The 113200-nt window shown below is 63.4% G+C and carries 109 protein-coding genes, 3 tRNA genes and 1 pseudogene (2 of these 113 running past the window's edge); 56 read left to right on the plus strand and 57 right to left on the minus strand.

Going from position 1 to position 113200, the window contains the following annotated elements; translation table 11 throughout:
• The 7 genes from QDT69_RS28310 to QDT69_RS28340 form a co-directional block, all read right to left on the minus strand.
• Positions 1-163, minus strand: partial view of a hypothetical protein gene (locus QDT69_RS28310; protein WP_279709755.1) — the 5' portion only. Its footprint begins 56 nt before the window's first position; only the first 163 of its 219 coding nucleotides appear in the window; it begins with the start codon at positions 161-163; its stop codon lies off the left edge, out of view.
• Positions 164-332: 169 nt separating this feature from the next.
• Complete coding sequence (locus tag QDT69_RS28315; protein ID WP_279709756.1) at positions 333-515, minus strand: hypothetical protein; 183 nt, start codon at positions 513-515, stop codon at positions 333-335.
• Between the two features lie 53 nt (positions 516-568).
• A complete protein-coding gene (locus QDT69_RS28320; protein WP_279709757.1) occupies positions 569-757 on the minus strand; it encodes a hypothetical protein in 189 nt (62 codons plus the stop codon).
• A 682-nt stretch (positions 758-1439) separates the two neighbouring features.
• On the minus strand, positions 1440-1622 hold the full coding sequence (locus tag QDT69_RS28325; RefSeq protein ID WP_279709758.1) for a hypothetical protein: 183 nt from the start codon (positions 1620-1622) through the stop codon (positions 1440-1442).
• Positions 1623-1818: 196 nt separating this feature from the next.
• Positions 1819-2100 (minus strand): DUF5658 family protein, encoded by a 282-nt coding sequence (locus QDT69_RS28330; protein ID WP_279709759.1) that lies wholly within the window; start codon positions 2098-2100, stop codon positions 1819-1821.
• 198 nt (positions 2101-2298) lie between these two features.
• Positions 2299-2373 (minus strand) — tRNA-Thr (locus tag QDT69_RS28335).
• Positions 2374-2534: 161 nt separating this feature from the next.
• Positions 2535-2969: a hypothetical protein gene (locus QDT69_RS28340; RefSeq protein ID WP_279709760.1), complete on the minus strand. Its 435-nt coding sequence runs from the start codon at positions 2967-2969 to the stop codon at positions 2535-2537.
• A gap of 195 nt (positions 2970-3164) precedes the next feature.
• Between QDT69_RS28340 and QDT69_RS28345 the strand changes: the two genes are divergently transcribed.
• The 3 genes from QDT69_RS28345 (at position 3165) to QDT69_RS28355 (ending at position 5026) form a co-directional block, all read left to right on the plus strand.
• On the plus strand, positions 3165-3857 hold the full coding sequence (locus tag QDT69_RS28345; protein WP_279709761.1) for an urease accessory protein: 693 nt from the start codon (positions 3165-3167) through the stop codon (positions 3855-3857).
• Between the two features lie 181 nt (positions 3858-4038).
• Positions 4039-4512 carry a hypothetical protein gene (locus QDT69_RS28350; protein WP_279709762.1) on the plus strand — a complete coding sequence of 158 codons (474 nt, stop codon included), beginning with the start codon at positions 4039-4041 and terminating at the stop codon, positions 4510-4512.
• 91 nt (positions 4513-4603) lie between these two features.
• A complete protein-coding gene (locus QDT69_RS28355) occupies positions 4604-5026 on the plus strand; it encodes a hypothetical protein (protein WP_279709763.1) in 423 nt (140 codons plus the stop codon).
• A 368-nt stretch (positions 5027-5394) separates the two neighbouring features.
• Here the strand turns inward: QDT69_RS28355 and rlmB are convergent, their stop codons facing one another.
• On the minus strand, positions 5395-6222 hold the full coding sequence (gene rlmB / locus QDT69_RS28360; RefSeq protein ID WP_279709764.1) for a 23S rRNA (guanosine(2251)-2'-O)-methyltransferase RlmB: 828 nt from the start codon (positions 6220-6222) through the stop codon (positions 5395-5397).
• Between the two features lie 194 nt (positions 6223-6416).
• On the opposite strand from rlmB, the gene QDT69_RS28365 reads away from it, so the two are divergent.
• The 3 genes from QDT69_RS28365 to QDT69_RS28375 all read left to right on the plus strand — a co-directional run bounded on the left by QDT69_RS28365 (position 6417) and on the right by QDT69_RS28375 (position 9121).
• Positions 6417-6502 (plus strand) — tRNA-Tyr (locus QDT69_RS28365).
• 313 nt (positions 6503-6815) lie between these two features.
• Positions 6816-7895, plus strand: a complete 1080-nt coding sequence (locus QDT69_RS28370) for an acyltransferase (RefSeq protein ID WP_279709765.1) — start codon at positions 6816-6818, stop codon at positions 7893-7895.
• Between the two features lie 149 nt (positions 7896-8044).
• Positions 8045-9121: an acyltransferase gene (locus tag QDT69_RS28375; protein ID WP_279709766.1), complete on the plus strand. Its 1077-nt coding sequence runs from the start codon at positions 8045-8047 to the stop codon at positions 9119-9121.
• Positions 9122-9225: 104 nt separating this feature from the next.
• Here the strand turns inward: QDT69_RS28375 and QDT69_RS28380 are convergent, their stop codons facing one another.
• The gene (locus QDT69_RS28380; RefSeq protein ID WP_279709767.1) at positions 9226-10101 is read right to left on the minus strand and encodes a LysR family transcriptional regulator; all 876 of its coding nucleotides are present in this window, start codon (positions 10099-10101) and stop codon (positions 9226-9228) included.
• A 103-nt stretch (positions 10102-10204) separates the two neighbouring features.
• On the opposite strand from QDT69_RS28380, the gene QDT69_RS28385 reads away from it, so the two are divergent.
• Both QDT69_RS28385 and QDT69_RS28390 read left to right on the plus strand, forming a co-directional pair.
• Positions 10205-10816, plus strand: coding sequence for an urea carboxylase-associated family protein (locus tag QDT69_RS28385; protein ID WP_279709768.1), 612 nt, complete (start codon positions 10205-10207; stop codon positions 10814-10816).
• A gap of 23 nt (positions 10817-10839) precedes the next feature.
• Positions 10840-11769 (plus strand): LysR substrate-binding domain-containing protein, encoded by a 930-nt coding sequence (locus QDT69_RS28390; RefSeq protein ID WP_279709769.1) that lies wholly within the window; start codon positions 10840-10842, stop codon positions 11767-11769.
• On the opposite strand, the gene QDT69_RS28395 is transcribed toward QDT69_RS28390, so the two are convergent.
• Entirely contained in the window at positions 11750-12634 is an 885-nt protein-coding gene (locus tag QDT69_RS28395) for a polysaccharide deacetylase (protein ID WP_279709770.1), read from the minus strand. The two genes, QDT69_RS28390 and QDT69_RS28395, sit on opposite strands and share 20 nt — an antisense overlap.
• Positions 12635-12670: 36 nt before the next feature.
• Positions 12671-13342 carry an NAD(P)H-dependent oxidoreductase gene (locus QDT69_RS28400; RefSeq protein WP_279709771.1) on the minus strand — a complete coding sequence of 224 codons (672 nt, stop codon included), beginning with the start codon at positions 13340-13342 and terminating at the stop codon, positions 12671-12673.
• A gap of 299 nt (positions 13343-13641) precedes the next feature.
• Here QDT69_RS28400 and QDT69_RS28405 point away from each other — a divergent pair, with 299 nt between their 5' ends.
• Positions 13642-15102 carry a cytosine permease gene (locus tag QDT69_RS28405; RefSeq protein ID WP_279709772.1) on the plus strand — a complete coding sequence of 487 codons (1461 nt, stop codon included), beginning with the start codon at positions 13642-13644 and terminating at the stop codon, positions 15100-15102.
• 21 nt (positions 15103-15123) lie between these two features.
• On the opposite strand, the gene QDT69_RS28410 is transcribed toward QDT69_RS28405, so the two are convergent.
• Positions 15124-16047, minus strand: a complete 924-nt coding sequence (locus QDT69_RS28410) for a LysR family transcriptional regulator (protein ID WP_279709773.1) — start codon at positions 16045-16047, stop codon at positions 15124-15126.
• 122 nt (positions 16048-16169) lie between these two features.
• Here QDT69_RS28410 and QDT69_RS28415 point away from each other — a divergent pair, with 122 nt between their 5' ends.
• From QDT69_RS28415 to QDT69_RS28425, 3 genes are all read left to right on the plus strand, one after another.
• The gene (locus tag QDT69_RS28415) at positions 16170-17525 is read left to right on the plus strand and encodes an MFS transporter (RefSeq protein ID WP_279709774.1); all 1356 of its coding nucleotides are present in this window, start codon (positions 16170-16172) and stop codon (positions 17523-17525) included.
• 32 nt (positions 17526-17557) lie between these two features.
• Positions 17558-18802, plus strand: a complete 1245-nt coding sequence (locus tag QDT69_RS28420; RefSeq protein ID WP_279709775.1) for an amidohydrolase family protein — start codon at positions 17558-17560, stop codon at positions 18800-18802.
• A 162-nt stretch (positions 18803-18964) separates the two neighbouring features.
• Positions 18965-20161, plus strand: a complete 1197-nt coding sequence (locus QDT69_RS28425; protein WP_279709776.1) for an adenylate/guanylate cyclase domain-containing protein — start codon at positions 18965-18967, stop codon at positions 20159-20161.
• A gap of 20 nt (positions 20162-20181) precedes the next feature.
• On the opposite strand, the gene QDT69_RS28430 is transcribed toward QDT69_RS28425, so the two are convergent.
• Both QDT69_RS28430 and QDT69_RS28435 read right to left on the minus strand, forming a co-directional pair.
• On the minus strand, positions 20182-21495 hold the full coding sequence (locus QDT69_RS28430) for a chloride channel protein (protein WP_279709777.1): 1314 nt from the start codon (positions 21493-21495) through the stop codon (positions 20182-20184).
• 162 nt (positions 21496-21657) lie between these two features.
• Positions 21658-22038, minus strand: a complete 381-nt coding sequence (locus tag QDT69_RS28435) for an NUDIX hydrolase (protein ID WP_050420927.1) — start codon at positions 22036-22038, stop codon at positions 21658-21660.
• A gap of 464 nt (positions 22039-22502) precedes the next feature.
• Between QDT69_RS28435 and QDT69_RS28440 the strand changes: the two genes are divergently transcribed.
• The 4 genes from QDT69_RS28440 (at position 22503) to QDT69_RS28455 (ending at position 25047) form a co-directional block, all read left to right on the plus strand.
• Positions 22503-22799, plus strand: a complete 297-nt coding sequence (locus QDT69_RS28440) for a hypothetical protein (RefSeq protein WP_146991457.1) — start codon at positions 22503-22505, stop codon at positions 22797-22799.
• 155 nt (positions 22800-22954) lie between these two features.
• Entirely contained in the window at positions 22955-23182 is a 228-nt protein-coding gene (locus QDT69_RS28445; protein WP_074130799.1) for a hypothetical protein, read from the plus strand.
• A 573-nt stretch (positions 23183-23755) separates the two neighbouring features.
• Positions 23756-24553 carry a lytic murein transglycosylase gene (locus tag QDT69_RS28450; protein WP_279709778.1) on the plus strand — a complete coding sequence of 266 codons (798 nt, stop codon included), beginning with the start codon at positions 23756-23758 and terminating at the stop codon, positions 24551-24553.
• An 86-nt stretch (positions 24554-24639) separates the two neighbouring features.
• A complete protein-coding gene (locus QDT69_RS28455) occupies positions 24640-25047 on the plus strand; it encodes a hypothetical protein (RefSeq protein WP_279709779.1) in 408 nt (135 codons plus the stop codon).
• Positions 25048-25054: 7 nt separating this feature from the next.
• On the opposite strand, the gene QDT69_RS28460 is transcribed toward QDT69_RS28455, so the two are convergent.
• Positions 25055-25441 (minus strand): YciI family protein, encoded by a 387-nt coding sequence (locus QDT69_RS28460; protein WP_279709780.1) that lies wholly within the window; start codon positions 25439-25441, stop codon positions 25055-25057.
• Between the two features lie 559 nt (positions 25442-26000).
• Between QDT69_RS28460 and QDT69_RS28465 the strand changes: the two genes are divergently transcribed.
• A tRNA-Gly gene (locus QDT69_RS28465) sits at positions 26001-26074 on the plus strand.
• A gap of 72 nt (positions 26075-26146) precedes the next feature.
• Here QDT69_RS28465 and QDT69_RS28470 read toward each other — a convergent pair.
• Positions 26147-27397, minus strand: coding sequence for a hypothetical protein (locus QDT69_RS28470; RefSeq protein WP_279709781.1), 1251 nt, complete (start codon positions 27395-27397; stop codon positions 26147-26149).
• A gap of 1407 nt (positions 27398-28804) precedes the next feature.
• Between QDT69_RS28470 and QDT69_RS28475 the strand changes: the two genes are divergently transcribed.
• Both QDT69_RS28475 and QDT69_RS28480 read left to right on the plus strand, forming a co-directional pair.
• Positions 28805-30817, plus strand: a complete 2013-nt coding sequence (locus QDT69_RS28475; RefSeq protein ID WP_279709782.1) for a ParB/RepB/Spo0J family partition protein — start codon at positions 28805-28807, stop codon at positions 30815-30817.
• Positions 30818-31520: 703 nt separating this feature from the next.
• Positions 31521-31832: a DUF736 domain-containing protein gene (locus QDT69_RS28480; RefSeq protein WP_279708628.1), complete on the plus strand. Its 312-nt coding sequence runs from the start codon at positions 31521-31523 to the stop codon at positions 31830-31832.
• Between the two features lie 1204 nt (positions 31833-33036).
• Here the strand turns inward: QDT69_RS28480 and QDT69_RS28485 are convergent.
• Positions 33037-33447, minus strand: a complete 411-nt coding sequence (locus QDT69_RS28485) for a hypothetical protein (protein WP_279709783.1) — start codon at positions 33445-33447, stop codon at positions 33037-33039.
• Positions 33448-33526: 79 nt separating this feature from the next.
• On the opposite strand from QDT69_RS28485, the gene QDT69_RS28490 reads away from it, so the two are divergent.
• Entirely contained in the window at positions 33527-33736 is a 210-nt protein-coding gene (locus QDT69_RS28490) for a helix-turn-helix transcriptional regulator (protein ID WP_279709784.1), read from the plus strand.
• Positions 33737-34184: 448 nt separating this feature from the next.
• Here the strand turns inward: QDT69_RS28490 and QDT69_RS28495 are convergent, their stop codons facing one another.
• The 5 genes from QDT69_RS28495 to QDT69_RS28515 form a co-directional block, all read right to left on the minus strand.
• Positions 34185-34796: a hypothetical protein gene (locus tag QDT69_RS28495; protein WP_279709785.1), complete on the minus strand. Its 612-nt coding sequence runs from the start codon at positions 34794-34796 to the stop codon at positions 34185-34187.
• A gap of 1 nt (position 34797) precedes the next feature.
• Positions 34798-35877, minus strand: coding sequence for a hypothetical protein (locus QDT69_RS28500; RefSeq protein WP_279709786.1), 1080 nt, complete (start codon positions 35875-35877; stop codon positions 34798-34800).
• A gap of 88 nt (positions 35878-35965) precedes the next feature.
• Positions 35966-36694, minus strand: coding sequence for an SOS response-associated peptidase family protein (locus QDT69_RS28505; protein ID WP_279709787.1), 729 nt, complete (start codon positions 36692-36694; stop codon positions 35966-35968).
• A 1-nt stretch (position 36695) separates the two neighbouring features.
• Positions 36696-37133, minus strand: a complete 438-nt coding sequence (locus tag QDT69_RS28510; RefSeq protein ID WP_279709788.1) for a hypothetical protein — start codon at positions 37131-37133, stop codon at positions 36696-36698.
• Positions 37134-37178: 45 nt separating this feature from the next.
• A complete protein-coding gene (locus QDT69_RS28515) occupies positions 37179-37463 on the minus strand; it encodes a hypothetical protein (RefSeq protein ID WP_347952066.1) in 285 nt (94 codons plus the stop codon).
• Positions 37464-37931: 468 nt separating this feature from the next.
• On the opposite strand from QDT69_RS28515, the gene QDT69_RS28520 reads away from it, so the two are divergent.
• Genes QDT69_RS28520 through QDT69_RS28535 form a run of 4 tightly spaced genes read left to right on the plus strand, consistent with a single transcriptional unit; the run spans position 37932 to position 42014 of the window.
• Complete coding sequence (locus QDT69_RS28520) at positions 37932-39146, plus strand: patatin-like phospholipase family protein (RefSeq protein ID WP_279709790.1); 1215 nt, start codon at positions 37932-37934, stop codon at positions 39144-39146.
• The gene (locus QDT69_RS28525; RefSeq protein WP_279709791.1) at positions 39143-40096 is read left to right on the plus strand and encodes a hypothetical protein; all 954 of its coding nucleotides are present in this window, start codon (positions 39143-39145) and stop codon (positions 40094-40096) included. The genes QDT69_RS28520 and QDT69_RS28525 overlap by 4 nt, the downstream gene beginning before the upstream one ends.
• A gap of 14 nt (positions 40097-40110) precedes the next feature.
• Complete coding sequence (locus QDT69_RS28530; protein WP_279709792.1) at positions 40111-41244, plus strand: DUF2235 domain-containing protein; 1134 nt, start codon at positions 40111-40113, stop codon at positions 41242-41244.
• Positions 41241-42014: a hypothetical protein gene (locus QDT69_RS28535; RefSeq protein WP_279709793.1), complete on the plus strand. Its 774-nt coding sequence runs from the start codon at positions 41241-41243 to the stop codon at positions 42012-42014. The genes QDT69_RS28530 and QDT69_RS28535 overlap by 4 nt, the downstream gene beginning before the upstream one ends.
• Before the next feature lie 618 nt (positions 42015-42632).
• Here the strand turns inward: QDT69_RS28535 and ccoS are convergent.
• From ccoS to QDT69_RS28580, 9 genes are all read right to left on the minus strand, one after another.
• The gene (gene ccoS, locus QDT69_RS28540; RefSeq protein WP_163153824.1) at positions 42633-42785 is read right to left on the minus strand and encodes a cbb3-type cytochrome oxidase assembly protein CcoS; all 153 of its coding nucleotides are present in this window, start codon (positions 42783-42785) and stop codon (positions 42633-42635) included.
• On the minus strand, positions 42782-45037 hold the full coding sequence (locus tag QDT69_RS28545) for a heavy metal translocating P-type ATPase (RefSeq protein WP_279709794.1): 2256 nt from the start codon (positions 45035-45037) through the stop codon (positions 42782-42784). The genes ccoS and QDT69_RS28545 overlap by 4 nt, the downstream gene beginning before the upstream one ends.
• A 26-nt stretch (positions 45038-45063) precedes the next feature.
• Positions 45064-45858: a DUF2189 domain-containing protein gene (locus tag QDT69_RS28550; protein WP_279709795.1), complete on the minus strand. Its 795-nt coding sequence runs from the start codon at positions 45856-45858 to the stop codon at positions 45064-45066.
• Positions 45855-46109, minus strand: a complete 255-nt coding sequence (locus tag QDT69_RS28555) for a hypothetical protein (RefSeq protein ID WP_279709796.1) — start codon at positions 46107-46109, stop codon at positions 45855-45857. The genes QDT69_RS28550 and QDT69_RS28555 overlap by 4 nt, the downstream gene beginning before the upstream one ends.
• The gene (ccoP, locus tag QDT69_RS28560; RefSeq protein ID WP_279709797.1) at positions 46106-46990 is read right to left on the minus strand and encodes a cytochrome-c oxidase, cbb3-type subunit III; all 885 of its coding nucleotides are present in this window, start codon (positions 46988-46990) and stop codon (positions 46106-46108) included. Before ccoP ends, QDT69_RS28555 begins: the two co-directional genes overlap by 4 nt.
• Positions 46981-47151, minus strand: coding sequence for a cbb3-type cytochrome c oxidase subunit 3 (locus tag QDT69_RS28565; RefSeq protein ID WP_279709798.1), 171 nt, complete (start codon positions 47149-47151; stop codon positions 46981-46983). Before QDT69_RS28565 ends, ccoP begins: the two co-directional genes overlap by 10 nt.
• Positions 47148-47891, minus strand: coding sequence for a cytochrome-c oxidase, cbb3-type subunit II (gene ccoO, locus QDT69_RS28570; RefSeq protein ID WP_279709799.1), 744 nt, complete (start codon positions 47889-47891; stop codon positions 47148-47150). Before ccoO ends, QDT69_RS28565 begins: the two co-directional genes overlap by 4 nt.
• Before the next feature lie 5 nt (positions 47892-47896).
• Entirely contained in the window at positions 47897-49549 is a 1653-nt protein-coding gene (gene ccoN / locus QDT69_RS28575; RefSeq protein WP_279709801.1) for a cytochrome-c oxidase, cbb3-type subunit I, read from the minus strand.
• Positions 49550-49755: 206 nt separating this feature from the next.
• Positions 49756-50115: a hypothetical protein gene (locus QDT69_RS28580; RefSeq protein ID WP_279709802.1), complete on the minus strand. Its 360-nt coding sequence runs from the start codon at positions 50113-50115 to the stop codon at positions 49756-49758.
• A gap of 297 nt (positions 50116-50412) precedes the next feature.
• On the opposite strand from QDT69_RS28580, the gene QDT69_RS28585 reads away from it, so the two are divergent.
• The 8 genes and pseudogenes from QDT69_RS28585 to QDT69_RS28620 all read left to right on the plus strand — a co-directional run bounded on the left by QDT69_RS28585 (position 50413) and on the right by QDT69_RS28620 (position 57264).
• Positions 50413-50628, plus strand: coding sequence for a dodecin domain-containing protein (locus tag QDT69_RS28585; protein WP_279709803.1), 216 nt, complete (start codon positions 50413-50415; stop codon positions 50626-50628).
• Positions 50629-50820: 192 nt separating this feature from the next.
• A complete protein-coding gene (locus QDT69_RS28590; protein ID WP_279709804.1) occupies positions 50821-51306 on the plus strand; it encodes a hypothetical protein in 486 nt (161 codons plus the stop codon).
• Positions 51307-52017: 711 nt separating this feature from the next.
• On the plus strand, positions 52018-53421 hold the full coding sequence (locus QDT69_RS28595; protein ID WP_279709805.1) for an NAD(P)/FAD-dependent oxidoreductase: 1404 nt from the start codon (positions 52018-52020) through the stop codon (positions 53419-53421).
• 26 nt (positions 53422-53447) lie between these two features.
• Positions 53448-54416, plus strand: a complete 969-nt coding sequence (locus tag QDT69_RS28600) for an efflux RND transporter periplasmic adaptor subunit (protein ID WP_347952068.1) — start codon at positions 53448-53450, stop codon at positions 54414-54416.
• Positions 54417-54534: 118 nt separating this feature from the next.
• Positions 54535-55002 (plus strand): annotated as a pseudogene (locus tag QDT69_RS28605) (ABC transporter permease); the annotation flags it as partial.
• A 140-nt stretch (positions 55003-55142) separates the two neighbouring features.
• On the plus strand, positions 55143-55604 hold the full coding sequence (locus QDT69_RS28610) for a hypothetical protein (RefSeq protein WP_279709877.1): 462 nt from the start codon (positions 55143-55145) through the stop codon (positions 55602-55604).
• The gene (locus QDT69_RS28615) at positions 55601-56809 is read left to right on the plus strand and encodes an ABC transporter permease (RefSeq protein WP_279709807.1); all 1209 of its coding nucleotides are present in this window, start codon (positions 55601-55603) and stop codon (positions 56807-56809) included. The genes QDT69_RS28610 and QDT69_RS28615 overlap by 4 nt, the downstream gene beginning before the upstream one ends.
• Positions 56809-57264: a hypothetical protein gene (locus QDT69_RS28620; RefSeq protein WP_279709808.1), complete on the plus strand. Its 456-nt coding sequence runs from the start codon at positions 56809-56811 to the stop codon at positions 57262-57264. The genes QDT69_RS28615 and QDT69_RS28620 overlap by 1 nt, the downstream gene beginning before the upstream one ends.
• A 52-nt stretch (positions 57265-57316) precedes the next feature.
• On the opposite strand, the gene QDT69_RS28625 is transcribed toward QDT69_RS28620, so the two are convergent.
• The 12 genes from QDT69_RS28625 to QDT69_RS28680 all read right to left on the minus strand — a co-directional run bounded on the left by QDT69_RS28625 (position 57317) and on the right by QDT69_RS28680 (position 70444).
• A complete protein-coding gene (locus QDT69_RS28625) occupies positions 57317-57736 on the minus strand; it encodes an OsmC family protein (protein ID WP_279709809.1) in 420 nt (139 codons plus the stop codon).
• Positions 57737-57766: 30 nt separating this feature from the next.
• A complete protein-coding gene (locus tag QDT69_RS28630; protein WP_279709810.1) occupies positions 57767-59053 on the minus strand; it encodes a CoA transferase in 1287 nt (428 codons plus the stop codon).
• Positions 59013-59954 carry an alpha/beta hydrolase gene (locus QDT69_RS28635; protein ID WP_279709811.1) on the minus strand — a complete coding sequence of 314 codons (942 nt, stop codon included), beginning with the start codon at positions 59952-59954 and terminating at the stop codon, positions 59013-59015. Before QDT69_RS28635 ends, QDT69_RS28630 begins: the two co-directional genes overlap by 41 nt.
• 24 nt (positions 59955-59978) lie before the next feature.
• The gene (locus QDT69_RS28640) at positions 59979-60773 is read right to left on the minus strand and encodes an enoyl-CoA hydratase-related protein (protein ID WP_279709812.1); all 795 of its coding nucleotides are present in this window, start codon (positions 60771-60773) and stop codon (positions 59979-59981) included.
• A gap of 58 nt (positions 60774-60831) precedes the next feature.
• Positions 60832-62052 carry an acyl-CoA dehydrogenase family protein gene (locus QDT69_RS28645; RefSeq protein WP_279709813.1) on the minus strand — a complete coding sequence of 407 codons (1221 nt, stop codon included), beginning with the start codon at positions 62050-62052 and terminating at the stop codon, positions 60832-60834.
• Positions 62053-62312: 260 nt separating this feature from the next.
• Positions 62313-63362 (minus strand): 3-hydroxyacyl-CoA dehydrogenase NAD-binding domain-containing protein, encoded by a 1050-nt coding sequence (locus tag QDT69_RS28650; protein WP_347952067.1) that lies wholly within the window; start codon positions 63360-63362, stop codon positions 62313-62315.
• On the minus strand, positions 63280-64200 hold the full coding sequence (locus tag QDT69_RS28655) for a 3-hydroxyacyl-CoA dehydrogenase (protein WP_279709814.1): 921 nt from the start codon (positions 64198-64200) through the stop codon (positions 63280-63282). Before QDT69_RS28655 ends, QDT69_RS28650 begins: the two co-directional genes overlap by 83 nt.
• Before the next feature lie 169 nt (positions 64201-64369).
• The gene (locus QDT69_RS28660; RefSeq protein WP_279709815.1) at positions 64370-66805 is read right to left on the minus strand and encodes a PAS domain S-box protein; all 2436 of its coding nucleotides are present in this window, start codon (positions 66803-66805) and stop codon (positions 64370-64372) included.
• Positions 66806-66869: 64 nt separating this feature from the next.
• Positions 66870-67772 (minus strand): AraC family transcriptional regulator, encoded by a 903-nt coding sequence (locus QDT69_RS28665; RefSeq protein WP_279709816.1) that lies wholly within the window; start codon positions 67770-67772, stop codon positions 66870-66872.
• A 112-nt stretch (positions 67773-67884) separates the two neighbouring features.
• Positions 67885-68790 (minus strand): AraC family transcriptional regulator, encoded by a 906-nt coding sequence (locus QDT69_RS28670; protein WP_279709817.1) that lies wholly within the window; start codon positions 68788-68790, stop codon positions 67885-67887.
• Between the two features lie 217 nt (positions 68791-69007).
• On the minus strand, positions 69008-69907 hold the full coding sequence (locus tag QDT69_RS28675) for an AraC family transcriptional regulator (RefSeq protein ID WP_279709818.1): 900 nt from the start codon (positions 69905-69907) through the stop codon (positions 69008-69010).
• Positions 69908-70072: 165 nt separating this feature from the next.
• Positions 70073-70444 (minus strand): AraC family transcriptional regulator, encoded by a 372-nt coding sequence (locus QDT69_RS28680; protein ID WP_279709819.1) that lies wholly within the window; start codon positions 70442-70444, stop codon positions 70073-70075.
• 241 nt (positions 70445-70685) lie between these two features.
• Between QDT69_RS28680 and QDT69_RS28685 the strand changes: the two genes are divergently transcribed.
• A complete protein-coding gene (locus QDT69_RS28685; protein WP_279709820.1) occupies positions 70686-73370 on the plus strand; it encodes a LuxR C-terminal-related transcriptional regulator in 2685 nt (894 codons plus the stop codon).
• Here QDT69_RS28685 and QDT69_RS28690 read toward each other — a convergent pair.
• Positions 73363-73752 carry a response regulator gene (locus QDT69_RS28690; protein ID WP_279709821.1) on the minus strand — a complete coding sequence of 130 codons (390 nt, stop codon included), beginning with the start codon at positions 73750-73752 and terminating at the stop codon, positions 73363-73365. The two genes, QDT69_RS28685 and QDT69_RS28690, sit on opposite strands and share 8 nt — an antisense overlap.
• A gap of 83 nt (positions 73753-73835) precedes the next feature.
• Positions 73836-74465: a response regulator transcription factor gene (locus QDT69_RS28695; RefSeq protein ID WP_279709822.1), complete on the minus strand. Its 630-nt coding sequence runs from the start codon at positions 74463-74465 to the stop codon at positions 73836-73838.
• Positions 74466-74845: 380 nt separating this feature from the next.
• Here QDT69_RS28695 and QDT69_RS28700 point away from each other — a divergent pair, with 380 nt between their 5' ends.
• Positions 74846-75328, plus strand: coding sequence for an AraC family transcriptional regulator (locus QDT69_RS28700; RefSeq protein WP_279709823.1), 483 nt, complete (start codon positions 74846-74848; stop codon positions 75326-75328).
• A 115-nt stretch (positions 75329-75443) separates the two neighbouring features.
• Here QDT69_RS28700 and QDT69_RS28705 read toward each other — a convergent pair whose 3' ends face one another.
• Together QDT69_RS28705 and QDT69_RS28710 are read right to left on the minus strand one after the other, a co-directional pair.
• Entirely contained in the window at positions 75444-75755 is a 312-nt protein-coding gene (locus tag QDT69_RS28705; RefSeq protein WP_279709824.1) for a hypothetical protein, read from the minus strand.
• Between the two features lie 396 nt (positions 75756-76151).
• Positions 76152-76466: an AraC family transcriptional regulator gene (locus tag QDT69_RS28710; RefSeq protein WP_279709825.1), complete on the minus strand. Its 315-nt coding sequence runs from the start codon at positions 76464-76466 to the stop codon at positions 76152-76154.
• Between QDT69_RS28710 and QDT69_RS28715 the strand changes: the two genes are divergently transcribed.
• Both QDT69_RS28715 and QDT69_RS28720 read left to right on the plus strand, forming a co-directional pair.
• Positions 76467-76838 (plus strand): hypothetical protein, encoded by a 372-nt coding sequence (locus tag QDT69_RS28715; RefSeq protein WP_279709826.1) that lies wholly within the window; start codon positions 76467-76469, stop codon positions 76836-76838.
• A gap of 300 nt (positions 76839-77138) precedes the next feature.
• Positions 77139-77288, plus strand: a complete 150-nt coding sequence (locus QDT69_RS28720; protein ID WP_279709827.1) for a hypothetical protein — start codon at positions 77139-77141, stop codon at positions 77286-77288.
• A 377-nt stretch (positions 77289-77665) separates the two neighbouring features.
• Here the strand turns inward: QDT69_RS28720 and pyk are convergent, their stop codons facing one another.
• From pyk to QDT69_RS28750, 6 genes are all read right to left on the minus strand, one after another.
• On the minus strand, positions 77666-79081 hold the full coding sequence (gene pyk / locus QDT69_RS28725; protein ID WP_279709828.1) for a pyruvate kinase: 1416 nt from the start codon (positions 79079-79081) through the stop codon (positions 77666-77668).
• 3 nt (positions 79082-79084) lie between these two features.
• A complete protein-coding gene (locus tag QDT69_RS28730) occupies positions 79085-80380 on the minus strand; it encodes a glycerate kinase (protein ID WP_279709829.1) in 1296 nt (431 codons plus the stop codon).
• Positions 80381-80409: 29 nt separating this feature from the next.
• The gene (gene oxlT / locus QDT69_RS28735; RefSeq protein WP_279709830.1) at positions 80410-81765 is read right to left on the minus strand and encodes an oxalate/formate MFS antiporter; all 1356 of its coding nucleotides are present in this window, start codon (positions 81763-81765) and stop codon (positions 80410-80412) included.
• Positions 81766-81823: 58 nt separating this feature from the next.
• Positions 81824-82606 carry a fumarylacetoacetate hydrolase family protein gene (locus QDT69_RS28740; RefSeq protein ID WP_279709832.1) on the minus strand — a complete coding sequence of 261 codons (783 nt, stop codon included), beginning with the start codon at positions 82604-82606 and terminating at the stop codon, positions 81824-81826.
• A gap of 5 nt (positions 82607-82611) precedes the next feature.
• On the minus strand, positions 82612-83631 hold the full coding sequence (locus QDT69_RS28745; RefSeq protein WP_279709833.1) for a 2-dehydropantoate 2-reductase: 1020 nt from the start codon (positions 83629-83631) through the stop codon (positions 82612-82614).
• A gap of 79 nt (positions 83632-83710) precedes the next feature.
• On the minus strand, positions 83711-84124 hold the full coding sequence (locus QDT69_RS28750; protein WP_279709834.1) for a CBS domain-containing protein: 414 nt from the start codon (positions 84122-84124) through the stop codon (positions 83711-83713).
• Positions 84125-84353: 229 nt separating this feature from the next.
• On the opposite strand from QDT69_RS28750, the gene QDT69_RS28755 reads away from it, so the two are divergent.
• The 5 genes from QDT69_RS28755 to QDT69_RS28775 all read left to right on the plus strand — a co-directional run bounded on the left by QDT69_RS28755 (position 84354) and on the right by QDT69_RS28775 (position 90781).
• A complete protein-coding gene (locus QDT69_RS28755) occupies positions 84354-85196 on the plus strand; it encodes an IclR family transcriptional regulator C-terminal domain-containing protein (RefSeq protein ID WP_279709835.1) in 843 nt (280 codons plus the stop codon).
• Positions 85197-85387: 191 nt separating this feature from the next.
• Entirely contained in the window at positions 85388-87175 is a 1788-nt protein-coding gene (gcl, locus tag QDT69_RS28760; protein ID WP_279709836.1) for a glyoxylate carboligase, read from the plus strand.
• A gap of 38 nt (positions 87176-87213) precedes the next feature.
• Positions 87214-87999, plus strand: coding sequence for a hydroxypyruvate isomerase (gene hyi, locus QDT69_RS28765; protein ID WP_279709837.1), 786 nt, complete (start codon positions 87214-87216; stop codon positions 87997-87999).
• 125 nt (positions 88000-88124) lie between these two features.
• Entirely contained in the window at positions 88125-89012 is an 888-nt protein-coding gene (locus tag QDT69_RS28770; RefSeq protein WP_279709838.1) for a 2-hydroxy-3-oxopropionate reductase, read from the plus strand.
• Positions 89013-89188: 176 nt separating this feature from the next.
• Complete coding sequence (locus QDT69_RS28775; RefSeq protein WP_279709839.1) at positions 89189-90781, plus strand: gamma-glutamyltransferase family protein; 1593 nt, start codon at positions 89189-89191, stop codon at positions 90779-90781.
• Positions 90782-90833: 52 nt separating this feature from the next.
• Here QDT69_RS28775 and QDT69_RS28780 read toward each other — a convergent pair whose 3' ends face one another.
• The 3 genes from QDT69_RS28780 to QDT69_RS28790 form a co-directional block, all read right to left on the minus strand.
• Positions 90834-91571 (minus strand): TetR/AcrR family transcriptional regulator, encoded by a 738-nt coding sequence (locus QDT69_RS28780; RefSeq protein ID WP_279709841.1) that lies wholly within the window; start codon positions 91569-91571, stop codon positions 90834-90836.
• A 142-nt stretch (positions 91572-91713) separates the two neighbouring features.
• Entirely contained in the window at positions 91714-92934 is a 1221-nt protein-coding gene (locus tag QDT69_RS28785; protein WP_279709842.1) for an amidohydrolase family protein, read from the minus strand.
• A 17-nt stretch (positions 92935-92951) separates the two neighbouring features.
• Positions 92952-93935: a polysaccharide deacetylase family protein gene (locus tag QDT69_RS28790; protein ID WP_279709843.1), complete on the minus strand. Its 984-nt coding sequence runs from the start codon at positions 93933-93935 to the stop codon at positions 92952-92954.
• 223 nt (positions 93936-94158) lie between these two features.
• On the opposite strand from QDT69_RS28790, the gene QDT69_RS28795 reads away from it, so the two are divergent.
• From QDT69_RS28795 to QDT69_RS28865, 15 genes are all read left to right on the plus strand, one after another.
• Positions 94159-95280, plus strand: coding sequence for an ABC transporter substrate-binding protein (locus QDT69_RS28795; RefSeq protein ID WP_279709881.1), 1122 nt, complete (start codon positions 94159-94161; stop codon positions 95278-95280).
• A gap of 40 nt (positions 95281-95320) precedes the next feature.
• A complete protein-coding gene (locus QDT69_RS28800) occupies positions 95321-96196 on the plus strand; it encodes a branched-chain amino acid ABC transporter permease (protein ID WP_050420846.1) in 876 nt (291 codons plus the stop codon).
• Positions 96193-98727, plus strand: a complete 2535-nt coding sequence (locus QDT69_RS28805; RefSeq protein ID WP_279709844.1) for a branched-chain amino acid ABC transporter ATP-binding protein/permease — start codon at positions 96193-96195, stop codon at positions 98725-98727. Before QDT69_RS28800 ends, QDT69_RS28805 begins: the two co-directional genes overlap by 4 nt.
• A 15-nt stretch (positions 98728-98742) precedes the next feature.
• The gene (locus QDT69_RS28810; RefSeq protein WP_279709845.1) at positions 98743-99684 is read left to right on the plus strand and encodes a DUF2877 domain-containing protein; all 942 of its coding nucleotides are present in this window, start codon (positions 98743-98745) and stop codon (positions 99682-99684) included.
• Positions 99685-99863: 179 nt separating this feature from the next.
• Positions 99864-100052 carry a hypothetical protein gene (locus QDT69_RS28815; RefSeq protein WP_050420843.1) on the plus strand — a complete coding sequence of 63 codons (189 nt, stop codon included), beginning with the start codon at positions 99864-99866 and terminating at the stop codon, positions 100050-100052.
• 10 nt (positions 100053-100062) lie between these two features.
• Positions 100063-101313 carry a DUF1116 domain-containing protein gene (locus QDT69_RS28820; RefSeq protein WP_279709846.1) on the plus strand — a complete coding sequence of 417 codons (1251 nt, stop codon included), beginning with the start codon at positions 100063-100065 and terminating at the stop codon, positions 101311-101313.
• Positions 101310-102818: an acyl-CoA synthetase FdrA gene (gene fdrA / locus QDT69_RS28825; RefSeq protein ID WP_279709847.1), complete on the plus strand. Its 1509-nt coding sequence runs from the start codon at positions 101310-101312 to the stop codon at positions 102816-102818. The genes QDT69_RS28820 and fdrA (QDT69_RS28825) overlap by 4 nt, the downstream gene beginning before the upstream one ends.
• Before the next feature lie 4 nt (positions 102819-102822).
• Positions 102823-103782 carry a carbamate kinase gene (arcC, locus tag QDT69_RS28830; protein WP_279709848.1) on the plus strand — a complete coding sequence of 320 codons (960 nt, stop codon included), beginning with the start codon at positions 102823-102825 and terminating at the stop codon, positions 103780-103782.
• 232 nt (positions 103783-104014) lie between these two features.
• Positions 104015-105613: an acyl-CoA synthetase FdrA gene (gene fdrA, locus QDT69_RS28835; RefSeq protein WP_279709849.1), complete on the plus strand. Its 1599-nt coding sequence runs from the start codon at positions 104015-104017 to the stop codon at positions 105611-105613.
• Positions 105613-107058, plus strand: coding sequence for a DUF1116 domain-containing protein (locus QDT69_RS28840; RefSeq protein ID WP_279709850.1), 1446 nt, complete (start codon positions 105613-105615; stop codon positions 107056-107058). The genes fdrA (QDT69_RS28835) and QDT69_RS28840 overlap by 1 nt, the downstream gene beginning before the upstream one ends.
• A gap of 100 nt (positions 107059-107158) precedes the next feature.
• Positions 107159-108148, plus strand: coding sequence for a BMP family protein (locus QDT69_RS28845; RefSeq protein ID WP_279709851.1), 990 nt, complete (start codon positions 107159-107161; stop codon positions 108146-108148).
• 2 nt (positions 108149-108150) lie between these two features.
• Positions 108151-109704 carry an ABC transporter ATP-binding protein gene (locus QDT69_RS28850; protein ID WP_279709852.1) on the plus strand — a complete coding sequence of 518 codons (1554 nt, stop codon included), beginning with the start codon at positions 108151-108153 and terminating at the stop codon, positions 109702-109704.
• Complete coding sequence (locus QDT69_RS28855; protein WP_279709853.1) at positions 109697-110806, plus strand: ABC transporter permease; 1110 nt, start codon at positions 109697-109699, stop codon at positions 110804-110806. Before QDT69_RS28850 ends, QDT69_RS28855 begins: the two co-directional genes overlap by 8 nt.
• Positions 110803-111726, plus strand: a complete 924-nt coding sequence (locus tag QDT69_RS28860) for an ABC transporter permease (protein ID WP_279709854.1) — start codon at positions 110803-110805, stop codon at positions 111724-111726. The genes QDT69_RS28855 and QDT69_RS28860 overlap by 4 nt, the downstream gene beginning before the upstream one ends.
• A 45-nt stretch (positions 111727-111771) precedes the next feature.
• Positions 111772-112602: a cysteine hydrolase family protein gene (locus QDT69_RS28865; protein WP_279709855.1), complete on the plus strand. Its 831-nt coding sequence runs from the start codon at positions 111772-111774 to the stop codon at positions 112600-112602.
• Between the two features lie 47 nt (positions 112603-112649).
• On the opposite strand, the gene plsY is transcribed toward QDT69_RS28865, so the two are convergent.
• Positions 112650-113200: the 3' portion of a glycerol-3-phosphate 1-O-acyltransferase PlsY gene (plsY, locus tag QDT69_RS28870; protein WP_279709856.1), read on the minus strand. It continues 136 nt past the right edge of the window; 551 of the gene's 687 nt are visible here — the last part of the coding sequence; its start codon lies beyond the right edge, outside the window; it ends in the stop codon at positions 112650-112652.

Genomic DNA, 113200 nt, shown 5'->3' on the forward strand with positions numbered 1-113200 from the left:
CAGTCTGACGATGTGCCGGCACTTGATTCGCAGTGGACCGGGGCGCGGCGTTGGCCGGCACAGGTGCCGGATCGAGCAGGGCGACGATGCCGGCAGCGGCCACGCTGAGCAGCGTGAAGCTGCCCAGAAGCAGTAAATTGCGGTTGGCCTCGCGTAGCCTCATGCGGGAAAATCGCCTGAGGGGGCATAATGTTCCGAACAAATCCTCAAGGCGTTTCGCGCAGTTTGGCCGCGGCCTGAGAAAGTGCCTTATGGATGCCGTCGAGAGCTTCCAACCGTGTCCCTTGCGTGTGAATTTTCTGACCGCGACCCGTGAGCGGGATGAGGCAGCCTTAGTGGGCGGTCACCGCCTCGACGGGCGCCGGTTCGGCGCTGCGGGCCTCGATCAGCTCGGCGTAGCGGCCATACTCCTCGGCCATTTCGAGCAGCTTTTCCCGCACCGCTGCGTCGGTGACCTGGCGGGCCAGCCGTCGCGCCTGATCGGACTGGAAGCGGTAATGTACTGCGTCGGACATGGTGGGCTCCTCACACATGTGTAAGGGCCATCCGGCAAAGGTTCATCAAGGCGTCATTGAAGGGTCTGGGGGCGTCCGGTCAGCGCGGTCGCGGTCGCGTTCCCTGCTTTGTCCTCGCGGACCTCGACCTCGAACCAGCCCATTTCCTTCAGCTCGCGTGCCTTCTTCTCGGCCGCATCTTCGCTGTCGCGCTTCAGCACGATTTGGCTGGTGCCATCCCGGGCAAGGATCAAATAGGTCATTGGCTGAGTCCCATCCCGCATTCTGCATACCCCGTTTTGGACCGCAAGGACAGAAGCAAGACGAGGCATGGGTGAAGCTACGGGGATGATCCCACGATTCCTGCCAAGGTGCGGCAGGTGCTGCGAGCCGGCCCCGGCGCGCCGGTCCGCAAGAGGCTTGCCCTCGCGCGGCGTGCGGGCGGAGCGGGTTGGCTGCTTGGCAAGCGCGGTCGTTGTCGTCGTTCGGCAGACAGGTGAGACGAATAAATGCAGGTGCGCCGCGATCGATGATGTGAAGCGCCGGCTGTGGACCGGAATAGTACGGCTCTCTCCGTGCTTGTGGGGAATCAAGCGAAGCGCTTTGATTGAGCAGCAAGTGCGTGTTCGGATTGCTCCTGGGGACGACGCTCGGCGTGAGCCGCAAAAAATCTGGATGGAGGACTCGATGCCCAGGCATTTCGGTTTGAAGGCAACATCCGCAGCAGGACGATCTGCATTCACGGGATCATCGCGAGATCTGCAGCAGCGGACTGCGTCGGCAGCAGCATCGAAGAACCAAGCCGCGGCCAGCGCACCAGCGTCAAAGCTCTCGGCCCCGTCCGCGGAGCTGCCGCTTTCTCCGGCGAGCTGGCGGGGCTGCCGTGGCCGGCGGTCCATCTCGCTGGACTGAAGATCCGCGCGACGAGGCATGGCCGCCCAGTCTTCATGGCTGGGACGGGTCGTATTTTTTCTCGCGCTTCAGGTCCATGCGTTCGATGCGTTCATCGATCAGTCGATTCAGCCTCTCGTCCTGCAACGAATCCCTCCTGAACAGCCCGCCATGCAGGCGATAGGCGAGGAGCAGCAGGACGACAGCCACGACCACGAGATAGTACGACCAGTCCATTGTCAGAACCGCGCCTGGCAGCCTCTATTGCCGCAATGCACCAAGGGTAGGGCGAGTTCGGGCGTCTTGTCCAACGCTATCCTCTGCCGGGCCTGCCGAACATGTTTCAAAACATCAATGGATGTAACAGCCGCAACATCGAGAGCGCCGGCAAACGGGGCCGAGGGGCGTTACCGGCGTGGAAGCGCAGCCCGGCTCAGTTGGAGCCCGCGAGGATGATCAGATTGTTGTAGACGGGCGTTGCGATGAAGGCGACCACATAGGCCATCTGGCGCTCGCTCTTGCCGCGCCACAGCATCCACATCACGAGATAGGTCAGGCCCAGCTTGGCAATCAGCCACCATTCACCCATCCACTCCTGAGTGAACCGCATGATCGGGTTCAGTTCACCCATTCCGCGCTGCAATATCTCGTTGGTGGTGATGAGATCCGAGTAGCCCATCAGCAGGGCTGAGACCAATAGCATTGCCTTCAGCAAAGATGTTCTCGCCCGCAACTGCTTTTCCGTCATCCGGTACCTGCCCGAAATCCGCGTGTGGCTCGTTGTGCCACAATTTTGCGGAATGTTTTCCGTAAGCGCAAGCCTCCGCGACCTGGTTGTCCAACGCTATGGCTTACAGACCGCGCTGCAAACCGCCGTTCGATGGCGTGCGCGCGATGGGCCAGCATGAGGGGCTGGTGCCGGCTGAGGGGATTGAACCCCCGACCTTCAGTTTACAAAACTGCTGCTCTACCGCTGAGCTAAGCCGGCGACATGGAATGATTTGCGGGCTCGCATAGCAGACTTGGCGGGCCAGAGCCAGAACCTGGGGGCCACAACCCGGGCGGCCGACGGGCCCTTTCGCCTCCATCGGCTGACAGCAAAAAGACGGCCCGAAGGCCGCCTTTTGCGCCGTCAGCGTTGCGTTTGAACTATTGGCAGGGGTGCTGGCGGCCGTCGCTGCCGCGGAACCAGGTGCCGGGGGTGCAGACAAGGCCGTTCTGCCGCACATATTCCGCGCTGCCCATCGGGGCACGGCCATAATAGTCGGGGCCGCCGAACGGGGCGGTCGCGATCGCAGCGGCCGTGCCGACCGCGCCGCCGACCACGCCGGCCGCGACGCCGGCGGGGCCGGGGTCATACCGGTTGTAGCTGCCTTGCCAGTCGCGGTCCCGCCGATAGCCGTGGTGGCGATAGGTGGTGCGCGTGGTGCCCGGTGCCATGGTCTGGCATCGAGCGTTCGGGTCGGCATTCGAGCAGCGCGCGGCGGTACCGATGGTCTGTTGCGCCATCGCGGGGCCGGTCAGTACCGAAGCGAGCAGGGCTGCTGCGCCGAGGAAGGCGCCGCGCATCTTGAGCTGTGTCATGCAAGGTCTCCTCTCGTCGTTGTGACGAGCTAATCTCGCCGCGCCGTGCCTGTTCCGACGCGGCCTTGGCCTGCGTTCAAACCAGTGTGAAGTTCCGCAACTCTCGCGCATGATGGGTTCCGGATCTGCTGCCTTTGACGGGAATTGCATGTACAGCGGTGTTCGATCTGATGTCGGCGCCAGCGCGGGGGATTGATGTTCGGAATCTTGAGTCTTGGCTTTCTGCTCGGCATGCAGCATGCGCTGGAGCCGGATCATATCGCAGCGGTATCGAGCATCGCAGCGCGGCGGACCCATGTCGGTGATATCGTCAAGCATGGCCTGACCTGGGGCCTCGGTCACACGCTGACGCTGTTCATTTTTGCCGGCGTGGCGATCCTGCTCGGTCGGGCGATCCCCGAAACGGTTTCGCAGCCGATCGAGACTGCGGTCGGCGTCATGCTGGTCGGTCTCGGCGCGCATGTGTGGTGGCGGTTATGGCGAGACCGCGTGCATTTCCACAGCCATTCGCATGGCGACACCACACACTTCCACGCCCATAGCCACGCGGGCGAGACCGGGCCGCATGTCAGTGCCGCGCACAGCCACGCGCACGGCTTCCGCTGGCGCACGCTGCTGGTCGGCCTGATGCACGGCATGGCAGGCTCGGCGGCGCTGCTGGTGCTGACGGTGTCGCAGGCGCCAAGCCCTGTGATCGGGCTTGGCTATGTCGCGCTGTTCGGCATCGGCTCGATGATCGGCATGGGCGTCCTGTCCAGCGTGATCGCGGTGCCGCTCGCGGCCTCGGCGCGCTGGCTGACCTGGGCCAATCGCGGCCTGCAAATGGCGGTCGGCGCGGTCACGATTGCGATCGGCATCCACTCGATCATCGAGAACGCCTTCACCTGACTTCACCTCGCTCGGGCTCGCCCAGCACGGCCGTTAACGATTTCTGATCCGGCTCGGCCGCATTGACCGGATGCCGATGCTTACGCGTTAGGCTTACCGGCAGTTTGGCCCGCGCCCTTAACCCTTCCGCCAAGCCGTTGGATTAGGCTGCACCTGGAACAATTCGGGACGCTGGGTGAACATGCGCGCAAGTCTTGCGCTGGCGATATTGGCTGCGATGAGCTCGACGGCGCTGGCCGGCGGCGGCTTCGACATTGTCGTGCCCAACCGGCCCGGCGTGCCCATCATCATCAACGGCGTCGACGCGTCCTACGCGGTGGTCGAAAGCGCGATGGGGCTTGCCCGCAACGACTCGCTGGTGCCGACCGTCTATGGCGGCCGCCCGATCGATCCGGTGCCGAATGTCGGCCACTACTATCCGAGCCTCGGCCACATGCCGGGTTACGGCCGCCTCGAGATCGAGCCGCCGGCCAACCGCCAGCTGCCCAAGCCTGCCGAGAGCTATCATGAATCATGGTCGGCGCGCTCAGCGCCGCTGCCGGCGCAATCCAACGTGCCGGTCGATCCGCCGCCGGTGATCTACGCCCCGCAGTTCAACGGGCCGCGGCCGCTGCCGGGTCCGCCGATGCGGCCACCGCGACCGAGAGGCCCCTAAATCAAGAGCCTTCGGGCAGAGGGCCCTTCATAGCCATCAAGAGCTACGCGACGACAACAAGACCTACAGGCAAGATTTACAGGAGAGAGTAATGCGTCAAATGATCAAAGGACTGATTGCGGCCGTGGCCGTCATGGTGACCGCGCCCGCAATGGCGTGCGGCTTCAACCCTTGCGGCTATTCCGCGCCCGTCGTGAATTACGGCTGCGGTGGCTGTGGTGGTTACGGCTATGGCTATGGCGGTTACGGCGCGGTCGAACGGCTGCCCGACCCGGATGCGGCCTATCCCGACGCTGCGCAGCAGTACTACTACGTCAACCAGGGACCGGCCTACACCGGCCCGGGCAATTGGGCGCCGCGTCCGTACTATCGCGAAGGCTATGGCCGTCCGTATTACGGTCATCGCCACTATGGCTACCGTCACTACTACCGGCCCTATCGTCCGCACTACGGCTATCGCTACGGCTACGCGCCGCATCGCTACGGCCATCCGGTGCTGCGCCGCTACTACTGATCCGGCGATTTGTCGAAGCCAGCAACGCCCGTTCGCACGACGCGAGCGGGCGTTCTTCGTTTGACAATTGAAGTCGCGTCACTTCCGGAAGGGGCGCGCCGCATCCACCGCAAGCGACTACCGCAGGTGCGCGCTGCCAAAATATCGAAAACAACCCCATGCAAAGGAGCTGGCGGCGTTCGAGGGGGCGACTTGACATGTCGGGCAAATCAGGGGTATATTTCGAATATTCCGAAATCATCCAGGCGCCCTTTGCAGGCGCCCTTTGCAGGCGCCCTTTGCAGGCGCCCTTTGCAGGCGCCCTTTGCAGGCGCCCTCTGGCCCGCAAGTGCTCCCATCAAGTGCTGCGGTCCTATCCAGATATCAAGCTAACCCATCAGCCCGAGCCGGCTGGCGCCGATATAGAGCGCGAGCGCGGCGGCGTTCGACACGTTCAGGCTCTTGATCTCGCCGGGCATGTCGAGGCGGGCGACGACGCGGCAGGTCTCGCGCGTCAATTGCCGCAAGCCCTTGCCTTCGGCGCCGAGCACCAGCGCGAGCGGCTGCTGCAATGGAACCTTGCCGAGATCTTCCGAGCCCTCGCTGTCGAGGCCGACGGTCTGGAAGCCGTGCTCGTTCAGCTCGTTCAGCGCGCGTGCCAGATTCTGCACGGTGACGACAGGCACCAGCTCGAGCGCGCCGGAGGCCGACTTCGCCAGCACGCCGGTCGCCTCCGGGCTGTGGCGGGCGGTGGTGACGATCGCCTTCACCGCGAATGCCGCCGCCGAGCGCAGGATGGCGCCGACATTGTGCGGGTCGGTGATCTGGTCGAGCACCAGCACGATGCCCTCCTGCGCCAGCGTGTCGATGCCGGGCGAGGGCAGGGGATCGGCCTCCGCCAGAAGCCCCTGATGCACGGCATCGGGGGTAAGGCGCCGGTCGAGGTCGCCGGGCCGGACGATCTCCGGAGTGACGCGGGTCGCGATGTTTTCCTCGGCGAGCCGCCGCGCCGCGTTCTCGGTGAGGTAAAGCTTGCGGATCTGCCGGTCCGGGTTGGCGAGCGCAGCTGCCACCGTGTGCCAGCCGTACAGAATCACCGGCCCGTCGGAACCGGATTCGCGTTCCCGCCGGCCTTGCGGGCGGGCGAATTTCGGCCCTTTTTGGAAGGGTTTACCGCCCTTGCCTCGGAAATTGGGTCTGCGGTCGCGATCGCTCATGTGAGGCTTGTGTCACGGCTCTCGAATATTGGCAATTTAACCGCCAAATAGGCGGCCCGCTTGGTTGACTTTGGGGACCGCCTTCCCCCATAAACGCGCCCGACCGCGCACCCGCTTCGGGTCGGCCGGTTATCAGCGTCATTTCGATGACCCGGTCCGCCGCCACTCGCGCGGCCGGTCTGATGCTGTTGGACGGGGGAGTGTCCCGAGTGGCAAAGGGAGCTGACTGTAAATCAGCCGCCTCATGGCTTCGCAGGTTCGAGTCCTGCCTCCCCCACCACGCTTCGCCCTGTCGGGCTACGCGTGGCGCAGCCCGTCAGGGCGAAGCGTGTCCGGCGTAGCTTGAGCGCAGCGAAAGCGAAGACGGACTGGCCGCACAATCCCGAACTCGCAAATTACGGCTGGGCAGGCCAGCAAAACTCCATCGTAGCGAAGTGAGGGAAGGCTGCCGCGCCGAAGCCCAAAAGGGCGAAGGCGGGCCTTGTCCGCAAAATCTGCTCGCTTGGCCCCCGTAATCGCTCTGACTGTCCCGATACGACCCGCGGTGGTAATCATCTATCGAACGGGATGGAGTTCAGAAATCGGGCAGGGCAATGCGACCGGAGCTACGGGCATTGACTGGATTGCGCGGAGTGGCGGCGATGGCCGTCGCGTTTGCTCACTTTCAGCTATTTTATCCCGGCTACGCCAACGCCCCCTTCATGTGGGGCAACGCCGTCGACCTGTTTTTCGTGCTCAGCGGCTTTACGCTGTCCTACGTCTATCGCCGCGAGGACTTCCAGTTCTCGAGCTTTTTCGCGGCTCGCATCGCCAGGATCTATCCGCTCTACCTTCTGACCACGGTCGTTGCCGGCGCGGCCATTGTCGTGCCGCTACAACTCAATCCAACAACCTACCCGCTCAAAGACACGATATCGGACTTCGCACTTCAGGCCTTGATGCTGAACGCCTGGCCTATCGGATCCGACGTTCATTGGAACGTGACGGCGTGGTCGATATCCTCCGAATGGTTCTGTTATCTCGTACTGTTCCCGCTGTTGCTCTTTCAGAAGGTGGCAAGGTCGGCAGCAATGAGGCTGCTCTGTATCGTCGTGCTGTCGGCGACGTCATACTCCATCTTCGTGCGTTATTACGATGGCAACCTCGGCACTGCCCAGATTTACCATGCGAATAGCCAATGGAGCTATTGGGTCGCTCTTCTCCGAGGGGTCTTCGGCTTCACGGCCGGCTGGGTCGTCTTCGCGTGCTACGAACGTCGCGACGGGCTCTACACCTTCTGCACACAGGCTTCGGCGTTGATTTGGTCAATGTTGATCGTCGGCGTTGTCCTGGCATACCGCGATCTCCTCAACCCGCAGGCGCTGGTGTTCATCCATCCGTTCGTCGTCCTTGCCGCGACCGACCAGGGATCGGCCACGTCGCGCCTGCTGGGATCAAGGCCGCTGCATTTTCTGGGCGTGATTTCGTACTCGATCTATATGACGCATTATATCCTCTTCGTGGGATACCTTGCTGTGTTCGGTCTGCCCAGTGCTTGGTCAGCCCAGACCTATGTCCTGTTGGCCTGTACAACCCTTGCCGTCTTCGCAGGCAGTTATTTCTTCTTCGAGCGGCCAGCGCGCGATGTCATCCGGAGCCTTCAACGCTTGCGCGCGGCGCAGACCAGCGCGTGACAGGCAGAGCTTTCCGTCGCGGCGGGCTGCTGGTTCCACTCCACCTAAAGTTTAAGTGGACACCGCAATCGCGCCAATTGTGTCTGCGCTACCAGAAGTGGTAAGCACTCGCCCTTACGCGGGAAAACCCGCGCAGCAAGGGCGCGGGAATGCGGCAGGAGCTACGGGCGTTGACCGGGCTGCGAGGGGCGGCCGCTATGGCCGTTGCTCTGGCTCATTTCAACAATGCCTTTCCTGCCAATGCCGGCGCCGCGTTCATGTGGCACAACGCCGTCGACCTGTTCTTTTGCCTCAGCGGATTCACACTGTCCTATGTCTACAGCCGCGAGACGTTCCGCTTTTCAGACTATCTGACGGCGCGCATTGCCCGCGTCTATCCGCTCTATGTGGTCTGCCTGATCGCCGCCGGCGCGCTCTACGTGTGGCCGTACCTGGTCGATCCAGTCACCTATCCCGCTGGCCGCGCTGCCCTGGACTTCGCGTTGCAGCTCACCATGCTGAATGCGTGGCCGGTGATCGGTACCGGCATGCACTGGGACGCACCGGCCTGGTCGCTCTCGGCCGAGTGGTTTTGCTATGTCGTGCTGTTCCCGTTGCTGCTGTTCTGGAACGCACCGTCCACGGTTGCCACCAGGTTTCTCGGCATCGTGGTTTGCTCCGCCGTCGGCTTTTGGCTGTTCGCGCGCTACTATTTTGAGGGCAGCATCGGTCTGAGCGTCCCGGAAAGCCAGTTGAGCTATTGGGTCCCGGTGGTGCGGGCAACCTGCGGATTCGTGTCGGGCTGGCTCGCCTTCGCGAGCTTCCAGCGCTGTGACGGGCTTCATGCCGCGTGCACGCGATTTTCCGGCGTGATCTGGTGCGGCGTCGGGCTCATTGTGCTGCTGGCCTATTGCGGGCTGATCAACCCGCAGATGCCGGTGTTGCTGTGGCCGTTCGTGGTGCTTGCTGGAACCGGCGAGGATTCGCTCAGTTCACGGCTGCTTGGATCGAAGCCGATGCACTTCCTCGGCGTCATCTCCTACTCGATCTATATGACGCATTTCATCATCCTGATCACGTTCATGGCGAGGTTCGGCCCGCTCGACATCTGGTCCTTGGCGATTTTCGGCCTGCTGGCCGGGACGACTATCGTCGTGTCGATCGGTACGCATTTTGTGCTTGAGGTGCCGGCGCGCGATGCGATCCGCGGCCTGCGGCGCTTGCGTCAGGCTCCGGCAAGCACGTGAGAAGGCTCGATCATGCGAGGCCGCGCGGTCACGCGGTAGTCAGGCAGGATGCGGCTGCGGCACTCAGGACTGGCAACGTTCCATAGTTGGGTGCCATCCGATCCTCACGCCCGCAGCGTGCGCCGGAGCAATCCGGCGAAATCCTGCGCCACCTGGGAGGGCGCTTCGTGGGTGGGGGAGAGGATGGCGATCTGGTACTGGATCCGCGGTTTGAGCGGGCGAACGACAAGGCCCTCGGTGAAGGGCTTGCTCACCACCGGATCGATAATCCCGACGCCGCGGCCCTCAGTGACCAGCTGGCACGCGGTCGAGAAGAACTCCGTCTCTGCGACCACGTTCCAGCGTGCGCCGTATTCGGAGAAGGCCGACGCCAGCTGGTGGTAGATCGGGTCGCCGCGGAACAGCGTCACGAACGGCACGCCGTCGAGGTCATCAGGGGTGATCTGCTTCAGCTTCGCAAGCGGATGCGCGTGCGGCAGCATGCACATGCAGTCATATGAGAACACCTCCATGTGCGAGGTCGGATAATCCAGCGGCAGCTCGGCGACCGCGAGATCGAATTGCTGGGTCGAGATCAACTCCCGGACGGTCGCGGAATTCCGCGTAATGATCTTGATCTGCAGCTCCGGCTTGTTTTTGGCGAATTGCGACAGCAGCCGCGGCAGCAGGTTGATCGAGATGCTCGGATAGGCGGCGATCGCAAGATGACCGCGCCGGCCGGACCTGATCTCGGCGGCAACGCGCGACGCGTTCTCGGCAGCTTCGAGCGCGCGCGCCGCCTCGACATAGAACAGCTTGGCTTCCGGGGTCGGTTGCAGGCGGCCGCCGCGCCGCACGAACAGGTTAAGGCCGGTCTCGTGCTCGAGGCCCGCGATCATCGTGCTGATCCCGGGCTGCGACATGCCGAGCAGTTCGGCCGCTCTGGTCATGGTGCCGTGGAGCATCAGGGCGCGGAAGCATTCAAGCTGTCTGAGGCGCATCGGACGACTATACGAATACGTTATAATGGACACAATTAATATTATTAGAATTACATCACCAGCGGTGCTCCAATGGTGCGTCAGAGCCTTGAGGAGACATCACGTGAACGCTGCAACCGCCGATCTCACCCGCGCCCGTCTGATCCCAGCCCGCAATGGCGTCGCGGCCCGTCTGAAAGCGGGAGAGACCGTCACCGTGGTCAACACCCATGGCAAGCAGGTGGTCGACACCTGGGCCTTCAATGCCGGCGACACCGGCGAGTTCATGTCGATGGAGCACAGCCGCGCATCGATGCTGCGGCTCATTCCCCGCGTCGGCGATACGCTGACGACCAACCGGCGCCGTCCGATCCTCACATTCGTCGCCGACACGACGCCGGGAATCCACGATACGTTGATCGCGGCATGCGACATTCACCGCTATCGTCAGCTCGGTGCCGCCGGCCATCACGACAATTGCACGCAGAATCTGGCGCACGCGCTCGAGGCGGTCGGCCTGTCGGCCGCAGTGACGCCGGCCCCGCTGAACCTGTTCATGAACGTGCCCGTCACCGACAACGGAGAGTTGGACTTCAAGTCGCCGGTCAGCGAGGCCGGGCAGTATGTGGCGCTGCGCGCCGAGATGGACCTGGTCATCGTGTTCTCCGCCTGTCCGCAGGACATGGTGCCGGTGAACGACATGCGGCCGACCGACGCGCATTTTCTCATCGCCTGATGCGGCCGCGCGGAGAACCGATCATGCGCAAACTGCCGCCGCTCAATGCCGTCCGCGCGTTCGAAGCCGCGGCGCGCCACGAAAGCTTTACCGCCGCCGCCAACGAACTCTGCGTCACGGTGACGGCGATCAGCCATCAGGTCCGGCAACTCGAAGCGATCCTCGGACACAGGCTGTTCGAGCGCTCCGGCCGCGCGGTCGTGTTGACCGCGGAGGGGCATGCGCTGTTCCCCATGCTGCGCGACGGCTTCGACCGCATGGCCAGCGCGTTCGCCGCGATCCGGCCGCCGGCTGACGGCGATGCGATCACCGTATCGACCACGCGCGCCTTTGCCGAGCGCTGGCTGATGCCACGGCTCGCGCGCTTCAACGCGGCATTTCCTCACCTCGTGGTCCACATCGATGCGACCGAAGAGGTGCGGGCGCCGGGCACCGAGGGCGTCGATCTGGCGATTCGCTACGGACGTGTCGACCGCGCCGGCGAGACGTCGGTGCTGTTCAGCGATAGCTACATTGCGGTTGCGGCAAGTGCGATCTGTCCGCCCGGTGCCCGTCCAGCCATCGACGACATCCGTTCGCGCTCGCTGCTGGCGTTCCGCTGGAAGAACGCCGCGCTGGATTCGCCGGCGTGGTCGGCCTGGCTTGCGGGGGCCGATCATGATCCCGGCCGGGACTTCCGCATCTCCTGGTACAGCGAGGAGCCGCTGGCGCTGCACGCCGCCGAGCGCGGGCTCGGTCCGCTGTTGTGCAGCGATGCGCTGGTGGACGAGCAGTTGCGCGAGGGCACGCTGCGCCGGCTCGACGGACCCGCACTTGCAGGCTTCGCCTATCGGCTGGTGGATGCGCCGAGCGCTGCCCGGCGCAAATCGGTCACGGCGTTCATCGATTGGCTGCGGGCAGAGGCCGCGGCATTCCGGGCGGCTCCCGGACAGGTCATGACACGGGCTGCGTGAAGTAGGGCAGGGTCTCGACGCGGACCTGGTAGGTGCCTGCCTTGACCAGGCCGTCGAGATGCGCAGCGATTTCCTCGAGCGATGCGAACCAGACCTTGCGCTCGCCGACGATCCGCTCGAGCCAGCGCTCCACCACGCGCCAGCGCGCAAGCCGGCCGGTCAGGAACGGGTGCCAGATCCCCATCCAGAAACCGCCGGCCTCATAGGCGGCCTCGAATTCCTCGAAGGAGGCGGCAAGGCCATCGCTCGGCGATTTGACCGGCATCATGTAGCCGATCTCCGCGTAATGGGCGAAAGGCGGCCAATCGTCCGATCCCCAGTGCGGCGGCATCTCGTAGAGCGATCCGCGCGCGGTGCGCATCTGGTACGGGATGTCGTCGGCCATCAGCGACGAATCGTAGACAAAGCCGTGCTCGATCAGGAGATCGATCGTGGTCTGGTTGGCATTGTAGACCGGCGCGCGGTAGCCGCGCGGCTTGCGTCCGGTCATCGCGACATGAACCGCGAGGGCGCGTTCGAAGGCCTCGCGCTGCTGCGCCGAGGAAATCTCCGTCGGATCCTCGTGGATGTAGCCGTGATGGCCGATCTCGTGGCCACCCCTGAGGATCGCCTCGACCGCATCCGGATAGCGCTGCATGGTCCAGGCCGGCATGAAGAACGACTGTTTCAGGCCGAGGCGGCGATAGGTCTCAAGGATGCGCGGCACGCCGACGGTCGGGCCGTATCGTCCCATCGTGATCGGATAGAGCCGGTCGAACGAATCGTTCGGCCGGGCGATGTGGATCAGGCTGTCGGCGTCGACGTCGAACGTGATCGCGCAGGCGCAGCGCGCGCCGTTCGGCCAGGGGATGGGATTCTTTATCATCGGATTATCCTCGCGCAGCCGGCGAGAGGCCGTGCTTCATTCCGCCGCAACATTAACAGGCCCGTCGATTCCAAGACACTGCCGGACCAGCACCGGGATCGCGGTGAAGGCGTCGGCGAGCGACCGGCGGTAGCGCTCATCGTTGAACTCCTGGTAGTCGACCGCGATCAGATGGCTCTCCTGCACCCCGAGATAGTGGGCGCAGGTGAAGATATGGGTTTCCAGATGGTTCATGGTCTCCCGCACCCCGCCGGGACCGAAGCCGAATTCGCCGCGCGAGCTCAGCACCACCAGCGTCTTGCCGCGCATGATCGGATCGAGCGGAAAGTCGCCGCGTGCGAGATCGAAGCTGAAGGTCTTGTCGATCCGGATCACCTTGTCGAACCACGACTTCAGCGCCGCCGGCATGCCGTAATTGTGCATCGGCGCCCCGATCACGATCACGTTGGCGCGTTCAAGCTCGTCGATCAGCTCGTCGGAGAGACGAAGCTCGTCGTGCTGCTCTGCCGTGCGGTCGCCGGGTGCGGTGAAAGCCGCGGCCACCCACGCCTCCGTGATGAGAGGCGGCGGGTTGCGGCCGACGTCGCGCGAGATGATCGTGGCGCCGGGCTCGTGCGTCAGCCAGTGCTCGACAAACGATCCGGAGAGCTTCCGGCTGACCGAACGGTCGCCGCGCGGACTGGCATCGATATGCAGAAGTGTCGTCATCCCTGACCTCGGCTGATTGGGGGCAATGCGTCGGCTCCACAATGACCGAGTGCAGCGGGCTGCGTGATTGACGAATCCGGCAGGCGAGTTGAGAAAATCTCAACAGTGAAGCGGCGCGCCATTGTGGCGCGGTGAGCGGGCGTTGCCGCAGCCCGATTTGTCCAAATCCGCAATGCAGACTTCACTCTCGACATGGTCTCAACCCGGCTTGAGGATTTCTCATTATCGTCTCATCGCCGCCTGCTGCTCAGATGCCCCATCCCGGCCCAAAGCCAATGCGCCGGACAAACGGGGGAAACATGTTGCTCAAGCAGACACAGCTTCCGGCGCAGGATGAAGCCGGCTTCGATGCCCACGGAATTGAGCCGGTGCCGGCGGCGCACCGCACGTCGTCGGCGTTCGATCAGTTCTGGATCTGGACCGGCGCGAACATCGCGCCGATCAACTGGGTGCTCGGCGCGCTCGGCATCCAGCTCGGCCTCAGCCTGCTGCAAACGCTTGCCGTCATCGTCGTCGGCAATCTGTTCGGCGCGGCGCTGTTTGCCGCCTTCTGCCTGATGGGACACCGCACCGGCGTGCCGCAGATGGTGCTCGGTCGGCTGGCGTTCGGCCGCCGCGGCGCCTACCTGCCGGCGCTCGCGCAGGTGCTGATGCCGATGGGATGGGTCGCGATCAACACCTGGATCGTGCTCGACCTCTGCATGGCCGCGCTCGAGCGGATGGGAATCGGCGGGGGCGTCGAGCTCAAATACGCGATCGCGGTGCTGGTGATGCTGTTTCAGGTCGGCATCGCAGCCTGGGGCTTCAACGCCATCAAGGTGTTCGAGCGCTACACCATGCCGGTCATTCTGCTGATCATGGCCGTCATGACCGCGCTGGCCTTCCTGCGCGTTGACGTCAAATGGCAGTCCGCTGGTGTGACCGGCATGCCGGCCTTCGCCGCGGCGACGCAGCTGATGACGGCGATCGGTATCGGCTGGGGTATTTCGTGGCTCACCTATGCCTCCGACTATACCCGCTTCACCAGGCCCTCGCTCGGTGCCGCCAAGGTGTTCCGGGCGACATTCCTCGGCATGTTCGCCCCGACCGTCTGGCTCGCTTTCCTGGGCGCTGCGATCGCGTCCGCCGGCGCCGGCTCCGATCCGTCGAAGCTGATCATCGCCGCGTTCGGCACCATGGCGCTGCCGGTGCTGCTGGTGCTGCTCCATGGCCCGATCGCAACCAACATCGTCGTGATCTATTCGGCGGCGCTGTCGTCGCTGGCGCTCGATCTGCGGCGGCCGCGCTGGGTGATCTCGGTGGCATCAGGCCTGATCGCCTCCGCGATCCTCTATGGCTTCCTGCAATCGGGCGATTTCGCCCATGCCTTCGACAATTTCATGGTCGCCCTGATCGTCTGGATCAGCCCGTGGGCCGGGGTCACGCTCGCCGACTTCTACCTCGTGCGACGCGGCCGGATCGATGTCGCCTCGCTTTACGACGAGCCGGGTCAGGGCCACGATTTCAACTGGGCCGGGCTGATCGCCTTCGCCGCCGGCTTCGTGGCGGCGTGGGCGTTCCAGATGGGCACGATCGGGGCGATGCAAGGTCCGCTGGCGCTCGCGACCGGCGGGGTCGACCTGTCGTGGCTCACGGGGATCGGCGTGGCAGCGGTGAGCTACCTGGCGCTGCATCGGCTCTTTGGACGTCCGTTGGCGCGGAACGGTGCGTTGCCGGCTGCGGACGAGGCATCGATCGAGCCCGCGCCGACATCGACCTGACGGGGCACACCTTGCGCCTGTTCACTCCATGCGCGCGAACAACTCCACCAGCGTCTCGCGCAGCCAGCGCTGCGCGGGCACGGTGTCGTTGCGCTGGTGCCAGAACAGGCTGACGATGCGTGGCGGCGCGGGAAGGGGCACCGGCACGGCGTGCAGATGCGGCGCCTGGCGGGACTGCGCGCTGAGATCGCGCGGCAGCACGGCGATCAGGTCGGACTGCCGCACGATCTCGTAGGCGGCGTTGTAGTGATTGACGATGGCGACAAGGTTGCGCGACAGCCCGCGCGAGGCGAGGAACTGATCGTAGGTCGGCGCCGTCCGGCCGGCGAGGCTTACGTCGACATGCTTGGCGTTGAGGAAGCTGCGCACGTTCAGCCGGCTCCGGTTCGCGAGCGGGTGATCCCGTCGCATGAAGCAGGCATAGTCGACCGTCCACAACGAACGCGAACGGATCAGTCCCGGATGCTGGGCCTCGTTGACATAAACGCTCAGCACGCAATCGACGCGGTTGTCCTCGAGCTGGTCGGCGATCCCGATGATGGTGTTCGGTGCGGTCCGCAGCCGCGCGGTCGGCGCCATCTCGGCAAAGCGGTTCAATAGCCGCGGCATCACCAGCGATGCCACGTAATCCGACATCGACAGGCTGAACTCGGTCTGCGCACTGCGTGAATCGAAGACCTTCTCGTCGAGCGCGCCGCGGATGCTTTCCAAGGCACCGCCGATCGGATCCCACAATGCCACGGCCCGCTGGGTCGGGCGGATCCCGGTGCCGGATCTGACGAAGAGGGGATCTCCCAGCGCGTCGCGCAGCCTCGCAAGCGCGTTGCTGACCGCCGGCTGGGTCATGGTCAGCGCGCTGGCGGCGCGGGTGACGCTGCCCTCGGTCATCAGCGCCTCGAAGACTTTCAACAGGTTGAGGTCGAGCGTGCGGAAGGACAGGGGCAATATTCACCGTGGTGATGTACCAGATAATAATTATAAATTATTCCGATAATGCCGATTTGTCTATCATTCCCCTCGCTGACCCTGCGGCGTGTGCCGATCGCGGGGCGGAGGGGGGCTATTTCATGTCGATGATTTCGGCGCGCATCGAGCGCCTGCCGTTCGCGCGTTTCCATGTGCACCTGCTGCTGATGGGTGGCCTCGGCTATCTGTTCGACGCGATGGATGCCGCAGTGCTGGCGTTCATCCTGCCGGTGCTGCGCACCGCCTGGGGGCTGACCAATGTCGAGACCGGCGTGCTCGGCAGCAGCACCTTCGTCGGCTATCTCTTTGGCGCGCTACTGGCGGGGACGCTGGGCGATTTGATCGGCCGCCGGGCGGTGATGATGTCGGCGCTGGCGCTCTACAGCGTGGCCTCGCTGGTCAGCGCGGCGGTGGATAGCTGGCCGGCGTTCTTTGCCGCCCGCGTCGTCGCCGGCATGGGCACCGGCGCGGAAAGCGCGATCATCGCGCCGTATCTCGCGGAGTTCGTGGCGCGGCGTTACCGCGGTGCCTTCACCGGCGCGCTCGCCGGCTTCTTCTCCTTCGGCTTCGTCGCCGCCGCCTTGCTCGGCTATTTCATCGTGCCGGCCTACGAGAACGGCTGGCGTATCGTGCTCATCATCACCGCGGTGCCGGTCGTGATGCTGCTGTGGTGGCGAAGGTCGCTGCCGGAATCGCCGCGCTGGCTGGAAAGCCGCGGCAGGGCGAAGGAGGCCGAAGCGGTGCTCGACAAGATCGAGGCTGTCTTCGCGCGCGAAGGCCGCGTGCTGCCGGCTCCGGTCCCCGAGCCCGTGCTGCCTGCCGTATCGTCGGGAACGCTGCTGAGCAATTTTGCGGCGCTGCTGGCCGGCCGCCAGGCCCGCATCACCACCATGACCTGGATCATGTGGCTGTCGATCACCTTCAGCTACTATTCCTTCTTCGTCTGGATTCCGGGCCTCTTGGTGCAGAACGGCATGAGCATCACCAAGAGCTTCGGCTATTCGCTCGCGATGTATTGCGCGCAGGTGCCCGGCTATTTCACCGCCGCTTTCTTCAATGAACGGATCGGGCGGCAGGCGACGATTGCGACCTATATGCTGCTCGGCGGCGTCAGCGCGCTCGGGCTCGCCTTTGCCAGGAGCGATGGTGAGATCATGACGGCTGGCCTGCTGCTGTCGTTCTTCATGAACGGCACCTATGCGGGCGTCTATGCCTACACGGCCGAGGTGTTCCCGACATCGATCCGCACCACCGGAGCCGGGCTCGCATCCGCGATCGGCCGCATCGGTGCGATCGCAGCGCCGATCCTGGTCGGCTACCTCTATCCGAACTTCGGCTTTGCCGGCGTGTTCGGCGTCACCACGTCGGTCCTCTTGATCGGCGCGCTCACCGTCGTGCTGATGGGCGTGCCGACGCGCGGCCGGTCGCTGGAAGATATTGCAAGCGAAGCGGCGTGACCCCGCCGGCCGCGTCCTGACAGGAGACTCTCATGCCAACAATTCTCTTCAAGAATGCCGCGCTGCTCGACCCGCTGCGCTCCGACCTGCTCGAAGGGCACCACGTGCTGGTCGAGGATCGCTTGATCAAGGAGGTGTCCGACCGGCCGATCGAGGCTTCGGCCCATCGGGTCATCGACCTCAAGGGCAAGACCCTGATGCCCGGCCTGATCGACCTGCACGTGCATGCGGTCGCCGTCGAGCTCGATTTGTCGCAGCAGGCCCGGATGGCGAACGTGCTGGTGACGCTGCGCTCGACCATGCTGTTGCGCGGCATGCTGAAGCGCGGCTTCACCACCGTCCGCGATGCCGGCGGCGCCGGCTATGCGCTGAAGCAGGCGATCGACACCGGCCTGACCGATGGTCCGCGGTTGTTCGTCTCCGGCCGCGCGCTCAGCCAGACCGGCGGCCATGGCGACGGGCGTGCCCGCTCGGATTATCTGGCCGATCCGACCTGCTCCTGCTGCGTGCGGGTCGGCGCCATCGCGCGCGTCGTCGACGGCGTCGATGCGGTGCGCAAGGCGGTGCGCGAGGAGCTGCAGATGGGCGCCGACCAGATCAAGATCATGGCCTCCGGCGGCGTCGCTTCGCCGACCGATCCGATCGGCGCCTACGGTTATTCCGAGGACGAGATCCGCGCCATCGTCGCGGAGGCGAAGGCGCGGCACACCTATGTGCTGGCCCATGCCTATACCGCGGAGGCGATCGAGCGCGCGGTGCGCTGCGGCGTTCGCACCATCGAGCACGGCAATCTGATTGATCTTCCGACCGCGCGCCTGATGGCGGAGAAGGGCGCCTATGTGGTGCCGACCCTCGTCACCTACGAGGCATTGGCCAATGAGGGCGCGAAATACGGCCTGCCCGCGGCGAGCGTCGCCAAGATCGCCGACGTGCGCGACGCCGGCCTGCGCTCGCTCGCGATCTATCGCGAGGCCGGCGTCAAGATGGGGTTCGGCACCGACCTGCTCGGACCGTCGCAGCGCTTGCAGAGCGACGAGTTCCGCATCCGTGCCGAGCTGCTCGGCCCGCAGGCGGTGATCGCGAGTGCGACCGTCGTGGGCGCCGAAGTGCTCGGCATGGAAGGCAAGCTCGGCCGGATCGCGCCGGAGGCCTTCGCCGACCTGCTGGTCGTGGAAGGCAATCCGCTGCGCGATGTGACTTGTCTGCTCGGCCAGGGCGAGCATATTCCGATGGTGATGAAGGCAGGCCACGCCGAGGTGGACCGGCTGGGCGAGTAAGCGCCTGAGCACGCTCGCGGGCAGAGCGCTCGTTCTCGCGGCGTCACGCGGAAGCTGGTGACGCCGATTTAACCGATCACATTGCTCTTGGCAGCGTTGACGCGGCGGGGCGGAAGCACGACATATCGCGTGCCGACCCCACCCGCCGCTCCGGAGCCAGCCATGAACGCGCCCAACATCGATTCCGTCACGCCGCAGTCCGACGGCGACGTTGTGAACTGGCTGACCAACGAAACGCGCGACCAGCGATTCATCGACAACATCTTCGCCGAGCTGTGCCTGCGGCTGCAGCGCACCGGCATTCCGCTCAAGCGGGCGACGATGAATCTGCTGATCCAGCATCCGCAATGGCTCGGCGCCCGGATCATCTGGGCCGACGGGAAGCGCGAGGCTGAGATCACGCGGGTGGACTACGATGTCCAGCAGCGATCGGAATATATCGGCAGTCCGGTCTATGAAATCCATCAGGGCGCCGGCGAGGTGCGCGAGAAGCTCGAACGCGACCCGTCACAGGGCCGCAAGCACGCGCTCTTTGACGATATGCGCGCGCAGGGCCTGACCGACTATGTGGCCTGGCCGCTGCTGCATACGCTCGGCAAGCGGCATGTCGTGACCTTTGCGACCGACCGTGCCGGCGGCTTCGATGAGGCTGATATCGCCGAACTGCGGAAGGTGATGCCGGTGCTGGCGCTGGTCAGCGAGATCCGGATGAAGAACCGCCTGGCGCGGACGCTGCTCGAGACCTATGTCGGGTCGCATGCCGGCGAGATGATCCTGGCCGGTGCCACGCGGCGGGGCAGCGGCACCACGGTACGTGCCGCGATCATGATCTGCGACCTCAGGGATTTCACCCGGATATCGGACTCCTGGCCGCGCGATGACGTTATCGATCTCCTGAACGATTATTTCGATGCGATGTCGGAGCCGATCGCGCGGCATGGCGGGGAAATCCTGAAGTTCATCGGCGACGGGCTGCTCGCCATTTTTCCGCTCAGCGACCCCAAGGCCTGCGCCAACCTGCTGCATGCGGTGGCCGAGGCGCGGCTGGCGATGGCGGCGCTGAGCGAAAAGAACAGCATGATGGGCCGGGCGCCGATGAACTACGGCATCGGCGTTCATGTCGGCGACGTCATGTACGGCAATATCGGCTCGCGCAGCCGGCTCGACTTCACCGTGATCGGTCCTGCGGTGAACATGGCCTCGCGCCTCGAAGCGCTGACCAAGCAGTTGAAAAGGAACGTGCTGCTGTCGCGCGCATTCGCCGATCTGGTCGAGCATGATTTCGCGCTCGAGCATGTCGGCGAGCATGCCGTGCGCGGCTTCAGCGAGCCGATCGAGCTATTTGCCTATAACGGTTGAAGTCTGACCGGCCGGAAATCTCAGGCCGGCGTCGTCTTCTGCGCCGGCGAGGCCCGGTCGATGAATCCCTTGGCGAGGGCGTGATAGACGCCCTCCTTGCAGATCAGGCGCGAACTGGCGTGGGCGATCAGGGCCGCGGCCATCAGCGGCACCACCATTGCGTGATTGTCGGTCATCTCGGTGACGATCACGAAGGCCGTAATGGGCGCCTGAACCACGCCTGCGAAGTATGACACCATGCCGAGCAGCATGATGGCCGGCAGCGGCGCGCCGTGAAACAGCGGGGCGATGTTGGAGCCGAGCCCGGCGCCGACCGCGAGCGAGGGCGCGAAGATGCCGCCCGGCATGCCGCTGATCGAGGCAAATGTGGTTGCGAGGAATTTCCACACGCTGAAGCTCGTGGGCAATTGTGACCCGGCTTCGAGCGCAGACTTCACCTGCTGATATCCCGTGCCGTAGATCGCGCCGTCGGAAGCAATGCCGCAGATCGCCGCCGCCAATCCGCAGATCGCGGCAAAGCCGACCGGATAGCGCTTGATCGCGCGCCCGGCCGGATTGGCAAACCCGCGTGCCATCGCGATCAGGATGCGGCTGAACAGGCCGCCGGCCAGACCGCCGGCCACGCCGCAGAGCGGGATCGCGAGCCAGTCGGCGCCGTTGCGCAAGCCCGTCGCGCTGGTGCCGAAATAGGTGTAGTTGCCCATCAGCGCGAGCGAGGTCAGGCCCGCGGCGATCACCGCGCCGATGATCAGGCTGGAGGTTCGCGTCTCGAAGGCGCGGCTCATTTCCTCGATGCCGAACACGATTCCCGCGAGCGGCGTGTTGAAGGCTGCCGCGACACCCGCGGCCGCGCCGGCAAGGATCAGGCCGGGCTGGCGGCGGGGCGAGAAGCGGCCGAGCGCAAACATGATCGATGCGCCGATCTGCACCGTCGGTCCCTCGCGCCCGACCGATGCGCCACACAGCAGGCCGAACAGGGTCAGCAGGATCTTGCCGGCCGCAATGCGCAGCGAAACGAGGTTTTCGCGGGCGGTCTGGTCGGTCAGATGGCGCGCAGCGATCGCCTGCGGGATGCCGCTGCCTTGCGCGTTCTGAAAGAAGCGATTGGTCAGGAAAACCGACAGCGCGAAGCCGGCGGGCGTGAGCAGCAGCGAGGCATAACGGAAATGCGACACCACCGCGCCAAAGGCGATCTGTGCCCAATCGGCGAGCTGTGCGAGCGCGACGGCCGCCGCGCCGACCGCAATGCCGCCCAGCAAGAAGATGGCCCGGCGCTGCCAACGCGCGGAGACGATTCTGAAGAGCCGCCGCTGGCGGTTGGAGGGGAAGGTCATGCTGGCGGATTCTGGCTCATGTCGTGGTCCGATACGAAACGGATCACGTCATTCCTAGCACGCGTCAATGGAGTGCGAAGCTCAAGAAATCAGCAAGATATGTCGGCGCAATCGCCAGATCGCGGTGCTGAAAACGGCGCCCGCCGTCTAGCTCCGGCGCCGCTATTTTCTCGGAAACAGGCGGTCGCGGATGTAGCGCGAGGTCGCCGTCAGGCGGATTCCGCGGGGCTTCTGCCAGGCGGCGCGGTCGATCTCCTTCTTGTCGCCGATCGCCAGCCGTCCCTTGGCGTTCTTGGCGATGAAGATCGCGTCGCTCATCCTGCGGCCGGAACGCTTGTTCTTGGCCGTCACTTCCTTCCACAGGCTGAGCCTGCCGAGCTTGAGCTTCGGCAGCTCTTCCTTGATCTCGCGCTTGATGCAATCCTTTCCGGTCTCGCGCGCGCGCCTGCGGCCGCCGGGGAACATCCACAGCCCGTCAGATCGGCGTCGAACCAGAAGAACCTTGCCGCGCTTCGCGGCAACCAGCTTGGAGGACTTGGTCATGTACTGCGCAATGATCGAAACAGAATCTGGTCCTATTCTAACTTGTCTACTTAGGTAGACAAGTTTTAATGGTGCATTGTTCCACAGCCATGTGTCGGCTGTTTGTCTGCGGCAGCAGCCTGCACTCGGAGCTTTGACGACGCGCATATCCGGTGAGGAGAAGGCGGCAAAATGACAGAGACCGTCAGCTGTGACGGTCTGTCGCGCCTTCGCTGCGTCTCGGTGCTTTGCGTGCGTTCGCGTGATCCTCGGCCATGCGCGCTCGTCGGTGGCGAATCTCGCTGCATCGAACATCGTCACGTTGAGCTCGTGACCGTGATGATGTCAGCAGTTCCGGCGGGAAGGAACTGGCCCGATCGCGTTTCGATGACAACATCCGCGACGACGGCTCCGCTGCTTGTCATCACTTGACTCAATGTTCTTGTTTTGTTCTAATTGCCTTCCACCGTGAATAGGAGGCCGCCATGGACAACCGTATCAGCGAAATTCGCAGGCAGATCAGGGCGCTGCGCGTCAGCATGCTCGAGGCCGAGGCGATCATGCGACAGCAGATCAGCCGGGACGAGGACTGCGCCTTCGTCGCCGGAGACCTCCTGAAGATGCGGCTGGTGATGAGCCGTCTGGTCGAAGAGCGGGCCGTGCTGGGCGACCGCGACCCGATCATCGTGCATGCGAGCGTTGCTCCGCGCCGCCGGGCGGCGACACCCATCTTTCTTCGCGCGGCGAAGAAAGAACTCGTCGCCGGCGAAGCGCGTGCCTGATGACGCCGTCAGGACGCAGCGGCTGCGCGCCGAGTTGCGCGCGCTCGATTCATCCGTGAACCGGCTCAGGCGTGCCGGGCGCGACAGTGCGTCTGCGCAGCTTTTGCTGTCGCGCAAGCGCGCCGAGCTGGAAGATGTGATTTGCCGGAGGAAAGATGAGAGAGCCGCTTCGGTATTTCCACGACAGCGATGATCATGCGCCCTGGATCAAGGCGCTGGCCGAGGTTCGGCACATGGCAACGCGGGAAGGCTGGTGCTTTCACCACGTGCAGGCGATCATCGTGGCGATCGACCAGTATGCGGAGGCAGCACTCGGCAACCGCGAGTTTTTCCTCAACCGCCCGCAGACCGTCGGCCCAAGGCGGCGAGGCGAGGTGCCCTAGCGCGTTTTCGACCGGGCGGTCGCAATCGACACGCGGCTTTTCTCGCGTCCTGTTCAAGAGAGGGGAACGAAGAGCAAAGCTCGGACAGGTCATGCCGCGAGAATACGAAGGTGTGTCCCATTCTCATCTGTCATCGCCCGGCTTGACCGGGCGATCCAGTACGCCGCGGCCTCTCGGCTCAAGCACTGGCGTCTCTGGAATACTGGATCACCCGCTTTCGGGGTGATGACACTACGTTGTGCGGCATCTTGAATCGAGAACTGTCCCAAGTGTCGTCCTGGCGAAAGCCAGGACCCATTACCCCAAATCTTAATTGATGCGCGACGCTGGGGCCGCGATCCCGTTCATCACCGAATTCGGTGGTTATGGGTCCTGGCTTTCGCCAGGACGACGGCTGTGAATATGGACTCATCCGGGCCACCGGTCGGGATGGTCAACCCGCCACAGCCGACATATCGTGACGATCCGCGGCCGAATCTGAGGCGGATCGTTCATCGCCGGGTCATCTACGTCAGGCCATCGTCAGCACCGCGCCCGCGGGGGCGGCGGCACATTTTGCGGAGGAGGTTTCGGATGATCAGGGGCTGGCAGATTGCGACGTCGGCGCTCGCCATCGTCGTGATGGTTGCAACGCTGGGCACAACGGCGAATGCGGCGCAGTGCGGCAACGGGCCCGGCGGGTTCGAAGCCTGGAAGGCGCAGTTTGCCGGCGAGGCGCGGGCCAAGGGCGTTGGCGCCACCGCGATCGATGCGTTGATGCAGGCGCATTATGCCAGTGCGACGATTGCCGCGGATCGCGGCCAGCGCAGCTTCGGCCTGTCGCTCGAGCAGTTCATGGCCAAGCGGGGATCGGCGACCATCGTGGCGCGCGGCCGTTCGCTGAAGCAGTCGCAGGCGGCGATGTTCGCCTCGATCCAGCAGCGCTACGGCGTGCCGCCGGGACCGCTGATCGCGATCTGGGGCATGGAAAGCGGCTTCGGCAGCCAGCGCGGCAACCAGAACATGCTGTCGTCGATCGCAACGCTCGCCTATGACTGCCGGCGTCCGGAGTTCTTCACCGAGCAGCTCTATGCCGCGCTGAAGCTGATCGATCGCGGCAGCCTGTCCGGCAGCACGCGCGGCTCGATGCATGGTGAGATCGGCCAGACCCAGTTCATGCCGAAGAACGTCCTTGCCTATGGTGTCGGCAATCTCGACGTCGCCGCCAACGCGCTGGCCTCGACGGCGAATTTCCTGCGCGCCAATGGCTGGCGCGCCGGCGCCGGCTACCAGCCCGGGGAACCTAACTTCGCTGCGATCGAGGCATGGAACGCGGCAGGCGTCTATCAGAAGGCGATCGCCATCATGGGACGGCAGATCGACGGCCAATGAGCGCAGGGAGCGGTTCCTTCACCGCCTGTTAACCCAACGGTGCCCAGATCGTTTGCGGTGAAACGGAGCAGGTGGAAACAAGCTCCATGCTCAAGAACGGCACCTATGCGGCGTGGTTCCGCACGTCCCTTGCCGACGGCACCGGCATCGTGCACGTGGCCGACGGCCGGCTGTGGGGCAGCGACGCGGTGATGCTCTACAGCGGCACCTATGAGGTCGACGGTGAACGCTTCTCTGCCGTCCTCACCACCAAGCGGCACTCCAAGGAAGGCTCAACCGTGTTCGGCACCGACAACCTCGTGGTGCGGCTCGAGGGCACCTGGAGCGGCCCGATCGCGATCTGCAAGGGTAGGGCCGATGCAGTGCCGGATCTTGCCTTCGAGGTGACGCTGATGCCGAGCCACGAGGTGCCGCCCGATCCGCCGCCGGATTTGCCGCTGCCGAAGTTCGATCCGAGCAGGCTGCCGAAATTGCCGAAACGCTCCAGCCGCTGAGCAATTTCTACACGTCGCCCGGGCCCGCGGTCTCCGGAAACGGTGCACCGGGGATGTAAAGCTTCAGCGGGCGGATCTCGTAGACTGCCGACGGGTTGACGCTGCGCAAGTCGCGCGCCGCGGCGATCGCCTCCGCCTCATCGGCGCAATTGATCACGTAGAAGCCGAGCAGTTGCTCCTTGGTTTCCGCGAACGGGCCGTCGATCACGACGCCGCGGCCGGGCCCGCGCAGGGTGCTGGCCTTGCGGGTCTCGCCGAGCCGCGCAGCCGGCCCGAGCCGGCCCTTCAGCCGTTGATGGACCTCGCGCAGACCCGCCATGACGGCTGCGTCCTCATCGGCATTCCACGACTTGACCTCGGCTTCGACGTGATAGGCCAGGATGGCATAAAGCATCTAGTGAACTCCTCATTTCTGCTGCGGCAGGCGCTGAAGCGCGATGATGTTCGAGCATGATCTTTCCGGAAAACCGCTTCGCACTTTTCCGGATCATGCTTTAGGACGTCTCGCGCGCGCCCGCGCCGACATTTCATGTGTAGCGGATCGGACCGATTTTGTGCTGCGACAAGGCAGCCCGCAGGTCGCATGGCGGCGGCGAATCGCGCCGCCCGAACAGCAAAAAAGGCACGGCGGAGTTGCTTCCGCCGCGCCCCCGATGTTGATGTCTCGCTGGTCCAGGGCTGAGAGCGCCCCGATGCCAGGCTGATTGCTCAGCGCCTAGCGGGCGATCCCAGCGAGGTGACAGCGCTTGAGACAAGACACTAGATCACCTCCTTTCTTTGTTGATGGGACCAGCAATATAGGTGGCGAATCTGCCGCTGTTAAGGCCGCCATCCGGCCCGTCCGCCCCAGGAACCGGGCGGAATACGCGGGCAAATTGCCGTGGACCTGTGCACAAGGACGCCCGCCGAGGCGGTTGAGGCGGCCGTCGGGCCGTGTTAGGGGATCGTTCGATGCGGGTGTAGCTCAGTGGTAGAGCAGCAGCCTTCCAAGCTGAATACGAGGGTTCGATTCCCTTCACCCGCTCCAATGTTTTCAATGATTTAGCGTGATAGGGCGGTCTCGTTCTGACAGGCCGCGTTTTTCCATTCTGACAAACGTTCACTTTCCCTTCGCTTGTCTTGCTCGGCGCTTGATGCGTTTCATTTGCGCATCCTGCTTTGCCTCGTCGTCATCGTGCAGATAGTGAGCCATCGCTGCTGTCGATGACCATTGGCCCTTCTGCATCAGCTGAGTTTCCGTAAGACCAGATGCGCTCGCTTCGGTGGTACCGCCGTGTCGGCCGAACGAGGTGAACGTCAACTCCGGCCGCAGACCCGCAGCCAAGATAATCTTCTTCGTGATGCGCTGGACCTGCGTCAGCATTTCTGCCTTGCCAAACCAGGGCAGACTGCTGCCATCACGCCGCATCATCAGGCCGCCAGTTGGACGCAGCTGCTTGATGGCGTCGAGCTCAGCCATTAGGACCGGATAGAGTGGGGCGCCTTTTGAGTTCAGTAGCGGCTCCCAGGATCCGGTGCTCGTCTTGTAGTTGATGACGTAGACATGGTCGGGCCGGCTTGGTGGGCGGTAGTGGTCGACCATGAAGCGGATGAAGATATGCGCCTCGCGTTGAAGCAATTCCCAACCGATTAAGGCACCCGTAGCCAGCGAGGAATAGCCCATCTCGATCGCTTTGGCGCGGAACGCTACAAGTTCGGCGAAGGTGGCGTGCGGTGTTTCTCGCGAGGTCGATTGCAAGCCCATTCTTTCGAACGGATTCTTTGGCGGAAACGCACCTGGATGTGCTCGAGAAATCGTATTCCAGGCGCTACGAGCAGTCTTCATCGCATGGTTGACCGTGGTGCGCCGCTCGACTTTCTTGCCGTTCACGTCTCTGAACAGGAGCTTTGCAAAGAGATCGTCGACGAAAGCGGTGTCGATGCTTGAGACGCGGCGAACGCCCAATCGTCGTCCATCCTGCAGGATGTATTCGCAGATCATCTTGATCCCAGTCTCGTGAACCCGGCATTGGCCTGGGCTCAAAGGCTGGAGCCGCTTGGCTGTCGGTTGAGACCAAGTTTGGCGGTAGAGGTGAAACATCCAATCCAACGTACCGACGACCACGCCGGTGTGAGTTGGTTTTGCGTCCTCGCCACCGGTGCGCCAACTATCGAAAGCGGGGAGCAGGATTTGTTCTGCGCGCGTAACCGCGCGACTGTAATCGGTGCCAAGTGCCTCGTTTTCGATCGAGCATCCACGCTTGCGTGCCCACATCGGAATATTGAAAAAGTATCCGAAGACGCCGCCCTTGAGACGCTTACGCAGGGTGTACCGAGGTAGCGGTAGCGCCGATCGCCCAACTCGTTTCAAAGCAGTCTCCTGGACACCTCCGGGTCGTCCTCGGGATCGATTTGAATCGATCTTTCTTCTCGCATCAACACAGAAATGCGTCCGTCTGGCCAAATCTCAACGCGCGCAACTCTGCCGCCACTGTCGAGGATGCCTCTAACAGCACGCTTGACGTCTGCCTCAGTAAATCGAACTTTCGACATCGAAGGGAGTGGATACGAGCGCGACAGAGCAACTGACTTCATCTAATCATGACTCTCCACGATCGCTCCACTGAACGTAGAACAAGCCTGGTGCAGGTTGCGGTATCTGGAAGGCGCTAGAATCAAGGTGAGACAGTGCGATCACATAAGGACCCAGTGATCATTTTTTATTGAGATCGAACTACGCGGATGCTGAAGTTAGACCTGATTGCCCGAACATGGCCGGCGCTAGCTCAAACTTCCTGATGATGGATTGCGGCACAGGTGTGCGATATTTGCGGGAAGTCTGCTCACAGAAAACCCCGGTTATCCACGTGCTGGTGCGATCCGGCCGACTCACGCTAAGCAAATATTGTCGATCAGCCCAATTTATTAGGGACGAAGATGGTTGCTGCTGCTCGTAGACTGCCCACTTCTGGCTATGCCCTCGAAGTCGACGGTCGATTAAAGGCCGAATTTGAAACCAGAGACGGGGCTTGGGCAGGAGCGGCGGAGCTGAAGAAGCGCTTCCCCATCCTTCGCGTCAGGATCTACGACGCGCAAACCAAAGCTACAGAGGAAGTGCCGCTGCCACAGGCTTGAGCGCCCGTCGGCCGATTGTTTCGGCGCGTGCGGCGGTGGCCGCACCGGGCTCTCGTCAACGAGACGCGCGGCGTCTCGGCCATCCGGCGTCGATCCCTCGCGCAAGTAGTAGATAGTAATGTGTCGCTCGCCGGAGGCACTCGCTCGCGGGTCCCGCCGGCATTGCATGCCGGCGTCGTTATCACTGTCCCGCGCTCGGGTGCCTTGTTAACCGGTCTCGCGACTGCAGTCGCCTCGGTGCCCGCGGTCATTGCATGCCCGCGTCGCTATCACTGCCCTCTCGTCGGCTGCCTCTTTGATTTTCTCACTCTTGGCTTGATTTCACTTCTTCCGAGTTGCCCGGCATTCTCACGCTTGAGATCTAAGGGGCATCCGCCCCTCGCGCGCGCCAGGGTAAAGCGCCGGCTTTTGCCGGCGCCGCCCCGAGCGGTCTCCCCGGTCTTCCGCGCTTTCGCAGATACTTCACCTTCTCGAACGACTGACATGCGCCCGTGCAGACCCGCTCTTACGAGCGGCCCTTGCGGGCGGGAGATCCCCCTCCACTCGGGTCGCCCTGGCACTTGCTACCCCCGGTCTCGCCGACGGGCAGGGGTGCAGGCGCGTGGTGCGCCTTGCACCCATGGAAGCAAGAGGAAGATTGATCATGTCGGCCAAGCACGTTGAAATCATTGCCGCGAGCGGGACGGAGATGTTCATTCCGCTCAACAAACTGAAAAAGTCGCCCAAGAATGCGCGCAAGACGCCGCACAGCGAGGCGGCGATCGAGGCCTATGCGGCGAGCATCGCCGCCAAGGGCATTTTGCAGAATCTGGTGGTCGAACCGGAGTTCGATGGAGAGGGAACCGCTACCGGGTTCTACCTCGTGACCATCGGCGAGGGCAGACGGCTCGCCCAGCTGCTGCGGGTCAAGCGGAAGGAGATCAGGAAGACCGAGCCGATCCGTTGCGTCGTCGACACCGCGAACGATCCGCACGAAATCAGCCTGGACGAGAATGTCACCCGGGAAAACATGCACCCGGCCGACCAGTTCGAGGCGTTCAGGAAGCTTGCGGACGAGCGGGGTTTCGGTGCGGAGGAGATCGCGGCTCGGTTCGGCGTGACGCCCAATGTGGTGCGGCAACGGCTGCGGCTGGGTGCGGTTTCTCCACGCCTGATCCAGCTCTATCGGGATGGCGAGCTGGCCCTTGAGCAGGTGATGGCCTTCGCCATCACCGATGATCAGGCGCGGCAGGAGGCCGTCTATGAGCGCCTGTCCTACGACCGGGATGCCGCCACCATCCGCCGTCTGCTCACCGAAACCCATGTGGCTGCAACCGATCGCCGCGCGCGGTTTGTCGGGCTCGAGGCCTACACGGAGGCGGGTGGTACGATCCTGCGCGACCTCTTCACCGAGGATCGCGGCGGCTATCTGGAAGATGTCTCACTGCTCGATCTCTTGGTAACCGCAAGGCTTGGCCGTGAGGCGGACAGCTTGCGGGCGGCCGAGGGGTGGAAGTGGACCGAGCCCCATCTCGACTTCCCGCACGCCCATGGCATGCGCCGCGTCTACCCGCATCCGGTCGAGCTTTCGGCGGAAGATCAGACCGTCCTCCAGACGGTCCAGACCGAGTTCGACCGGCTCACTGAGCAGCATCAATCAGCCGAGGAACTGCCTGACGAGGTGGACGCGCGGTTCGGTGAGCTGGAGACCGAAATCGACCGGCTGGAAGCCAAACGGCAGGCCTACGATCCTGACGACATCGCGCGCGGCGGCGCCTTCGTGATCCTCAATCATGATGGCACCGTCCGGATCGAACGCGGTTTTATCCGCCCCGAGGACGAGAAACCCCACACCGAGACCGGCCAGGACGGCGATACTCAGGCATTGGGAGAGGAGGGCGAAAGCGACGATCAAGCCCCGCGCGATGGTGAGGACGAGGAGGGAGCCGGTGACGAGGAGGACGAGGATCAGCGGCTCTCTGATACGCTCGTCCGTGACCTCACCGCGCATCGGACCTTGGGGCTGCGGCTCAATTTGAGTGAGCAGCCGGAGGTCGCCATCGTGGCGGTGACCCATGCGCTGGCGGCTCAAATCTTCTATTTCGGGGCCAATGCCCATGTGGTCGGCATTCAACCCGTGAAGACGGATTTGGCCGCGCATGCGGTCGGAATCGAGGACACGGCGGCCGGTAAGGCGTGGTCGGATCGCCATGCCAATTGGGCCCGGCAGATGCCCAAAGACCCGAGCGGGCTGTGGGAGTTTGTGGCCGGACTCGATCACGACAGCCGGATGTTCCTGTTCGCGCATTGCGCGGCGTTGACCGTCAATGCGGTCAAGCTGCCGTTTGACCGGAGGCCGCGCGCCATGGCGGCGGCCGGGCATTTGGCAGGGGCCGTGGCCCTCGACATGACCGGATATTGGCGGCCTACGGTCGGCGGCTATCTCGGCCGGGTCACCAAGGCTTGTATCCTTGAGGCCGTCCGCGAGGGCGTCAGTGAGGAGGCGGCGGAGCGTTTGTCGGGCATGAAAAAAGCCGAGATGGCAGCCGCTGCCGAGCAGCTGCTGGCGGCAACCGACTGGCTGCCGTCGTTGCTACGGACGGCCACCATAGAGGGCCAGGTCGATCCGCAAAGCGACGCGCAGGACAGCGAACTCCATTCGCAGGCTGCCGAGTGAAGCCAGCGCCGAGGCCGCAAGGGCGGCCCCGGCAAGCTCCAAATTTGCGGCCGCGCACCTGACGGCGCGCGGCCGGTTCAGTTGAAGCGAAGCTGCGATTGCTGACGCTCGCCTCTTCTCAAATGCGGACCACAATCCATCCGATCCACGCTGTATGCAGCAGCCAGGGTGGCCGTGTCGCGCCTCGTTTTGCAGGGCGAGGTGATCAAACCGGACGCCTTGGTCACGTCCGGACCTCGCAAGGCGAGAGCGCAATCCGGCGGATAATTCTGGCAGCGACGTTGGTTCCGCGTACCAAAATGTGGTCGGGCTCGCGGTCATTTGCCTAGACATCAGCCTTGCCATTGATGCAGGCATTGGCTTTTTGCTGATCGATCCGGCCGTGTTCCTATGCTGCGTTACGCGGTGGCAGCCATGGTAATCCCCGTCAGTTCGCACACGGGCTCGCGTCCAACGCAGCCTCGAATGGGCTGATCAGGCCCGTGGGACGGCAAGTGCCTCGATCGCCTTCCCGCAACGGCTGCGCCTGCTTTTTTCCCCTGCCGGCCTGGCGGCGGCATTCCTCGCGCAAGACAAAAAAGCAGGCTTTCGCCGTCCTCCGCTGGCGCTGCGGGCCTGACGGCTGCGGGCCGATCGCCCTCCGAGCCCAAGATCGCCATCGAGGCTGCGATGGGCGCGGCCCGAGCAACAGACGGAGACTACCATGGCGACCATCGGCACTTTCACCGCTTCGGACAACGGCTACACCGGCTCGATCAAGACGCTGACGCTGAACATCAAGGCCAAGTTCACGGCCTCCGAGAAGGACAACGACAAGGCTCCCGACTACCGCATTTTCGCCGGCGCGACTGAGTTCGGCGCCGCCTGGAAGAAGACCGTCCGCGACAGCGATCGCGAATATCTCTCGGTCAAACTCGACGATCCGAGCTTCCCGGCCCCGATCTACGCCTCGCTGGTCAAGGTCGAAGGCGAGGAGGGTTTCACCCTGATCTGGTCGCGCCGCAGCGGCGACTGATTGCATCGGATCATAAGCCCCGCCTCCTCGAGGCGGGGCTTCTCTTGCGTGCTTTGCGCCGCTTTGAAAGGGAGGAGAGGGGCATTTTTTCGTTTGGAAGAGGGGCTTCGCCGCTCGCAAAAATGCGAACAACCGGAACGATTTTGGCGTAGAATTTTGGGCCGATCATTCACGATTTTGAATCCGATCTCGCCCTGATTTTCGATCGCTGAGCGGGTTATTTCGTCAGCTTCCAGGGACGAAATTGTGCCGTTGATGAGCGTGGAAACCTTCACGGCGCGCCGGGATTTTTGCGGTCGGTGACTCTTCCTGGCGTCGACGCAAGGCCTTGTCACGGCAGAGAGAGGAAGCTTAAGCGAGTTGATCGTGAAGATGGGGAGAGCGCAAGATAAAAGCACTGGCGCCTGAGTGCGGCTAAGTCGTTGTCTGCACATCCAAGTGTTGGCGATACCTGGGGAGGCAATGTCGCTAAGCGGGGTCTAAGACTATTTCGTGGTTTGCAAATTGCGTCTACGTCTTGGCGAGTCTCGGTTTTCGCAGCGCGAGCTCGCATGCTTGGTGTCGACGATGATGAGTTCGAAGCCGGGCGCGATCCGATCAGGACCCGAAGAGCCAAAGAGAAGATCGGATATTTTCGGCACGTTCGGCAGGGCTCGCCGAGAGTCCTTTGCCGCGGCTTGAACTTCTTAGGCGGCCCGATCGGTCGCGGGGTGAACGAAGCTCAATGCTTGCCGGGCACGCGACAATGGATTCAAGCCCGTCCCAGGGCATCCACAAGGATCGGCCGTCGCGCGAGAGAACGAGCCATTCGACGTCGTGAGGCTCGACCGCGCTGAAGGTAAGGCTTTCGCCAGATGGAGTGGACACGATTGCCACGGGTTCCGGCTTGTCGAAGCGTCCGCGGATAGCTCGGAGCTTCTCGACAAGGAGCCACGGCAATGGGCGCCAGCTCGACAGGGGACACGGCCATCGCTTCAAGACACGTCATTCGCCCAGACATGGGCTCCGAGGCAAATATGATGTTGGGCACGACCTCGCGCATATCATGGGAATGCATAGCGTTTTGGTCCGCACGCGCCGAATGGCGACGAGACGATCCGCGAGCCTTGATTGCAAGCTTACATTTGCAAGTGACGAAAGGTGGGTTCGAGCCTATCGAGCTAATGGGTTGCGCGCTCCTAGAAAGAGTTGGTCGTCCGGACACTTAACCCGGAATGGCAGCTAGCGCGGCTTGGACTTGATCAATCGCTGCCTCTAGCGAGCTCAGGAGGCTACGTAATTCGTTTGCTGTGGCTTCCTCCAACCGAATATTCTCGGCGGAGACAGTTTCTGAGACTAACTGTTCGATCGAGGTCGTCAATTTTGGCGCGGGTAGTAGTGATCCCGATGAATCCACGAGATGGGATGCAATCTGTCCAGTCGGCGTGACCCTAACGACCATCTCCAGGTGAGCCGCGAGTTCTTTCTCGAGGAGCTGGATCGGGACATCAATGCTGACGACGTCATGATCTCCCTGCCGATAACCAGCGCGTACGACCTGTTCTCCAATCGATGACTGATCGAGCAAAACACGATCGACGAATGCTGCAATTGGCAAGGCTGGTGTGCTGGTCATCGTAAGCGTCCCAAACTCGCGCCCAAAATACCTAGTATACTAGGTGGAGATCAAGCGGAGATTGGTGCCGTCATGCCGCATGAAGTTGCGGCGGTTGGTAGCAAGGAATCTTCGATATTGGAGGCAAGAAGGAGGCCTTTCCCAAGAGGAGTTGGCTGATCGTGCTGGCTTGAATCGCAACTACATCGGAATGATTGAGCGCGAAGAAAATGCTCCGACGGTCGATGCTCTTGAACAGATTTCGGCTGCCTTAGGTATCGATCCGATTGCATTGTTCCAAGAACGGTGACTGTCCGTCCGACCTCTCAATTCGTGACTGACGGCGGCCCGGCTGGTTGTTGGGATTTCGGCGCCACGGTGATGCGTCGTGGATTTGACGTTTTCCCGCCGGCCCTATCGCAGCAAGTCAAGGATGCCACCGCCGAGAAGCGAGTGATCCCTCCACCTTTAAATCGCCCAAGCAAACCGATCTTCCGTGATACGCGTCGTGTCCTGCGTCTCGGCTGCGCTCGGGGGCGTTTGTCTCGCCAGTGGGCCGGGTCTTTTCCGTGGGCTTGCAGCAGTTCGACCATGAACGCTTCGATCGTGACTTGCGCCTTCACAATGGCCAACATCATGTCGTCCATGCGCGCCGTAAGCTCCATCGATTGACGGTGTGCTTCCTCGAAGACGTCCTCCTGGTTTCGTCCGTCCACTTGCATTCGCACCCCTGACTTCCGATCGAATGATCGAGTGCTTCAGTTGTTCCCCGTGCCCCTAGCGCGAAAGAGCTCGTCGAACATGTGGTCCGCGCCCCACGCCTGCGCTGAAGTGTACGCGAGCTTGCGCTTGTCGTCGGCGCTGAGGGGCGTGCTGCCTGGCTTGTAGCCAAGATCGTGCTCCGCTTCCGACCAGGCGTGCTGAAAGAGTGTCTTGATCTGGAGTTCGAAGAATTCGGGAAGCTTCGACTTGTCGATGGAGTTGCCTTTGACGTCGCTGGGCAGAACCAAGACATAGTGTCTGCCGAAGTAGCCGAACTCCCATTCGGATTCCGGAATCCGGTCGCGGAACTCGATGGTCTTGAAGTAGCTCTTGATGATGCCGTCCAATCGCTCCACGTCAGTTCGGAAGAACGTGATGATCCGGGCGCCGATCTGATCCTGTATCTGGGCGAGGGGCTCGGAATATTTCGACTTCCCGTCCAATAGCGCTCCGGCCTTCTTGAGGAAGCTTGCCGGATCTTTCGCGCGCGCAGTCACACGATCGATCCTCGGCTCCTCCTTAAGGAGATCGGCCAGATGTCCGCGCAACGCGTTCGCCGCTGGCTTCAGCGCGTTTTCGTAACGGTCGCCGTATTCCTTCTCGAGCACGTCACCGCGCTGTCTTGAGTTTTTCATCGATCACTTGGCCTCGGGTCACGAACTTGATTTCGTCCTTCGAACCTTCGACCGGCTCCTGTTCGAAGACCTCGTCGAACTTGTCCGTGTCCGCGGTGAGCAGCGCGCCGTTGCTTAGTTCGACTGACTTGAAGGCGACGAGGTTCTTGTAGGTGCCGACGTCGAACTGAAAGACTTCCTGCGCGGCAGCGGAGGATCTGAGCTCGCTCTTGATCGCGCTCTTGGCGGCGTCCGAGAGGCCCAGCCGGTTTGCGAAATCGTCGATGTTTAGCCTTTGCCCGGCCAGGCCGCTCGCGAGTGTTCCCGCGGCGGTCAATTCCTGTTTGATGTCGAGTGGCGCCTTCTTCGCGGCGTCCCGGAGCGCTATCGCGAGCCGCCGGGTGCCCGCCGCCGGCGTGGTGGTGAAGTCCGACAGCAGAAAATCATTGATCCAGTAGTTCGACGGCTCGCCCGACAGCGTGTTGAGTTGCTTGTCGATCGCGCGTCCGGACCAGAAGCCGCCCTGCAGCGAAGAGTGCTGGTAGAGCACGGCCTTGTAAGAGGTCTTGCTCTTCATGAAGACGCGTTCGAGGAATTGGACGGACAGCGTGCCCGGTGTCTCGTCGACATAGATAGCGCTGTCTGTCGGAAAGCGGGACAGGACGATCTTGTGATCACGCCCCTCCTTGCCCGCGATTAGGAACAGCAGGCCGAGGCCCGAACGGCCGTCGCTGTGCTCGGCGAGCCGTTCGGCGATCTTTCGTCCCTTCGGGAGGTCCGGCTTGCTCAAGTACGCGACGACCAGATCCCTGCAATCGTTCTGCTGCCTACCGTCGGCGGTCGGGCTGAAGGTGATGTCGACGTCGCACTCGGTGTCCGACTTGGCGTAGATCCCGTTGAGAAGGTCGAACATTCCGCCGGTCAGGGCGACTGTCGTGCCTACGATCTTCGCCTTTCCCGTCGCCTTTCCGGGATGAACCAGAAAGGTATGAATGTGCTGTACAGCCAAAATTCCCCCCAATCCCCAATTCGCCCTTTTTGACGCTGAATATAGCGGCGCAACGTCGGCGAGCACAACCAGAACCGCAGCGGTCCGGCGTAAGCGTGCTCTCGGCTACCGTTTGCGGGCAGATGGCGATATCGGAATAGGACGTATCGGGCGGCTAGATCTCTCCGCCCGGGTCCTCCTTTTCGCCGCTTGCGACGATCTTCAATGCGCCGTCCGGTAACGGCCGTTGCAGCGCCTTGGCTTCGTCCCACGGCGCGCGCATCCAGACGTCGTGTTCTTCGGTCGTCGTCAGGATCACCGGCATGGCCTTCGGATGCACACGACCGACCTCGGCGTTCGGCTCCGTCGTCAGAAACGCGTAGATGTCAGCAGTGACCTCGCCTTCCTTCGCCTTTCGGACCGACGTCCAGTTCGTCCAGAGGCCGGAGAAGGCGAGCAGGGGCCGACTTGCTCCCCGAGCGAACCAGACCGGCACCTTCTTGCCTTCGATGGTGTCGTATTCGCTGAAGGAGGTGAACGGCACAAGGCAGCGATGCTCTGGGCCAAGCCATCGCTTCCAGTGCACGCTATTCACGTTGCGGATGTTGGTAGTTCCGGAATCGGGCTCCATCCGGAGCAGTTCCTTGAAATCGACGGTCTTGCCCTTGGCCTGCAGCTTTTCCGCGCGTTTCTTGGTCGCGTCCATCAGCGCCCGCTGCGAGCTCGGCATGCCCCAGCGCGCCATCGCGATCTCGCGCCCTTCGGCACCATTGCGCACGATCGGCGCGGAATAGTCGGGAAAGATGCCGGGCATGCTGGGCAAATTGCCGACGTTGCTGTTGAGCGCTCCGAAGAGGCGACGCATCGCGTCAACGTTCTTGGTCATGCTGTAGAGGTTGCACATCTCAGGTTTCCGGCGCGGCCTGGCGGGCGCGTCGCACGAGTTGAAGCAGCGTCGCGGCCGGCCGACGGTTGGCCTTTGCGCACCTGCTGCACCGAAGCCGGCCGGCCAGATCATGGACAAAGGTCGTCGGCGGGTGGGGTAGGGCCGCGAGGTCGACCTCCCGCCGGGTCTTGCAGCGGGAGCATTCGATCTCAAGCCAAGGATAGCCGCCGTCCACTGCCTGGTCGATTGTGGGCGACGGATCGATCGGGCCTCCGTCGGCCCACATTTTTTCGTTCCAGGACTCGCAACTCAGTTTGTCGGCCCGACGGATCAGCGCTTCCCCCTTTGCCCGTGCCTCGGCCGACTGCGTGGCGAGGATCGTCGTCATCGCACGCGCCTTCTCCAGCTCTTTGCGGTCGCCACCGGACAGAGGAGAGGGGTGGTGCTTCGGCGCCATCCGCACGACATCCAGTTTTCTTTTGCTCCAGCGGTGCGCCGGCGATTACCCGACCGAGGGCCAGCAGCCGTCTTCCTCGAGCCGTCCGGTGCGTTCCTGACAGGTGGCGTCGAGCAGCGGCTGCGCGACCGTCTTCCAGAGTGCCTGGGGGCCGTACAGCCTGACGGCGTCCGCCTTCTGGATCTCGACGGTACGGCCGCAGCGCCTGCATTCAACCCGCAGCAGGTGCCGAGCGATTTGATCCAGTCGCTGCAGTCGATCGGCCGAGCCTCGCGGTTTGGCGCCGACCTGGGGGTCGCTTAGGACCGCATCCCACCATTCGACCGGCATCGGATCGCCCGGGCCCGACGAGGCCGACGTAGGCTGCTCGCCGACATCGGGGAGGGCGTGAGCCCATCTTTCCGTTTGCGCTCGGGTCGGCATGCGCCAGCTCGCGGGGTGATTGGTCATCGGCAGATACAGAACATAACAAGAACAGTCGGTCTAGTCGAAATGGTTCTTGGTACCCCGGAGACTCGCAACTGGCGTGAACAGTACCAGAACAGACGGCTGTTCTACGAATGCCCAAAAGTTTAGCGATTTCATACATATAGTGGATTTAAGGAATGTTGGTGGCACATCTTGTGTACGGGAACTGTCACCATATGTAGAGTTTTGGGGTGTCCGTAGCTCGGCGGTTGCCGGGCTGCCGACAATAATTCTGGCTAGTTTGCAATGGGTTGGTCATGGTTTTCGAGAAAAGAGATTTCATCGAGGTGAGCAGCGAGAGCGGCTGCCGCCTTGTTACGGGGGCAGTCGGTGGACAACTCCGCGGCTGACACCTTCGAAGCTCACGCAGAACTCGAACCAGCTGCGAGTTCCGGACGTATCGGTCTTGCGCTGTCCGGCGGCGGAATCCGCGCCGCCGTGTTCCACCTCGGTGTGCTGCGACAGCTGGCGAGCCGTGATCTGCTGGAGAAGGTCTCGGCGCTCTCCACCGTGTCCGGGGGCAGCCTGGTCGCCGCGGCGATCTTCTCCCAGACCGGCATGAAGTGGCCGTCCTCGGCCGAATATCTGGGGTCGGTCTATCCCGAGCTCCGACGGCGGATCACCGCGGCCGACCTTCTCAGCGTCAGATCGATAGGGTGGGCGGGACTGGCCGAGTTCAGGCTCGACCTCGTCCGCCGCCGGGCGGCGGTCCTGGCGACCATGCTCGAGCGCGTATGGGGGGTCTCAGGACGTCTCGCCGAACTTCCGGACGCGCCGGAGTGGTTGATCAACGCGACCTGCATCGACACCGGCAAGAACTGGCGCTTCTCCAAGCGCGAGATGGGCGACTGGACCTTCGGCCGGCACTACGCTCCCAACGTGCCGATCTCGGTCGCCGTCGCCGCCTCGGCCGCGGTGCCGTACGCGATCGGCGCGATGCCGCTGGCGCTGCCAGCCGCCGGCTGGTGGGAAACCGATCCGGCGACCCGCGGACAGATGCGTCCAAAGACGCCGCCGGCGACGTCGGTGCTGCTCTGGGACGGTGGTGCCTACGACAACATGGGGCTCGAGGCGCTGACCAAGCTGGGGCGGGGCCTGCGCTCGTGCGACTTCCTGATCTGCAGCGACGCATCCGGCCCGCTGCGGCCTCCCGGCGGCTCCCATATGGCAACCCTGCTGCGCGGGGGCTTGTCCAGCCCCAGGCTGTTCGACGTCGCCGGCGACCAGATCCGCGCGCTGCGCAGCCGGATGCTGATCGCGGACATCGCGAACGGCACGGTCGACGGAGTGCTGGTCCGCATGGGCAATTCCGTCCGTGCCGTCGACGTCAAGAGCGGTACGACCCGGACGCCGTCCTTCTACGACGCCTTCCAGACCGACGAACAGGCAGAGCTGGCGCTCCGCCATCCTACCGACCTCAGGGCACCGTCGGAGGGCCAGTTCGACTTGCTCGCACGCCATGGATTCGAGATCGCCGACGCCACGCTGACGACGCACGTGCCGGACCGGTTTCCGCAATCGTCGCCATGGGGGGATCCCGCATGAGAAGCATCCGCACGCGCTTTCGCGCCTACTACCTCGGCACGTCCGGCTCTTCCTTTTCTTATTTCGCCGACGGCCGCTTCACGATGATCGAAGGGAGGCTCACCGCCGATAGCCGCCCCTCAGTCGAGCGCGAGATGGAGATCTGCGGCGTCGAGGAGGCGGCCAGCCTTCACATCACCAGTTGGGATTCCGATCACTGCAACAAGTACGAACTGTCGGACCTTCTGAATCTCACCCGTCCGCGGCTCATCGAGTGCCCGGGCTACAATCCCCTCAAGGACTACGGTCATGGCGAGGATTGTCTGGCGATGATCGCGGAATACCGGTCCAGACGACGCAACACCGGTTTCGTGCCGACGATCCGGCACATCACGCCCACCTACATCCAGGGGCTGAACCACGCTTCTGCGCTGGCGTTCAACGACATGTTCTACAATCCGTACCACATCGTGCAGAACGCCAACGACAACTCGACTGTCAAACTGTTCCGCGGCGGCAGCTTCAACGTCCTAAGCCTGGGCGACGTCGAGGATTCCCTCATCAGCGCCAGGCTGCGCCGATGCCGGATCCTGAAGAGCGAGACCGACGTAATGATCTTGGCGCACCACGGCGCCGACAACGGTTTCACCACCAAGAATTTCCTGAGACACGTCGATCCGACCGTGGCGATCTGCTCGTCGAACTACGACAACATGTACGATCATCCGCGGCAGGAAATCCGCGATCTCCTCTTCGAGGAGGACATCGACCTCAAGACGACCAAGACAGGCGACGTGATCATCCAGTCCATCGGCGATCACACCGGCGCCTATGAGGTCGTCAATCTGAAGGCCAAATCGACCGAGATCTCATCCAGAGTCTCGTTCGTCTCGAAGAAAGCCCACATCCTCGATGCGAACGCGGACAGCTTGCGCCAACGGTACGGTGTCCGTCGGCGCTATCCGCGCTAGGTAGGGAGCTTTCGATGAAACGGCTCGCGATCTTCCTGGACGGCACGTTCAACACGCTCAACAACAACACGAACGTCTGGCGGTTGAAGTCGCTGACGACAGAGACCGCCGACCAGCGCGTCTACTACTCGCAGGGCGTCGGCACGATCCGAGGCGAGGTGGTCCGCGGCGGGGTCGCCGGATACGGCATCGACGACGAGATCATCCGCGCCTACACGTGGCTGATCGAGAACTTCGACGACGGCGACGAGATTTTCATCTTCGGATTCAGCCGCGGCGCGTACACGGCGCGGTCGCTATCTGGACTGATCAGCAAGTGCGGGATCCTGCGGCTCGGTGCGCCGCTGTCGATCGAGCAACTCTACGCGCGGTACCGTCTCTACGTCGCGCCGACCATCAGGTCGCTGCTCGGAAAGCCGCTGGCGCAAGACGCGTCGCTCGAGGAACGGTGGCTGACGAAGTATTCGAGCCCGACCAAGATCAAGTTCGTCGGCGTCTGGGACACCGTAGGGGCGATGGGCATCCCGCTCAGCAGCGCCGAGGCCAAGGTCCACAAGTACCGCTTCCTCGACACGCATCTTCGCCTAGACAACGAGTATGCGTTTCACGCGCTGGCACTCGACGAGCACCGAGCGGACTTCGAGGCGACCTTCTGGACGCGGACTGTCAAGACCGGAGAGGCGGGCGCGCCCGAACGCCCAATCGAGCACGTGGAGCAGCGTTGGTTCGTCGGCTGTCACGCGAACGTCGGCGGCGGTTACGCCAGCGACCCGCTGTCGCAGCGCCCCCTGGTCTGGCTGATGGAGAAGGCCGGCGCGCTGGGCCTCGCCTATCGGAACGCGGTCGAGATCGACGCGACGGAAAAAGCCCCGGCCATCAACGATTCCTACAGCGAGTTCGGAAAGGGATTCTACCACTTCTTCTCGAAACGATTCTTCCGGTCCGTCGGCATCGCGCCGGAGACGGGAACGGCGGCGACGACGTCGCGCATCAACGAGACCATCGACGGTTCAGTGTTCGACCGCTGGCGCAACGACGCGACCTACCGTCCGAAGAACCTGGTCGCGTGGGCGAAGGCGAAAGAGATCGATCCAGGCAAGCTCGTCGGGGCCGTCAAAGCGGCGGATCCCAAAGTGGGTGTGATGTGACGCTCGACATCCTCAGGCTAGGCGTCACCAAGGATCTGCTTCGCTCGATGGCGAAGGAGGAACGCGCGCTCTTCCTCGCGCTCGGCCACGCGTCGAACCAGGTGAACGCACTCTGGAAGCTGGTGATCGTCCTGACCAACGGAGACGCCGAAGATCCCGTGAAGCAGCGGCTCCAAGGCGCGCAGACCCAGGTGTTCGTGCGGCTCACGATCGGCTCGATGTGGGAGGCCTGGCGCCTGGTGGAGGACCGATTTCTCAAGCGGCCGCTGGGCAGGGAATTCCTGCCGCTGTTGGACGGACCGGCCGCTGAGGCGCTGGACCGGCTCAAAAAGCGGTTCGGCAAGGGGAGCAGTCTCTCGACGATCCGCAACAACTTCGCCTTCCACCATCCCGCGATCGACGATGTCGACGCGGCCTTCGAGAAAGCGGCCGGCGAGGCCGACGGCGAGGAGGCAGACTGGGCCGTCTACTTCAACACCGCGCTGCTCAATACCTTCTTTTTCGTCTCAGACTACGTGGTCGTCCACGGTATGGCGGCGGCGCTGGGCGAGCCCGACGTCAACGAGGCCCACCGCAAGCTGCTCGGCGAGATGGCACCGGTCGCGAACGACCTGTCGGAGTTCGCATTCGGTTTCGCTGCCGCGATCTTCAAGCGGCACGTTGGCTCCGAATTGACGATGACGGTGGTGGCGAAGATCGCCGATGCGCCGGACATCGAGGGCATCCGCTATCCGTTCTTCGTCGAGACGCCGGGTCTGCGTAACGCCTGACGTCGTGTTCGTCCGGTGGTCCAAAGGTCTCGGAGAAGGGGGCGACACTGGCTGCATAAGTTTGGTCAGTCCGGCCTCTGCCGTGACGGCGGTACGTTTCCGCCGACCGCGCCGCCACGCCCGGCGCGATTCCGGCCGAGGTCGGCGCGGCGGCGGACTCTTCTTGACGCCGTCGAGCAAAGTCTCCGTCGCCTGGGATTGAACTCGGTAACGTAACGAACGCGAAGCTCAGTGTTTGCGTCAGTGACAAATTCCGATCGCAAGGGATCAGAACTGCAGTGCACGAGAAACGCCGTTGGCTGGAAGGGTCAATTGCTTCAACGGGGCCAGTGACAAATTCAAGCGGGCGCCAGTGTCAAAATCAAACGCGGACGACACCAGAAAACAGGCGAGCGTCCTCCTGATGACCTGAATTCGCATAAGGTTCGTTACGCGAAAAGTGTGGCGCTCGTGCCTGTTCTAAAAGGTACTCTTCGGCAGGAAACGCACCTGACTCTTTGATTTAGTGTGCCAAGTCATTGAAATTGCATAAAATGCGAACGCCCTCCGAGCGCATCATAAACCCACCAAGGTCCTGTCGATGGACAAGGCGCAGAAGGGCTTCCGCGTTGGCCCTGGCTACTCGGGACCCTGCTTGCTCTCAAACAAGATCCGCTCCGCCGCGCCCTCAAGATCGTCATACTGGCCGTTCTTGAGCGTCCACATGAACGAAGCCAGACCCGCCAGGCCGAGGCCGATCGCGATCGGTACGAGGAAGAAGAAATCGATCATTCGAGCGCCCCCAGGACCGCAGGCTTTGTTGCCGGTTGGAGTACGTTGCCAGGTGCATGCCTCGGCCGGCTATGAAGCCTGAGAGCATTGGCGACGACCGTCACGGACGAAAGCGACATGGCGATCGCGGCGAGCAGCGGGGTGACCCAGCCGAAGACGGCGAGGGGGATCGCCACGACGTTGTAAGTGATCGCGAGCAGGAAGTTCTGCCGAATCAGCGCGCGAGCCGTTTGCGATAGTGCGATGGCCTGCGGAACGGCCTCAAGGTTATCGCGCAAGAAGACGAGATCAGCGGCGTTGCGTCCAATGTCCGACGCTGAGGCCGGGGCCATCGACACATCAGCCGTACGCAGCGCGGCTGCGTCGTTCAATCCATCACCGATCATCAGGACCTTGTTACCAGCTTGCTTCAACGCGGAGATGTGTCTGATCTTGTCTGCCGGGGTGGCGCCGGCTACCCACGTCAACTCGAGCTCCTGCGCAATGTCGCGAACGCGCGCTTCCGTGTCGCCGGACAGAATTTCCACGAACGCGTGCGATCGTCTGACGTCTGCGACGGCCTCGCGCGCTCCCGCCCGCAGGGTGTCATCGAAATGGAAATGGGTTGACGCGATGCCGTTGATCGACAGCGTCACGGCCGCGTCGTCATCATTCGGGGTGAGCTCGTCGAACACGGCCCAATCAGGGCGGCCCAGACGGTAGATGTTGCCGTCGGCCCGCGCTTCGACACCTTTGCTGGGAAATTCGGATACCGTATCGAAGGCGGGGTGCGATCCAACCGGCCGGAAGTTTGCTAGCGCTTGGGAATAGGGGTGGCGCGAGTGCGTCGCGAGCGCGCTAGCCAGACCGATCGAATCAGCATCGGTGCTGCCCCTCGCGGTCAGGCGCGACTGACCGGCGGTCAGCGTGCCGGTCTTGTCGAAGATGACGACGTTGACTTCGGCAAGTCGTTCCAGCGCACTCCCGTCCTTGATCATGATGCCTTTCTCGAATAGCCGACGGGCGGTGACGACGTGGACCATCGGAACGGCGAGGCCAAGCGCGCAGGGGCAGGTGACGATCAGAACAGCGATCGCGATGGTGATGGCACGGTGCGCATCGCCGGTCGCGAGCATCCATCCGAGGAAGCTGAGGAATGCGACCGAATGAACCAGCGGGGCGTAGAGCCGCGCGGCGCGGTCAGCGATCCGGCGATAGGTTGATCGGCCGGCGTCGGCTGCATCCATCATCCGCCGCATGTCGGCGAGGAACGATTGCTCCGCCGTGGCGGTCGCAACGATCGTCAAGGGACCGGTCAGGTTGAGAATACCAGCCTGGATCTCTGCGCCCTCGACCGCGGGCTGCGGCGCGCTCTCGCCGGACACCAGCGAATAGTCGAGTTCGGACTGTCCCCTGAGAATGCGCGCGTTGACCGGGACACGGTCGCCGGCGGCCAGCAGGATCGACATGCCCGGCTCGATCTCGTCAACCGGTAGATACGTTTGGCTGCCGTCGGATCGCAGGACGAGCGCACCGCGCGCCGCGAGCCGCGCCAGCCCATCCACGGCCTGCCGCGCGCGCTCGCGCATGACGTGGTCCAGCGTGCGGCCGATCAGCAGAAAGAACAGCAGCGATACCGCCGCATCGAAATACGCGTAGGGAGCGTGATGAATGGTCTCGTAGAGGCTCATGAAGAAGGTGAGCAGGACCCCGATCGTGATCGGGACGTCCATGTTGGTCCGCCCGTGCCTCAAGCCATGCCAGGCCGAGCGGAAGAAAATCCGGCCGGAATAGGCAAGGGTCGGAAGCGCGATGCACGCTGACATCCAGTGGAAGAGGTCGCGCGTCCCGGTTTCCGCGCCGGCCCAGACCGAAACCGACAGCAGCATGATGTTGCTGGACGCAAAGCCTGCAACCGCCAAGGCGCGCAGCAACTGGACCGGCACCACGTCTTTTGCGCCAGTGTCGATATCGTGGACGTGGGACGGATAGCCGATCGATCTTAGTGTCCCCAGGAGCGGAGGTGGCCTGTCGCCACGCCAGAGCACCTTGACGCGCCGGGTCGAGAGACTGGCCCTGACTTCGCCTACGCCATCGAGTGGACGAAGCGTCGCCTCGATCCGCTGCAGGCAGCCGCCGCAATGGATGCCGGGCACTGACAGGTCGGTCTGACGCAGCCCGTCGTGGACCGGCCGGCTGGCAAGCAGGACCTCGTCGTCCTCGGCCTTGGCTTGGTAAAGGTAGACGTCCGCGCCCGACGCACAACAGCTCATGGATCAGCTCCGCAGCTTTCGCGCGATCACTCCGTGTCCGGCTGCACAGCCCGATAGGCGTGCCATGTGGCGTGGCCGAGCAGGGGGTAGGTCACGATCAGTCCGATCATGCCGGTTGCAAGGCTTGCCAGGAAAAGACCGAGCACGATCGCAGCCCAGACCATCAGGACCCGCAGATTGTTCCAGACCAGCGCCATGCTGGAGCCCATCGCCGTCAGGGCGTCGGTACGTTGGTCGAGCAGCATCGGAATCGAAAATGCGCTGATCGCAAAGGAGAACGCCGCGAACAGGCCGCCGACCAGGGTGCCGACAATGAGCATTGCCCATCCCGTGACGGTCGTGAACAGCATTGGTGCGATGCGATCGAGGCCGGGAAACGCCACCATGCCAAAGAACAGGGCGTAGATCAGCACGGCCGCCCGGATCCAGACGATCATCAGTAGGCAGAGCAATACGCCGGTGAACAGGATCTGGCCGCCGGAGCGCGGCCTGACGAAGAAGAGGTTCCGCCAGCTGACCGGCAGGCCTTGCTCGATCCGCCGGCTTTTCTCGTACAGCCCGACGGCTAGGATCGGGCCGATCACCATGAAGCCGGCGAACACCGGAAACAGGATGTAGTCACGCTTGAGCGCGATCAGGCCCGACACCAGCCCGAGGGAGATCGCGAGGATCAGCAGGCCATAGGCAAGGCTCATCGGCATCTGCGTGCGAAAATCGCTCCAGCCCTGCGCCAGCCAGTCGAACGGATCGGCCATCGTCAGCGGGCGGGCCCACTTGTTGGCCGTCTGGAGCGGAGGTGCGACCGAAGGGAGCATCGTCATCGCTCGTTTCCTCGTGCAGATGGGCGGATGGCTGACGGCGTGCAGGACGACCCGGCGGCGCGGTATTGGCCCGACGCTTCGCCGGTTTCGTCCTGGCGGAGATGATCGACGCAGGGCGGCTGCGAGGTCGACGCGAGATAAAGCAGGTGGGCGTTGGCCGCGAGCACAGCAACCACCCCGCACACGATCAGGATCCAGAGTGCGACGGGTGCTCTGCAGCTCTTTCGTCGTGCGAAGGCAAGCTCGGTCATGGACTCGGTATCCTCTTGTCGAGGATGTAGAGCGTCAGAATTTTGCGATCGAGCTGCGACAGCCTACTCTCCCAGGTCGGCATGTGACCCTGGCGGCCGCCCCACACGGTGGTGTCGATGGTTTCGAAGTCGCCGCCATAGATCCAGAAGCGGTCGGTCAAGTTGGGAGCTCCCAACTCAGGATTGCCCTTTGCATCAGCTCCATGGCAGGCCACGCAGTTGGCCGCGAAAATCGCCTTGCCGGCCTCGATCTTCGCAGGGTCGATGTCCGCCGGGCGCGGATGCGACAGCGAGTAGATGTAACTCGCGACCTTGATGACGTCCTGGCGGGGCAGTATCTGGTCGCGGCCGAATGCCGGCATCTGCGAGACGTGCGTGTCGGGATGCGTGGAATTGACGCCAACGCGAATGGTGTTGAAAATCTCCTCCGGCTTGCCGCCCCAGATCCATGAGTTCGTCGTCAGGTCCGGGAAGCCAGGCCCGCCCTTGGCATCGGCGCCATGGCACGCCGCGCAGTTGTTGCCGAACAGGGTGTGGCCGGTCTCGCGCACGGTCGTCATCAACCGCGGGTCGGCCTGGATCGCCGCGAAGCCCTCGGTCTCGATGCGTTTGGTCCAGGTGCTGCGTTCGAGCGCGGCATCCTGCAACGAGGTTGTCACGAGCCTGCGTTGGTCGATGCCGAGCAGGCCCTTGGTATAGGTCACGCCAAGCGGCCAGGCCGGCATCAAAATCCAGTAGCCGACCGAGAAGAGGAAGGCCAAGGTCAGGAAGAAATAGAGCACGCGCGGGACCGGCGTGTTCAATTCCTTCAGGCCGCTCCATTCATGGCCGGTGGTGAGGTAGCCGGTGTAGCCGTCGCGATCGGGTTGCTCTACCGCCATGGTCCTGCCTCGTCGCGAAGGATCGATCGGGCGGCCTCATCGAACCGCTTCTTGTTCGATGGTCTCATCGCGTGAAGCACGACCGCAACTGACAGCACGACCAGGTAGAACAGGCCAAACGACTTCGAGAAGCCGACCAGGAACGCGTGCTCGACAATCATTGGCGGGCCTCCGCCGTTGCTAGCGATTTGTGTGCGGCGTCGGTAAGACGCCCCAGGACCTGGAGATAGGCGACCAGCGCATCCATCTCGGTCAGCTTGCTGGGCAACCCGTCGAAGGCCCGCATCGTGGTTGCCTTGCCGTAGCGCTTGGTGACGCCGTCTGCCTGCGGAGAATCCGGATTGGACTGGGCGTAGGCGTCCATTGCTGCATTGGCGATCATGTCGTTGGTATAGGGTACGCCAACCCTGCGTTGGGCCTTGAGGTGAAGGTCAAGATCATCGGTCCGCAACTCTGTCGCAAGCAGCCATCCGTACGCCGGCATCACTGACACTGGCACCACGTCGCGCGGATTGTTCAGGTGAGCGACGTGCCACTGGTCCGAATACTTCTCGCCGATCCGGGCGAGGTCGGGACCGGTGCGCTTCGACCCCCATAGCATCGGATGGTCGTATTTGGACTCGACGGCCAGCGAGTAGGGACCGTAGCGATCGACGTCATCGCGCAAGGTGCGGATCATCTGCGAATGACAGGCGTAGCAGCCCTCGCGGATGTAGATGTTGCGACCGGCGAGTTCGAGTGGCGTATAGACCCGCATGCCGGGAGCGTCCTCGACGGTCTGGTGAATCGTGAACAGCGGCGCGATCTCGACCAAACCGCCGACGCTCGCCGCCGCGATGATCCCGATCGTCAGGCCGATGGCTTTGCGTTCGAGTCGGTAGTGGAAGCCGAACAACGACATGACCGTCACTCCGCTGCGGCGTGGAGCGCGCCGGCCAGGGCAGGTTGGGGAAGATCGCTGGCATGTTCTGAGGTCACGCCGGGGACAGTGATGGTCTTCCAAATGTTGTAGGCGCCAAGGCAGCCGCCGATCAGGAACAGCAATCCGCCCACGGCACGCGCGATGTAGTAGGGATGCATGGCGACCAGCGTGTCGACGAACGAGTAGGCGAGCGTCCCGCTGTCGGTGTAGGTCCGCCACATCAGCCCCTGGATGATGCCGGAATTCCACATTGCAAAGATGTAGATGACGGTGCCGGACAGTGCGAGCCAGAAGTGGGCCTCGACGAGCTTCGTCGAATACATCCGCTCGCGTTTCCACAGCCAGGGCACGCAAGCGTAGATCGATCCGAAGGTGATCATGGCAACCCAGCCAAGGGCGCCGACATGCACATGACCGACGGTCCAGTCGGTGTAGTGCGATAGCGAGTTCACCGAGCGGATCGCCATGAATGATCCCTCGAATGTCGCCAGCCCGTAGAACACGCCGGCCACCATCATGAAGCGCAATGTGGCGTCGTCACGGACCTTGTCCCAGGCGCCATTCAGCGTCAGCAGCACGTTGCCGGCAGACGCCCAGGACGGGATCAGGAGCATCAGCGAGAACGTCATGCCGAGCGTCTGCACCCATTGCGGCAGCGCTGTGTAGTGCAGGTGATGCGACCCGGCCCACATGTAGAAGAAGGTGATGCCCCAGAAGCTGATGATCGACATCCGGTAGGAATAGATCGGCCGTCCGGCGCGCATCGGCAGAAAGTAGTACATCATGCCGAGGAAGCCAGCGGTCAGGAAGAACGCCACCGCGTTGTGCCCGTACCACCACTGGGTCATCGCATCCTGCACGCCGGAGAAGGCCGAATAGCTCTTGGCGTGGCCGAGCGAGACTGGAACGGCGAGGTTGTTGACGATGTGCAGGATCGCCACCACCAGGATGAACGCCATGTAGTACCAGTTCGAAACGTAGATATGGGGTTCCTTGCGCCGCGCCAGCGTGCGCAGATAGAGGATGAAATATGTGACCCAGACCACGACCAGCCAGATGTCGGTGTACCATTCCGGCTCGGCGTATTCCTTCGACTGGGTGATGCCCATCAGGTAGCCGGTCACGGCGAGCAGGCAGAAGAGGTTGTAGCCGAACAGCACGAACCACGGGCTGACCTGGTCGGGCAGGCGCGCGCGGGACGTTCGCTGCAGCACGTAGAACGACGTCGCGATCAGTGCATTGCCGCCAAATCCGAATATCACGGACGTGGTGTGGACCGGCCGCAGCCGTCCGAAGCTCGACCATCCGGTGCCAAAGGTCAGGTCAGGGTTGACGAGCTGCCAAGCGACCCAGTCGCCGACACCGAGCCCGACGACTGCCCACATCATCGAGATGACAATTCCGACCTTGCTCGGATCATCGTAATAGTGCTTCAGGCGATCGTCGGAGGGAGGCGGCGCATAGTAGCTGCCGCCGATGCGGAAGATCATGAGGATGCTCACGACGAAGATCAGGGCGCCATGAGCGCCCATCGGATCGTCGCGGCCGGCCAACATCATCAGGAAGCCGAGCAGGGCGACGGCGGCGCTGATCAGGATCGCGTGCTGCCGCTCTATCAGGGTCAATTGGGCGATCATGCGATTGTCCCGGCCTGGTGGGTCAAAGATGTGGATCGAAGTGTGGCCCAGGGCGCACGCGGCCCTCGCGAAGCCCGTTGTCGATTCAAGAACGTCCTTGCTGTATTATCGGGCGTGTGGGAGGTGGGCTATGCGCGTTGCTCTCGCGCGATCGTTCTGCTGCCGACGGGATGCATCGGATGCTGTCGAGAATGTCGACGACAAGATCAATTCCGTTGCGCGGTCCAGTAGCCCGAGCATTGCGCGGTACCGGAATGGCCTCGCCATGTGCCTCGGCCCGAGCTGCTCGAGAGGCGACCTGTGCCCGAGGCATATTTCTCGTGGACGGTGACCGACGCGCGGACCGCGCCTGATTTACCGACATACCCTCTGAATTTCACCAGGTTGGGATGGGTCACGATGCCATTGGAAACGTTGACCGTGAAATTATAGGATGCGTCGCAGCCGCCGGCTTGGGTGACAAAGACGAGGTCCCACCAACCATCGTAGGCGGATCGGGCATGGACCGGGGCAGCCAGGCTGATCACAAAGCAAGTCGCTGCGGCTCCAAGCCAGGCCGGTCTCATGGCAATGTCTCCTGATCATCGGACATACTCCTGCCAGATCGACGGGGTCGGCACGGAGCACATCGCTCACTTCACGCGGTCGAAGCGAAGATCTGATCTTGCTGACCCGCAAAGGGCTTGTTCAAATTTGCTTCAATCCGCGCTCTGGCGGATTTTGAAGGCTGTCAAGGTTGACCGACAGAGGGAGCATGCATATCGCGCTACGAGCCACGTCCTTTCCAGCGGCCTTGATGCAGTGCTAGGCTGGTGATTGCAGGGAGAGCCTGCTCCCTGTTTCATACCGAACGGGAGAACGACATGCCTGAGAGCGTCTACAAGGTCATTGAACTGATCGGCACCAGCAGCGACTCCTGGGAGAAGGCCGCAGCCAACGCGGTCGAGCAAGCCGCCAAGTCTCTCCGGGATCTTCGTGTCGCGGAGGTCGTGAAGCTCGACATGCAATTGGACGACAAGGGCAAGGTCGAAGCCTTTCGCGCCAAGTTGAACGTGTCGTTCAAGTTCGAGGGCACTTGAGTTTTTACTCAACCTCGCCTCGCTCGCGGGGCGAGGTCGGCCTTGCAGCGCGGCGCCCGGCGATCACCCTGCCGCAGGTATTCACTCGTGTTGCGCGGCCGGGCGGTCCCGCTCGCGTGCCGGGGCGCGTTCCGGCAGGATCGTGAGCCGATATGCAATCAGCTTAGTACCTACAGCGTAACGAGCCTGGCCGTGAAGGAAGCCGCGCGCCGCTACAGCCCGGCTGAGGTAGTAGCAGTAAGCCGTGAGGTAGAGAGCGGCACGCCGGGCCATATCTCGACCAGCTATGTCGAGCGCCAGAACCTCACGCTGCGGATGACGCAGAAGCGCTTTGCGCGCCTCACCAACGGCTTTTCAAAGAAGCTGGATCACCACTCCGCAGCCGTCAGCCTGTACGTGGCGCACTACAATCTCTGCCGCGTACACGAAGCTCTGCGCACCACGCCAGCGGTCGCACTTGGCGTTGCCGAGCGGGTCTGGACGATCGGGGATTTATTGGACGCCGTGCTGCCGCTGGAGCCGAACCGGCCGGTCGTCCGAGTAACGCGCAACTTCACGGTAATTGACGGCGGCGAAGGATTAGGCCCTCCCCCAAAGGTTGTAGTTGAAAACTCAACTTATGATGGGTACCAATACTCGGATTCAACCAAAAGACATTGGAGGAAATTAAATGTCTAAGGTTCCTGCCTATCATACGGATTCGCCCGAATATCCGCCGTCTCACCGCAATGTCTATCATGACCATGACAACTGCCAGACCGGGAAGCAGATCAAGCCGCAGCACAGGAAGTCCGGAACGGCTAATCGTCCGCGCTGTGATGATTGCAAGAAGCTCGGCTAGGCCGGAGTTCGCCCAGTTTTCTTTCTTCTAAAATAGGCATCCGCGATAGCCTTTTGCCGCCTAAAGATGCGTGGTTGCCTTTACGCTAAAAGTCATCGACCAGATCGGGCCTTCGATCTCTCCGTCAACGACGTGCCACACGCGGCGCAGCTCTGAGACAGGGAGACCGAAGGCCAAGGCAACGGCCACAGCGCGCGGTCCCTCCGCCTTCCCTCCCAGAAAATCAATCGTTGGCTCTAGATAGGCATCCCGGGGCCACCCTGACATGACTGGCAGGTCTCGACTCCCTGCGATCTGAGAACTGCAACATAATGCTCGATACCAATATCGAGACCGCAGCCGCTTACGATGCGCTCTAGTCCAGCCAAAGAGCCGATAGTGAGAAGGCTGCGCAGATCAGAATTTTTGTCTGCCAATTTCTCTGTCCTAAATTGACAGAGTGCGTGTCCTAACTAGGACAGCATCTGGTTTCGGGTTGAACGAGGCAAATGCGTTCTAGGCGCGACAACCCCATACAAGAGCGATCGGCTGGTCCGCCGTATTCTGTTTTGGATGATGCCAGGCGGCTTCAGCAAACGAGATCGTCAGGTAGACCGATGAGTACCGTTTTAAGCGAGGATCCTTCGCAGGCGAACGGCTCGCCGGCTATCGGTCTGCAAGGCGGGCGCAAGCGCATCGTGATCGTTGGCGGTGGATTTGCCGGGATCGCGGCTGCGCGCGCGTTGAAGACAATCGACGCCGAAATCATCCTGATCGACCGGCGCAACCACCATATCTTTCAACCGCTGCTCTATCAGGTTGCGACGGCTGTCCTGGCCCCGTCCGAGATCGCAACGCCGATCCGTCAGCTCGAGGCCACGCAGCAAAATCTCAGCGTGGTGCTGGCTGAGGTCACCGGGATTAGTCTAAGCGCGCGAACCGTCGAGGCCATTCACCCAGGACTTGGAATCCGCAAGATCGGCTTTGACTATCTCGTTGTGGCCGCGGGGATGCGCCCGAGCTATTTCGGGCATGATGAGTTCGCTCTGCACGCGCCGGGCCTCAAGAGTCTCAACGAGGCCGAGACGATCCGGAGCAAGATCCTCAGTGCCTTCGAGTTGGCTGAGGCCACCGAGGATGGGGCCGAACGTGCCCGCCAGATGACATTCGTGCTGGTTGGCGCTGGTCCAACCGGCGTCGAGCTGGCGGCGTCGATCGCGCATATGGTGTCGATCACGCTCCGTAACAATTTTCGCAGCATCGATCCCGCGCAAAGCCGGATCGTCCTGGTCGACGGTGGCGATCGCATTCTGCCAACCTTCGCCGAATCCCTGTCCGGGAAGGTCGCGAGGCGGCTTGCTAGGCTCGGTGTCGAAGTCAGGACCGGCCTCAAGGTCGATAAGGTCGACGAGCAGGGCGTGGTCGCCGGCGGCGAGCGGATCGCCAGCGCGACTGTGCTGTGGACCGCCGGCGTGGCGGCTTCGCCGGTTGTCAGAATGCTCAATACCAGGACGGACCGGGCAGGGCGCGCCCTGGTTGGTCCCTACATGGAAATCGCGGAGGCCGGCGACGTATTCGTGGCCGGCGACGCCGTTTCAATGACCCAGGACGATCGTCCTGTACCCGGGGTCGCGCAGGCGGCAATCCAGCAGGGACGGTTCGTCGGGCGCCTGATTGCCAACCGCGTCAAGGGGCGTCAAGACGGCCGGCCCTTCCGCTTCCGGAGCAAGGGGAGCATGGCCGTGGTCGGCAAGAATTATGCGATCCTGGAAGCCGGCCATCTGCGCACCAGCGGCTTTGCGACCTGGGTCATATGGGCCGTCCTCCATGTGCTCGCGTTACCCCAGCTTCAGAACCGCTTCCGGGTGCAGACGCAATGGCTCTGGTCGTATCTGACCGGCCAACGCAGCTCGCGGCTGATTGCGGAAGCGCCTCGCATCATCGATCCCATCAAACAGAAGCCGTCACCATGAGCGCCTCATCTGCTGCATTGAAAACCATGCGCTGGACTGTTCTGGCCGCCGCTCTGCTTGGCTTGGGTACGTTCTTGTGGTTTGCAACACGGCCGCCGCCGCTGACCGTTCAGGGCGAGGTCTCGGCGAGCCGGGTCGACGTCAGCCCGCGCGTCAATGGCCGGGTGGCAGAATTGCGTCTTGACGTCGGTGACACGGTTGACCGCGGCGTGCTCCTTGCGCAGTTGGATAGCCCTCAGCTCAAAGCCGCTCTCATCTCCGCGCGCGCGCAGCTCGCGGTCGCCAAGGCCGATTTCGATCGCGTCTATAGCACGCGCCCCGAGAACATCGCGGCCCACAAGGCCGACCTTGCGGCTGCCGACGCTGATGTGGTCCTCGCCAAGGAGGTGTTTGACCGGCAAACCAGCCTGATCAGCTCTGGGTCGACCCCGCAGCAGCGCGTGGATGAGGCGACCCGCAATCTGGAAACAGCAACCCGCAAGCGCGAGGCTGCAAAAGCCGCACTTGATCTCGCAATCAAAGGCGCAAGTGACGAGGAAAAGACGCTGGCAGGAGCGCAGGTCAAGCAGGCCGAAGCCAACCTGAACCAGCGTGAGGTCGATGTCGCCGAACTTACGCTGCGCTCGCCGATCTCGGGACAGATCACCAGCCGCGTTGCCGAGCTCGGCGAGAACTTCAGCGCCGGTGCGCCGATCTTCTCGCTGATCGATATGGGCGATCTCTGGTTTACCTTCAATCTCCGCGAGGATCTGCTGGCTGGGTTGAAAATCGACGATAAGTTCGAGGTGACGGTCCCAGCTTTGAAATCCCAGGTCATTCCCGTGCGCGTGACAATGATCAATGTCCAAGGCCAATACGCGACCTGGCGTGCGACGCGCGCGACAGGTGATTTTGATCTGCGAACCTTCGAGGTGCGCGCAAAGCCTTTGCAACCGCCCGACGGATTGCGGCCCGGCATGAGCGCCATCGCAGCCTGGTCGGCACGGGAGCGTTGATATGCAGCGTCGCGATCGCCAGCATCCGGGATTTTCGCTGGTGTTCTGGCGTGAGCTGTTCTGGCTACGCCGACGTCCGTTGTTGTTGATGCTCACCGCAGTCGTCCCGCTCGGCCTGATGCTGTTGCTGACGGCGATCCTTAGCGCGGGGCTCGCGACGCGGCTTCCGATCGCGGTGCTCGACCTCGATGGCTCCGAGCTTTCTCGTTCAGTCATTCGCGCCGTGGATGCCACGCCTGACACCGCCGCGGTGCTCCATGTCGCCGAATTGTCTGAGGGGAGGCATCTCATTGTCGCGCGGAAGATCCGCGGGCTGTTGATGCTGCCGCGCAACCTCGAGCGCGACGTGTTTGCCGGACGTCGCCCGGAAGTCGTCTTCTTCTACAACACGCAGACGTTTACGGTCGGCAACCTCGTGCTGCGTGGTGCGAATGCAGCGATCCCGACGGTCGCCGCCGGGATCCGCATCTCGTTGCGAACCGCAGAAGGACAACCGGTCGAGGAGGCGCAGGCTGCGATCACGCCGATCCCCCTGCAAACCCATGCGCTGTTCAATTCGACCCTGAATTACGTCCACTTCCTGCTCGCCGCGTTGTTGCCGGCGGTGTTGCAGACCGTCGTGGTGACGACCATGGCCTATGCCGTCGGGCTCGACGTCGAGACGCGTCATCGCTTCACCGTGTTGCGGCGGCTGGGTGGGGGGGGGTGCCGGCGATGTTCGGCAAGATGCTCCCATACACGATACTGTTCTTATCGATGCTCGGTGTTGCCGATGCTGTATTGTTCAGGCTCCTGGAGCTTCCGCTTCGAGGCAATCCAGCACTGCTCGTGCTCGCCGGCGCCCTCTTCGTGCTGTCCTGCCAGTTCATCGGCGCGCTTTTGGCGCTGCTGCTCCGGCAGGTGGCGGTCGCGGTCAGCATTGCGACGTTGTTGACTGCGCCGGCATTCGGATTCATGGGCATCGGCTTTCCACGGCTCGGCATGAACGATTTTGCCTATGGCTATGGCGAGCTCTTGCCCGGCACCTGGTATCTGATGAGCCGCATCGACCAGACTATCCGGGGGACACCGTTCGACCTGTCGTGGAAGCCGATCCTGACGCTGATTGGCTTCGTGGCGCTGCTGGTGGTCGTCACCGCACTCAGAGTCAGGCAGATGCGGGGCTCCAATGGAGGCGGCACGCCGTGACGACGGTGCTTGGCGTCTTTCGCAACGAGCTCGGCAGGGTGTTCGCGCTGCGCCCGGTGGCGTCGGTCATGGTGATCGCCGCTGCGGTCTACGCGTTATTCTACCCGCAGCCCTACCTGAATGAGGCCCTACGCAAGGTTCCAATCGCCGTGGTCGACCAGGACCGCAGCCAGACCAGTCGAGAGCTGGCTAGGCTCATCGACGCGACGCCAGACGTGGCGGTGGCCGAGGTAGCGCCGGATATGCCGACGGCGCAGCGCGAGGTCTACACAAGATCAATCTTCGGAATCCTGCTGATCCCGCAGCATTTCGAGCGCGACCTGCTGCACGGCCGCGCTTCGCCGATTGCACTTTATGCCGACGCCAGCTACTTCCTGATGTATCAACGGATGAACGGCGCTGTGACTGCGGTGTCGCGTACGATGGGGACGAACTTCGAGGTCTCGCGTCTGGTTGGGCTCGGTGTCGATCTTCCGGTGGCCGAGGCGGCTACGGATCCGATGCCGTTCATTCCGGTGCCCCTGTTCAATCCGCAAGGCGGATACGCGACCTACATCCTGCCGGCCGCCTTCGTCCTGATTTTGCAGCAAACGTTGCTGATCGGCGTCGGCCTGCTCGGGACGTTGCCGGGGGCAATCGTCGGGCCGGCCGGCGCGGCGCGGCGGCGCTTCAGCGACATGGCACTCGAGTCCATTGTGATCGTCGCCGGCAAGCTGCTTGCTTACCTCACGGTCGAGTCACTGATTGTCTCGACTTATCTGATCGGCCTGCCATACCTCTATGGCATTCCACGCCTCGGGTCAGTTACGACTATTCTTGCCTTTGCGTTGCCGTTTACGCTCGCGGTCGGCGCGCTGGGTCTCCTCGTGGCTGCGGTTCTCCGCAAGCCGCTGGCCGTCCAGCTTGTCTTCGCCGCCATCGGATTACCGTTCTTCTTCCTCGCGGGCTTTGCCTGGCCGGTGGAGGCCATGCCCACAGCTGTCAAATGGCTGGCGAAGCTGCTGCCGAGCACGCTTGCGATTGATGGCCTCGTCGATGTGGCCCAGCTCGGTGCCAGCCTCTCTGACGTTCGCAGCGAGTTCCTCGGGCTGTGGCTGCTGGTGGCAGCGTACGCAGGCATTGCCGTGATCGTCGAGTTCAACAAGCGCCGGCTTGCGGCCTATCCCGGTTCTGACCAACCCGTCCGCGCTCAAGAGGTCTTGTGATGGACGCGTCAATCATCTCGGCCCTTGCCGCTCTGACCGGCACTGCCGTCGGCGGAATGACCAGCCTTATTGCCAATCTGCTCAGCCAGCGCGTCCAGCTTCGCGCGCAATGGCTGTCGCATGAGAAAAACCGGCGGCAAAACCTTTACCGGGACTTCATCGAGGAGGCGTCGAAGTGCCACATCGACTCGCTCCAGCATGACGAGGCCGACATACCGAGCCTGGTCAGTCTTTACGCCAAGCTCAACCGGATGCGGGTGCTTTCGAGCGAACCGGTCGTCAACTGTGCCGACCACATCGCCAGGAAGATTCTCGATACCTATCTCGAGCCGGACAAGAGTTTTACCGAGCTGCGGGAAATGGCCGCCAATGGCACAATCGACCTTTTGCGCGAGTTCTCCACTGCATGCCGTGTGGAGTTCGAGGCCCTCGACGCGGCAAACCGAAGATTTTGAGTGTCGGAACCCGTGGCTCAGGGAGGGGACAAAGGGGGGCTGCCACCCACTGTCACATTCCGGCCAGCCGCGCATCAACCGTAGCTGACCGGCGCAGCGTTTCGCTCACCGGGCATTTTTCCGAGATCTGCAGGAGGCGCAGCTTTTGCTCGTCGGTCAGTTCTCCTTCGAGGCGGATGGTCCGGGTGAAGTAGTCGAGCTCGCCGGCGTCATTGATCGACGGCAGGATGAAATGCTGCAGTTCGACGGTCGTGCGGCTGAGCGGCATTTTGTGACGCTCGGCGTAGGCCCGGATGGCGATGGCGGTGCAGGCGCCAAGCGCGGCCATGATGAGCTCATAGGGAGACGGCCGGTCGTCACCGCCGCCGGTTTCCGCCGGTTCGTCGGCGCGAAGTCGATGGCGGCCGATCGTGATCTCTTGTCCATGCAGGCCGTTTCCGCTTTCCCTGACCGTGACCAGTTGCGTCGTCATATCGGCCTCGCCTGTTCTGGAGCGTTGCCCCTAGGCTGCGGAGTGTTTTTGCTCCTTGGCGCGTGGCACGGCGCCGCTGACCAGCAGACCCTCGATCCGGCTGTCGTCGTAGCCGAGCTGTTTCAGGATCTCGGCATTGTGTTCACCGAGCTCTGGGGCGCGGCGAGCCGGGACCTTGGTCACGCCATGGACGTTCAGGGGGCTGCTGACCGTGAACGTCAGATTGCCGCCTGCGCCAGCGAGCGGAACGACAATGTCGTTCTCCTGCAGTTGTGGGTCCTTGACCACCTCGTGGGGGGCGCGGACCACGCCGAAGGTGATGTGGTTGTGATCGAAGACGTCGTGCCAGTGCGACATCGGCTGCGCTCTGAAGACCTCGTCGAGGATCGCGGTGAGCTGAGTTGCGTTGGCCACCAGCTTGGCTGCGTCCGAGAAGCGGGCATCCGACAACAGGTCTGGGCGGCCGATCCCAGTCGCAAAGGCCGGCCAGCGATCCGGGGTCAGGACGATCAGGAACCAGGTCTCGTCGGAGGCCTGGTAAACGTTGAAGATCGCGTTCGGCGGGCTCTTCCGATCGTGCAGCGGATAGAATTGGGCGTCGCAGAGGGCCGCTTGCACCGAAACGCCACAAGCCCAGACGCCCGACGCGAGCAGCGACGTCGTCACATAAGAACCTTGGCCAGTCCGCTCGCGCCGATACAGCGCGGTCACGATGGCCGAATACAGGCTTACGGCCGTCGCATGGTCGCCGCTGCCGGAGACCGGCAAGGTCGGCGGCGCCCCAGCGTCGCGCGTGAGGGATAGAAGGCCACTTCGTGCCCAATAGGCAGTGATATCGAATCCGGGCAAGTCAGCGTCGGGACCCCTGTCGCCGTAGCCGGTGATATCCGCATAGATCAGGCGCGGATTCCAGGCGCTGACGTCCTCGTAGTTCAGCTTCAGTCGTTTGCGTGCCGGGTGCGGTGTGTTGACGATCAGGACATCGGCCCATTTGACGAGCCGTTCGAGGATCTCGGCAGCATGCGGGGACTTCAGGTCGAGCGTCAGGCTCCGCTTGTTGCGATTGTTGAGATGCCAGGGATAATTGTCCTTGGCGCGGGGCTGTGGAGGAATTTTGTATCCGATCCGCCAAGTGTCGCCACTCGGCGGCTCGACCTTGATGACGTCGGCCCCGAAGTCGGAGAGGATGACGGCGGCTCCAGGGCCGGCAATGAAGCTCGCGAGATCCACGACCTTCAGGCCGGAAAAGATGTTATCGGTGGACATTACCGTCTCCTCAGCGTTGCAGTTGATGCGCGATGGAAAGATGTTCGGCATAGCCGCCCAACCGGTCGAGCAGGCGCGTAATCCAGTCGAGCAGCCGGCCCTGAACGTCGCGTCGGTTGATCTCGTTGAGCATCTCGTGGCGGCCGCCGGCGTAGAAATCGAAAGCCAGGTCGCGCAGGCCGGCGGCCTGGTAGCGCTCGATCAATAACTTCACGCCAGCCAGGTGCTGGCCGACCGGATCCTCGCTACCGGAGAACAGGTAGACCGGCAGGCCGCGACGCACCTTCGACAGCGCGAGGGGATCGGCGAGCCGCCCCGCCGAACCGAGAAACGAGGCGAGTGAATCCGGTTGCAGCGCTGCAAAGCAGAGGGGATCCTTGATAAAGGCATCCACGACGGCATCATCGCGACTCAACCAGTCGAATGGGGTTCGCGCCGGCTCGAAGGCGGCATTGAGCAGGTTCGCGCCTGGCGGTGCGGCGCTTGCCAGACGCGCCAATCCATCAAGGGCGCCGGATCCGGACAGGATCAGGCCATCGATCTCGTGGCTATGGTCGATCACGTAACGCTGGGCGGCGAAGGAGCCCATGCTGTGGCCGAGCAGAAGCAGGGGGATGTCGGGATTTTCATCGCGGATGAGTTCGGTGAGGCGCAGCATGTCGGCAACCAGCAGCTCGAAGCCGCCGTCGCCGAAGTCACCGAGATGCTCGGGGGAGCGTGCCGAAAGCCCATGTCCGCGGTGATCATTGCCGTAGACGGTGAGCCCTGCCGACATCATCAGATCGATGATTTCGGTGTAGCGCCGCAGATGCTCGCCCATGCCGTGGGCGATCTGGATCACACCGCGGGTCGGACCGCGGCTGTCCCAGCGAGCGCATCCGATGCACAGGCCGTCGGCGCTGGTCAGGTGAAATTCGGCGTCGGGAAGCGGCAGTGTGCTTGGCATGGCCATGATCGGATGTCCCGGGTTGGTGCCTCAGCGCCCGTGGAATTGCGGTGCTCTTTTCTCGAGGAATGCGGAAGTGCCTTCCTTCTTGTCCTCAGTTGCCGCGCAAATGCCGAAGTAGGAGGCTTCCAGCGCGAACCCCTCGACCTGGCTGGTGTCGAGACCCTTGTTCGCTGCTTCCAGCGAGAACTTCACGGCGATCGGCGCGTTGGCCGAAATCTGCCTCAGGATCGCCTCCGCCCGCGCGATCAAGTTCGCTGCGGGAACGACCTCGTTGACCAATCCGATGCGGTAGGCCTCCTGCGCCGAAATCGTCTCGCCGGTCAGGATGAGCTGGAGCGCGCGGCCCTTGCCGACCAGCCGCGGCAGGCGCTGCGTGCCGCCGCCGCCCGGCAGCAAGCCAAGCTTGACTTCCGGTTGACCGAACTTGGCATGCTCGGCGGCGATCCGGATCGTGCAGGCCATCGCTGTCTCGCACCCCCCGCCGAGCGCAAAGCCGTTGATCGCCGCGATCACCGGCTTGCCGAGATTCTCGATAAGGCTCAGGACCTCCTGGCCGAAGCGGCTCGATTCCTCCGCCTCATAAGCGTCGGCGTGGGCGAGCTCGCCGATATCGGCGCCGGCGATGAATGCCTTGTCGCCTGCGCCCGTGAGGATCGCGCCGTGCACTGCGCGGTCCTCCTTCGCATCGAGGAACGCCTTCCGCAGATCGATCCAGGTTGGCGTGTCGAGCGCGTTGAGGACTTTCGGCCGATTGAGTGTTACGTAGGCGATGCCGCTTTTCTTCTCGTAAAGGACGTTGTCCAGCGCCAGCTGGTCTGCCATGGCGGTCTCCGCTTTCGAAAAGGGGCGGGCGGATCAGTCTCTCGCCCGTACTGATTGGTCAGATGAAGGCGCTGATGCCGGTGATCGCCTTGCCGACGATGAGGTTCTGCATCTGGTAGGTGCCCTCATAGGAGTAGAGCGCCTCGACATCGGCAAAGAACTTGCCGACATGGTGGTCGGCGACGATGCCATTGCCGCCGAGCAGCTCACGCCCCCAGGCGACGGTCTCGCGCGCCTTCGCCGTGCAGAATGCCTTGGCGAGCGCGGCATGGTGGTCGCTCAGCTTGCCCTCGTCGTCGAGCTGCGCCAGGCGCAGCATCATGCATTGGCACGCCGTGAGATTGCCCAACATCTTGGCCAGTAGGTCCTGCACCAGCTGGAACGAGGCGATCGGCTTGCCGAACTGCTGCCGGCTCTGAGTGTAGGCGAGGGTATTCTCGAATGCGCCCATCTGGGCGCCGGTCGAGGCCCATCCGACCATGTAGCGGGTCATCCGCAGCACGCGGGCGGTGTCGCGAAAGGAGTTGCCACCCTGTAGTCGATTGGCTTCCGGGATGCGGACGTCCTTCAACGTGATCTGTCCGTTCTGCACCACTTTCAGCGCCATTTTGTGCTCGATCTTCTCGACGCTGAAGCCCGGCGTGGTCTTGTTCTCGACGATGAAGCCCTTGACCTGGTTGTCAGCGAGGTCGCGCGCCCAGATGATGGAGAGATCGCACCAGGGCGCGTTGCCGATCCAGCGCTTCTGGCCGTTCAGGATCCAGGAATCGCCGTCGCGCTTGGCGGTCGTGGTCAAGCCGCCGCTGGCACCGGAGCCGATCAGGGGCTCGGTCAAACCGAAGCATCCGATCTTCTCGAAGCGCGCCATCTGCGGCAGCCATTTCTGCTTCTGCTCCTCGGAGCCGTCGAGATAGATCGAGCCCATCGCAAGGCCGCTATGGACGCCGAAGAAGGTGCAGATCGATGGATCGACCCGCGCCAGCTCCATTGCAACATAGCCGAACTGCTTCTGGCTGCCGCCGGCGCACCCATATCCTTCATAGCCGAGGCCGCCGATGCCGAGTTCCTTGAACGACGGCAGCAGCTCGAACGGGAAGGCGTCATCGGACCAGTATTTGCTGATGATCGGCTTGACCCTGGTCTCCATATAGACCCGGACCTTCTTCACCAGCGCGATTTCATCGGGGTTCAGCAGTTCGACGAGCTGGTAGAAGTCGCCATTCGGCGCCGGCAGCGCCTTGGGTGCGTCGGATTTGTGGGCTGCAGCGGCGGTGACCATGTTGGGATCTCCTTGGCACGACGTTTGGAGCGGAAGCGCTGAGCGCAGCGGATGCTTCGTTCGGTCTCGCGATCGAATGTGCCGGGCCTGACGCTGCCGCGCTTGAAGCCGCTTGCCGTTCCAGGGACGTTTTTGCGTTGTTGTAGGCAGGCACGCAGGGACAAGAAGGTAGAGCGATGCTGCAAACCAATTCGCCCCCGGATGCCGTGGCTCCGGAGGCGAATCGACGCGATCAGACGAGGCGCGGCAAACCCGGCCGGTCAGGCGACCCTTGCCTGGTTCGCCTTCGCCACCTTGTTGCGCATCTCGATCAGGCCGAGCAGGATTTCGTCGCGCTCGGCGGCGAGTTCATCGATCGAGCGGGCACCGGCTTCCGCGTGAACGCCCTCGATCAGCTTCTTCTGGACTTCCGGGGTCAGCTCGGGCGAGCCCAGAACCTTCCACCACGCCGTGATGGGCCCGGTGAACTGCTGGAAGAAATGCTCGATGCCGCCCTGGCCGCCGCCGAGATGATTGAGCATCAGCTGGCCCATGATGCCCCAGCGCAAGCCGGGTCCCCAGCTCAGGGCCGTGTCGACGTCGGAAACGCTGACGACGCCATCGGCAACGAGGTGGTAGACCTCCCGCGCGAGCGCCGCCTGCAGCCGGTTGGCGACATGGCCCGGTACTTCCTTGTTGAGGCGGATCGTCCGCTTGCCCAATGAGGTATAAAACTCCGCGGCCCGTTGGATCGTCTCCTCCGATGTCTTGGCGCCGCCGACGATTTCGACCAGCGGGACGAGGTGCGGGGGATTGAACGGGTGCCCGATCACGCACCGCTCTGGATGCGCCGGGCAGGCCGACTGGATCTCGCTCATGGTCAGGCCAGACGAGCTGGATGCGATGATCACGTCGGGCGGCAGCAGTTCGTCGAGCTGCTTGTAGAGTGTCCGCTTGAAATCGATCTTCTCCGGGCCGTTTTCCTGAACCAAGTCGGCATTCTTCACCGCGCTGACCAGCGCCGCGGTGAAGGTGAGCTTGTTCTGTGTTGCGCCGGGCGCGAGGCCTAAACGTTGCAGCGCCGGCCAGGCCGCTGCAACAAAGCGCCTGAGGGCCGCTTCCGCGTCCGGCGCAACGTCGGTCGCCACGACTTCGAGGCCATTGGCCAGGAAGAGGGCCGTCCAGCTTGCGCCGATGACGCCCGTGCCGATGACAGCAACCCGGCGAATGGGTATGTGCTGCGACATGTCACTTCTCCTTGGGGATTTCGGCATAGGCGATGCCGGTAAGGTTGCCCTGAGCGTAGAGGAAGTTGCGTTCGCCGGATCCATCGAGATGTGCCGAGTAGATCGAGCCCGCGAAATCTGTCACGAACATGCGATCGTTGGGCACGTCCAGCGCAATGCCGATGCCTTCCATCAGGTGTGTCACCACGATCTCCGGCTCCGCCGGCTTGTTGTCGATGGAGGCCCTGTTGACCGTATTGCCGCGCGGAGGGTCGCCGCGGTCGGTCCAGTACAAGACCCTGTTCCTGACATCGAGCTCGAGGTCGATTGGCTCGGGAAGGCGGTCAAAAAACACTTCGATATCGGTCCGGTTGACCGGTGTTTCGCCTTTGGGAATCTCGAGGTTGGCGCAGAAAATGCGACCTCGGCCGGCATTGTCTGGTCCCTTCTGGGTCCAGTAGATCCTGTTGCGCTTGGGATCGATTGCGAGACCAACGCACCACCTGGTCTGATCGCGGCGATCGGCATCGCCATGTCCGGATTCGATCAGCGTCTCCAGCTTGGAGCCATCGAGATTGGCGCGCATGAGGCGCATTCCCTCGCGATCGCACCAGTAGAGCTTGCCGGCCCTCTTATCGAGGATGATCTGCTTGGGGGTGAAAGTATCGCCAGGGGCCACGATCGTCCTGCGATTGCCGCCGTCGAGATCGGCGCGCTCGATCGAGCCGTCGTTTAGGCTGGGAACACCCATATTGGTCCAATAGATGTGGCCCGCCCCGACATCGACGACGATCCCGTCGGGATGACGGCAGCCGGTGACAATGGTCTTCTTGTCCGAGCCGTCGACATCCATCGCGTGGATGCACCCGGCATTCAATTCGAGAACGAAGAGGCGGGGAGCGGTCGCCGGCGCGTCCGCCGATTTGAAGGCCGGTTCGGGCATGTGTCACCTCTCTGGCGAGTGCGTCCAACACGGAACCGGCTTCGGCCCGCGTCAGCGGCTAGGATGCGTCAGGTGACCAGTGCCCGATTGGATGGGATTGCGACGTCCGGAATGGATTTGCGCTTCTTGCGGCAACAGGGGGAGGCCGCGCTGGGGTTTTGGTGCGTGCCTACTGCAAGGTTTCATCGGCCGCTGGGAGCGTGAAGAAGAAGCGGGCGCCTCCATGGACGCTGCCGTTGTCTGCTCCCATTCGACCACCATGCGCTTCGATGACCGAGTGACAGATGGAAAGCCCCATGCCCATGCCGCCTTGCTTGGTCGAGAAGAAGCTTTCGAACAAATGGGGCAGGTGGACCGTCGCGATTCCCGGACCACTGTCCTCCACGCTGCAACGCAGCGAGCCGCCGTCCAGGCGTGACGTTCGAACCGTGATCCTGCGCTCGGCGGTGCCGTGCTCGGCCATTGCCTGCATGGCATTGACCGCGAGATTGACAATCACCTGATGCAACAGGGTCCGGTCTGCAAGAACCTGCGGCGCCTCCGGCGCAAAGACGTGCGACACGGTGATCCCGCGCCATTCGACCTCGTGGCGGAGGAACTGCAATGCCTCCAGGATAACATCGTGCGGGCACATGAGCACGCGTTCGGGCACCCGCCGCGCCGCCATCGCACGGATCCGGGCGATGATGTCGGCCGACCGCTGGGCGTCCAAGAGGCTGCGTCGGATCGCGGCATAGACCTCCTGCAGATCCGGCTCCGGTCGATCGAGCCAGCGCAAGCCGGCCTCGCAATTGGTCACGATGGCGCCGAGTGGCTGGTTGAGCTCGTGGGCAATCGAAGCGGTCAACTCACCAAGCGTCGAGACGCGTGCGGTGTGAGCAAACTCCATCTGCAGGCGTTCCAGCCTCTCCTGTGTTCGAACCAGATCCGTCAGCTCGACGAGGCCGGCCAGGGTTACGCCAAATTCGGTACGCGCAGCAGTCAAGAGCACATCGATCAAGCGGCCGTCCAAGGTGACGAGTTGTGACTTTTCCTCGAACAGGGGGGCATCGTTGAAGCGGCTCTCGAGGATTCTCACCATCGTATCGGGTCGTTGCTTGAAGAAACGACCAACCGATCCGAGCAATTCAGCCTGACTGCGGGCTCCAAACATGCGTACCGTTGCCTCATTGACCTCTTCGGCGACGATGACGTTCATGGCGTGCTGGAAAAATTCAGGGTGGTCGGCGAGGTATGCAGGGAAGTCGGCGATGCCGGCGGCCTTCAATTCATCGAACATTTCCATTAGGCGCCGTACATCGAGCTTCCACAGCGAAATCGGCATGAACTTAAAGAGGTGGCGGTATCGAAGCTCGCTGTTCTCCAGCGCATCGTAGGCGACCTTGTGTGACGTCATGTCCATCACGGCGCCGATCAGTTCGATATTCCCGCGCTCATCGGTCAACGGACGGCCGACAACATGCAACACCTTGATCGAACCATCGGGCATCTTCAGGCGATGTTCGATATCGAGCGGCTCCTTGCGCGCGATCGCGCGGTTCAGGGCTGCTCTCACCCGTTCGCGATCCTCGGGGTGGATCCGTTGAACTGCCAGAGCGAGCGTTGGCTTGATATCCTTGTCATACCCAAAGATTCTGAAACTTTCTTCGGACCAGTTCAGTTCTCCGCTTTGGTAGTGCCAACCGAAGCTCCCCGTATGGCTGAGCCGTTGCGCTTCGGACAGGTAGGCCGCCTGGCTTTCGCGGAGCGCTTCCTCAGCATGTCTGCGGGCGGTGATGTCGGTATTGCTCTCGAGGGCGCCAATCGAATTGCCGTTGAAATCGCGTCGCAAGATCCACTTGCTCTCGACAAAGACCTTGGCGCCGTCTTTCGTTGTCTGAATGAGCTGGCCTTCCCAGCGCCCGGCGCGTCCAGATGTCTCGAGAATCTCCCCCAATGGAGCAGGGTAAACGGTTTTCAAGAGGACGTGCGCTACCTTCCCGATGGCCTCGTCTCGCTTCCACCCGAATAACTTCTCCGCGCCCCGATTCCAGTAGGTGATTACGCGGTCGACGTCGAGGACCAGGATTGCATCGGGTGTCAGGTCAAGCAGATGGGCTTGCTCGTGCTGAGTCTCGCCGAATCGGCGTGCCCGTCGCACCAGTGTTGTGATCACTAACGACGTCACGACGAAAGCGACGAGAGCAACGATGTCCTGCGTGCTCGAGATATCAAATGAATGCAGGGGGACGATGAAGAAGTAATCGAGACAAGCCACCGAGATCAGTGAAAAGATCGCCGATGTGACAAAGCTGTCCATCAGCGAAAGCACGACAATGATCAAGAGGTATGCCATGACCGCCGTGCCTGGCCGGTCAAAAATCTCTAGCCTGACCATTCCCCAGGTCGCGGCGGTCATCAGAACGATGCCGACGGTCCAGAGCTTCCCAAGATAGCGGATCTGCGCATCGAGTGACGGTTTCGCCCGCGGGACCACGACGCCTTGATAACCCTTGTCGTTGAGAAGAGCCTTCACGAACTCCGAGATGAAGCTCTTCGGCGCGTCCGGGCTCGTGGCCAACGGCTCGAAAGCAATCTTTGGATCCGGTTGCTTGAGATGCTTCATGCGAGTTGCTCGTCGCTGCCTCCGGGCTGCTAACGGCTGGCCGGTTAGGATCCGGCTGAGATTATCATTGCGTCCACGCGGCCGGATGCAGACCGGTCACGCGTCTGAAGGCGCGTATCAGATGAGCCTCATTGGCAAATCCACAGGATTTAGCGATTTCATTGAGGCTGGCGGCCATCTGTCGACCTAGTAACGCCTTGGCCTGCTCGACGCGGTGCTGTAGCAACCAGCCATGGGGACTGACGCCAATTGATGCACGAAATGCCCGCAGGAAGGCACCAGTCGGAAGTCCACATTCTCTCGCAAGGTCGGATACGAAAATGTCGCCGTTCAGCCGGGAGGCCAGTATCTCCTTGACGCGCGCTTCTTGCCAGGGGGCGAGCGTCACAATGGTGGAGGGAGAGAGACGCGCTCTTACACCATAAGTCTTCAGGGTGTGCGCTGTCGTCGCGATCGTCAGATGATCCACGAAGAGAGGGGTGGCCTCGTCGGGGCGCTGAAAAGCTGGCAGCAACGCCGCGCCGAGACCTGCCAATGTTGCGTCCCTGGTGCCGAGGCCAGGCCGATTATTGAATTCGTCGACCCGGCCGCAATCTTCCATGTCCGCAATGGCGTCCAGTGCCGCTCGAGGCACGTAAAAGTGTAGCGAGTGGAAGGCGCTTATGCTGTTGGCGACGGGGCTTGATCGCAAATCGTAGATGCAGATGGAGCCGGGCTGCAGGTGGCTCGTCGGCACCTGCCGGTCGTCGATAAATAAATCATGCCTGGGGCAGTCCCGGAGCTGCAGCGTGATCAGAAAGGCGTCTTCGCGCGGGATCGGCGCGGTCAGGCCATGATCATGAAGATCGCATTTGATCTCGGTAACGGCGATCGTGGATTTCTGCAGGGATCGGGTTACGAACGCAGGCGCGCGCTCGAGCTGAAAGACATCTGCAAGCCGCTGTCCATAGGCGCCCAGTTCGGTCATCTCTGCTTTCCCGATAAAGGTGCAATGCTGCTATTTGCCTCGGCTTGCGGGAAGAGGATTGTCAAAATCCCGCAGGCTTTGACTGAATCAAGCAAGAACGGAGAGGGCCGCATCAATCCAGGGTTCGCCGCCATGCGCCTGGGCTGATGCCTGCTAGTCGAGAGAAAACGCGCGTGAAATGGCTTTGATCACCAAACCCGCAGGCGAGGGCGATCTCGGAGAGAGTGATCTGGCGGTCCCGCAGCAGGTGCTTGGCTTCCTCCACGCGATGCCGCAGCAGCCATTGATGTGGCGAAAGACCCGTCGACTGCCGAAATGCGCGCGTGAAGTGGCTTGCTGAGAGCCCGCAGTCGGCCGCCAGATCCGCCAGCGAGATGTCGCCGTGGAGGTTAGCGGCAAGAGCATCCTGCGCCCGCCTCAATTGGCTCGGCGCCAGACCTCCGGTTGGCGGCCGAACCGCCGAGATCATGCCTCCGTATGTCTTGGCGACATGAATGCCGACCGCCAATGTCACGTGATCGACAAAGACGCGGCTGGCCTGGTCGGGCTTCTCAAAAGCGGGAATGAGCGAGGAGGTCAGGGCGCGCATGACGGGATCGTCGATACCAACGCCTGGCTCATAGCGGAGCTCGGCGATGCGGTTTGCCTCTGCATTGTCTGCGATGATGTTCAGTGCGGTCCGGGGAAAATAGAAATGGACGCAGTGACACGCCTTGTTGATATTGAATTGCGGGCTGCGCTTGAGGTCGTAGAGCGTGGTAACTCCCGCCTTGAGGGACGTAACGGGAGCGGCGCGGTCGTCCTCGAAGTACTCGTGAACCGGGTAGTCGACGAGATGATGCCCGATCAAATACGCATCCTCGCGCACGAGCGGTGCGGATATGCCATGCTCCGGATTGTCAGAACGAAGCTCGGTGACCGCAATATCGGTGGTACGAAGCGAGCGTGAAACGAATACAGTTGCCTTCGCTCGTAGCCGTTCGCCGAATCTTTCGCCGTAGCCACTGCTGTCCTGCATCCCAAGCCTCCGTCGCTTGAGTGCCGCCTGGCCGGTAGCGATGGTCACCGACCCGTCGCACCGAAACTGCCGTTGCACCCGTAGTCAACTCAGCCAAGGAAGACGTTCGACTCGTCGTGGTCCGTGGCTGGTTTCCCGTAGATTGACGGAGCCATTCAGCCGGCGCTTGAAGAAAATGCGCGAGAATTGTCGATTCCGATCATTTGTCCGGACAATCCTAGTCGCAGTTGCGGCGCCAGGCTCCGGGGCTGATGCCCGCAAGGCGGGCAAAGACGCGCGTGAAATGGCTCTGGTCGGCGAATCCGCATGCGAGCGCTATATCCGACAGCGACAGCTTGCGGTCGGGCAGGAGGCTCTTCGCCCTGTCGACCCGGTGTCGCAATAGCCACTGATGCGGCGACAACCCGGTGGATTGTCGGAACGCTCGTGAAAAGTGACTGGTCGAAAGGCTGCAATCGTTCGCGAGATCCGCGAGCGAGATATCGCCCTCGAGATCGGCCGCCAGCGTTTCCTCCACACGTCTTCTCTGCCAAGGCGCAAGGCCGCCCTGGGTCGGCCGGGCAGGCCGCATTCCGCCATAGATCTTGGCGGCATGTGTGCAGGCTGCCAGAGTGACATGTTCGACGAACAGGCGGCTTGCCTGCTCGGGATGCTCGAAAGCCTGTCGTAGCGAGGCAACCAGGCCGCGCATGACGGCATCGTCGACACCGGTCCCGGGTTGGTATCGCAGTTCATCGATCCGCTTTGCTTCAACTCCATCCGCGACAAGTTCAAGTGCGGCACGCGGGAAATAGAAGTGAACGCTGTGAAATGGATTATTGATGAGAAACTGCGGGTTACGCTTCATGTCATAAAGCACAGTTTCTCCAGCTTTAAGCGACGTGACTCCCGCGATTCGTCCGTCCTCAAAATACTCATGAGCCGGATAATCTCGCAGCTGGACCGCGACCAGGAATGCATCCTCGCGTATCTGGTCACCTGACAGGCCGTGCGGGGGAGCATCGGCGCGCACCTCCGTTACCGCGATCTGGGTATGATGCAAGGTACGAACGAAGGAGGTGGCTTCCGCCCGCAGGCGCTCACCGAACGCTTCGCCGTAAGCGCTGCTATCGTCCATGATCGGCTCCGTCGACTTCGATGTCGTTAGACGTGCGATCGGAGCAGGAGAGCCTCCGCCCGAGCCGTCGTGCGACAGCAACAGCTATTTACTCACGCTCATACCGCAGTTGTCTTTACCGATCTTGCTCTCGTACGTTGACCTTCGTGGAGGGTCTTTTGACTATCATCTACGGCGCTTGCCGCCCATGCGGAATGCACCAGGTGGCACTCCAAACGCGCGGGTAAAGGCCCTGGTGAAGCTCGATTGGGAAGAAAAGTTACAGATCAGGGAGACTTCTGCAAGGGTGGCATTACCCTCGATGAGTAGCTGCTTCGCTTTCTCCAGGCGGCAACCTCGCACAAACCGGTGTGGCGATTCCCCCGTCGCCTTTCGGAAAGCCCTCGCGAAATGAAATGGGCTCAGGTTCGCAACGTCGGCCAGGTCCTTGAGACGAATCGGGCTGTGCAGGTTGGCGTCAATGAATTGCATGACGCGGCGCAGGCGCTGATGATCGAGTGCGGGCGACGACGGCGCTTTATCGCCGGGGCGCGGCATGTCTACCTCGCCCGGCGGTCGAAACCGCGCCGTTCATACGTTGTGCAATCGCGCCGTGGCAAAGCAACGCTCCCTCTCCAGTGGTTGATCAATAACCTCGGAGGTGAGTTAGGCCGCGTTGGGCGGATGCGGCATCACGGAGAACCGTGAATAGCTGGCCACAGACGCAAGCGCCTGCGTTGACAGCAGAAAATTGCCATCGCAGCATTCCGAACACGCCACGCGAGGCCGGGAGTGCTGGATGCCGTATTCCAATGAGAGTTCGACGGCAGGCCTGCGCAGAGGACGCTTCTTGCCGCCGCGCGCGCCGGCCGTCATGGTTGAGCGGGCTCGTCTGGTATCCCAGATCGACGAAAGCGACGCCCGGCTGACGCTGATCTGTGCGCCTGCCGGATTTGGCAAAAGCACGCTGATGCAGCAATTGCGCCGGCGTTTCGAGGCGCGCGGCGTGGTTACGATCTGGTTAGCGGTTGAGCCCGCCGACAACGACCTCGGCCGCTTTGTGCAATCGCTCGCGACGGCCATCGAGGGGTCGCTCGGGAGACCAACGCAAGGTCCGATTCCGGGGCCTTATGCAATTAGTGCCAAACCATCGCAGGGCAAGGCGGCGGAACTGATCGAGCGCCTGTCCCTCTCCGAAGTGCCAGTCACCATGTTTCTCGACGATCTCGAACTGATCGTCGATCCGGATGTGTGGGCGTTTGTGCAGCGCCTGCTTGCCAATCTCGACACGAATCATCGCATCGTCCTTGCCAGCCGTGTCGGGCCTTCGCTCGCGCTCGGCCGGATGCGCGCGCATGGTCAGCTTCTCGAACTCGACCACGGAGAACTGCGCTTCACGTCCGAGGAGACCGAGACCTTTCTCGCGCGGCAGAACGTCGGCGCGCCGGTCATCCGGGCCCTGCAGCAGCACACCGAGGGGTGGCCAGCCGTTCTGCAGCTTGCAGCCGTGGCTGTCAGCGGCAAACGCGGTGCGGATGCCTTGCGGTCGATCTCCGGGACGAATGACGGGATTGCCGAATATCTGGCTCAGGAGATTCTGGATAGCCGGTCAGCCCCGCAACGCGACTTCCTCCTGCGCTCCGCGTCGCTCGGCCAGTTTTGCGCGGAATTGTGCGACGCAGCGTTGGAGCGATCCGACAGCCATGAGATGATCGAGCAGATCACGCGCGACAATCTTCTGCTTGTCCCGATCGACGCCGAGGAGCGATGGTATCGCTATCATCCAGTGCTCGCCGATTTTCTTCGTGCCCGCCTGGCTCACGGCACCAGAGAGGATCTGATCCGTTTGCATCGACGGGCGGCGACCTGGACGGCCGCACATGGCTTCACGAGTGAGGCCTTTACGCATTCGCTGGCTGCCAATGACCAGGCACTCGCGGCCGATCTGCTCGAGGCGTCCGCAATGGATGATCTCCATTCGGGCCGCGTGACTGACACCGCGCGTGCGATCGCAATGTTGTCCGATACGGAGGTGTACCGTAGGCCGAAATTGCTTCGGGCCGCCGCGTTTGCCGCGATCTTCGCGCACCGCTATGACGCGGCCAGGCGGTACATGGACATTATTCGGCAGGTCGATGACCGGGCCATGAAGGACGACGAAACCGTCGCGATGCAATTGATGCTGCTCGGTTGGACCGACAGTATTCCCGACCTGCTTGGCGCGGTCGACGTGCTGCGAGCTAAGGCGAACAGGTTCGGTCAATTCACCGCCGGATTGGTCGCTAACGCCAGGGCATTCTGTCACATCGCGCTCGGTGAGTATGTTGAGGCGGAGCGCGATCTGACCGAGGCGCGGCAGGCATGCGAACCGATCGACGCTCTCTATGTCCTGAGTTACAGCGCGTGCTTCGCCGCCGCGATCGAGCTCAATGTGGGACAGTTGGCCGTCGCGCGCGCGGCGCTGGAGACTGCCTTCAATCGCACGATCGACGGAGGCCAACGATACGGCAGCGCCGGTGCGGTTGTCGCGACCTATCTGGCGGAATGCCTTTATGAAGCGAATGAACTCGACGCCTGCCAGACCCTGGTCGACGATTATTTGCCGATCGTGATCCAGACGGGAATGCCCGATCACCTGATCGCGCTGCATCGCATAGCCGCCCGGCTGGATTTCCTCCGCGGACATACCGATGCCGGTCATGCCGTGCTGGTTCGCCTCGGCGAAATTGGGGCGCGGCGAGGTTTGCGTCGGTTGGTCGCTGCGGCCTGGCTGGAGCGCTCCTATGCGTCGCTGCGCAGCAACGATCTCGAAAGCGCGCGTCGCAGTCTTGCCAATGGCAGCAATATGACGCTCTGGAAGAGCTTTGGCGCTTTCCATCCTCATGCCAATGAAATCGATGATGTCGAGATCGCGAACTTTCGCTTGCGACTGGCGACAGGTGAGGGGGGACAGGCGCTGCCGGATATCCGCACTGAGCGACAAGCGGCGGAAACCGCGGGGCGTCGACGCAGGGCATTACGACTGCTGCTCCTCGAAGCGCAGGCGCTCGAGACGGCAGGTTACTACCAGGACGCTGACGCAGCGTTCGATCGGGCGCTCGTGCGGGCGACCGAAAATGGAATGGTTCGTGTGCTGGCTGACGAGAGCTGGATCGCAAGTTCGCTCGCTGTTCGCTCGACGGTTGTGGGCGAACCTCACGTGGTTGGCCTGCTGCGCGAGCTGGGGCAACCACCGGTCCTGCCGACCGTCTCGGAGCGGCGGGATGCGTCGAGTGCTCAGGCGAACATGGCGAGCCGACTGACGACGAGAGAAGTCCAGATCTTGCGGCTCGTCTGGAAAGGAAACTCGAACAAGGCGATCGCTCGCGTGCTCTTCTTGTCCGAGAATACCGTCGAAACGCATCTGCGGCGTGTCTATGACAAGCTCGGCACCCGCAACCGCACGCAGGCGGCCGCCGTTGCGCATGAAGCAGGCGTCATTTGATGGCGTGTTCGGCCCGGCTAGCGAGCGCCTTCTCCAGACAACCGGCCATTGTCAGCGCATCAAGCGGCTTGCGAAGAAAGCAAACCGCTCCGCTTTGCAGCGCCTTCTCCTGCAAATCCGGTTCGGCCCGTGCCGTGATCATGATCACCGGGAGAGCTCCATGATGCAGGTCAAGCAGCCGTTTGAGCTCAAATCCATCGATACCCGGCATCTGGATATCCGTGATCGCACAGGAAAATTGCCCGAGCTCGCTGGATTGCAGGAAGGCTTCCGCCGAGGAAAAGACGCGCACATCGTATCCTAGTGACCGGACCAATCCGGCGAGCGCTTCGCGCATCGAAGGATCATCGTCAACGATCGAGATCAGATGCCCCGCCTGCATGCTTCAGCTCCCACGCAGCCGGCTGTAAGCGATTTCGGCTTGCGCCACGTGACTCCACCGGATGGACGCCTGAATCGCTCCGCTCATCGGGACTGGTCTTTCAATGCGTCCGCCATGCGAACGAGGTCGGCCAGTGACCGTGCTCCCATCTTCCGCATCGCCGCACCGCGGTGGATTTTGACGGTGACCTCGCTCAATCCGAGTTCAGCGGCGATCTGCTTGTTCAATTTGCCCGCAGTCACGAGCGCCATGACCTCGCGTTCTCTCGGCGAGAGTGTCGCATGCCGGTCCAGAACGGCGACTGACTGGGTCTCGCGAGCGCGTCGCAACCGATCGCGATTCAGTGCCAGCGTAACCGCATCAATCATGTCCTGCTCGCGGAACGGCTTTGACAGGAAGTCGACCGCGCCTGCCTTCATCGCGCGCACCGACATCGGGATATCGCCATGCCCAGTCATCAGGACGACCGGCAACCTGATGCCCAAGCTTGCCAGCTCCTCTTGGAAGTCGAGCCCGCTGATGCCGGGAAGGCGAACGTCGAGCACGATGCAGCCCGGCCCGTCGAGCCGATCCGCCTTCAGGAATTCGTGCGTCGTGCCATAGGTTCGTGCGGTCAGGCCCACCGAGCGAAGCAGGCTGTCGAGCCCAAGGCGCTGCGATTCGTCGTCATCGACGATATGCACGACAGGGGTCTCGCTCGACACCTGAGGCATCACAATCCACCCAGCAACTGGATCGGAATCCACTGCGGTATGCCTATCATGGCTCGGTCTCCCGGCATCATCACACAAAGGTATGATAGAGGGCCCGCCTGGGGCTTCGTGGCGCGACTTCTTGCCGAGGGTCAGTAGCACAGGGAGGCGGCCATCCGAGCCCGCATTTTTGGACGAAACGTGCGCGCGTTTTACGGATCGATCATTTTTGCCGGGTTGCACCCATACTTAGGTGTGATGCGATAAGTCCCAGGCACGATTGGCGCAACGCGCGACGACGGCGATCCTCGCCGCATGACAATGCCACGGCGGTGAACCAGTGGTGGCTCCGTACACGAAACGGAAGCGGCAACAAAGAGGATGAGGAAAGGAATCGAAACATGCTCTTCAGCTCGCTGGACAAACATGTAGGCGAACATTCGATGTTTCCCTTGCCCACATCCGTTGCGGAAAGAGAACCTCAATCCGCAACGCCGCTCATGGAAGCTCTGATGGATCGCGCGCCCGCGCGGAAATCGCCAGCCTTTATTCGCGGTGGAATACCGCCGAGGGTCTTAAGGCGCATTCGCGAGTATATTGACGCCAATATCGAGCAGCGGATCAGTGTCGAAACGCTGGCTAGGCTCGCGGATCTTTCGGTGTGCTACTTCGTTCGCGCATTCAAACAGTCCGTGGGGCTGACGCCGCACGACTACGTGATCCGGCGCCGCGTCGAACGGACAATGAAGCTGCTATCAGACACCAACCTCTCACTTTCGGAGATTGCCCTGGCGGCCGGGTTTGCCGACCAGAGCCACTGTGCGCGGCGTTTCCGCCAGCACGTTGGGATGTCGCCGCGCGATTTTCGCTGGTCGATACCATAGGCCTCGCCAGTCCCCTCGTCCGTTGGGTCGGTGGAAGAGTGGCGATGCAAGCTAGCGTCGCCTCTTCTTGAAGTGACGCCCTTGCGTCGTCCGTCCACTGCGAGCAATGGCAGCTTTATCCACCACACCGGCTTGCCAACGCATTGTTGAGAGCGTCGATTTCGGAATCGAGAAGTTTGAGATCGCGCAGCAGATTGTTGCCGCGGGCACAGTTCGCCACAATTTGACGAGCAGTTACCAGTTCATAAAAGGATGCGGCGTAGGCGCGGCACGTCTTCTCGTCGTCTGTGGAGGCTGGGAGGCCGCGTGTGGCCGCCAGGCGGGTGCGGGACGCGGCGATGTCCGAGGCCGAGACGCACTCTGAAGCCGAACCATGGGACGACGCTAATAACGCGAAGAATGACATGAGAATGGCTGGTCTTGTCATTGGCGCGAGTCCACTATTGTGACAACTGGATGTGCACAACAATTGTCGTTTTGTGGGAGTTAATTCGCGAACGGCCTTGCGGCTATGCGGACGACTTTGCGCCGGATCCACGTCGATGTGCGTTTCATCGCCGGTGAATCAATCGCCTCTTTGCGACAAGTCCATACAAGATGGCGCCTTCAGATCGACCTAGATTTGATTGCGTCACACCTGCCCCTCCCTTAGTGTGACATCACGACCCGCGCGGGCGCCTTCGCCTACCGGGATGCTCGCGGTGTGCTGGTAGTCCATGCGTGACGCCGACCGGGTCAATTGGGCCGATGGTGCCGCTGCCATCGGCCCACCTTGTCAAACGCCGGGATAGATGGGGGAGGCGCCCGGTAGAGCCTGACAGTTTCACTCGTTTCTGAATTGGCTCGGAGTCTTGTTCGTCCAGCGGTGGAAAGCCCTCCTGAAATTTGCGGCATCGCTAAAGCCGAGTGCCAGCGCGATGTCCTCATTCGCCAGCTTCGTTCCGCGCAGGTATTTTGCTGCGATTTGGGTTCGCAGCTCATCTCGCAGACCACGAAAAGACAAGCCTTGCTGGTGGAGTTGGCGGCGTAGCGAGCGATCGTTGATGCCGAGCATTTTCGCAGCGGCCTCGAAGGTGAGCGGGCTCGCTATGTCCCTGAGCAGGATGGCGCGAATCTTTCCGGCGATTCCGTTTCGCAATTGCAAATCTCCAAGCAGATCGTCGCATATCGCGACGACGGCAGGATATGTCGTCTTGTTGCCAAGACCGGCTTTTTGGTCCAGATGCCGAGACTGGAGAACAATTCGATTGGCCGGACGCTCCGTGTCCTGTCTTTGCGCGCGACGGTCGATCCATTGGGCGTGGACGATATCCAGGACAGCTTGCCTGTTTTATTTCTGAATGCGGATTCGCTGGCCTGGGAAGAAGGGCACCAATTTACATCGTGCCGTCTGGTGGCGTGGCATATTCCGCAAAGTTCGGCGTCTGCTCGGATGAACATAGGCGAACCGACTACCCCCATTCTGACAACGGGGATTTCCTTAATGATTTCAATGGGCGAGAATCACTGAAAATGTCAGAGCGGTTACTGAAAGCACCAGCGTATTTTGAGACTTCCAAGCTGAATACGAGGGTTCGATTCCCTTCACCCGCTCCAGTATTTTCAATCACTTGCGGCACGGTCTCGACATCATTCGGGCAAAGGCGCTGCTGCTCCCTCGGACATAATCCGCGCCTTGGTTCACGCCGTGCGGCGTCGGCCAGACCACGCCGAGCGCCTGGCGGGGCGCGCTGCAACGGCGCGCGGCGTCCGCATTGAACTCGGCCGAAGATAGGGGCGACAAACGATCGGCAGACTGGAGGATCACGACATGCCCGACTGGATTCTCGCGCCGATTTGCGTGGCCGCACTGGGCGGCTTTATCTGGTTCGCGTTTCGACAGGGCTTCAAGGTCAAGCCCGACGAGAACAACCGCGACCATCCGACTTTGCCGCTTGGGCCGGACGGGTCGTGGCGCTAACGGCCGTGTGAGATCGTCATGGGGCCGAAGGCGCCGAGGATGGGTATCCATGGCGTCCTTTGCGGTCGGCGATCCTACACCCTTTGGAGTATGCCGATCGTCACGTGAACTTTCTGGCCCGATGTGTAGACCTAATGGCTACCGGGATTTTGCATTTCCTTCCTGGGGCTAGAGCCGACGCCGTCCGCATGCATTTTAAGCGGGCGGTGTTGTGCTGATGTGAACCACCGCCCCGTCGCAGTATCCCGCTCCGCGCGCGGAGGCGGCCTTTGAAGCGAATACCCACGAGCGAAGCGATCATCACCGTCGCCTTGTTGGTGATCTTCGCGCTCGTGATCTGGTTTGGCGCCATGCCCTGAGCCTCGGGCGCCGCCCTGTTAGGGGAGCGAAACGACTCGCAGATTGTTGGTGCTTCCCGCCTGCCCGAAGGGAATGCCGGCGACGACGACCAGCAGGTCGCGGCTTGATGCAAATTGCTCGTCGCGCGCGAGCGCCGTCGCGCGCTCGACCATCTCCTCATAGCTGCCGACATCGTCGGAAAGGACACTGTGAGCTCCCCAAAGCAGGCACAGGCGGCGGGATACTTCGCGGCTTGGGGTGATGGCGAGGATCGGGAGGCTCGGCCGCTTGCGCGCGACGCGTGCGGCCGTGGTGCCGCTCGACGTGTAGGCCACGATGGCTGCGGCGTGAACTACCGAGGCGAGGTCGGCAGCGGCCGTCGCAACGGCATGCGGCGGCGTTTGCTCCTCGCCGGGCTGGGTCGCCTCGACGATCGAGCGGTACATCTTGTGCTGCTCCGTGCTGCGGATGATGCGATCCATCATCTCGACGGCCTCGCGCGGATAGCGGCCCGTCGCGGATTCCGCCGACAGCATCACGGCGTCCGCGCCATCGTAGATGGCGGTCGCAACGTCGGAGACTTCCGCGCGCGTCGGCGTCGGCGCGGCGACCATGGAGTCCAGCATTTGCGTGGCGACGATCACCGGCTTCACCGCGAGACGGCAAGCCCGCACCAGCTCCTTCTGCCGCCCCGGCACGTCCTCATCCGGAATTTCGACGCCGAGATCTCCGCGCGCAACCATGATGGCGTCGCACAGCTGGATGATGTCGTCGATCCGCTCGAGCGCCGCCGGCTTCTCGATCTTGGCCATCAGGCCGGCGCGGTCGCCGACGAGGCCTCTCGCCTCGATGATATCGGAGGGCTTCTGCACGAACGACAAGGCGACCCAATCCACCCCGAGCTTTAGCCCGAACTCCAGATCGCGGCGGTCCTTGGTGGTGAGCGGCGAAAGATCGAGCACCGTGCCCGGCAGATTGACGCCCTTGTGGTTCGAGATCGTGCCACCGACGATCACCTTGGCTTCGATGAAATCGTCACCGAGCCCGGCGACGCGAACGCGGACCCGGCCGTCGTCGATCAGAAGGTCGTGGCCAGGGGCCACCGCGGCAAAGATTTCCCGATGCGGCAGCGGAATTGCGGATCGGTCGCCATCCGATCCGGACAGCACGAACCGGATGGTCTCTCCGGCCGCCACGGCAATCTTTCCATCGCGCAAGGTGCCGACGCGGATCTTCGGACCCTGCAGGTCCATCAGAATGCCGATCGGCCGGCCGACTTCCTGTTCCAAGTTCCGGATCGCGGCGTGGACGGTTGCGTGGTCGCTCTGGGTTCCGTGACTGAAGTTCAGACGGAACGTATCGACGCCCGCCAGCAGCAGCGCCTTGAGCATCTCGGGGGAACTGCTCGCGGGGCCGACGGTTGCGACGATCTTGGCCCGTCGATGACGACGCATGGGTCACCTCATTGCTGGCTTGCCGGACGCAATTAGCACGGCTCTGATATCGTTGACATTCGTAAGCGTTGGCCCGGTGCGCACGAGGTCTCCAAGGCGGTCGAAGAACGTGTAACTGTCATGGGCTGCCAAATAGGCCCGTGCGTCGAGGCGATCCGCGGCGGCGCGCCGCAGCGTATCCGGTCCGATCAAAGCGCCGGCAGCATCTTCCGTTCCATCAATTCCATCGCTGTCGCCGGCAATCGCCCAGATATCGGACGTACCTGATAGCGCGATGACAAGTCCCAGCAAAAACTCGGTGTTGCGGCCGCCGCGGCCCGCCGGCCCGCGCCCGATCTTCACCGTCGTCTCTCCGCCGGACAGCAGCACGGCAGGGGCAGGGCCGGGCTGCGCGCGCTGCGCGACCGACCGGGCGATGCCCGCCATCACGGTTCCGAGTTCGCGAGCCTCGCCTTCGATCGCATCGCCAAGGATGATCGGATTGAGACCCTCATCCCGGGCCGCGCCGGCTGCAGCGTCCAGCGCGAGGGACGGCGCGGCGAGGATGCGGACGTCGGCATCGATTGCGCCGGGCTTCGGCGTCTCGTCGGCTTGCGCGAGGACGAGCTGCGCTGCTTCCGGCAACTCGATTGCAAAGCGCCGGATGATCTCTTGCGCGTCAGCCTTAGTGCTGGGGTCCGGGAGCGTGGGACCGGAGGCGATCGCCGCCGGGTCGTCGCCGGGAATGTCGGAAATCACCAGCGTCGTCACGTGGGCGGGACGGGCGGCGAGCGCCAGCCTTCCGCCCTTGATTGCGGACAAATGTTTGCGGACGACGTTCATCTCGGCAATCGTCGCGCCGCTCGCAAGCAGCGCCCGGTTGACCGCCTGCTTGTCGGCAAGCGTCATCGGGGATGCGGGAAAGGTCATCAGGGCCGAGCCTCCGCCGGACATCAGGGCGATGACGAGATCGTCCGCTGAAAGTCCCTCGACGGCACGCAGCATGCGAACGGCGGCGGCCTTGCTCGAGTCATCCGGAACGGGGTGAGATGCCTCGAGCACGTCGATGCGGCCCGCCGGAATCGAATGGCCGTGGCGCGTCACCACGACACCCGAAAGGTCGACGTCAGGCCATGCCGCGTCGAGGCCGGCGGCCATCGCGGCCGAAGCCTTGCCGGCGCCGATGACAATGCATCTGCCCTTCGGCTTTGCCGGCAGGGCGCGTGCGATGGTCATCCTTGGATCGGCGCTGGCGATGGCCGCATCGAAGATCTTCCGGAGCGCAGTCCGAGCGCGCAAGTCCGTCCATGTGTCGCTCAATCGCTACGCTCCGGCCAATAGGTCTCGCATTATGGCGTCTTCTTGAGACTGTCGTAAGACGCCGATGTCTCCAGTAGATTATTTTCGCCGAGGGCTGGCCTTGTGCGCACGACTATGCCGCCAGCCGTGCCTTCACTGCCGAGAATGAACGCACGCCGCATCGGCTTGATCACCAGCAAGGCGGTGAGGGCTGCGGTGGCATTGAGCGCGACCGCGACGATGAACACGGCCTGCCAGCCGAACTGCGAGGAGATGATGCTGGCGAGCGGGACGAGCAGCGCCGCGGTGCCCTTCGCGGTGTAGAGCATCCCGTTGTTGGTGGTTGCGTATTTGGCGCCGAACGTGTCGCCCGACGTCGCCGGGAACAGGCTGTAGATTTCGCCGAACACGCCGAAATAGATTGCCGTGGCGAGCACGAAGACCACCGGAATGTGGCCGTAGACGGACAGCGTCAGCAGCATCAGCGCCGCTGTCGCAAACGCGATGAACATCGTGTGCTCGCGGCCGATCGTGTCCGAGACCCAGCCAAAGAACGGGCGGCCGAACCCGTCGAAGACACGATCGAGTGAGATGGCAAAGGTCAGTGCCGCCATCTGGAAGCCCGCGAGCGTCACCGGCGTATCCGCGATCTTGAAGTCGTGGGCGATCGGCCCGATCTGCGCGGCGGTCATCAGTCCGCCGGAAGCCACCATGACGAACACCAGATACATGACCCAGAAGATGGGGGTACGCAGCACCTGTGGCGGCGTGTAGTCGATCGCGCTCTGCGGCAGATTGAGCCGCTTCTTCCTGGGTGCCTCGACGCCATGCGGCGGGCGGACGAACCAGGCCAGCAGGAGAACCGTGAGGCCTTGCCCGATTCCGAACGTCAGGAAGGTGCTCTGGTAGCCGCTCGCGGCAATCATGTTGGCGATCGGCACGACGGTGAGGGCAGCGCCCGCGCCAAAGCCTGCGGCGGTCGCGCCTGCGGCGAGGCCGCGCCGGTCCGGAAACCATTTCAGCGCATTGCCGACGCAGGTGCCGTAGACCGCGCCGGCGCCGATGCCCGCGACAATTGCTGCGGCATAGAGCATGACGAGGGATGCGGCGAATGAGTTCAGCACCCAGGCCAGTCCGATCATCAGCCCGCCGAACATGATGACGATGCGGGGGCCGTATTTGTCCACGAACCAGGCTTCCACCGGCACCAGCCACGTCTCCGTCATCACGAAGATCGTGAAGGCGAGCTGGATGGCCGGACGGCCCCAGTGATATTGCGCGTCGATCGGATCGACGAACAGCGTCCAGCCGTATTGCAGATTGGCGATCATCGCCATGCAGACGATGCCGATCGCGAGCTGAAGCCAGCGGAAGCCGCCGGGCGACGATACCGTGCTGGAAATCATGTGCGCTCCCAAAGCAGGTGTTGGTCGTTTGGTCCGGCGTCGGTGGTCCTGCCGCTGCCTACTGACGAAATTCGTTGGTCAATTCGCCAATGCCGTCGATCGCGACGGTGACCGTATTGACCGGCTCCTTCATCACGCCGACGCCGATTGATGTCCCGCAGCAGATCAGGTCGCCCGGCAACAGCGTCATGTCGTGTGAGATCTTGCTGACCAGCGCCTGCGAGCTGAAGATCATGTCCGCGATCGGGTAGTTCTGGCGCTCGACACCGTTGAGGACGGTGCGCACCACGAGGCGCGCGGGGTCTAGGCCCGAGGCGATGACGGGACCGAAGGGACCATATCCGTCGAAGCCCTTGGCCCGCGCCCATTGCGGGAAGGTCGGGTCGCGATTGAGGATGTCCGCTGCGGTGACGTCGTTGGTGCAGGTGTAACCGAAGATGAAGGCGTCGGCCTGTTCGGGGGCAACAGCCGTGCAGCGCTTGCCGATGACGATGCCGAGCTCGCCCTCATAGGTCGTCTTGCCGTCGTAGCCGACCGGACGCGTGATCACGGCGCCGGGCTCGGTCACGCTGGTCACAGCTTTCAGCAGGTACAACGGTTCGGCCGGTTCGGGTGATTGCAGCTTGGCCGCCAGCGCGTGGAAATTGTTCCAGAGCGCGATGATCTTGCTTGGCCGGGTCGGCGCGAGCAGCTCGACTTCGGTGAGCTGCAGCGTTTGTCCGGTTGGTCGTGTGTCGCCGAACATCTCCCCTGCGTGTACGGAAATGCCGGACGGGGTGAGTTGCCCGAAGCCGATTTCGGCATGGTGGCGGAAGCGAACCCAGCGTGTCACGTCGGCCATCGGGATCACGCCACCGCCAGGGTTTCTGCTACGGCCGCGCCGGCCGCCCCGTCATAGAGCCCCGCCAGCCTGGTGCGCTGCGCGACCAGCGCCAGCACTGCGTCGAGGGCGGGCGTCGCAATCCCTGTCATCCGGCCCATCTCCTGCACCACGGTGATCAGTGGATCGATCTCGACCGGACGTCCACGCTCGAGATCCTGCAGCATCGAGGTCTTGTGTGCGCCGACCTTGCGTGCGCCCTCGATGCGGCGTTCGACGTCGACCCGGAACTTGACGCCGAGGCTTTCCGCGATCGCCTGGGCCTCCAGCATGATCGCCCGTGACAGCGCGCGCGTGCCGGGATTGCTGCAGATCACGTCGAGGGTCGCGTGGGTGAGGGCGCTGATCGGGTTGAAGCAGACATTGCCCCACAGCTTGAGCCAGATCTCGTCGCGGATGCGGTCGAGCACCGGCGCCTTCATGCCCGCCGCCGTGAACAGGGCGGAAAGATTCTCGACGTCGGGCGTGACCTCGCCGGAGGGCTCGCCGAGCGGAAAGCTGTTGCCGTAGACGTGACGGATCACGCCGGGTGCCTCGATCTCGGTTGCCGGGTACACCACGCAGCCGATGGCGCGCGCAGCGCCAAGCTCGCTCCACTGCCGTCCGCCGGGATCGATGCTCTCGAGCGTCGATCCTTCGTGCCGGCCGCCATGCTTGTAGAAATACCAATAGGGAATGCCGTTGACGGCGGTGACGATGCGGGTCCGCTCACCCAGCAGGGGGCGCATCGGTTCGATGACGCCGGTGATCGAATGTGCCTTGAGGCAGATGATGACGAAATCCTGCTCGCCGAGTTCGGCGGGGTTATCGGTGCAGCGAGGATGCACCACGCGCTCCTCGTCGCCGATCAGGAGCTTCAGGCCGTTCTGCCGCATCGCGGCGAGGTGTGCGCCCCGCGCGACCAGGCTGACATCTGCGCCTGCGCGCATCAATTCGACACCGAGATAGCCGCCGATGGCACCGGCGCCGTAGATGCAGATCTTCATGAAATCCTCGCGAGCAGGGTGGGGACACATTACGAGCCGCAGCGGCTCGAGCCGGGTTGCGTGGTCTTCGGAACGTCCGTCAGGCCGCGCAGGCGGCTTCCTCCAAGGCAAAGCCGATGTCCCGCATGCTCACGACGCCGACGAGCCGGCCGTTGTCGATGACGGGGAGATGGCGGATGTCGTGATGGGCCATCAGACGCTCGACATCGGCGAGCGCGTCTTGCGAATTGCAGGACACCAGCGGCCGCGGACAAATGAACTGTGCGACTTTTGCGGCAAGGCCACCCGTGCCGCGCTCGGCGATCACGGCGACGACGTCGCGCTCGCTGAACATTCCGATCACGGCGGCGTCGACGCTGCGCGAGCCATTCCTGACCACAAGCGCGCCGACGTTGCTGGCGTACATCAGGTTCGCCGCGATGCTGACGGTTTCGCTCGAGCCGATCGTCACCGCAGGCGCACGGTTGGTGCGAAGGATGTCCCCGACATACATGGCATGGTCCTCCCGATTGGGTTGTTAAGAACTAATCGTGGTATACATTATCCCAGAAGTCAAACAAAAGAATCGAGGCATTCCGCAAGAAAAACGGCAAAAATACTGACCTATTCGTGAACGTTGCCGCCTTGACTTCCAAGCCATTTGGCATGCCATATGCCAATTCTGATGCTCGTTCCGGCGGGCGATTTCGTTCTGAACCACAACCGGTTAGGGTCAGGTCGTGATGAAAAGAGAGCCGATCCGCCGCAAGCCGTCCGATCCCGATGTTCGCGCGCAATCGGATCCGGATGCACGAGATGGCGGCGTTCAATCCGTCGATCGCGCGCTGCAAATCATGGAAGCGCTTGCCGAGGACGACGAGGGCTATCGGCTGACCGATCTTGCGATCCGCATCGGCTTGCCGCCGTCGACGGCGCACCGGCTGCTGACGACGCTGGAGAACCGCAGGTTCGTGCAGTTCGACCGCGAGGAGTCGAAATGGCACATCGGCGCGCAGAGCTTCGTGGTCGGCTCGACCTTCATGCGTCGGCGCAATTTTTCCGCGCGGGCCTTGCCTTATCTGCGCAAGCTGCGCGACCAGACCAGGGAAACCGCCAATCTTGCGGTGGTCGATGACGACTCGATCATCGTCGTATCCCGGATCGAAAGCCGGGAGATCATGCGTTCGCTGACCAAGGTCGGTGGACGCGTGGCGTTGATCGCTTCGGGCGTGGGGAAGGCGGTGCTGGCCGCGTATTCCGATGCCGACATCAATGCGATCATCCGTCGTCGCGGTATGCCGCGGCTGACGGAGAAGTCGATCATTCGGCCGGGCGAGCTGTTCAGGGAATTGGAGACCGTGCGCCGCCAGGGCTACGCGGTGGACGATGAAGAGGCGCGGCTCGGCCTGCGCTGCGTGGCGGCGGTCGTCTTCAACGATTGCAGCGAGCCGTTCGCCGCGGTGTCGGTATCCGGGATGGCGGATCGGCTGACGGATGATCGCTTGCCGGAGATCGGCGCCGTCGTGCATCAGATCGCAGCCGAACTCTCGGCGGAGCTGCGCGGCAGCAACGCCGCGCAACCGTAGCAGGCGCAAAGCCTGCTGCTGCTCTCGTCATTGTCTGTTTCCACGCTTTCGTCGGCGCTAATTACTTGGCGACAAGCAAGAAATCGCGAGCGCTGCCACAGCGTGGAAAATCCCATCGATTGCGTTGAGATCGACGGTCGCGGGCCTGATGATCCTGCTCAGGCCAACTCATAGCGAAGCGGGATCGTCACATGAAGATGCGAGCGGTGGATGCGGCAGTCCGCATACTTGAACGCGAGGGGATCACTTGCGCCTTCGGCGTTCCCGGCGCTGCGATCAACCCGCTTTACTCCGCACTGAAGCGTAACGGCTCGATCCGGCATGTTCTGGCGCGGCACGTCGAAGGCGCCTCGCATATGGCGGAGGGCTATACCAGGGCGAACGCGGGCAACATCGGCGTTTGCATCGGCACGTCGGGCCCCGCCGGAACCGACATGATCACCGGCCTCTATTCGGCGATCGCGGATTCGATTCCGATCCTCTGCATCACCGGACAGGCGCCGCGGGCGCGGCTCTACAAGGAAGACTTCCAGGCCGTCGACATCGAGTCGATTGCAAAGCCGGTGACGAAATGGGCCGTCACGGTGCGCGAGCCGGCGCTGGTGCCGCGCGTGTTCAGCCAGGCTTTTCATGTCATGCGCTCGGGGCGGCCGGGACCGGTGCTGATCGATCTGCCGCTCGATGTGCAACTGGCCGAGATCGAGTTCGACGACGAGACCTATTCGCCGCTGCCGGTCTACAAGCCAACGGCGACGCGCAAGCAGATCGAGAAGGCGCTCGAGATGCTCAACGCCGCGGAGCGGCCGCTGATCGTCGCCGGTGGCGGCGTGATCAATGCCGATGCGTCCGAGCTGCTGGTCGCGTTCGCCGAAGCGGTCAACGTTCCCGTCGTTCCGACGCTGATGGCGTGGGGCGCCATACCCGACGATCACGCGCTGATGGCCGGCATGGTCGGCCTGCAGACCAGCCATCGCTACGCCAACGCCACGATGCTCGAATCCGATTTCGTGCTCGGCATCGGCAACCGCTGGGCCAACCGGCATACCGGTTCGATCGAGACCTACACCAAGGGGCGCAAATTCGTCCATGTCGACATCGAGCCGACGCAGATCGGACGGGTTTTCAATCCGGACCTCGGTATCGTGTCGGATGCCAGGGCCGCGCTGGAGATGTTCGTGAGCGTCGCCAGGGAGTGGCGGAAGTCCGGCAGACTGCGCGACCGGCAGGCCTGGCCCGCGGCCTGTCGCGACCGCAAGCGTTCGATGCTGCGCAAAAGCCATTTTGACAACATCCCGATCAAGCCGCAGCGCGTCTACGAGGAGATGAACAAGGCGTTCGGCCGCGACACCTGCTACGTGACCGTGATCGGATTGTCGCAGATCGCGGGTGCCCAGTTCCTCAACGTCTATCGGCCGCGCAACTGGATCAACGCCGGGCAGGCCGGTCCGCTCGGCTGGACACTGCCGGCCGCGCTCGGCGTGCGCGCCGCTGATCCCGACCGCGACATTGTCGCGCTGTCGGGCGACTACGACTTCCAGTTCCTGATCGAAGAGCTCGCGGTCGGCGCGCAGTTCAATCTGCCCTACATCCACGTCGTCGTGAACAATTCCTATCTCGGGCTGATCCGGCAGGCGCAGCGCGGCTTCGACATGGACTATCACGTCCAGCTCTCGTTCGAGAACATCAACGCGCCCGAGATCGGCACCTACGGCGTCGACCACGTGGCCGTCGCCGAGGGGCTGGGCTGCAAGGCGATCCGCGTGACGGATCCAAACGACGCACAGGCCGCGTTTGCGACCGCGCGCGAGCTGATGGCGAAGCACCGAGTGCCGGTAGTGGTGGAGTTCATCCTCGAACGCGTCACCAACATCGCGATGGGAACGGAGATCGACAACATCGTCGAATTCGAGGAGGTGCTCGACCTTCCGCTCGATGACGTGCCGAGCGAACAACGAACCGGCACGCTGCTGCCGGCCTGACGACATCATCCAGCGCTGTCCAAGCGGAGATCCGACCCGTGCCTCAGTTTGCCGCCAACCTCACCATGCTGTTCAACGAGCTGCCGTTCCTCGACCGGTTCGCGGCAGCCAAGGCCGCCGGCTTCAACGCCGTCGAGTATCTGTTTCCGTACGAGTTCGAAAAGGGCGCGTTGCGGGAGGAGCTGTCGCGCTGCGGGCTGACCCAGGTGCTGCACAATCTTCCGGCCGGCAATTGGGCTGCCGGCGAGCGGGGCATTGCGATCCTGCGCGATCGGGTCGATGAATTCCGCGACGGCGTGGTGCGCGCGATCGACTACGCCAAGGCGCTGGAGTGCCGGCAGCTGAACTGCCTGGTCGGCATCGCTCCGGCCGGAGCGGACGCGGCGGAGCTGCGCGAAATCCTGGTGCCCAATCTGCGCTTCGCCGCCAGCGCGCTCGCGCAGCATGGCATCAAGCTCTTGATCGAACCGATCAACACGCTCGATATTCCCGGCTTCTTCCTGAGCGGGACGGAACAGGCGGTGCAGCTGATTTCCGACGTCGGCTCACCCAATTTGTTCATCCAGTACGACATCTATCACATGCAGATCATGGAAGGTGATCTGGCGCGGACCCTGCAGCAGCATCTCGGCCGGATCGCGCATGTCCAGCTCGCCGACAACCCGGGCCGTTTCGAGCCGGGCACCGGCGAGATCAACTATTCCTATTTGTTCAAGCATCTCGACAGCATCGGATATCGCGGCTGGATCGGATGCGAATACAAGCCGCGGACGACCACGCTCGAGAGCCTCGCCTGGCACGCCGCGCAGACTCTCGTGACCTAGAGCATTTTCCGTTCCGATTGAATCGGAACGGAGCTCTGGACTTTTTCTTTAACGCGTTTTCTTCACGCGAACCGGTATCCACTTCGCTGGAAAACGCTCTCATCCGGCTGACAGGAGCGACGACAATGAAAGACATAGGATTCATCGGGCTCGGCACCATGGGACGTCCGATGGCGGGCCACCTCCTGGCTGCCGGCTATCGCTTGTTCCTGCACGACGTCGCACCCATTCCGCCGGAGCTGATTGCAGCCGGCGGCATCGCTTGCGAGTCCGGCAAGCAAGCCGCGCAGGAAGCCGACGCTGTGATCATCATGGTGCCGGATACGCCGCATGTCGAAGCCGTGCTGTTCGGCGAGGGCGGCGTCGCGGAGGGCGTCTCCAAGGGCATGATCGTGGTGGACATGAGCTCGATCTCGCCGCTCGCAACAAAGGAGTTTGCCCGCAAGATCGATGCGCTCGGCGCCGACTATCTCGACGCGCCGGTTTCCGGCGGCGAGGTTGGCGCAAAGGCGGCAAGCCTGACCATCATGGTCGGCGGGCGGGAGCGGGCGTTCAATGCGATGAAGCCCGTGTTCGAGACGATGGGCAAGAACGTCACCCATGTCGGCGGCAATGGCGACGGCCAGACCACCAAGGTTGCGAACCAGATCATCGTGGCACTGACCATCGAGGCGGTGAGCGAGGCCCTGCTGTTCGCCTCCAAAGCGGGCGCCGATCCGGCGCTGGTGCGCCAGGCGTTGATGGGCGGCTTTGCCTCGTCCCGGATCCTTGAAGTGCACGGCGATCGCATGATCAAGCGCAACTTCGATCCCGGCTTCCGCATCGAGCTGCATCAGAAGGATCTCAACCTCGCGCTGGAAGGCGCGCGGGCACTCGGGCTGTCGCTGCCAGGCACGGCCGCCGCCCAGCAGCTGTTCAACACCTGTACAGCCCTCGGCGGCAAGGCCTGGGACCATTCGGCAATCCTGAAGGCGCTGGAAGTTATGGCGGGCCACGAGGTCGCGGCTGCCTGAATGTTTCAGGCAGCTGGATGGATCATCGCCAACGGTTAGCCCTTTTCGATGATATGAAGGTCCCACGGGGAGGGGCGTCGCGCCAGAGCGACGAACCCTCGCATCCCAGGGGTCTTTGGCTCCTTGACACGGTAAGTAAAAATATTATTACATGCCGGGATGGGAGAAACGAGCTGATGTTGCAGACAAAACGAAGCTATGGCGGCATGGTGACCGCGCCGCATCACCTGGCAGCGCAGGCGGGCCTCGCCGTGTTGTCGGAAGGTGGCAATGCCATCGAGGCGATGATCGCCTCGGCCGCGGCGATTGCCGTGGTCTATCCCCACATGAACGGCCTTGGCGGCGACAGCTTCTGGCTGGTCGGCCGCGCCGGCTCGATGCCGGTCGGGATTCAGGCGTGCGGACGCTCGGCGATGGCGGCCGATCGCGACTGGTATCGCGCGCGTGGCTGCAGCAGCATTCCTGGCCGCGGCCCGCTCGCCGCGCTCACCGTCGCCGGGACCGTCGACGGCTGGCAGAAGGCCTATGAACTCAGCCGCGATCGTCATGACGGCCGCTTGCCGTTGGCACGACTGCTCGAGCCCGCGATCCGTCATGCCGAGGACGGCGTCGCCGTCACCAGCACGCTGCATGAAAACATCCGCAAGAAGCGGCATGAGCTCGAAGACGTGCCCGGCTATGCCGAAGTCTATTTGCCGCAAGGCAGCCCGCTCGCGGTCGGTGCGCGGCTGCGGCAGCCGCGTGTCGCCGAGACGCTGCGGCGGCTGGCCAAGGCTGGGCTGTCTGATTTCTATCGCGGCGAACTGGCGCGCTCGATGGCGGCCGACCTCGAACGGGTCGGGAGCCCGCTGCGACTGGCTGACCTGGAGCGCCATCAGGCATCGCTGGTGACGCCGCTCTCGGTCGAGGTGTCCGGTCACAAGGTCTACAACATGCCGCCGCCGACGCAGGGGCTGGCTTCGCTGTTGATCCTGGCACTCTATGCCCGGCGCGTGGCTGAGGAGGCCGACGGCGTCGATCATTTGCACCGGCTCGTCGAATGCACCAAAGCTGCGTTCCGGATTCGCAACGGCCATGTCACCGATCCCGACTACATGAAGCGTGCGGCCGCTGAATTCCTGTCCGAGCAGTCGCTCGCCGCGCTTCACGAAACCGTCTCCGACCGCCGCGCCGCGCCGTGGCCCGATCCGTCCAAGCAGGGCGACACGGTGTGGCTCGCCGCGACCGATCGCAATGGGCTCAGCGTCAGCTTCATTCAAAGCGTCTATTGGGAGTTCGGTTCGGGCGTCATCCTCCCCGAGACCGGCGTCACCTGGCAAAATCGCGGAACGAGCTTTGGCCTCGGCGAGGCCGATACCAACAGGCTGGATCCGGGACGCCTGCCGTTCCACACGATCCAGCCGGCGATGGCCGAACTCGGCGATGGGCGGCTGATCTCCTATGGCACGATGGGCGGAGAGGGGCAGCCGCAGACCCAGGCCGCCATCTTCAGCCGTTACGCCATGCACGGCCAGGAGCTGCAGTCCGCAATCACGGCGCCGCGCTGGCTGCTCGGCCGCACCTGGGGCGAGGAAAACAACAATTTGAAGATCGAATCCCGCTTCGATCCCGCGATCATCGAACGGCTACGCGCGCTCGGCCACGACATTCAGGTGGCCGGCCCGTTCGAGGAGTTCATGGGACATGCCGGCGCGATCGTCTGGCATCCGGATGGCCTGATGGAAGGGGCCAGCGATCCGCGCAGCGACGGTGTTGTTGCGACCCGCTGAAGGGCATTGCCAGCGCATGATCCGCACGATGCTGCTTCGTGCGGATCATGCGTTAGCGCGACGGCTTGCGGGGCTGCGCGGTCGTCTTCGATCGGGCGGACTTGTACTTGCGTTCCCCGGCGGGAGCCGTCAGCCAGGTCAGGATCATGTCCTGCGCATGCTCGCGGCGCAGCGCAAGCCAGTCCGAATCGCCGAGATCCTTGTCGAACATCGCCGACAGCGTGTAGCGGTTGGACACGTGGAAATAGCTCATCGCAGTGATTGAGACGTAGAGCTGGATCGGATCGACGTCACTGCGAAACAGGCCCGCTGCCACGCCGCGCCGCAGGATGCTTTCGATGCTTGCAACCAGGGGCAAGGTGAGATCGGCAATCTTGCGCGACTTGCGCATGTTGCGACCACGCTGAAGGTTCTCGGTGTTGATCAGGGCGATGTAGTTCTGGTGCTGCCCGAAGAACGTGAAGGTGAAATCGATCAGCTCGCTCATCGCGGCGATCGGCTCGAGATCATCCAGCTTGAGCTGCTGCTCGGCCGCGCGGATCTCGGTGTAGACGTCCTCGAGGACCGCGATGTAGAGCCCGTTCTTGTCGCCGAAATAGGCGTACAGCAGGCGCATATTGGCCTTGGCGCGCTGCGCAATGGCTTCGACGCGCGCACCGCCGAGGCCATTGTGGCAGAACTCGAAGGTCGCCGCGCGCAGGATCGCCTCCTTGGTCAGCGCGGAGTCGCGCGGGCGTTTTCCGCGCGTGGTACTGCGGGTGGGGCTGGTCTGTGCTGTCGTCTCTGTCACGGCGTCAACCTTGCCTGGGCTCGGGTAGTCACGCAAGGCAGGTCCGCATCAGGCCACATCGGGCAGCGGTCCGGTTCCCGGCGCAAGCAGCTGGGATTGAGATCGGCATTACGGCTGTTCGTCAAGGGCGATTCCTCCCTGTTCACTGCTTCCGGGCGCCTTCGGTCACCATCACGCCGCCGCGCGCGACGAGGCGGCCGGCCTTGTAGACATCGCGCGGCTTGGGGCGAGCGACCACGGCTTCCTGGACATGCCGTGCGTCCAGCACGGCGAAATCCGCCGCCGCGCCGACAGTGAGGCCGTAACCCCCAAGGCCGAGCGCCTGCGCCGCGTTGGCCGTCACCATGTCGAAGGCCGCGGCCAGCTGATCGTCGGTGTTGAACCCGGAGCGGTAGCCGACCATCATTGCGCGTTCGAGCAGGTCGCCGTCGCCGTAGGGCCACCAGGAATCGCGGATGTTGTCATTGCCGGAGAACACGGTGACACCGGCATCGCGCAGCAGCAACACAGGCGGAAATGGGCGCGCGCCTGGGGCATTGGTGAGAATGGCAACGCCAGCCTCGGCAAGCTGCTGCGCGGTCCGTTGAACCACGTCAACAGCCACTTCGCCGAGCGCATAGGCATGACTGATCGTGACCTTGCCGCCAAGGCCCGATGCTTTGGTCCGCCGCGCGATTTCCTCGATCTCCGAGATGCCTTGCTGACCGCCGTCATGCAGATGAATGTCGATGCCGACGCCATGCCGCCCGGCAATCCCGAAGACGACGTCAAGATGCCCGGCGACGTCACCATCATGGCTTGCGGGATCAAGTCCGCCGACCAGGTCAGCGCCGGCACGAACGGCTTCCTCGAGCAATTCGGCCGTACCGGGCGATGTCAGGATGCCGCTCTGGGGAAACGCGACGATCTGGATCGAAACCTTCTCGCGATGCGCCTCGCGGGCTGCCGCGATCGCCTCGAAATGCCGCAGGCCGACCTCGGCGTCGACATCCACATGGCTTCGCATGTGAGCCGTGCCTTGGGAGACACAGAGGTCGATCAGGGCTGCTGCCCGAACGGCGATCGGCCTGGCGCCGGCAAGAGCTTCCTTCTCGAATCTGACGCGCTCGCGCACGCTGAATCCCGCGGTGCAGGGCCGATGCGGCTTCCAGTCGTCGCCGATGAAGCATTTGTCGAGGTGGATATGACCTTCCACCATGCCAGGAAGCACCAGGCGCCGGCCGAGATCATGGATGACGCCGACTGCGCCGTGATCTTGCCGGGACGATGTGATGGCAACGATCTTGCCGCCGCTGACGGCGATGTCGACAAGCCGGCCATCGGCCAACCGCGCATTCTGGAAGAGTGTGTCGATAGCGGTCAATTGAAGTCTCCGGTTTCTTATGTCGGCACGATGCCGTCGGGCAGGGCGCGAGAAAATGCCGCGATCTCGCCGGCGGTGGTGATCCAGATGTCGTCGCGCTGGGCGACGATCGCCTGCAGAGCGCGCCGCAGCGGCCGCAGCCGGTGGGGCTGGCCGACCAGATAGGGATGCAGCGCGATGCCCATGACCAGCGACTGCCTGGCGGATTGCGCCAGCATTTCCTCGAACGTGTCCGTGATCATAGTCGCGAACTGCTCGCCGCTGTCCTTGCGTCCGACAATCGCGGGGATATCGTTCAGTTCCTGTGGATATGGGACGGACAGGATGCGGCCGCCACCCCGTGTCGAGAACCACACCGGCTGATCGTCCATGCACCAGTCGAGCAGGTAGTGGTAGCCCGCCTCGGTGAGCAGGTCCGGCGTCACAGCGGATTGCGAGATCCACGGACCGAGCCAGCCGAGCGGCCGTCGTGCCTCGGCGCGCGCGATGATATCGGTCGCTTCCGCGATCAGTCGCTGCTCTTCGGCAGGGGAGAGCACGCCCTGGCGTTCGGAATTGGTCCGCCCATGGCCGACGACCTCGTCGCCACGCGCGCGAAAGGCGTCCATGACTTCCGGGCAGTAGTGATAGATGCTGCTGTTCGCGAGCACCGAGAGCGGCAGCTTCAGTTCGTCGAACAGATCGATCAGCCGCCACACGCCGACCCGGTTGCCGTAGTCGCGCCAGGCATAGTTGAGGACGTCAGGATGCGGGCCGCCCGGGCAGAGCTCGGCACCAAGCCCGTCGCCGAACGCGAAATGCTCGAGGTTGAGCGCGATGTAGACCGCCAGCCGCTTTCCGTTCGGCCACACGAAGTCGGGGCGGCGCGTGATCGCGCTGTAGCGGTAGCGGTCATGAGAGACGAGACCGCGCGCCGGATCCGGCGTTTGCGCGCATGTTGCATCGCCGAGAACGCCACGCGAGACGGCTCGCTCGGGTTCCTCTCCAATCTCCCGCTGCATTGCAATCTCCGTTCGGCGCGCGATCGGCCGCTTGACATTCGTCGATTTGTGAAGAAAGTTTTTACTTCCGTCAAGACCGCGGAAACGGCGGCGGCGGACCAGAGGCGGCTCGGGAGCCGTCGGAGCGGGAGGAATTGCAGAAATGAGCTACGCTTGTACCCCCATTACCGGGCTGTGCCGCCGCGTTGCCTTGCAGGGCGCGCTCGCCATTCTCATTGGCTCGCTGCCGTTTGCGGAGCGGGCGCAGGCCGCCGAGCCGATCAAGATCGGCCTGGTCACGGCGCTGTCGGGGCAGTCGGCGCGCGCCGGCGAAGCGCTGACCCGCGGCGCGACGATCGCGATCGAGGAAATCAACGCGAAAGGCGGCGTGCTCGGCCGTCCGCTGGAGCTGGTGCGCCGCGACGATGAAAGCAATCCCGCCAAGGGGCTGACCGCCGCGCGCGAACTGATCCAGCGCGAGAAGGTCGCGGTGCTGCTCGGCGGTCTCGATACGCCGGTCCAGCTTGCGATCGTGCCGTTCGTCAACAACGTCAAGATGCCGTTCGTGGTGCCATGGGCCGCCGGAACCAACATTACGCAGAACGGCGCCGCGTCCAACTATGTGTTCCGCGTCTCGGCGATGGACGACGAGGTCGACAAGGCGATCGTTGCGTTCGCCGGCAAGACCTTCGCCGCCAAGAAGCCGGGCCTGATCCTCGTCAACAATCCCTGGGGGGAATCGAACGAGCACGGCCTGCGCGCCGCGCTGAAGGCCGCCGAGATCGAACCGGCCGGCGTCGAGAAGTTCGAGGCGAACGATGTCGACGTGGTCGCGCAATTGTCCCGCCTCAAGCAGGCCGGCGCCGACTCGCTGTTCCTGGTCGGCAATGTCGGTCCATCCTCGCAGGTGGTGAAATCGCTCGACCGCATGGGCTGGGCGCCGCCGATCGTGTCGCATTGGGGGCCGGCCGGCGGTCGCTTCACCGAGCTCGCCGGGCCGAGCGCAGAGAGCGTCGTGTTCGTCCAGACTTACAGCTTCTTCGGCAACCTCTCGCCGGTCGGCAAGCGCGTGCTCGCCGAACTGCAGGCGAAGTATCCGGATATCAAGGGGCCCGCGGACGTGACGCCTGCGGTCGGCTTCGCCAATGCCTATGACAGCGTGCAGGTGATCGCCGGCGCGATCCAGAAGGCCGGCAGCACAGATCCGACCGCCATTCGTGACGGCTTCTACGGGATCGACAGGCTGGAAGGCCTGATCAAGACCTATGAGAAGCCGTTCGCCCAGAACAAGCACGATGCGCTGACGGCGCAGGACTACATCTGGGCCCACTTCGAAGACAACCACATCCTGCCGTTCAAGAACTGACGGCGGCGGTCGTCCAGCAAGCAGATCGGGGTGATCATCAATGTCGTTTCTTTCGGCGATAATAACCGGAATGGCGCTGGGGAGCATGTACGGTCTGCTCGCGCTAGGCTTTCACGTCACTTACGCCGTGTCCGGCACGGTCAATTTCTCGCAGGGCAGCTCGATGACCCTGGGAGCCGTTGCCGGATACTTCTTCCTCGTCGTGTGGGGTTGGCCGGCCGCGATCGGCATCCCCGCGGTGCTGCTGGTCTGCGCGGTCTACGGCGTTCTGATCGAACGCTTCGCGGTTCGTCCGTTTGTGCAGCGCGGGTCGGACAACTGGCTGATGGCGACGGTTGCGGTCGGTATCATCGTCGACAATGTGATGCTGTTCGTGTTCGGCAAGGAGCCGCGCAGCTTCCCGTCGGTGCTCGCGGCCAAGCCGATCCAGATCGTGGAGGGGGCAGGGGTCTACCCGCTGCAGCTCCTGATTCCCGTGGTCGGCCTGCTGCTTGCCCTGGCGCTGCATCTGATCAGCCGCCGCACGCGGCATGGCGTCGCAATGCTTGCAGTGGTGCAAAATCCCAACGCCGCACGGCTGATGGGCATCAATGTCAGCGGCGCCATCGCCGCGAGCTACGCGGTGTCGGCGATGCTGGCGGGCGTCGCCGCGCTGCTGATCGCGCCGCTGCTCAACGTCTCCTCGGAGATGGGCACGCTGTTCGGCATCAAGGCGTTCGCCGCCGCGATCATCGGCGGTCTCGCCAGCGCCTGGGGCGTCATGCTGGCCGGACTGTGTCTTGGCCTGATCGAGGTGTTCGCGACCAACTATCTCGGGTCGGTCTACACCCAGATCATCACGTTCGCTTCCGTCATCGTCATCCTCGTCATCATGCCGCACGGGCTGCTCGGCCGAGCTGGAGTTAAGAAGGTATGATTTCTCGCGCTTCCCTTCTGATCGCGGTCGCAGCGTTCGCGATTGCCATCTTCTATGCCGCGGTCGCGGACAGCTACGCGGTGTTCCTGATCGCGACGATTTCGCTGACCGCGATCGCCTGCATCGGGCTCAACGTCCTGCTCGGCCTCGCGGGCCAGATCTCGCTTGGACATATCGGCTTCATGGCGATCGGCGCCTACACCACGGTGTTGCTGATGGAAAAGGCCGGCTGGCCCTACCTTGCCGCGACAGCGGGAGCCATCGTCCTGGTCAGCATCGTCGGCGGCCTGCTTGCGCTGCCGGCGCTGCGCGTGCGCGGGCCGTATCTGGCGATGGTGACGATTGCCTTTGGCTTCATCGTCGAACATGTCACGATCGAGTGGCGCGATCTCACCGGCGGCGGCAACGGCCTGATGCTGAGCGCGCCGCCGAGCGTGTTCGGCTACACGCTGTCCGAGCGCTCCCTGGCTATCGCGGGCATCGTGCTGGTGTTTGCCGGCCTCTTCCTGTTCGAGCGGTTGAAGCGCAGCGGCTGGGGCTATGCCATGCGCGCGGCCCGCGATACCGAGGTCGCGACACGCTCGCTGGGCATCGATCTGGTGCATGTGCGCGCCATCGCCTTCGTGATCTCGGCGGCCGCGATGGCGCTGGCCGGCGCGCTGTTTGCGCCGCTGCAGGGCTATATCAGCCCGAGCTCGTTTCCGTTCCTGCAATCGGTGCTGCTGCTGTTCGGCGTGATGGTCGGCGGCGCCGGTTCGGTGCTCGGCCCGGTGATCGGCGCCGCGCTGGTGGTGCTGCTGCCGGAGGCACTGTCGGATCTGGCCGAATATCGCCTGCTGGCCTTCGGCGTGTTGCTGTTCGTCGTGTTGCGCGCCGCGCCGTCCGGCATCGTCGGGCTCGTGGAGCAGCTCGCGGCAAAGTTCCTGCCGGCGCGCAAGCCCTTGGCCGAGACTGCGATTGCGCCGGCGCTTGCCGATGCGGCGATCCTCGAAACGCACAACGCGGCCGGGCTCGACGTGACGGATCTCTCGATCTCGTTCGGCGGCGTGCGCGCCGTCCAGGGCGTCTCGTTCAAGGCGGCGCCCGGTGCCGTGACCAGCATCATCGGCCCGAACGGCGCCGGCAAGACCAGCGCGCTCAATCTGCTCTGCGGCTTCTACCGGCCGCAGGCGGGAACGGTGATGCTCGGCGATCGCGATGTCACGGGCATGACGTCGCATTTGCTGGCGCGGGTCGGCGTGGCGCGGACGTTCCAGACCACGCAGTTGTTCGGCTCGCTCACGATCCTGGAAAACATCCTGCTCGCCGAGCGGGTCGGCCGTCTCGGCGGCATCGTCTCTGCGTTGCGCAACGCAGAGACCGAGGGATTTGCCCGGTTCCTGCTGCGCTTTGCCGGCGTCGATGGCGACGTCGACCGTCTCGCGGATTCGCTGTCGCACGGCGAGAAGCGGCTGGTCGAGATCGCGCGCGCGCTGGCGCTGCGGCCCCGCATCCTGCTGCTCGACGAGCCCGCGGCGGGCCTCTCGAAGGGCGACAAGCAGCGCCTGACCACGCTGTTGCGCCGGATCGCCGATCTCGGGATCGCCGTCATCATCGTCGAGCACGACATGCCGATGATCATGTCGCTGAGCGATTTGATCGTCGTGCTCGACGGCGGCAAGCGCATCGCGATCGGCGATGCGGCGGCGATCCGTAATGATCCGGCGGTCCGCAAGGCCTATCTGGGCGACTCCACGCCGGGCGAGAAGACCCGTGCGCCGCGGCCGGAGCGGCAGGGCACTGCGCTCGAAGTCAAGGCGCTCGACTCGTTCTATGGCCTGTCGCGCGCCCTGAACGGGATCGATCTGGTGGTCGCCCCCGGCGAGGCGGTTGCCGTGCTCGGCGCCAACGGCGCCGGCAAGACCACCCTGATGCGGTCGATCGCAGGTCTCGAACCGCCGCGATCCACGGGCGAAGTGCGGCTCGCCGAGACGCGCATCGACACGATGCCCGCACATGTTCGGGCCCGCTCGGGCGTCGTGCTGGTGCCGGAAGGGCGGCAGGTGTTTCCGGAACTGACGGTGAAGCAGAACCTTGAGCTCGGCGCCTATGCGCGCAAGGGCCTCGACCTCGACGCCGAGATCGAGGCGATGTTCGTGCGCTTCCCGCGGCTGAAGGAGCGCATCGACCAGCGCGCCGGCCTGTTGTCCGGCGGCGAGCAGCAGATGCTCGCGGTGGCGCGCGGGCTGCTGACCGGGCCGAAGATCTTCATGCTGGACGAGCCGTCGCTCGGCCTCGCGCCGCTCGTCGTCGACGAACTGTTTGCGTCCTTCGAACGGCTGCGCAGCGAGGGCATGACCATCATGGTGGTCGACCAGATGGCGGGCCACGCGCTCGCGCTGGCCGACCGGGCCTATCTCCTCGAGACCGGGGCGATCCTGAAGAGCGGCGCCGCCGACATCATCGCCGAGGATCCGCTGCTCGAGGCGGCCTATCTGGGCGGGGAGGCCCAGGCCGGCGCGCCGCAACGCTTCGCGGCCCAGGCACGCTGAGGGAGGCGAGGGCGGATGTTGGTCGGAGACCGCGAAACTGACGGAAGGCAGGCTGGTCGCATCGGTGCGCGGGACGAGCTGTGTCCCGGGCGCGCGGCGGCCGTCTGCACTGGCGTGGAAGTGGGGCTGCTTGCCGACAGGGCGCTTCGCGATCGCGCCGCGGGCCAGGTCGTCGCCGTGTTCGAACGGTCGTTCTATGCCGTGATCGACGGGATCTGGATCTGCGTTGGACGGACCGGTATCGGATCGGGTCCCTTGCACGTGCTCGGCGACTTTCGATGGCCGCGACTAGTGGTCGGAGATCCCGTGCGGGTCGCGGACTCCATGCTGTGGGTCGCGGGGACGCCGCTCGCGGAGCTGGCCGGGCGCTCCGTCTGGGCGCCGCACGCAGCACCACACTGGTCGACGGGCAGCCTGCGACGCGGCCTCGACGGGGTCAATGCGGTGTGGGGCGGAGTGCTGACTTCCGAAGGCCTCGCCGTCGCCGGGTCCGGACGGGTGCCGAGCGATGCTTCTCCCCTCGTTCGGGCTGCCATGCCCGGTCTTGCGGCTCTCGCGCAAGTCGTGGCCGGCTCGGATGGTGATGCGGATCAGAGCCTCTCGCTCGGCAGCTTGATTGGTCTCGGGCCGGGACTTACGCCGTCCGGCGATGACCTGATCGGCGGTGCGCTGATTGCGCTGGCTGCGCTGGGGCGGATCGAACGTCGCGATGCATTGTGGGAACAATGCCGCGCGCTGCTCGACGGCACCAATGACATCAGCCGAATCCATTTACGCGCGGCGGCGCTGGGTTACGGTGCGGCAGCGCTACACGCCGCCATTCATGCAACGATGAGCGGCGAGGGCGCCGGATTTCGTCGCGCACTCACAGCGCTCTCGGCGATCGGGCATACATCCGGACTGGATGCATTCGCGGGCAGTTTGATCGTCCTTCGCCATGAACTTCGCGGACGATGACGCCGTCGCCGATCAAAATTTCGAGTTCTCCCAAACTGCTCCGAACGAAGTTCGGAGCATTTTTTTAGCTGAATTCCCTTCGCACCGAAGATTTCGCATTTCCCGAGAATCCGGTCTTGACTAAGTAAGTGTTTTCTTATTAGCTCGACAAAACGAAAACGAACGTTAGGGCGGAGACGATGACGGATCAGGATAGGCCGCAGTATCAGCAGTTGCTGGCGCGCAAGGTCGAGGTCGTGAATGTCGGGCTTGAGGGGTTCGTGAAGGACCTCCGCGACTGCGACATCGGCGTCGTTCACGTCGACTGGAAGCCGTCGGCGGGCGGCGATCCGCAGATGGCGGCCCTGCTCGCGAAGCTCGGTGTGTGAGGGCGCACCGATGAAACTGATCGAAGACGCAAACCAGCAAGCGCTCACCCGGATCCTCGAAGGAGAGCCGCGGCTGATCGACATCGTTCCCGCCCGTCAATTGATCCCGGGCCTGCGCGAGCGGATGATCCTCCACGCCGGACCGCCGATCTCCTGGGACCGGATGTGCGGCCCGATGCGCGGCGCGGTCGCCGGCGCCATCGTGTTCGAGGGATGGGCAAAGGATCTGCCGACCGCGACCAAGCTCGCCGCCAGCGGCGAGATCGAATTCCACCCGAACCACCATTTCGGGGCGGTCGGCCCGATGACCGGCATGACGACGATGTCGATGCCGCTGTTCGTGGTCGAGAACGCGCGCTTCTCCAACCGCGCCTATTGCGCGATCAACGAGGGGCTCGGCAAGGTCATGCGCTTCGGCGGCAACGACGCGAGCGTGCTGAAGCGGCTCGCCTGGTTGCGCGACGTGTTCGGGCCGACGCTGGGCAAGGCGATCCGCGCCGCCGGCGGCGTCGACCTGAAGTCGATCGTTGCGCGGGGCCTGTCGATGGGCGACGAGTTGCATCAGCGCAATCTCGCCTGCTCGAGTGTTTTCCTGCGCGAGATCGCGCCCTGGATGGCGCGCACCTCGACCGACAACGCCGTCCTCGCCGAATGCCTCGCGTTCATCGGGCAGAACGATCAGTTCTTCCTCAACATCGCGATGGCGATGGGCAAGGCGATCACCGATCCTGCCAACGGCATTCGCGGTTCGACCATCGTCACCACCATGTGCCGCAACGGCACCGATTTCGGTATCCGCGTCAGCGGGCTCGGCGAGCAATGGTTCACCGCGCCGGTCGAAATGCCGGAAGGGCTGTATTTCGCCGGCTATTCCGAGAAGGACGCCAATCCGGACATGGGCGATTCCGCCATCGTCGAGACGATCGGCCTCGGTGGATTTGCGATGGCGGCGGCGCCTGCCGTCGCAGGCTTCGTCGGTGCCGGCGCGCCGTCAGAGGCCGGCAACTTCACCCGCTCGATGGGCGAGATCACGGTCGCGCAGAATCCGGAATGGACCATCGCCGCGATGGACTTCGCGGGCGTGCCGACCGGCATCGATATCCGCCTGGTCGTTGATTCCGGCGTGGTGCCCGTCATCAACACAGGCATCGCGCATCGCGAGCCTGGCATCGGCCAGGTCGGTGCCGGCGTGGTCAAGGCGCCGCTAGCGTGCTTCCAGCAGGCGATCGTCGCGATCGCCAAGGATTTGGGTGTGTCATGAACGTCGTCGTCCTGAACGAGGTCCGCAAGGGATTCTATCTCGACTCGGTCGCGCTGATGCGGCTGTCGCGCGAGGTGGCCGGCTCGCCCGGCGTGATCGAGGCGGCGTTGATGATGGGAACGCCATCGAACGCGGCGATCATGCGCAATGCGGGGCTGCTGGAGGAGGGCACTGCGGTAAAGGGCAACGACCTCGTGATCGCGGTCAAGGCCGAGTCCGAGTCCGCCGCCCGCGAAGCCCTCGACAATGCGATCAAATCGCTCGACAAGCCGAAGACCCAGGGCGAGGCGCAGGCCGCCTGGCGGCCGCACTCGATTGCCGCCGCTGTCAAAGCGAGGCCCGAGATCAATCTTGCGCTGATCTCTGTTCCCGGCGAATTCGCCGCCGCCGAGGCTCGTAAGGCGCTCAATCGCGGCCTGCACGTGCTGATGTTCAGCGACAACGTGTCCCTCGAGGACGAACTGTCGCTCAAGCAGCAGGCGCGGGCGGCCGGCCTCCTGATGATGGGACCGGATTGCGGAACGGCCGTGATCGGCGGCGCGCCGCTGGCATTCGCCAACAAGCTCACGCGCGGCAGGATCGGCATCATCGGCGCGTCGGGTACCGGAACGCAGGAGATCTCGTGCCTGATCTCCGAAGCTGGCGCGGGGATCTCCCACGCCATCGGGGTCGGCGGGCGCGATCTGAAGAAGGATATCGGCGGTATCACCACGCTGATGGCGATCGATGCATTCGATGCCGATCCGGAAACCGATCACGTGGTGCTGATTTCGAAGCCGCCGCATCCCGATGTCGCCAAGTCCGTCCTCGAGCGGATCGGCAGAAGCAGCAAGTCGTACACCGTGTGCTTCATCGGTGCTTCAGAGGTTCAACTGCCGCCGAACGCCCGCTTCTCGCCGACGCTGAAGGGCGCGGCGGAGCTGGCGCTGGGACACCAGCAGATCGGCGCGGACTTCGACGCGAACGCCGTCGCGTCACGGCTTCCGCGTAACGGTCGGGGCGGCGTCGAGGGCTTGTTCGCCGGCGGAACGCTGTGTGCCGAAGCCCAGGTGATCCTCGCTGCCGCAGGCCGGAAGGTGGCGTCGAACGCCGCTATCCCCGGCGTGCTCAAACTCGGCGTCGAGCCTAGCAGCGGACGCGATCGGCTGATCGACCTCGGCGACGACGAGTATACCCGCGGCCGGCCGCACCCGATGATCGACCCGTCCGTGCGCGATGATGCGTTGCGTGCCGCGCTGAAGAACCGCGATCTCTCGGTGATCCTGCTCGATCTCGTGCTCGGCTATGGCGCGCACGCCGATCCCGCCGAGCATCTGGTGAAGATCGCCGCAGATCGAGGGCCGGATGCACCTGTCTTGGTCGCGTCCGTCGTCGGCACCGAGCAGGATCCGCAGGGGCGCTCTGCGCAGATCAGGAAACTGGAGCAGGCCGGATTCATCGTTGCGCCGTCGAACGCGCAGGCTTGCGAGCTTGCGGTCGCCATCGTCCAGAATGCCGGGAGGTAAGGAAATGCGTACACTCAACGACGTGCCGCGCCGCCTGGTGGTTGCGATCGGCGGCAATGCGGTTCACCCCGAGGATATCAGGGGCACCTCCCAGGAGCAGAAGTCGGTCGCGCAGATCACCGCGGAAGCGCTGCTGCCGCTGGCGCAACTCGACAACGAACTGGTCATCACCCACGGCAACGGCCCGGTGGTCGGCAAGATCATGATGCGCCAGATGCTGACGATGAGCCGGATTCCGCCGATGGACATGGACATCTGCGTCGCGCACAGCCAGGGCGGCATCGGCTATCTCCTGATGCAGGCGATCGAGAATGCGCTGCGCGAACAGGGCAACCAGCGACATGTGGCAAGCCTGCTGACCCAGGTCGAGGTGGACAGTGACGATCCCGCGTTCAAGAATCCGACCAAGTTCGTCGGGCCGTTCTTCTCCGAGGACGAGGCCAAGAAGATCAGCGCCGAGCTCAATTGGGCGATGCGCGAGGATTCAGGGCGCGGCTGGCGTCACGTCGTGCCGTCGCCGAAGCCCAAGCATGTCTGCGACATCTCGCTGGTCGACGCATTGGTCAAGCGGGGGACGATCGTCATCGCGGGAGGCGGCGGCGGCGTTCCCGTGGTCCGTGATGCAAAGGGCGTGCGCACCGGCGTGCCGGCGGTGATCGACAAGGATCTGACATCGGCGCACATCGCAAACGTGCTGGGCATCGAGGAGTTGCTGATCCTGACCGCCGTCCCGCGCGTCGCAGTGAATTTCGGCAAGCCGAACAAGCGGGACCTGGATCAGGTCAGCCTCGAGGAGATCAAGGCTTACCACCGCGAAGGACATTTTCCTCCCGGAAGCATGGGACCCAAGGTCGATGCGGCGATCCGGTTTCTCGAGGGCGGGGGAAAGCGGGCGATCATCAGTCACCTCGATTGCGCCATGGCGGCGCTGCGGGGCGAGACCGGGACGCACGTCGTTCAGTAAGCACCGGGATTGGCGCTTGGGCGGGACATCCACCTGCGCCAATCCGTATCGAGTGTCGAGCAAGATGGCGGTTCGATCTTCATGGCCGCAATAGCGCCCGCGCTCACCGAGCAGAAGCAGTTGAGACGCCGGATCGGCGCCTCAACCGATCAGGCAATCGAGCTGGCCGCCGGCTGAAGCTCAAGCATAAGACCAACAAGCAGCCTGCGGGATTCAAGGGAACGACAGGGCCATGGCCATCCAATCCAGCATTAAGGCGAACCTGTACAAGGATTCCGTGTCGTTGATGCGGGTCTCGCAGGTCACGGTCGCGCGGACCGGCGTGCAGCGGGTCACGCTGCTGATGGGAACGCGCAGCAACAAGGAATTCCTGCAGCAGGCCGGGCTGATGAGCCCGGCGCTCGAGAGCGCCAAGCCTGGCGATATCATGATCGTTGTGGCGGACGATGCGCCCGAAAAGCGCGCAGCCGCGGAGCAGGAGATTCACTCCTTGATCGTCGGTGAAGAACCGAAGGGCGGATCGGCTGAAGCGGCGGCGGAAGCACCGCCGCGCTCGATCTCCCGCGGCGTCGCGATTGCCGATCACGCCGACCTCGCATTGATCTCGGTGCCGGGCCCCTACGCCGCGGCGGAAGCGTTGAAGGCGCTGCGGCGGGGTCTGAACGTGCTGCTGTTCAGCGACAACGTGCCGATCGAGCAGGAGCAGGCCATCAAGCGCGTCGCGGCGCAAAAGGGGCTGCTGGTGATGGGGCCGGATTGCGGCACGGCGATCATCAACGGCGTGCCGCTTGGATTTGCCAACGTCGTTCGGCGGGGCGCGATCGGGCTCGTCGGCGCATCAGGCACCGGTCTGCAAGAGGTGATGTGCCAGATCCATCGTCATGGCCAGGGCATCTCGCAGGCCATCGGCACCGGCAGCCACGACGTTTCCAGCGAGGTCGGCGGCATCACCATGTTGCAGGGCCTTGAGCTGCTGGCGGCAGATGCGCAGACCAAGGTCGTCGCCATCGTCTCCAAGCCTCCTGCGCGCGATGTGCAAAGGCGGGTGATCGAGCGCGCCGGCGCGATCGGAAAGCCGGTCGTGATCTGCTTCCTCGGCGGCGAGCCGGCCGCATCTGCCGGCAATGTTCACCGCACGTCGTCGCTCGAGGAGACGGCGCGACAGGCCGTCGCGCTTGCGGGAGCACGTCAGCCCGGAGGTGACGAGCAGTCCATCGAAGCGTTGGCAACGCGGATTTGTGCGTCGCTGGCGCCGTCGCAGCGCTACCTGCGCGGTCTCTATTCGGGAGGAACGTTCTGCTCGGAGGCTCAGACCATTTGGCGCGCGGCGGGCCTTCGGGTCCGGTCGAACGCGCCGCTTGCGGGCGCGGATCATCTCGCCGATGTGGAAGCGAGCCAAGGACACACCGCGATCGATCTCGGCAGTGATGAATTCACGGTGGGACGGCCGCATCCGATGATCGACTATGGCGTGCGGATCGAGCGGCTGCTGAAGGAAGCAGACGATCCGACTGTCGCCTGCATCGTGCTGGACGTCGTGCTCGGCTACGGCAGTCATCCCAATCCCGCAGAGATCCTGGCTCCGGCGATCCGCCGGGCGAAGGCCGCCTCGCGCGGGCAGGGGCGGGAGCTTCCGGTGATCTGCTTCGTCTGCGGCACCGACGCCGATCCGCAATCCTTCGAGACCCAGAAGGCCATGCTGGCGGACGCCGGCGCGGAGCTTGTCGGCAGCAGCACGGGCGTAGCGCGTGCCGCGCAAGCCATCGCGAGCCGCATGGAAGCGGACGACAACGCCACGGGGCGTCGCGTGATGCAAGGTGGAGAACGATGATGAATGCAGCCCCTTCCGCGCTCCAGAACAAGACATCCGTCATCAGCCTCGGCGCCTCCGACCTCGATCGCGGTGTCGAAAGCAGCGGTGCGCCGCTGGTGCGTCTGCAGTGGCAGCCGGTCGGCGACGGAAGTCCCGAGGTCGCCTGGAGCCTCGCGCAACTGGTCGGCGATACCACCGATGCGGACTGCTTGGGATCGCGGATCGATCGCGCCAATGCGGAGGTGCTCGAGCGGATCCTGACCGCGCAGCCGGTCTGGGTCGACATCGCGGCACATGCATCCGAGGTTTGGCCGGACATGGGCCGGACGTTGCTCCATGCCGGTCCGCCGATCGCCTGGAACGACATGTGCGGCCCGATGAAAGGGGCGGTGGTCGGCGCAATCCTCTATGAGAACTGGGCGACGAGCCCGCGAGAGGCCGAGCAACTCGCCGCGTCCGGCAGCATCCGCTTCGCGCCGTGCCATGAATTCGGCGCGGTCGGGCCGATGACCGGGATCATCTCGCCCTCGATGCCGCTGTTCGTGGTGCAGAACAAGACCTCCGGCAATCGCGCCTATGCGCCGATGATGGAATCCGGCGGCGCCAAGACTTTGCGTTTCGGCGCGTTCGCGCCCGAGGTGATCGAAGGCCTCAAGCTCATCGAGACTGTGCTGGCGCCATGTCTGAAGGCCGCGGTCACCGGCATCGACGGCGGGTTGCCGTTGAAGCCGCTGATGTCGCAGTCGCTGCACATGGGCGACGACGTCCACAATCGCAACACGGCCGCGACCCTGCTGTTGTATCGCGCCGTCACGGAATCGCTGCTCAAGTCCTCGATCTCGCGCGATCTGGTTCACGAGACGCTGCGGACGATCGGGGCCGACGACATGTTCTTCCTGAGCCTGTCGATGGCGGCGTGCAAGGCGACCATGGACGCGGCGCACGGCGTGCCGTTCAGCAGCATCGTCACGGCGATGGCGCGCAACGGCGTCAATGTCGGCATCAGGGTCAGCGGACTGGACGGGCAATGGTTTGTCGGTCCGGCCGATATTCCGGTCGGCCTGTTCCTGCCCGGTTTCAGCGAGGCCGATGCCAATCCCGATATCGGCGACAGCGCGATCACCGAGACCGCGGGACTCGGCGCGTTCGCGATGGCAGCGGCTCCGGCGATGGTCCAATTCGTCGGCGGCACGCCGCAGGACGCCCTGCGCTATTCGCGCGAGATGGCGCACGTCACGATCGGTCGCAACCCCGGCTTCACTCTGCCGATGCTCGACTTCATCGGAGCTCCGGTCGGCATCGACGTCCGCAGGGTAGTGGACGAGAGCATGCGGCCGGTCATCAACACCGCAACGGCGCACAAGGAGCCGGGCATGGGGATCATCGGCGCCGGCGTCGTGCAGGCCCCGATGAAGTGCTTCGTCGACGCCGTCGGCGCGCTGGCGACGATTGGCGTGAGATGACGCGGCTTCGATTCTAAGGAAGACGGCGCGGCCGCGCCGCCGATACAAAAATGCCGCAACAAAGAGTGCGGCGACACCGGGAACGAACAGGAGGAAACACATGAGCGCTACCCGTCGTGCATTTCTGCAAACTGGCCTGCTCTCGGCAGCCTTTATCGGTTCATCGGGCCGGCTTGCCTTCGCCGACGATGCGGCGAAGCCGCTCCGCATCGGCATTCTCATTCCGGGGTCGCGGGCCGACCATGGCTGGATGGAGTCGGCCTACAACGGCATGAAGGCGGCCGAGCAACGCCACGGCAACAAGGTCGTGATCACGTCGATCGAGAACGTCAAGTTCGCCGACATGGAGCAGGCGCTCGTCACGCTCGCGACCAAGAACGACATGGTGATCGGCGCCGCGGGGCAGACCCAGGCGTCGGTGCTCAAGGTCGCGAAGCGCTTCCCGAAGGTGAAGTTCTCCATCGTCGGCCCGACCGGACAGCCGACCGAAAACGTCGCGCAGTACGACGTGCTGCAGGCCCAGATCGGCTTCATTGCCGGTGCCGTCGCCGCGATGATGTCGAAGAACGGTGCGGTGAGCTATGTCGGCGGCCTTGAAATTCCGGCCATCGTCAACACCGGTACGGAGTTCGCCAACGGCGCCAAGCACGTCAAGCCGGATACCAAATGCTTCGTGACCTACACCGGCGACTTTGACGACGTCGCCAAGGCGAAGGAAGCAACCCTTGCCGCGATCGCGCAGGGCGCCGACGTGCACTACAACATCCTCAATCTCGGCGTACGCGGCATGGAGCAGGCGGCGCGCGAGAAGGGCACCAAGATGATCGGGAGCTATACCAACTACTGCACCGACAACAACCCGCTCTACATCGCCTACACGGTCAGCGGCATCGGCTTCATGGTCGAATACGCCATCGACCAGGCCGTCGCCGGAACGTGGCACCCGGAATACAAGCAGTTCGGCCTCGCCATGGGGCCACGTTCGGCCGACATCGAGATCTGCACCGGAGCAACGCCCGAGATCCAGGCCAAGATCAAGGAGCTGAAGGACGACCTGCTGTCGAACAAGATCAAAGTCAAGGTGGGCTGACCGTGGCTGTTCTCGAACTGTCTGGCTTGACCAAGCGCTTCGGGGCCTTCACCGCGCTCGACGACATTTCGCTGCAGATCGAGCGCGGCGAGGTGCATTGCCTGCTTGGCGAGAACGGTGCCGGCAAATCGACATTGTGCAACCTGGTGTTCGGGGTGCATCGGCCTGATGCCGGCACGATGACGCTGGGCGGAGAGCCGTTCCACCCCCGCGGCCCGGCGGAAGCGCTGCAGCGCGGTGTCGTGATGGTGCACCAGCATTTCAGCCTGGTGCCCAACATGAGCGTGGCCGAGAACCTGATGCTTGGCCGGGCCAGTGCGGTGCTGAAGCCGCAGGACATCATCGTGCGGATGGAGCAACTCGCGGCGGAGTACGGGCTCGAGATCGATCCCGAAGCGCGCATCGAGGACCTCTCGGTCGGTGAGCGGCAGCGGGTCGAGATCATCAAGTGCCTGCTCGGCGATCCGCAACTGCTCGTGCTCGACGAGCCGACGGCCGTTCTGCAGCCGGACGAGATCGACGCGCTGCTGGCGATCTGCCGCCAGGTGGCGCTGCGCGGAAAATCCGTGATCCTGGTGACGCACAAGCTCGGCGAAATCAGCCGGGTCGCCGATCGCACCACGGTGCTGCGGCAGGGCCGCATCATCGAGACCGTCGCGATGGAGGGCGCCGACATCCGGTCGCTGGTGCGCTCCATGGTCGGCCGCGACGTGCAGTCGGCGGGCTCGGTGCTCGCCGCGGCAGTCGACATTGAAGGCAAGACGCCGGCGAAACCCTCAAGCGCTGCTGGTCCGGCGTCGCCGGGCGAGGCGGTGCTGCAGATCTCGGACCTCGTGTATCGCGACCCGCATGGCGTGCCGAGGCTCGACGGTTTGAGCCTCACGGTCGGCACCGGCGAGATCGTCGGGATCGCGGGCGTCGAGGGCAACGGCCAGACCGAGCTCGGGCTGATCCTGGCCGGGCTCGCCGCGCCGAGCGCGGGCGCGATCGTGGTCGGCGGAACGTCGGTCGGCGGTTGCTCGCCGCAGGAGATCACGGACGCGGGCGTCGGCATCGTTCCCGAGGATCGCCATGCGGTCGCCTGCATCAAGGAATTGTCGGTGGCCGAGAACCTTTATCTCGGCGCGATCGGAAAATTCAGCCGCTTCGGCCTGCTCGACAAGTCGGCGCGACGCAAGGCGGCGGAGGCGATGATGCGCGACTTCGACGTGCGGGCGAGCAGCCCGGATGTTTCGATGGCTAGCCTTTCCGGTGGCAATCAGCAGAAGGCGGTGCTTGCACGCGAGCTGTCGCTCGATCCGCTGGTGTTCCTGCTCGCGGCACAGCCGACGCGCGGGCTCGACGTCGGCGCGATCGAGGCCGTCTACAACCGCATCCGGGCCGCGCGCGATGACGGCCTCGGGGTGCTTCTGATCTCCAGCGAGCTCGAGGAGCTGATGGCGGTGTCGGATCGGATCGCGGTGATCTACCGCGGAAAGCTGGTTGGCGAGCTCGCCGCCGGGTCGTTCAGCCGTGAGGCGATCGGGGCGATGATGTCGGGGCACGCACATGTCTAGGTTGGCCATGGTCATGAAGAATCCGAAGCTCGCGCGGGTCGCGCAGGGCGCGAGACTCGAGCTCGTGCCGTTGCAGGTCCTGGTGCCAGTGGTATCGACCATTATCGCGCTCGGCATTGGCCTCATCATCATCGCTGCGACAGGTGCCTCTGTCGTCGAGGCGATCGAAGCCTTCTGGGACGGCATGGCGGGAAGCGATTTCAACATCGGCGCGTCGATCAATCGCGCCATCAGCCTCGCGCTGGTCGGTCTCGGCTTCATCTTTGCCAGCCGTGCCAATTTGACCAATGTGGGAGGCGAGGGGCAGATCGCGATGGGTGGCATGTTCGCAACCGCAGCGGCTCTGCATGGCGCCGGCGGCTTGCCGCTGGGACTGGCGTTCATCGTGCCGCTCGTTGCCGGAACCCTCGCCGGAGCCGTCTGGGGCGGCCTTGCGGGCGTTCTCAAGTCGGCCCGCGGCACTAACGAGGTGATCAGCACATTATTGTTGAGCTTCATCGCGTTGCCGCTGGTGTACTGGTCCGTCGAGTCCTTCCACCTGCTGCGCAAGCCGATCAGCGATGTGTCGTCGCTGCCGGAATCGGCGGAGATTCCGGACTCGACCAAGCTGCCCCTGCTGTTCCCGGACAATGGATCTCCGCTCCATATCGGATTGCTGATTGCGGCGATTGCGGTCGTCGTGGTGTGGCTGGTGCTCAAGCACAGCTCGCTCGGCCTGCGGCTGCGCGCCGTCGGCCTGAATGCGATGGCCTCCCGCCGTGCGGGGATGCGGACGAGCTTCTACGTGATCCTGGCCATGACGGTGTCCGGAGGCCTGGGCGGTCTCGGCGGCGCGATCATGATCCTCGGCCAGCAATTCTACCTGACGAGCGATTTCTCGTCGGGCTACGGATTCGACGGCCTGGTCGTCGGCCTGCTGTCGCGCGGCTCGGCCGTCGGCGTCGTGATCGGCGCGTTGCTGTTCGGATTCCTGCGATCGGGATCGATCAACATGGAGATTTCGGCGCACGTCCCGTCGGCCGTCGTGCTGATCTGCCAGGGCCTGATCGTCATCATCATTGCAGGTTCCGCGATCCTCACCAACCGAAAGGTGACCCGATGATTGACGAACAAATGGCCGTGTTCATCGGCTCCGGACTTCGCCTCGCGGTCCCGATCATTTTTGCCGCAACCGGCGAGATGCTGAGCGAGCGCGCCGGCGTGCTCAATCTGAGCCTCGACGGCATGATGCTGATGTCGGCTTTCACGGCGGCGCTGGCATCGTGGGCGACCGGCTCGCCGCTCATTGGTGTCGCGGCCGGCGTGTTGGTCGCGACTGCGGTTGCCGCGGTCCAGGCCGTGCTGAGCGTGACGTTGCGCGCCAATCAACTGGTCGTCGGAATCGGGTTCAACATCCTGGCGCTGGGGACAACGACGTTTCTCTACCGCGAGATCTTCGGGCCGCTGTCGCGCGATCCGATTCCCGGCTTCGCGCAGCTCAATCTGCCGTGGCTCCCACGTATCCCGGTGATCGGGCCGGCGTTGGCGAACCAGACCGGCCTTGCCTATGTCAGCATCCTGATGGTCGTCGTGACCTGGTTGATCCTGAAGTACACGTCGTTCGGGCTGGCGGTGCGGGCGGTCGGCGAAGATCCGCGCGCCGCGGACAAGGCCGGCATCAGCGTGGCGAAGACCCGTTATCTCGGTGTGCTCTACGCCGGCATCCTTGCGGGCCTTGGTGGTGCGTTCATGTCGGTTGCGGACAGCAATACGTTCACCGAGAACATGACCAAGGGCGCGGGCTATCTCGCGATCACGGCCGTGATCTTCGGCGGCTGGAATCCCTGGTACACGCTGGCGGCGTGCCTGCTGTTCGGCTTTGCGACCGCGCTGCAATTCCTGGTGCCGGCGCTGCAACTCGATGTGCCGGTCGCGTTGCTGTTGTTGCTGCCGTATCTGCTGGCGCTGGTCGCCATCGCGGGCCTCGTCGGAAAGAGCAGACAGCCCTCGGCGCTGACCATTCCGTTCGAACGGGGCGGCTGATCGCAACGGACTTCAAGAAAGCATAAGCAAAGGGAGGAAAGTCCAATGACGAGTTCCACGTTAGCGAAAGCCGCGGAGTCCGCTGCGTCCAGCGCCGCCAATCCTCTTGGGTCCGCTCCCGGCTACAAATGGCTGGTCGATGACAACAACGTCAACATGGCGATGGCGCCGCCGCCGCCCCGCGTGGTGACGATCGACGCGCAGCCCCAGACGGTGACTGTCGATCTGCACCGCACCGTCCTCATCGTCGTCGACATGCAGAACGATTTCTGCGCCAAGGGCGGATGGGTCGACCATCTCGGCCTCGATCACACGCCGGATCGGGCGCCGATCGAGCCGCTGCAGAAGCTGCTTCCGGTATTGAGGAATGCCGGCGTGCACGTCATCTGGCTGAACTGGGGCAATCGGCCGGATCTGAAGAACATGGCGCCCAACCAGCTCCATTTGTACAAGCCGAAGGGCACTGGCATCGGTCTTGGCGAGCCGTTGCCGGGCAGCGGCGCGCGCGTGTTGCAGAAGGACAGCTGGGCCGCGGCCGTTGTCGATGAGTTGAAACAGGAACCCGAGGACATTCACGTCGACAAATACCGGATTAGCGGCTTCTGGGACACGCCGCTGGACAGCATTCTGCGCAATCTCGGCACCAAGACCATCCTGTTTGCCGGCGTCAACACCGATCAATGCGTGCTGCATTCGCTCACGGATGCGAACTTCCTGGGCTATGGCTGCCTGCTGGTCGAGGATTGCTGCGCGACGACTTCGCCGGGCTTTTGTGTTGAAGCAACCCTGTTCAACGTCAAGAAATGCTTCGGCTTCGTGACGCATTCGTCTGACGTCATCGGTGCCGTTCAGGAGCATATCCAGCAGCACCGGTGACACCCCGGGCAAGTCGTGGCTTCGTGATCCCGGCGGGCGTGCCCACGCTAGGTTTGCGAAGCCGCGTTCGATCCTTGTCTGCCTGATCCCAGGCGTGGTTCCGTCCCAGCCAGCAGCCGCTGAATGTTGGCGCGATGGCGCACGATCACGTAAAGGCCACCTGCGATGACCAGCAGCCGATATGGTAACGGCTGCTCCATGGCGCAGACCAGGGCGATCGCAGCGAGCGCCGCCGACATCGAACTCAGGGACACAATCCGGGAAAACGCCAGCACAACGCCAAAGACGAGGGCTGCGCCCAGGCCGACCGGCCAGGACATAGCCAGCAACACGCCGAGCCCCGTCGCCGCGGATTTCCCGCCGGTAAAATTCAGCCAGATCGAGCGGCTGTGTCCCAACAACACGGCAAGTCCGGCCAGGCAGACCGCCCAGGGCAGCAAGGTTTGCTGGTCAAAGGGTGTCGGTGGCGTGACCGACGGCAACGTATAAAGCCAGGAATAAAACCAGCGGGCAAACGCGATCGCTGCCGCGCCTTTCAGCACATCCACCAGCAGGACCGCCAAGGCGGGCCACTTGCCGAGGGTGCGCAAGACGTTGG

The organism is Bradyrhizobium sp. CER78 (assembly GCF_029846235.1).
GTDB lineage: Bacteria > Pseudomonadota > Alphaproteobacteria > Rhizobiales > Xanthobacteraceae > Bradyrhizobium.

Coding starts and splice junctions, on each gene's coding strand:
- QDT69_RS28455 (WP_279709779.1), top strand. CDS start 24,640: ATGCTCAAGAACGGCACCTATGCGGCGTGGTTCCGCACGTCCCTTGCC.
- QDT69_RS28775 (WP_279709839.1), top strand. CDS start 89,189: ATGTTGCAGACAAAACGAAGCTATGGCGGCATGGTGACCGCGCCGCAT.
- QDT69_RS28485 (WP_279709783.1), bottom strand. CDS start 33,447: ATGACCAGCACACCAGCCTTGCCAATTGCAGCATTCGTCGATCGTGTT.
- ccoO (WP_279709799.1), bottom strand. CDS start 47,891: ATGTCGTTGTTCGGCTTCCACTACCGACTCGAACGCAAAGCCATCGGC.
- QDT69_RS28690 (WP_279709821.1), bottom strand. CDS start 73,752: ATGCAGGCGGGGCATCTGATCTCGATCGTTGACGATGATCCTTCGATG.
- fdrA (WP_279709849.1), top strand. CDS start 104,015: ATGGCCATCCAATCCAGCATTAAGGCGAACCTGTACAAGGATTCCGTG.
- QDT69_RS28620 (WP_279709808.1), top strand. CDS start 56,809: ATGGACGCGTCAATCATCTCGGCCCTTGCCGCTCTGACCGGCACTGCC.
- QDT69_RS28865 (WP_279709855.1), top strand. CDS start 111,772: ATGACGAGTTCCACGTTAGCGAAAGCCGCGGAGTCCGCTGCGTCCAGC.
- QDT69_RS28550 (WP_279709795.1), bottom strand. CDS start 45,858: ATGACGATGCTCCCTTCGGTCGCACCTCCGCTCCAGACGGCCAACAAG.
- ccoN (WP_279709801.1), bottom strand. CDS start 49,549: ATGATCGCCCAATTGACCCTGATAGAGCGGCAGCACGCGATCCTGATC.
- QDT69_RS28430 (WP_279709777.1), bottom strand. CDS start 21,495: ATGACCTTCCCCTCCAACCGCCAGCGGCGGCTCTTCAGAATCGTCTCC.
- QDT69_RS28395 (WP_279709770.1), bottom strand. CDS start 12,634: ATGATAAAGAATCCCATCCCCTGGCCGAACGGCGCGCGCTGCGCCTGC.
- QDT69_RS28665 (WP_279709816.1), bottom strand. CDS start 67,772: ATGACCGAACTGGGCGCCTATGGACAGCGGCTTGCAGATGTCTTTCAG.
- QDT69_RS28460 (WP_279709780.1), bottom strand. CDS start 25,441: ATGCTTTATGCCATCCTGGCCTATCACGTCGAAGCCGAGGTCAAGTCG.
- QDT69_RS28640 (WP_279709812.1), bottom strand. CDS start 60,773: ATGGCAGACCAGCTGGCGCTGGACAACGTCCTTTACGAGAAGAAAAGC.
- QDT69_RS28580 (WP_279709802.1), bottom strand. CDS start 50,115: ATGAGACCGGCCTGGCTTGGAGCCGCAGCGACTTGCTTTGTGATCAGC.
- QDT69_RS28315 (WP_279709756.1), bottom strand. CDS start 515: ATGTCCGACGCAGTACATTACCGCTTCCAGTCCGATCAGGCGCGACGG.
- QDT69_RS28440 (WP_146991457.1), top strand. CDS start 22,503: ATGGACAACCGTATCAGCGAAATTCGCAGGCAGATCAGGGCGCTGCGC.
- QDT69_RS28405 (WP_279709772.1), top strand. CDS start 13,642: ATGTTGCTCAAGCAGACACAGCTTCCGGCGCAGGATGAAGCCGGCTTC.
- oxlT (WP_279709830.1), bottom strand. CDS start 81,765: ATGATTTCCAGCACGGTATCGTCGCCCGGCGGCTTCCGCTGGCTTCAG.
- QDT69_RS28480 (WP_279708628.1), top strand. CDS start 31,521: ATGGCGACCATCGGCACTTTCACCGCTTCGGACAACGGCTACACCGGC.
- QDT69_RS28515 (WP_347952066.1), bottom strand. CDS start 37,463: ATGCCGGTCGAATGGTGGGATGCGGTCCTAAGCGACCCCCAGGTCGGC.
- arcC (WP_279709848.1), top strand. CDS start 102,823: ATGCGTACACTCAACGACGTGCCGCGCCGCCTGGTGGTTGCGATCGGC.
- QDT69_RS28740 (WP_279709832.1), bottom strand. CDS start 82,606: ATGGCCGACGTGACACGCTGGGTTCGCTTCCGCCACCATGCCGAAATC.
- QDT69_RS28320 (WP_279709757.1), bottom strand. CDS start 757: ATGACCTATTTGATCCTTGCCCGGGATGGCACCAGCCAAATCGTGCTG.
- QDT69_RS28435 (WP_050420927.1), bottom strand. CDS start 22,038: ATGACCAAGTCCTCCAAGCTGGTTGCCGCGAAGCGCGGCAAGGTTCTT.
- QDT69_RS28645 (WP_279709813.1), bottom strand. CDS start 62,052: ATGGTCACCGCCGCTGCAGCCCACAAATCCGACGCACCCAAGGCGCTG.
- QDT69_RS28860 (WP_279709854.1), top strand. CDS start 110,803: ATGATTGACGAACAAATGGCCGTGTTCATCGGCTCCGGACTTCGCCTC.
- QDT69_RS28790 (WP_279709843.1), bottom strand. CDS start 93,935: ATGCAGCGGGAGATTGGAGAGGAACCCGAGCGAGCCGTCTCGCGTGGC.
- QDT69_RS28820 (WP_279709846.1), top strand. CDS start 100,063: ATGAAACTGATCGAAGACGCAAACCAGCAAGCGCTCACCCGGATCCTC.
- QDT69_RS28600 (WP_347952068.1), top strand. CDS start 53,448: ATGCGCTGGACTGTTCTGGCCGCCGCTCTGCTTGGCTTGGGTACGTTC.
- QDT69_RS28855 (WP_279709853.1), top strand. CDS start 109,697: ATGTCTAGGTTGGCCATGGTCATGAAGAATCCGAAGCTCGCGCGGGTC.
- QDT69_RS28545 (WP_279709794.1), bottom strand. CDS start 45,037: ATGAGCTGTTGTGCGTCGGGCGCGGACGTCTACCTTTACCAAGCCAAG.
- rlmB (WP_279709764.1), bottom strand. CDS start 6,222: ATGAGCGATCGCGACCGCAGACCCAATTTCCGAGGCAAGGGCGGTAAA.
- QDT69_RS28705 (WP_279709824.1), bottom strand. CDS start 75,755: ATGACAAGACCAGCCATTCTCATGTCATTCTTCGCGTTATTAGCGTCG.
- QDT69_RS28390 (WP_279709769.1), top strand. CDS start 10,840: ATGCGCAAACTGCCGCCGCTCAATGCCGTCCGCGCGTTCGAAGCCGCG.
- QDT69_RS28675 (WP_279709818.1), bottom strand. CDS start 69,907: ATGGACGATAGCAGCGCTTACGGCGAAGCGTTCGGTGAGCGCCTGCGG.
- QDT69_RS28355 (WP_279709763.1), top strand. CDS start 4,604: ATGCGTCAAATGATCAAAGGACTGATTGCGGCCGTGGCCGTCATGGTG.
- QDT69_RS28650 (WP_347952067.1), bottom strand. CDS start 63,362: ATGGATCCGGCGAACGCAACTTCCTCTACGCTCAGGGCAACCTTACCG.
- QDT69_RS28815 (WP_050420843.1), top strand. CDS start 99,864: ATGACGGATCAGGATAGGCCGCAGTATCAGCAGTTGCTGGCGCGCAAG.
- QDT69_RS28755 (WP_279709835.1), top strand. CDS start 84,354: ATGAAAAGAGAGCCGATCCGCCGCAAGCCGTCCGATCCCGATGTTCGC.
- pyk (WP_279709828.1), bottom strand. CDS start 79,081: ATGCGTCGTCATCGACGGGCCAAGATCGTCGCAACCGTCGGCCCCGCG.
- QDT69_RS28840 (WP_279709850.1), top strand. CDS start 105,613: ATGAATGCAGCCCCTTCCGCGCTCCAGAACAAGACATCCGTCATCAGC.
- QDT69_RS28420 (WP_279709775.1), top strand. CDS start 17,558: ATGCCAACAATTCTCTTCAAGAATGCCGCGCTGCTCGACCCGCTGCGC.
- QDT69_RS28685 (WP_279709820.1), top strand. CDS start 70,686: ATGCCGTATTCCAATGAGAGTTCGACGGCAGGCCTGCGCAGAGGACGC.
- QDT69_RS28565 (WP_279709798.1), bottom strand. CDS start 47,151: ATGATTGTCGAGCACGCGTTCCTGGTCGGCTTCTCGAAGTCGTTTGGC.
- QDT69_RS28750 (WP_279709834.1), bottom strand. CDS start 84,124: ATGTATGTCGGGGACATCCTTCGCACCAACCGTGCGCCTGCGGTGACG.
- ccoS (WP_163153824.1), bottom strand. CDS start 42,785: ATGATCGATTTCTTCTTCCTCGTACCGATCGCGATCGGCCTCGGCCTG.
- QDT69_RS28635 (WP_279709811.1), bottom strand. CDS start 59,954: ATGGCCATGCCAAGCACACTGCCGCTTCCCGACGCCGAATTTCACCTG.
- QDT69_RS28325 (WP_279709758.1), bottom strand. CDS start 1,622: ATGGACTGGTCGTACTATCTCGTGGTCGTGGCTGTCGTCCTGCTGCTC.
- QDT69_RS28345 (WP_279709761.1), top strand. CDS start 3,165: ATGTTCGGAATCTTGAGTCTTGGCTTTCTGCTCGGCATGCAGCATGCG.
- QDT69_RS28845 (WP_279709851.1), top strand. CDS start 107,159: ATGAGCGCTACCCGTCGTGCATTTCTGCAAACTGGCCTGCTCTCGGCA.
- QDT69_RS28585 (WP_279709803.1), top strand. CDS start 50,413: ATGCCTGAGAGCGTCTACAAGGTCATTGAACTGATCGGCACCAGCAGC.
- QDT69_RS28720 (WP_279709827.1), top strand. CDS start 77,139: ATGCCCGACTGGATTCTCGCGCCGATTTGCGTGGCCGCACTGGGCGGC.
- QDT69_RS28700 (WP_279709823.1), top strand. CDS start 74,846: ATGCTCTTCAGCTCGCTGGACAAACATGTAGGCGAACATTCGATGTTT.
- QDT69_RS28400 (WP_279709771.1), bottom strand. CDS start 13,342: ATGACGACACTTCTGCATATCGATGCCAGTCCGCGCGGCGACCGTTCG.
- QDT69_RS28380 (WP_279709767.1), bottom strand. CDS start 10,101: ATGCGCCTCAGACAGCTTGAATGCTTCCGCGCCCTGATGCTCCACGGC.
- QDT69_RS28805 (WP_279709844.1), top strand. CDS start 96,193: ATGATTTCTCGCGCTTCCCTTCTGATCGCGGTCGCAGCGTTCGCGATT.
- QDT69_RS28625 (WP_279709809.1), bottom strand. CDS start 57,736: ATGACGACGCAACTGGTCACGGTCAGGGAAAGCGGAAACGGCCTGCAT.
- QDT69_RS28350 (WP_279709762.1), top strand. CDS start 4,039: ATGCGCGCAAGTCTTGCGCTGGCGATATTGGCTGCGATGAGCTCGACG.
- QDT69_RS28375 (WP_279709766.1), top strand. CDS start 8,045: ATGCGGCAGGAGCTACGGGCGTTGACCGGGCTGCGAGGGGCGGCCGCT.
- QDT69_RS28340 (WP_279709760.1), bottom strand. CDS start 2,969: ATGACACAGCTCAAGATGCGCGGCGCCTTCCTCGGCGCAGCAGCCCTG.
- QDT69_RS28680 (WP_279709819.1), bottom strand. CDS start 70,444: ATGCCGCGCCCCGGCGATAAAGCGCCGTCGTCGCCCGCACTCGATCAT.
- QDT69_RS28695 (WP_279709822.1), bottom strand. CDS start 74,465: ATGCCTCAGGTGTCGAGCGAGACCCCTGTCGTGCATATCGTCGATGAC.
- QDT69_RS28670 (WP_279709817.1), bottom strand. CDS start 68,790: ATGCAGGACAGCAGTGGCTACGGCGAAAGATTCGGCGAACGGCTACGA.
- QDT69_RS28475 (WP_279709782.1), top strand. CDS start 28,805: ATGTCGGCCAAGCACGTTGAAATCATTGCCGCGAGCGGGACGGAGATG.
- QDT69_RS28630 (WP_279709810.1), bottom strand. CDS start 59,053: ATGCCGAACATCTTTCCATCGCGCATCAACTGCAACGCTGAGGAGACG.
- QDT69_RS28490 (WP_279709784.1), top strand. CDS start 33,527: ATGAAGTTGCGGCGGTTGGTAGCAAGGAATCTTCGATATTGGAGGCAA.
- QDT69_RS28425 (WP_279709776.1), top strand. CDS start 18,965: ATGAACGCGCCCAACATCGATTCCGTCACGCCGCAGTCCGACGGCGAC.
- QDT69_RS28510 (WP_279709788.1), bottom strand. CDS start 37,133: ATGGCGCCGAAGCACCACCCCTCTCCTCTGTCCGGTGGCGACCGCAAA.
- gcl (WP_279709836.1), top strand. CDS start 85,388: ATGAAGATGCGAGCGGTGGATGCGGCAGTCCGCATACTTGAACGCGAG.
- QDT69_RS28810 (WP_279709845.1), top strand. CDS start 98,743: ATGTTGGTCGGAGACCGCGAAACTGACGGAAGGCAGGCTGGTCGCATC.
- QDT69_RS28505 (WP_279709787.1), bottom strand. CDS start 36,694: ATGTGCAACCTCTACAGCATGACCAAGAACGTTGACGCGATGCGTCGC.
- QDT69_RS28530 (WP_279709792.1), top strand. CDS start 40,111: ATGAAACGGCTCGCGATCTTCCTGGACGGCACGTTCAACACGCTCAAC.
- QDT69_RS28655 (WP_279709814.1), bottom strand. CDS start 64,200: ATGCCCGAACCGGCCTTCAAATCGGCGGACGCGCCGGCGACCGCTCCC.
- QDT69_RS28800 (WP_050420846.1), top strand. CDS start 95,321: ATGTCGTTTCTTTCGGCGATAATAACCGGAATGGCGCTGGGGAGCATG.
- QDT69_RS28445 (WP_074130799.1), top strand. CDS start 22,955: ATGAGAGAGCCGCTTCGGTATTTCCACGACAGCGATGATCATGCGCCC.
- QDT69_RS28770 (WP_279709838.1), top strand. CDS start 88,125: ATGAAAGACATAGGATTCATCGGGCTCGGCACCATGGGACGTCCGATG.
- QDT69_RS28610 (WP_279709877.1), top strand. CDS start 55,143: ATGCTCCCATACACGATACTGTTCTTATCGATGCTCGGTGTTGCCGAT.
- ccoP (WP_279709797.1), bottom strand. CDS start 46,990: ATGGCGGTAGAGCAACCCGATCGCGACGGCTACACCGGCTACCTCACC.
- QDT69_RS28660 (WP_279709815.1), bottom strand. CDS start 66,805: ATGAAGCATCTCAAGCAACCGGATCCAAAGATTGCTTTCGAGCCGTTG.
- QDT69_RS28415 (WP_279709774.1), top strand. CDS start 16,170: ATGTCGATGATTTCGGCGCGCATCGAGCGCCTGCCGTTCGCGCGTTTC.
- QDT69_RS28450 (WP_279709778.1), top strand. CDS start 23,756: ATGATCAGGGGCTGGCAGATTGCGACGTCGGCGCTCGCCATCGTCGTG.
- fdrA (WP_279709847.1), top strand. CDS start 101,310: ATGAACGTCGTCGTCCTGAACGAGGTCCGCAAGGGATTCTATCTCGAC.
- QDT69_RS28745 (WP_279709833.1), bottom strand. CDS start 83,631: ATGAAGATCTGCATCTACGGCGCCGGTGCCATCGGCGGCTATCTCGGT.
- QDT69_RS28525 (WP_279709791.1), top strand. CDS start 39,143: ATGAGAAGCATCCGCACGCGCTTTCGCGCCTACTACCTCGGCACGTCC.
- QDT69_RS28555 (WP_279709796.1), bottom strand. CDS start 46,109: ATGACCGAGCTTGCCTTCGCACGACGAAAGAGCTGCAGAGCACCCGTC.
- QDT69_RS28370 (WP_279709765.1), top strand. CDS start 6,816: ATGCGACCGGAGCTACGGGCATTGACTGGATTGCGCGGAGTGGCGGCG.